Source organism: Tengunoibacter tsumagoiensis (genome assembly GCF_003967535.1).
Classification (GTDB): Bacteria; Chloroflexota; Ktedonobacteria; order Ktedonobacterales; family Ktedonobacteraceae; genus Tengunoibacter; species Tengunoibacter tsumagoiensis.
The window spans coordinates 1,499,458-1,614,800 of the sequence record NZ_BIFR01000002.1; the positions used below are offsets into that span (position 1 = coordinate 1,499,458).

Annotated in this window: 92 protein-coding genes and 3 pseudogenes (2 of these 95 only partly in view); 32 read left to right on the forward strand and 63 right to left on the reverse strand. The window is 49.7% G+C overall.

Annotation, left to right across the window (positions count from 1 at the left end; translation table 11 throughout):
• Together EL628_RS26545 and EL628_RS26550 are read left to right on the forward strand one after the other, a co-directional pair.
• Window positions 1–921 carry the 3' portion of a sensor histidine kinase gene (locus EL628_RS26545; RefSeq protein WP_161975791.1) on the forward strand. Its footprint begins 300 nt before the window's first position, so 921 of the gene's 1,221 nt are visible here — the last part of the coding sequence; its start codon lies off the left edge, out of view; its stop codon occupies window positions 919–921.
• On the forward strand, window positions 918–1,613 hold the full coding sequence (locus tag EL628_RS26550) for a response regulator transcription factor (protein WP_126582999.1): 696 nt from the start codon (window positions 918–920) through the stop codon (window positions 1,611–1,613). Before EL628_RS26545 ends, EL628_RS26550 begins: the two co-directional genes overlap by 4 nt.
• Before the next feature lie 20 nt (window positions 1,614–1,633).
• Here the strand turns inward: EL628_RS26550 and EL628_RS26555 are convergent, their stop codons facing one another.
• From EL628_RS26555 to EL628_RS26625, 15 genes and pseudogenes are all read right to left on the reverse strand, one after another.
• Window positions 1,634–1,999, reverse strand: a complete 366-nt coding sequence (locus EL628_RS26555) for an alpha/beta fold hydrolase (protein ID WP_126583000.1) — start codon at window positions 1,997–1,999, stop codon at window positions 1,634–1,636.
• A 60-nt stretch (window positions 2,000–2,059) separates the two neighbouring features.
• Window positions 2,060–2,467 (reverse strand): alpha/beta fold hydrolase, encoded by a 408-nt coding sequence (locus tag EL628_RS26560; protein ID WP_126583001.1) that lies wholly within the window; start codon window positions 2,465–2,467, stop codon window positions 2,060–2,062.
• A gap of 29 nt (window positions 2,468–2,496) precedes the next feature.
• Window positions 2,497–2,715 (reverse strand): DUF8691 family protein, encoded by a 219-nt coding sequence (locus tag EL628_RS26565; protein WP_126583002.1) that lies wholly within the window; start codon window positions 2,713–2,715, stop codon window positions 2,497–2,499.
• Window positions 2,716–2,833: 118 nt separating this feature from the next.
• Window positions 2,834–5,989 (reverse strand): winged helix-turn-helix domain-containing protein, encoded by a 3,156-nt coding sequence (locus EL628_RS26570; RefSeq protein WP_126583003.1) that lies wholly within the window; start codon window positions 5,987–5,989, stop codon window positions 2,834–2,836.
• A gap of 188 nt (window positions 5,990–6,177) precedes the next feature.
• Window positions 6,178–8,400 carry an ATP-binding cassette domain-containing protein gene (locus EL628_RS26575; RefSeq protein WP_126583004.1) on the reverse strand — a complete coding sequence of 741 codons (2,223 nt, stop codon included), beginning with the start codon at window positions 8,398–8,400 and terminating at the stop codon, window positions 6,178–6,180.
• An 8-nt stretch (window positions 8,401–8,408) separates the two neighbouring features.
• Window positions 8,409–8,798 carry a VOC family protein gene (locus EL628_RS26580; protein WP_126583005.1) on the reverse strand — a complete coding sequence of 130 codons (390 nt, stop codon included), beginning with the start codon at window positions 8,796–8,798 and terminating at the stop codon, window positions 8,409–8,411.
• A gap of 78 nt (window positions 8,799–8,876) precedes the next feature.
• The gene (locus EL628_RS26585; protein WP_126583006.1) at window positions 8,877–9,119 is read right to left on the reverse strand and encodes a hypothetical protein; all 243 of its coding nucleotides are present in this window, start codon (window positions 9,117–9,119) and stop codon (window positions 8,877–8,879) included.
• Entirely contained in the window at window positions 9,077–9,754 is a 678-nt protein-coding gene (locus EL628_RS26590; RefSeq protein WP_126583007.1) for a hypothetical protein, read from the reverse strand. Before EL628_RS26590 ends, EL628_RS26585 begins: the two co-directional genes overlap by 43 nt.
• A gap of 33 nt (window positions 9,755–9,787) precedes the next feature.
• Window positions 9,788–10,663 carry a hypothetical protein gene (locus tag EL628_RS26595; protein ID WP_126583008.1) on the reverse strand — a complete coding sequence of 292 codons (876 nt, stop codon included), beginning with the start codon at window positions 10,661–10,663 and terminating at the stop codon, window positions 9,788–9,790.
• A gap of 319 nt (window positions 10,664–10,982) precedes the next feature.
• Window positions 10,983–11,912, reverse strand: coding sequence for an RIO1 family regulatory kinase/ATPase domain-containing protein (locus EL628_RS26600; RefSeq protein ID WP_126583009.1), 930 nt, complete (start codon window positions 11,910–11,912; stop codon window positions 10,983–10,985).
• A gap of 227 nt (window positions 11,913–12,139) precedes the next feature.
• Window positions 12,140–12,538, reverse strand: a complete 399-nt coding sequence (locus tag EL628_RS26605) for a hypothetical protein (protein ID WP_126583010.1) — start codon at window positions 12,536–12,538, stop codon at window positions 12,140–12,142.
• Between the two features lie 502 nt (window positions 12,539–13,040).
• Window positions 13,041–13,435 (reverse strand): annotated as a pseudogene (gene tnpA, locus EL628_RS26610) (IS200/IS605 family transposase).
• Complete coding sequence (iscB, locus tag EL628_RS26615; RefSeq protein WP_126583011.1) at window positions 13,384–14,649, reverse strand: RNA-guided endonuclease IscB; 1,266 nt, start codon at window positions 14,647–14,649, stop codon at window positions 13,384–13,386. Before iscB (EL628_RS26615) ends, tnpA begins: the two are co-directional and overlap by 52 nt.
• 616 nt (window positions 14,650–15,265) lie before the next feature.
• On the reverse strand, window positions 15,266–17,047 hold the full coding sequence (locus EL628_RS26620; RefSeq protein WP_126583012.1) for an ATP-binding cassette domain-containing protein: 1,782 nt from the start codon (window positions 17,045–17,047) through the stop codon (window positions 15,266–15,268).
• Window positions 17,044–18,894 (reverse strand): ABC transporter ATP-binding protein, encoded by a 1,851-nt coding sequence (locus EL628_RS26625; protein WP_126583013.1) that lies wholly within the window; start codon window positions 18,892–18,894, stop codon window positions 17,044–17,046. Before EL628_RS26625 ends, EL628_RS26620 begins: the two co-directional genes overlap by 4 nt.
• Window positions 18,895–19,412: 518 nt before the next feature.
• Here EL628_RS26625 and EL628_RS26630 point away from each other — a divergent pair.
• Window positions 19,413–19,610: a hypothetical protein gene (locus tag EL628_RS26630; RefSeq protein WP_126583014.1), complete on the forward strand. Its 198-nt coding sequence runs from the start codon at window positions 19,413–19,415 to the stop codon at window positions 19,608–19,610.
• Window positions 19,611–19,624: 14 nt separating this feature from the next.
• Here the strand turns inward: EL628_RS26630 and EL628_RS26635 are convergent, their stop codons facing one another.
• The 4 genes from EL628_RS26635 to EL628_RS26645 all read right to left on the reverse strand — a co-directional run bounded on the left by EL628_RS26635 (window position 19,625) and on the right by EL628_RS26645 (window position 21,738).
• Window positions 19,625–20,059 (reverse strand): SRPBCC family protein, encoded by a 435-nt coding sequence (locus EL628_RS26635; protein WP_126583015.1) that lies wholly within the window; start codon window positions 20,057–20,059, stop codon window positions 19,625–19,627.
• Window positions 19,977–20,300, reverse strand: coding sequence for a hypothetical protein (locus tag EL628_RS30015; RefSeq protein WP_161975792.1), 324 nt, complete (start codon window positions 20,298–20,300; stop codon window positions 19,977–19,979). Before EL628_RS30015 ends, EL628_RS26635 begins: the two co-directional genes overlap by 83 nt.
• A 120-nt stretch (window positions 20,301–20,420) precedes the next feature.
• Window positions 20,421–21,119 carry a TMEM175 family protein gene (locus tag EL628_RS26640; RefSeq protein WP_126583016.1) on the reverse strand — a complete coding sequence of 233 codons (699 nt, stop codon included), beginning with the start codon at window positions 21,117–21,119 and terminating at the stop codon, window positions 20,421–20,423.
• Window positions 21,120–21,312: 193 nt separating this feature from the next.
• Entirely contained in the window at window positions 21,313–21,738 is a 426-nt protein-coding gene (locus EL628_RS26645) for a nitroreductase family deazaflavin-dependent oxidoreductase (protein ID WP_126583017.1), read from the reverse strand.
• Window positions 21,739–22,058: 320 nt separating this feature from the next.
• Between EL628_RS26645 and EL628_RS26650 the strand changes: the two genes are divergently transcribed.
• Complete coding sequence (locus EL628_RS26650) at window positions 22,059–22,994, forward strand: DMT family transporter (protein WP_126583018.1); 936 nt, start codon at window positions 22,059–22,061, stop codon at window positions 22,992–22,994.
• A 245-nt stretch (window positions 22,995–23,239) separates the two neighbouring features.
• On the opposite strand, the gene EL628_RS26655 is transcribed toward EL628_RS26650, so the two are convergent.
• Together EL628_RS26655 and EL628_RS26660 are read right to left on the reverse strand one after the other, a co-directional pair.
• On the reverse strand, window positions 23,240–24,463 hold the full coding sequence (locus tag EL628_RS26655; protein WP_161975793.1) for a tectonin domain-containing protein: 1,224 nt from the start codon (window positions 24,461–24,463) through the stop codon (window positions 23,240–23,242).
• A 395-nt stretch (window positions 24,464–24,858) separates the two neighbouring features.
• Entirely contained in the window at window positions 24,859–25,713 is an 855-nt protein-coding gene (locus tag EL628_RS26660; RefSeq protein ID WP_126583020.1) for an RNA methyltransferase, read from the reverse strand.
• Between the two features lie 431 nt (window positions 25,714–26,144).
• Between EL628_RS26660 and EL628_RS31175 the strand changes: the two genes are divergently transcribed.
• Window positions 26,145–26,390, forward strand: a complete 246-nt coding sequence (locus tag EL628_RS31175) for an alpha/beta fold hydrolase (protein ID WP_218029003.1) — start codon at window positions 26,145–26,147, stop codon at window positions 26,388–26,390.
• Window positions 26,391–26,393: 3 nt separating this feature from the next.
• Here EL628_RS31175 and EL628_RS26670 read toward each other — a convergent pair whose 3' ends face one another.
• The 3 genes from EL628_RS26670 to EL628_RS26680 form a co-directional block, all read right to left on the reverse strand.
• Window positions 26,394–27,044: a hypothetical protein gene (locus EL628_RS26670; RefSeq protein ID WP_126583021.1), complete on the reverse strand. Its 651-nt coding sequence runs from the start codon at window positions 27,042–27,044 to the stop codon at window positions 26,394–26,396.
• A gap of 276 nt (window positions 27,045–27,320) precedes the next feature.
• Window positions 27,321–28,529 (reverse strand): macrolide family glycosyltransferase, encoded by a 1,209-nt coding sequence (locus tag EL628_RS26675; protein WP_126583022.1) that lies wholly within the window; start codon window positions 28,527–28,529, stop codon window positions 27,321–27,323.
• Between the two features lie 567 nt (window positions 28,530–29,096).
• Complete coding sequence (locus EL628_RS26680) at window positions 29,097–29,663, reverse strand: dihydrofolate reductase family protein (RefSeq protein WP_126583023.1); 567 nt, start codon at window positions 29,661–29,663, stop codon at window positions 29,097–29,099.
• A gap of 541 nt (window positions 29,664–30,204) precedes the next feature.
• Here EL628_RS26680 and EL628_RS26685 point away from each other — a divergent pair.
• Together EL628_RS26685 and EL628_RS26690 are read left to right on the forward strand one after the other, a co-directional pair.
• Window positions 30,205–33,489 carry an ATP-binding protein gene (locus EL628_RS26685; RefSeq protein ID WP_218029004.1) on the forward strand — a complete coding sequence of 1,095 codons (3,285 nt, stop codon included), beginning with the start codon at window positions 30,205–30,207 and terminating at the stop codon, window positions 33,487–33,489.
• Between the two features lie 234 nt (window positions 33,490–33,723).
• Window positions 33,724–34,599 (forward strand): annotated as a pseudogene (locus EL628_RS26690) (hypothetical protein); the annotation flags it as partial.
• A 1,531-nt stretch (window positions 34,600–36,130) separates the two neighbouring features.
• On the opposite strand, the gene EL628_RS30020 reads toward EL628_RS26690, so the two are convergent.
• Both EL628_RS30020 and tnpC read right to left on the reverse strand, forming a co-directional pair.
• Window positions 36,131–36,298 carry a hypothetical protein gene (locus tag EL628_RS30020; protein WP_161975794.1) on the reverse strand — a complete coding sequence of 56 codons (168 nt, stop codon included), beginning with the start codon at window positions 36,296–36,298 and terminating at the stop codon, window positions 36,131–36,133.
• Complete coding sequence (gene tnpC, locus EL628_RS26695) at window positions 36,295–37,668, reverse strand: IS66 family transposase (RefSeq protein WP_126583025.1); 1,374 nt, start codon at window positions 37,666–37,668, stop codon at window positions 36,295–36,297. The genes EL628_RS30020 and tnpC overlap by 4 nt, the downstream gene beginning before the upstream one ends.
• A gap of 507 nt (window positions 37,669–38,175) precedes the next feature.
• Here tnpC and EL628_RS26700 point away from each other — a divergent pair.
• Together EL628_RS26700 and EL628_RS26705 are read left to right on the forward strand one after the other, a co-directional pair.
• A complete protein-coding gene (locus tag EL628_RS26700) occupies window positions 38,176–39,972 on the forward strand; it encodes an ABC transporter ATP-binding protein (RefSeq protein ID WP_126583026.1) in 1,797 nt (598 codons plus the stop codon).
• Window positions 39,969–41,729: an ATP-binding cassette domain-containing protein gene (locus EL628_RS26705; RefSeq protein ID WP_126583027.1), complete on the forward strand. Its 1,761-nt coding sequence runs from the start codon at window positions 39,969–39,971 to the stop codon at window positions 41,727–41,729. The genes EL628_RS26700 and EL628_RS26705 overlap by 4 nt, the downstream gene beginning before the upstream one ends.
• Here the strand turns inward: EL628_RS26705 and EL628_RS30025 are convergent.
• The 4 genes from EL628_RS30025 to EL628_RS26720 form a co-directional block, all read right to left on the reverse strand.
• The gene (locus EL628_RS30025; protein ID WP_161975795.1) at window positions 41,726–41,893 is read right to left on the reverse strand and encodes a hypothetical protein; all 168 of its coding nucleotides are present in this window, start codon (window positions 41,891–41,893) and stop codon (window positions 41,726–41,728) included. The genes EL628_RS26705 and EL628_RS30025 overlap by 4 nt on opposite strands.
• A gap of 504 nt (window positions 41,894–42,397) precedes the next feature.
• A complete protein-coding gene (locus EL628_RS26710; protein WP_126583028.1) occupies window positions 42,398–43,315 on the reverse strand; it encodes an energy-coupling factor transporter transmembrane component T family protein in 918 nt (305 codons plus the stop codon).
• A 108-nt stretch (window positions 43,316–43,423) separates the two neighbouring features.
• Window positions 43,424–44,080, reverse strand: a complete 657-nt coding sequence (locus EL628_RS26715) for an ECF transporter S component (protein ID WP_126583029.1) — start codon at window positions 44,078–44,080, stop codon at window positions 43,424–43,426.
• Between the two features lie 118 nt (window positions 44,081–44,198).
• The gene (locus EL628_RS26720) at window positions 44,199–45,887 is read right to left on the reverse strand and encodes an ABC transporter ATP-binding protein (protein ID WP_126583030.1); all 1,689 of its coding nucleotides are present in this window, start codon (window positions 45,885–45,887) and stop codon (window positions 44,199–44,201) included.
• A gap of 563 nt (window positions 45,888–46,450) precedes the next feature.
• Here EL628_RS26720 and EL628_RS26730 point away from each other — a divergent pair.
• Window positions 46,451–47,320 carry a PIG-L deacetylase family protein gene (locus EL628_RS26730; protein ID WP_161975796.1) on the forward strand — a complete coding sequence of 290 codons (870 nt, stop codon included), beginning with the start codon at window positions 46,451–46,453 and terminating at the stop codon, window positions 47,318–47,320.
• Between the two features lie 510 nt (window positions 47,321–47,830).
• Here the strand turns inward: EL628_RS26730 and EL628_RS26735 are convergent.
• Together EL628_RS26735 and EL628_RS26740 are read right to left on the reverse strand one after the other, a co-directional pair.
• Window positions 47,831–48,598 (reverse strand): MBL fold metallo-hydrolase, encoded by a 768-nt coding sequence (locus EL628_RS26735; RefSeq protein WP_126583032.1) that lies wholly within the window; start codon window positions 48,596–48,598, stop codon window positions 47,831–47,833.
• A 471-nt stretch (window positions 48,599–49,069) separates the two neighbouring features.
• A complete protein-coding gene (locus tag EL628_RS26740; protein ID WP_218029006.1) occupies window positions 49,070–49,351 on the reverse strand; it encodes a DUF1294 domain-containing protein in 282 nt (93 codons plus the stop codon).
• 336 nt (window positions 49,352–49,687) lie between these two features.
• Here EL628_RS26740 and EL628_RS26745 point away from each other — a divergent pair, with 336 nt between their 5' ends.
• Window positions 49,688–50,407 carry a hypothetical protein gene (locus EL628_RS26745; RefSeq protein ID WP_126583034.1) on the forward strand — a complete coding sequence of 240 codons (720 nt, stop codon included), beginning with the start codon at window positions 49,688–49,690 and terminating at the stop codon, window positions 50,405–50,407.
• Window positions 50,408–50,620: 213 nt separating this feature from the next.
• Here the strand turns inward: EL628_RS26745 and EL628_RS26750 are convergent, their stop codons facing one another.
• Both EL628_RS26750 and EL628_RS26755 read right to left on the reverse strand, forming a co-directional pair.
• Window positions 50,621–51,889, reverse strand: a complete 1,269-nt coding sequence (locus EL628_RS26750) for a winged helix-turn-helix domain-containing protein (protein ID WP_126583035.1) — start codon at window positions 51,887–51,889, stop codon at window positions 50,621–50,623.
• Window positions 51,890–51,995: 106 nt separating this feature from the next.
• Window positions 51,996–52,619 carry a CGNR zinc finger domain-containing protein gene (locus tag EL628_RS26755; protein ID WP_126583036.1) on the reverse strand — a complete coding sequence of 208 codons (624 nt, stop codon included), beginning with the start codon at window positions 52,617–52,619 and terminating at the stop codon, window positions 51,996–51,998.
• A gap of 84 nt (window positions 52,620–52,703) precedes the next feature.
• On the opposite strand from EL628_RS26755, the gene EL628_RS26760 reads away from it, so the two are divergent.
• Both EL628_RS26760 and EL628_RS26765 read left to right on the forward strand, forming a co-directional pair.
• Entirely contained in the window at window positions 52,704–53,870 is a 1,167-nt protein-coding gene (locus EL628_RS26760; protein WP_126583037.1) for an epoxide hydrolase family protein, read from the forward strand.
• Window positions 53,871–53,918: 48 nt separating this feature from the next.
• Window positions 53,919–54,827: an arginase family protein gene (locus tag EL628_RS26765; protein WP_126583038.1), complete on the forward strand. Its 909-nt coding sequence runs from the start codon at window positions 53,919–53,921 to the stop codon at window positions 54,825–54,827.
• Window positions 54,828–54,877: 50 nt separating this feature from the next.
• Here EL628_RS26765 and iscB (EL628_RS26770) read toward each other — a convergent pair whose 3' ends face one another.
• Both iscB (EL628_RS26770) and EL628_RS26775 read right to left on the reverse strand, forming a co-directional pair.
• A complete protein-coding gene (gene iscB, locus EL628_RS26770; RefSeq protein ID WP_161975797.1) occupies window positions 54,878–56,116 on the reverse strand; it encodes an RNA-guided endonuclease IscB in 1,239 nt (412 codons plus the stop codon).
• A 427-nt stretch (window positions 56,117–56,543) separates the two neighbouring features.
• A complete protein-coding gene (locus EL628_RS26775; protein ID WP_161975798.1) occupies window positions 56,544–57,488 on the reverse strand; it encodes a GNAT family N-acetyltransferase in 945 nt (314 codons plus the stop codon).
• 688 nt (window positions 57,489–58,176) lie between these two features.
• On the opposite strand from EL628_RS26775, the gene EL628_RS26780 reads away from it, so the two are divergent.
• Both EL628_RS26780 and EL628_RS26785 read left to right on the forward strand, forming a co-directional pair.
• The gene (locus tag EL628_RS26780) at window positions 58,177–58,383 is read left to right on the forward strand and encodes a hypothetical protein (protein WP_126583041.1); all 207 of its coding nucleotides are present in this window, start codon (window positions 58,177–58,179) and stop codon (window positions 58,381–58,383) included.
• An 11-nt stretch (window positions 58,384–58,394) separates the two neighbouring features.
• On the forward strand, window positions 58,395–58,625 hold the full coding sequence (locus tag EL628_RS26785; protein ID WP_126583042.1) for an Os1348 family NHLP clan protein: 231 nt from the start codon (window positions 58,395–58,397) through the stop codon (window positions 58,623–58,625).
• A gap of 132 nt (window positions 58,626–58,757) precedes the next feature.
• On the opposite strand, the gene EL628_RS26790 is transcribed toward EL628_RS26785, so the two are convergent.
• The 3 genes from EL628_RS26790 to EL628_RS26800 all read right to left on the reverse strand — a co-directional run bounded on the left by EL628_RS26790 (window position 58,758) and on the right by EL628_RS26800 (window position 65,862).
• Window positions 58,758–62,120 (reverse strand): AfsR/SARP family transcriptional regulator, encoded by a 3,363-nt coding sequence (locus EL628_RS26790; protein ID WP_126583043.1) that lies wholly within the window; start codon window positions 62,118–62,120, stop codon window positions 58,758–58,760.
• Between the two features lie 483 nt (window positions 62,121–62,603).
• The gene (locus tag EL628_RS26795) at window positions 62,604–64,088 is read right to left on the reverse strand and encodes an isochorismate synthase (RefSeq protein ID WP_126583044.1); all 1,485 of its coding nucleotides are present in this window, start codon (window positions 64,086–64,088) and stop codon (window positions 62,604–62,606) included.
• Between the two features lie 142 nt (window positions 64,089–64,230).
• Window positions 64,231–65,862 (reverse strand): carbamoyltransferase C-terminal domain-containing protein, encoded by a 1,632-nt coding sequence (locus tag EL628_RS26800; protein ID WP_126583045.1) that lies wholly within the window; start codon window positions 65,860–65,862, stop codon window positions 64,231–64,233.
• A 370-nt stretch (window positions 65,863–66,232) separates the two neighbouring features.
• Between EL628_RS26800 and carA the strand changes: the two genes are divergently transcribed.
• From carA to EL628_RS26815, 3 genes are all read left to right on the forward strand, one after another.
• Window positions 66,233–67,384 (forward strand): glutamine-hydrolyzing carbamoyl-phosphate synthase small subunit, encoded by a 1,152-nt coding sequence (gene carA / locus EL628_RS26805; RefSeq protein ID WP_126583046.1) that lies wholly within the window; start codon window positions 66,233–66,235, stop codon window positions 67,382–67,384.
• Complete coding sequence (gene carB / locus EL628_RS26810; RefSeq protein ID WP_126583047.1) at window positions 67,385–70,597, forward strand: carbamoyl-phosphate synthase (glutamine-hydrolyzing) large subunit; 3,213 nt, start codon at window positions 67,385–67,387, stop codon at window positions 70,595–70,597. It begins immediately after the preceding gene.
• A 232-nt stretch (window positions 70,598–70,829) separates the two neighbouring features.
• Window positions 70,830–71,678: a GNAT family N-acetyltransferase gene (locus EL628_RS26815; protein WP_126583048.1), complete on the forward strand. Its 849-nt coding sequence runs from the start codon at window positions 70,830–70,832 to the stop codon at window positions 71,676–71,678.
• A 159-nt stretch (window positions 71,679–71,837) separates the two neighbouring features.
• Here the strand turns inward: EL628_RS26815 and EL628_RS26820 are convergent, their stop codons facing one another.
• The 9 genes from EL628_RS26820 to EL628_RS26860 all read right to left on the reverse strand — a co-directional run bounded on the left by EL628_RS26820 (window position 71,838) and on the right by EL628_RS26860 (window position 81,249).
• Entirely contained in the window at window positions 71,838–72,827 is a 990-nt protein-coding gene (locus EL628_RS26820; RefSeq protein WP_170211161.1) for a zinc-binding alcohol dehydrogenase family protein, read from the reverse strand.
• A gap of 85 nt (window positions 72,828–72,912) precedes the next feature.
• Complete coding sequence (locus tag EL628_RS26825) at window positions 72,913–74,199, reverse strand: ATP-grasp domain-containing protein (RefSeq protein WP_126583049.1); 1,287 nt, start codon at window positions 74,197–74,199, stop codon at window positions 72,913–72,915.
• 34 nt (window positions 74,200–74,233) lie between these two features.
• The gene (locus tag EL628_RS26830; protein WP_126583050.1) at window positions 74,234–74,974 is read right to left on the reverse strand and encodes an SDR family NAD(P)-dependent oxidoreductase; all 741 of its coding nucleotides are present in this window, start codon (window positions 74,972–74,974) and stop codon (window positions 74,234–74,236) included.
• Complete coding sequence (locus tag EL628_RS26835; RefSeq protein ID WP_161975799.1) at window positions 74,971–76,356, reverse strand: aldehyde dehydrogenase family protein; 1,386 nt, start codon at window positions 76,354–76,356, stop codon at window positions 74,971–74,973. Before EL628_RS26835 ends, EL628_RS26830 begins: the two co-directional genes overlap by 4 nt.
• A 1-nt stretch (window position 76,357) precedes the next feature.
• Window positions 76,358–77,446, reverse strand: coding sequence for an acyl-CoA synthetase family protein (locus EL628_RS26840; protein WP_126583052.1), 1,089 nt, complete (start codon window positions 77,444–77,446; stop codon window positions 76,358–76,360).
• 56 nt (window positions 77,447–77,502) lie between these two features.
• Window positions 77,503–78,681, reverse strand: a complete 1,179-nt coding sequence (locus EL628_RS26845; RefSeq protein ID WP_126583053.1) for a DUF362 domain-containing protein — start codon at window positions 78,679–78,681, stop codon at window positions 77,503–77,505.
• A complete protein-coding gene (locus tag EL628_RS26850; protein WP_126583054.1) occupies window positions 78,678–79,361 on the reverse strand; it encodes a cyclase family protein in 684 nt (227 codons plus the stop codon). The genes EL628_RS26845 and EL628_RS26850 overlap by 4 nt, the downstream gene beginning before the upstream one ends.
• 20 nt (window positions 79,362–79,381) lie before the next feature.
• A complete protein-coding gene (aroF, locus tag EL628_RS26855; protein WP_126583055.1) occupies window positions 79,382–80,392 on the reverse strand; it encodes a 3-deoxy-7-phosphoheptulonate synthase in 1,011 nt (336 codons plus the stop codon).
• Window positions 80,393–80,442: 50 nt separating this feature from the next.
• A complete protein-coding gene (locus EL628_RS26860; RefSeq protein WP_126583056.1) occupies window positions 80,443–81,249 on the reverse strand; it encodes an AfsR/SARP family transcriptional regulator in 807 nt (268 codons plus the stop codon).
• Between the two features lie 524 nt (window positions 81,250–81,773).
• Here EL628_RS26860 and EL628_RS26865 point away from each other — a divergent pair.
• A complete protein-coding gene (locus tag EL628_RS26865; RefSeq protein ID WP_126583057.1) occupies window positions 81,774–83,126 on the forward strand; it encodes an MATE family efflux transporter in 1,353 nt (450 codons plus the stop codon).
• On the opposite strand, the gene EL628_RS26870 is transcribed toward EL628_RS26865, so the two are convergent.
• From EL628_RS26870 to EL628_RS26880, 3 genes are all read right to left on the reverse strand, one after another.
• Window positions 83,123–84,901 (reverse strand): ABC transporter transmembrane domain-containing protein, encoded by a 1,779-nt coding sequence (locus tag EL628_RS26870; protein ID WP_126583058.1) that lies wholly within the window; start codon window positions 84,899–84,901, stop codon window positions 83,123–83,125. The two genes, EL628_RS26865 and EL628_RS26870, sit on opposite strands and share 4 nt — an antisense overlap.
• Window positions 84,898–86,649, reverse strand: coding sequence for an ABC transporter ATP-binding protein (locus EL628_RS26875; RefSeq protein ID WP_126583059.1), 1,752 nt, complete (start codon window positions 86,647–86,649; stop codon window positions 84,898–84,900). The genes EL628_RS26870 and EL628_RS26875 overlap by 4 nt, the downstream gene beginning before the upstream one ends.
• A 551-nt stretch (window positions 86,650–87,200) precedes the next feature.
• Window positions 87,201–88,103, reverse strand: a complete 903-nt coding sequence (locus EL628_RS26880) for a hypothetical protein (RefSeq protein WP_126583060.1) — start codon at window positions 88,101–88,103, stop codon at window positions 87,201–87,203.
• A 502-nt stretch (window positions 88,104–88,605) separates the two neighbouring features.
• Between EL628_RS26880 and EL628_RS26885 the strand changes: the two genes are divergently transcribed.
• Window positions 88,606–88,971, forward strand: a complete 366-nt coding sequence (locus tag EL628_RS26885) for a hypothetical protein (protein WP_126583061.1) — start codon at window positions 88,606–88,608, stop codon at window positions 88,969–88,971.
• Between the two features lie 210 nt (window positions 88,972–89,181).
• On the forward strand, window positions 89,182–89,661 hold the full coding sequence (locus EL628_RS26890) for a glycosyltransferase (RefSeq protein ID WP_126583062.1): 480 nt from the start codon (window positions 89,182–89,184) through the stop codon (window positions 89,659–89,661).
• Between the two features lie 57 nt (window positions 89,662–89,718).
• Here the strand turns inward: EL628_RS26890 and EL628_RS26895 are convergent, their stop codons facing one another.
• On the reverse strand, window positions 89,719–90,525 hold the full coding sequence (locus EL628_RS26895) for a hypothetical protein (protein WP_126583063.1): 807 nt from the start codon (window positions 90,523–90,525) through the stop codon (window positions 89,719–89,721).
• A 104-nt stretch (window positions 90,526–90,629) separates the two neighbouring features.
• Window positions 90,630–91,427 (reverse strand): LLM class flavin-dependent oxidoreductase, encoded by a 798-nt coding sequence (locus EL628_RS26900; RefSeq protein ID WP_126583064.1) that lies wholly within the window; start codon window positions 91,425–91,427, stop codon window positions 90,630–90,632.
• Window positions 91,428–91,653: 226 nt separating this feature from the next.
• Between EL628_RS26900 and EL628_RS26905 the strand changes: the two genes are divergently transcribed.
• Both EL628_RS26905 and EL628_RS26910 read left to right on the forward strand, forming a co-directional pair.
• Window positions 91,654–92,598, forward strand: coding sequence for a GNAT family N-acetyltransferase (locus EL628_RS26905; protein ID WP_126583065.1), 945 nt, complete (start codon window positions 91,654–91,656; stop codon window positions 92,596–92,598).
• A gap of 991 nt (window positions 92,599–93,589) precedes the next feature.
• Window positions 93,590–97,372, forward strand: coding sequence for a TIR domain-containing protein (locus EL628_RS26910; protein ID WP_161975800.1), 3,783 nt, complete (start codon window positions 93,590–93,592; stop codon window positions 97,370–97,372).
• A gap of 170 nt (window positions 97,373–97,542) precedes the next feature.
• Here EL628_RS26910 and EL628_RS26915 read toward each other — a convergent pair whose 3' ends face one another.
• A complete protein-coding gene (locus tag EL628_RS26915; RefSeq protein ID WP_245994485.1) occupies window positions 97,543–98,460 on the reverse strand; it encodes a GNAT family N-acetyltransferase in 918 nt (305 codons plus the stop codon).
• A 159-nt stretch (window positions 98,461–98,619) separates the two neighbouring features.
• Here EL628_RS26915 and EL628_RS26920 point away from each other — a divergent pair, with 159 nt between their 5' ends.
• The 5 genes from EL628_RS26920 to EL628_RS26940 all read left to right on the forward strand — a co-directional run bounded on the left by EL628_RS26920 (window position 98,620) and on the right by EL628_RS26940 (window position 103,141).
• Window positions 98,620–99,114 (forward strand): NUDIX hydrolase, encoded by a 495-nt coding sequence (locus EL628_RS26920; RefSeq protein ID WP_161975801.1) that lies wholly within the window; start codon window positions 98,620–98,622, stop codon window positions 99,112–99,114.
• A 70-nt stretch (window positions 99,115–99,184) separates the two neighbouring features.
• Window positions 99,185–99,580, forward strand: coding sequence for an alpha/beta fold hydrolase (locus EL628_RS26925; protein WP_126583067.1), 396 nt, complete (start codon window positions 99,185–99,187; stop codon window positions 99,578–99,580).
• Window positions 99,581–99,637: 57 nt separating this feature from the next.
• Window positions 99,638–100,567 carry a tyrosine-type recombinase/integrase gene (locus EL628_RS26930; RefSeq protein WP_218029007.1) on the forward strand — a complete coding sequence of 310 codons (930 nt, stop codon included), beginning with the start codon at window positions 99,638–99,640 and terminating at the stop codon, window positions 100,565–100,567.
• Complete coding sequence (locus EL628_RS26935) at window positions 100,476–102,440, forward strand: toll/interleukin-1 receptor domain-containing protein (protein WP_218029008.1); 1,965 nt, start codon at window positions 100,476–100,478, stop codon at window positions 102,438–102,440. Before EL628_RS26930 ends, EL628_RS26935 begins: the two co-directional genes overlap by 92 nt.
• 173 nt (window positions 102,441–102,613) lie before the next feature.
• Window positions 102,614–103,141, forward strand: coding sequence for a DinB family protein (locus EL628_RS26940; RefSeq protein ID WP_126583069.1), 528 nt, complete (start codon window positions 102,614–102,616; stop codon window positions 103,139–103,141).
• 115 nt (window positions 103,142–103,256) lie between these two features.
• On the opposite strand, the gene EL628_RS26945 is transcribed toward EL628_RS26940, so the two are convergent.
• The 4 genes from EL628_RS26945 to EL628_RS26960 all read right to left on the reverse strand — a co-directional run bounded on the left by EL628_RS26945 (window position 103,257) and on the right by EL628_RS26960 (window position 105,875).
• Entirely contained in the window at window positions 103,257–103,445 is a 189-nt protein-coding gene (locus tag EL628_RS26945; protein ID WP_126583070.1) for a hypothetical protein, read from the reverse strand.
• A 140-nt stretch (window positions 103,446–103,585) separates the two neighbouring features.
• Entirely contained in the window at window positions 103,586–104,035 is a 450-nt protein-coding gene (locus tag EL628_RS26950; RefSeq protein WP_126583071.1) for a DUF1801 domain-containing protein, read from the reverse strand.
• A gap of 124 nt (window positions 104,036–104,159) precedes the next feature.
• A complete protein-coding gene (locus EL628_RS26955; RefSeq protein WP_126583072.1) occupies window positions 104,160–104,894 on the reverse strand; it encodes a DUF998 domain-containing protein in 735 nt (244 codons plus the stop codon).
• Window positions 104,895–105,137: 243 nt separating this feature from the next.
• Window positions 105,138–105,875, reverse strand: coding sequence for an SDR family oxidoreductase (locus EL628_RS26960; protein WP_126583073.1), 738 nt, complete (start codon window positions 105,873–105,875; stop codon window positions 105,138–105,140).
• Between the two features lie 378 nt (window positions 105,876–106,253).
• Here EL628_RS26960 and EL628_RS26965 point away from each other — a divergent pair, with 378 nt between their 5' ends.
• Entirely contained in the window at window positions 106,254–107,090 is an 837-nt protein-coding gene (locus EL628_RS26965; RefSeq protein ID WP_170211162.1) for a helix-turn-helix transcriptional regulator, read from the forward strand.
• A gap of 379 nt (window positions 107,091–107,469) precedes the next feature.
• On the opposite strand, the gene EL628_RS26970 is transcribed toward EL628_RS26965, so the two are convergent.
• Both EL628_RS26970 and EL628_RS26975 read right to left on the reverse strand, forming a co-directional pair.
• Entirely contained in the window at window positions 107,470–108,162 is a 693-nt protein-coding gene (locus EL628_RS26970; RefSeq protein ID WP_126583075.1) for a DUF998 domain-containing protein, read from the reverse strand.
• 12 nt (window positions 108,163–108,174) lie between these two features.
• Window positions 108,175–108,633, reverse strand: coding sequence for a hypothetical protein (locus EL628_RS26975; protein ID WP_126583076.1), 459 nt, complete (start codon window positions 108,631–108,633; stop codon window positions 108,175–108,177).
• A 263-nt stretch (window positions 108,634–108,896) separates the two neighbouring features.
• On the opposite strand from EL628_RS26975, the pseudogene EL628_RS26985 reads away from it, so the two are divergent.
• Window positions 108,897–109,103: pseudogene (locus EL628_RS26985) on the forward strand (recombinase family protein); the annotation flags it as partial.
• Between the two features lie 163 nt (window positions 109,104–109,266).
• On the opposite strand, the gene EL628_RS26990 reads toward EL628_RS26985, so the two are convergent.
• A complete protein-coding gene (locus EL628_RS26990; protein WP_126583078.1) occupies window positions 109,267–110,424 on the reverse strand; it encodes a baeRF3 domain-containing protein in 1,158 nt (385 codons plus the stop codon).
• A 171-nt stretch (window positions 110,425–110,595) separates the two neighbouring features.
• Window positions 110,596–111,639: an aldo/keto reductase gene (locus tag EL628_RS26995; protein ID WP_126583079.1), complete on the reverse strand. Its 1,044-nt coding sequence runs from the start codon at window positions 111,637–111,639 to the stop codon at window positions 110,596–110,598.
• Between the two features lie 942 nt (window positions 111,640–112,581).
• Here EL628_RS26995 and EL628_RS27000 point away from each other — a divergent pair.
• Together EL628_RS27000 and EL628_RS27005 are read left to right on the forward strand one after the other, a co-directional pair.
• Window positions 112,582–113,184: a hypothetical protein gene (locus EL628_RS27000; RefSeq protein WP_126583080.1), complete on the forward strand. Its 603-nt coding sequence runs from the start codon at window positions 112,582–112,584 to the stop codon at window positions 113,182–113,184.
• A 196-nt stretch (window positions 113,185–113,380) separates the two neighbouring features.
• Window positions 113,381–114,505: a phosphotransferase gene (locus tag EL628_RS27005; RefSeq protein ID WP_126583081.1), complete on the forward strand. Its 1,125-nt coding sequence runs from the start codon at window positions 113,381–113,383 to the stop codon at window positions 114,503–114,505.
• A 21-nt stretch (window positions 114,506–114,526) separates the two neighbouring features.
• Here EL628_RS27005 and EL628_RS27010 read toward each other — a convergent pair whose 3' ends face one another.
• Window positions 114,527–115,343, reverse strand: partial view of a LysR family transcriptional regulator gene (locus tag EL628_RS27010; RefSeq protein WP_161975802.1) — the 3' portion only. 101 nt of this gene lie beyond the right edge of the window; only the last 817 of its 918 coding nucleotides appear in the window; its start codon lies off the right edge, out of view; it ends in the stop codon at window positions 114,527–114,529.

Consider the following 115,343-nt stretch of genomic DNA (forward strand, 5'->3'; position numbering starts at 1 on the left):
GTTGCGGTGGTTGAAATGTTCAAACAGCTCCGTCTCATTCTGCTGGTTTTGGGATGCTATCTTGCGTTGCTGCTACTCTACACTCAGACTTTCGGCTCTCACATCCCCTGGTTTTTCCTCTGGAGAGGAGATTTCTTCGTTGTCGAGATTCCCGTGCTCCTCATTCTGGCTGGCCTGGCCATTTTTCTGCAACAGAAACGCGCTCATGCGAGGACCCAGGCTCTTTTGCGTGATCTCAACACCGCTCATCTGCAATTGTCGGCCTACGCCCTGCGCGTAGAAGAATTGACGATGCTGACCGAACGGCAACGGCTGGCACGAGACCTCCATGATACGCTCACGCAGGGGGTCGCCGGGTTACTCATGCAACTCGAAGCTGCCAGCGCGTATTTCAGCAAAGGTCAGACTGAACGTACCCACGAGATCGTTCTCTCGACCATGAGCAGAGCGCGGACTGTGCTGACCGAGACACGCTACGTCCTCCAGGATCTGCGTGCAGACCACCCACGTTCTGAAGACCTCGCCGAAATGGCGCAAGAGGAGATTGACCGCTTCACGAACCATACGGGTATTCCTTGCGAGGCTTCACTCAATGCCCTCGCAGCGACGCCAGATATGCAGAGTGGACATATCCTGCGAGCCATTTCCGAAGGATTAGCCAATGTCGCCCAACATGCGCAGGCCCATCAGGTTTGGATTAATGTGCACGAGTGCGCAACCTGGCTGGAGATCGAGGTTCGCGATGATGGGATTGGTTTCGACCCCGCCACCGTTGCGACACGTCCAGGGCATTATGGATTAGCTGGGCTGCGCGAACGCGTTCGCTTGATGGGGGGACAACTCACGATTCTTAGTTCTCCAGGACAAGGCACTCAGATCATCATTACTGTGCCGATCAATGATGCAAGGAAATGTGCATGAGCGAAATAATCCGTGTCGTCATCGTAGATGATCATCCCATTGTGCGCGAGGGAATCCGTTTGATGCTGGCGACCAGCGATGATCTGGCTCTGGTGGGAGATGCCGCCGATGGAGTTGCGGCACTGCAAACGATTGAAGAACTGCAACCAGATGTTGTCCTCCTTGATATACGCCTGCCTGGAATGGGCGGTCTAGATGTGCTTAAGTTTCTCAGGAAAACCTGGCCACAGATCGCAGTGTTGATTCTCACGACTTACAATGAAGATGAACTCATCGTGCGTGGCTTCCAGGCAGGTGCGTCTGGGTATCTGCTCAAAGAAGGTTCACTGGAGACGCTTTTCCATGCCATTCGGGCAGCTTCCCGTGGCGGGGTCGTGATGCAGCCAGAGATCATGACTCGCGTGCTAGCACACACCACATCTCCCGCCGGAGAAGAAACACCAGCTCTCACTCATTCACCCATTGCTCCTCTTCCCAGTCCTTTGGCGTTGACGAATCGAGAACAGGAGGTGCTAGCTGGTGTGGCCTGTGGCGAGCGCAGCAAAGAGATCGCGAAGCGTCTGGGTATTACTGAGCGCACCGTTCGAGCTTATCTGACGAATATTTACACCAAACTCAACGTTGATTCACGCGCGTCAGCCGTCGCTCTTGCCCTTAAGTATGGTCTCTTACCCACACAAACAGAAACGTGAAAGATGTGGCATCATAAGGTTCAACCTTGAATAAAGATGAGCAGGTCCTCGTTGAGGCGATCCTTGTGAGTGAGGAACATGCCATGACTCCCGCCAGGATAGGTTTTGAGTTCGCTGCCTGCAATGCCTTGAGCTGTCCTGCGTCCACACAGATGGAGAGGGGCAATTTGATCGTTCTCTCCATGAAGAATCAGTGTTGGCACTGTACATGCGGGCAGATCGGGCAGCAGACTGGTCTGCGCATTGGTACGGAAGCACTCGATGGCTGCTTTGGGCGAACACTCAAGAACGAGCCGGATGGCCCATTGCACCATCTCTGAGGAAAGCTGTGGTGGCGCTGGCCACGTCGATCCAAGACCGAAGTATTTGATCGCGCCATCCGTCATGTACAGCGGACGGTCCTGCTGCATCCTCGCTATAGCGAACTCGGAAGCCTCTTTCGGAAATCATTGTGGATTCTCTGCCGATCTCAGCATACCAGGAGTCGTACCGCTCACGAGCACGACGCGAGCAATGCGACTGGTGCCGTGGCGAGCAAGATAGTGGACGATCTCTCCACAGCCCATTGAGTTCCCAACCAGGGTGAGATCGCGTAGATCGAGCCGGGTAATTACCTCCGCAAGATCATCGGACAGCCGGTCAATATCATCATAGCCACGTCCAGGATCATCCGAACGACCATGCCCTCGACGATCAAAGGCGATGCAGCGCAGCCCATGGTTGGACAGATAGAGCATCTGATATTCCCACATAGCCCCACTAAACGCCCAGGCGCTGACAAAGAGCACTGGTGCCCCAGTGCCCCAATCCCGATAATAGAGTTGGACGGAATCGTTTGTTTGAATATATGGCATCGTTTCTTCTTCTTTCTTGATGCATTCCACTACAATTGTCCCTCTGATAGAAATTCATCTGTGTTCAGAGAGAGCAGAACAAGCCCGAGACTGTGAATTTTCAGGAGCACTCGATAGAGCGCCGCTTGATCAACCAGTCTCCCCCGCAAGACTGTTCTGCCAGAGGCCTCGGGGAAAATCTCTAGGCTCTCAAACCATTCTTGCCAGGATGGGTCTAGATGTCCTTCGATAGCGATTCGGCATCGCATGTGCGGCACTATCCTCCTTTCGTTTCGTTCAAGATGGTTGAAAGTATAAAACCCCATCGGGTGAGTTGTGATCGCCCGATGGGGTGGTTCTGGCAGAATGAGAGAAGAAATGGGAAAGCTAGAGCAAAGAGGAGTGCCGCGCCACCGTACTTGCCTCGACACGGTTGCGAACCCCCAGCTTGCGATAAAGGCTCTGGACATGGGTTTTGACGGTATTAACCGAGATCACCAGGACATTCGCAATCTCTGGATTGGAGCGTCCAGCGACGAGCAGACGCAGCACGCGCTGCTCCTGATCGCTGAGTGGTTCCAGGGGGAGCGAAGCCTCTTGAGGAGAGGCAACAGATCGAACGTCAGGTCGCTCGACAAATGCACGCAGGAGGGTTCGCACAAAGGAGCGCAAGGAGGCCTCATAGAGCTCAGGCAAGAGTGTTCTGAGCAGGGATTCCATCACTGGGCCTTCGTCGAGGAAGAGGCGCTGGGAATGCTCTGGTTGGGCCATTTGTAACGCTTGAAGAAGCGAAGATCTGGCCTGACTGTGTTCCTGGCAGACAACATAAGCCAGAGCCTCCAGAATCTGCATACGGAGGACGCTCTGGGCGCGGCCCTGAGCTTGAGCTTTCTCTTTCCAGGGGGCGAGCGTTTTCAAGGCTGCCATCCCTTGCTTTTGCGCTATGTGTACACGTGCAAGGAGAAGCGCCTTTTCCTGCTGGTGCAAGAGAGGCAGAGTGTGTTCTTGTGCGAGCAACGGGACCTCTTCTCTGGTCTGAGTCCATTGCTCTCCTGGGGCGAGATCTCCCTGAGCCAGTTGCAGCTCTAAGCGAAACATGCGTATGGTGCTCAAAGGACCGGGGAAACGTGCATACTTTTCCCATTTCAAGAGCAGATCGAGAGCCTGATCAGGCTCTCCAGAAGCACGCAGCAGACGAGCCTGAATGAGCGCACCTGATGCCAGAACATGGATTTCTTTCTCTGGCCTCTCTCTCAATGCCTGTGCCTGGGATAGATACTGCCACGCCTCGTCCAGTTTATTGCGTTCATACGCAAGCCGCGCCAGACAATGATAGGCCCAGGAGACAAAGAAGGGCTCGGTATCCCCTGTTTCCAGAAGAAATTGCTGCCGAACAAGACTTTCATCTTCTTCAATGTGGCCCAGTGCTTGATGGAAATAGTGCGATGCCCTATATAGCTCACCTTTTTCCAGGCAGACCTCACCCAGAAAGAGGGCGGCCCCGAAGGCACCAGCATGATCGCCAAGATTTTTGATCCGCTCATACCCCTCAAGAAGGTGCACCCAGGCCACCTGTACTTCACCTGCGAGGAGGGCTTCGAGACCCCTGATTAAAAGATTATTGGGATACATGAGACTGTGTTCTGTCAGGAGTGGTTGGGCCTGATGAGTCAACAGAAAGAGATGCATCAGGTCTTCTTGAAAAAAGGCGAGAACGGCGTGAAGTTGCAACGCATCCCCATGCCGTTCCCGCTGTTCACTCGCCTCAAAGCCCTGCTCTGCCCACTGGAGAAGTTGTTCGGAGCGTGTCCAGGTATCAGATGAACGCCGATCGGTCGTAAGCATTAAAGCCAGTGTAAACTGGAAACAGAGCTCCGGTTGGACTTGTAGGACCTCATCTGGTGTGCGTTTCAACCACGAGCAGACCAGGGAATACTCATTACGAAAGGTATGAGGGGCTACAAAGCGCTTCATCAACATCATTGCACGAGAAAAATGCTCACCTCTGAGAGCAGCTTCAATCGCTTCCGGCACCAATTGCTGCTGTTCATACCACTGGCTCGCTTTAGCGTAAAGCTCACCCACAGCGGCTGTTCCCAGGCGGCGGCGAGCTTCGTGCTGCATCGCCTGCGCCCACAGGGAGTGATAGCGATACCACTGCCGATGCTCATCAAGGGAGTGAAGAAACAGATTGGCTCGTTCCACCTGTTCGAGAAGGTGGGCACTATCCTCTCTTTCTCTGACAGCATCGCAGAGTGAGGCACTCAGCGGATTCAGCCAGCTTGTCTGCAACAAGAATGTTTGCAGTTCGGCTGGCAGGCTGGCAAGGATCTCTTCACGCAGATAATCAAGCACAAATCGCTGGCTTCCACTCAGCGTTTGCACATAGATGGATGGGGTAGCGTGGTTCTGGAGAACCAGGGCCGCCAGTTGCAGGCTAGCAATCCAGCCTTCGGTGCGAGCTTGTAGGAGCGCGATATCCGCCTCCGAGAGGGCGAGCCCCATGCGCTGAGTGAGAAAAGCCTGCGTTTCTTCTCTCGTAAAGCGCAACTCGCTATTGCGAAGCTCTCCCAGATGCCCACGCACACGAAGGCGAGCCAGGGGAAGATCAGGATCGGTGCGACTGGGCAGCAGCAGATGCACATGTGGTGGCAGATGCTCCAGCCAGAATGTCAGGGACGAGTGAATCATGGGCTCGTTGATGACGTGATAATCATCCAGAATCAGCAGGATAGGTGAGGTCGCTACGTGCTGGCTGGCCAGCTCATTGAGCAAGGCTGTCAAACTGGTCGCGAGAGGAGCAGATGCCTGGAGCAGAGAGAGCGCGCGTCCCCCGATCTCTGGTCTGCATCGGCGTAGAGCCTCAATCAGCGAAGTCCAGAAGCGCGTTGGATCATTGTCCATCTCCTCTAAAGGGAGCCAAGGCACTAATTGAGGGTGCCTGTACGCCCATGTCGCAAGCAGAGTGGTCTTTCCCCAACCAGCGGAGGCCGAGAGCAAGGTGAGTGGGCGAGAGAGGGCAGCATCTAACACCGCAAGCAACCGTTCCCGCACGACAAGCGTGGCAGGTAACTGTGGCGGAGAGAGTCTGGTCGTTACCATCATGAGGCTGGAATCATCGAGCTTGCGACCCGGTGACCCGGTGCTGGAAGGCGTCTCTTTCCTGAAAGGCTCGCTCGGCAAGAAGGCAGTATGCGAAGATGGTCGTGAAGAATCGTGCTTGATCTCCTGCAGATCCCTGGCTACTTCCTCTAAATGTGCGAAGGTCACGGCCTCACTACGTCCGAGATAGTGCTTGCGCGTCCTACCTGCGTTTGTGTGGTAGGCATACCAGTAGCCACTCCCACGCGAACGGGACTCTTTCAGCACATTGAGATGACCAGATTGCCCCTGAAATGAAAACGAAGCATGAACTCTCAGCCAGGCGTGCCATCCCTCCTCATTTTCGGGTTTGATCAACAGCGGTGGATGTTCAGATGTATGAAGAACATACATGTGGTCTTCGCTAGACCACATGAGTGTATAAGCAGGTGATTTCGGCATAGGCTCCTTGTCCACAACAAATGACGTCCCCAACTCCCCAACATCAACATAGATGAGTATATGAGTATAGCACGTCCCTTAAAGTTGCCACAAACAGCCGATCATATCTGGAAGTCGTCAGAGCACAATTGACCAGAGAGAATCTTTAGTCTGACATCAGAAAAGTATGATCGGCTTGCCAGACTGCTCTATAGATACTGACTGGTCAGGGATTGTTTGGCGTTGCGCAAGTCGGAAGGCGTTCCTTCAAAGAGAATAGTTCCTCCATTATGCCCACCTTCGGGTCCCATATCGATGATCCAGTCGGCATTGCGAATGATATCGAGATGATGCTCGATGACGACAACAGTATTGCCACCATCGACCAGACGGTTCATGATGGTGAGCAAGCGGCCAATGTCCGAGAGATGCAAGCCAGTAGTGGGCTCATCCATGACGTAGATACTGCCACGCTTATGGAGTTCGCTGGCAAGTTTAATGCGCTGGCACTCGCCACCTGAGAGCGTTGAGAGGGGCTGACCAAGGGTCAGATAATCCAGCCCCACATCGCTCAACGCCTGGAGCTTTGGCTGTACTTCTTTCATCTTCAAAAATGCCAGTGCCTGAGAAATAGTCATGTTTAAGACATCAGCAATAGATTTCCCGTTTAAGGTATAGAGCAGGACCTCGTCCTTAAAACGTTTGCCACTGCATACGTCGCAAGGAAGCTTGACGCCCTCCAGGAAACCAAGGTCAGTATAAGTGACACCCAGCCCCTGGCAGTTAGGACAGGCACCTTTTGAATTAAAACTAAATAGACCTGCATCGGCTTTGTTGGCTGTTGCAAAAGCCTTGCGTACATCATCCATAATACCCGTATAGGTTGCAGGATTGGAGCGACTGGATGTACTCAGAGATGATTGATCAATCACTACTGCTTCCGGATGCTGACTGAGGAAAGCTTTATGAATTAACGAACTTTTGCCTGAACCAGCGACGCCAGTGATGACTGTCAGCACACCCGTAGGAATATTCACACTGACATCCTGCAAATTGTTGACTGTGGCATGAACGATTGGCAGAGACCCGGTTGCGTGGCGAACGCTCTCTTTCATCGGCCTGGTCTTCAGCAAATGGTTGCCCGTCAGCGTATCGGCCTGGAGCAGACCAGCGTAATCGCCTTCATAAACAATCGTCCCTCCTTCAGTCCCGGCATATGGTCCCATATCGACGATGTAATCGGCCTTCTTAATCACATCAGGATCGTGCTCTACAACAAGAACTGTGTTCCCTTTGTCACGCAATTTTTCTAGCAGGTCGTTGAGGCGATGGACATCGCGCGGGTGAAGCCCAACGCTCGGCTCGTCAAAGATATACATGACATCTACCAGGCTGCCGTTCAGATGTTTGACCATTTTGACACGCTGCGACTCTCCTCCAGACAGGGTATCGGTGGCCCGACCCAGGCTAAGATACTCCAGACCAATCTCTACCAGATGTTGCAGCCGTTCGGTCAAGGTGCGAATGATTGGCGCCGCCTCCGCTTCTTCGATACCCTTGACTATCTCTAGAAGGTCTCCAATCTCCATCGTGACCATATCTGCAATCGTGTACCCTTTGATCTTGCAGCTTAAGGCGGCCTGATTGAGCCGGGCTCCCTTGCAAAGTGGACAGGGGCCAAGCTTCAAAAAGGGCTCGACCTTTTGCCGTATACGAGGCGAGAGCGTCTGGATATCTCGCGCAACGAACTTGCGATTGAATTTGTGCACCAGGCCCTCATAGGTGTTGTATGCCAGGCCTGGATGTTTGCGTAGTTCGCTGTGGAGAAGCAGGTCTAATTCCTCTGGGGTATACTCTGCTATCTTCTTGTCGTTGTCAAAGAAGCCAGATTGTGCATAGAGATCGCACTCCCATCCGGCCAGTCCCGGGGCAATGACCGCTCCCTCATTCAGAGATCTGGTGGTATCAATCATCGCTTCCTGAGTAATACCGATCTTACGACCCAGGCCATTGCATTCCAGACACATACCCTGTGGATCGTTGAAGGAAAAAGCATTGGCCGAACCTACATACGGTTTGCCAATGCGCGAAAAGAGCAGTCGCAGCACAGATGCAATGTCTGTTACAGTCCCCACTGTGGAAGTAGAGCCACCACCCAGGCGCTTCTGATCAACAATCACAGCCATGCTCAAGTTCTCAATCGTATCGGCATCTGGTTGGGGATAGCGTGGTAGGAAGTTGCGTACAAACATACTAAAATTCTCAAAGAGGAGCCGTTGGGCTTCGTTAGCAATGGTATCAAAGACTAACGAGGACTTGCCCGAACCCGACACGCCCGTAAAAATAATGATCTTACGCTTGGGCAAGCGTAGCGAGACATCTTTCAAATTATTCTCGCGCGCGCCCCGAATCTCTATATATTCTTGAACCATATGGATAGTTATTCTCTTTCATCTTTCTTTTGACCAACAAGCAAAACATTCCCATCAGGATCTTTAAAGGCCAGGATATACATTGAGCCAATATCTTCAATCGCACCTATTCGTTCGATATTTCTGGCCATCAGGAAATCATGTGCAGCTTGAATATCAGTTGTTTCGAACATCAATTGAGGGTGTCTGCCATCTGGTTGATTGAGCGTTATGTTGGCATCCAGCGTTAAAAAAGGACTGTGTTCGCGACCCATAGGGACATCATAAATAGTACCTTCGTGGGTAAGGGGGCCTCCAGGGGCAACGCTGAGGAGTTCATTATACCACTGACTGGAGCGTTGTATATCGGTTACATGTATAAAGACGCTCATCAAGTGATTTTGGATTGGACCTTTCATCGTTTTCCTCTTTTCAACAGGCTCTTTGTAGGATAGATATAGAATACTATTCCTGTGCCATAAAAGAAATATGGAAATTCAATCCACGCCCCTCAATCGCTCAGGCAGGAGCCGTTCAGCCCGACGAGCATGATCCTTATCACCAACCGCTGTAAAAATCTCATACGCTCTGTGTGCATAGCGGCTCGCTTCCTCCGCTTTTTGAAGATAAGCTAATCCATGATAGACTGAATAAGTATATTCAGGTCGCGTGGTCGTACCAAAAAGACCTTCAGTTGCTAAACGTTCAATCTGCCAGAACTGATGCGAGAGGAGTTCCACGAGCAGCTCTGCATGTACAAGCTCTGGTGCAAAGTACCGCAGAGGGGATGCGAAAACCAACTATCAATGGCAGGAAGGTGCGTCTGGCGAAAGTCTTCACTTCGCCCTTCATAGACGCATTTTTCCCACGCTAGCTCATCTGCCAGACTACCAGCGCGATAACCAAAGCCAAACAGCGGCTCAAAGGTCTCACAGAGCAACTTACTCCAATAGACAAACGCTTGATAGACCTCCATGTAGGAGACTGCTTCCTCATCGTCTCTCGCAGCAGCTACATTCAGACCATCAACCGTTAAACGCACCCAATCAAGGTGCGGATTCCGCCGATTTATCTGAAAGTAAAGCAGGCTCACTCCGTTATCAACCAACAAAGCTCCACGCTGTGCCAGCATGAGTTGTTCGGCTGCTACACGAAATGTTCCATGAAAATCCTCTCCTAAAAGTAAGGTGACAGTACCAGAAGTGAGCAGTTGCTCTTCCCAGGATAAAGGGGCAGTTTGAGCGTCTTTAACATCATGAAAGCTCAAGCCATACGACCAGAGACGCTGTAAATGACTCAGTAGCCATGTGCCGTCTCTTTCTCGCCTGGGTAAGCAGCATTCAAAAATCCAATCACTTGCATCGGATAAAGACATTTTGGTGCAACCTTCCTTCACCGCTCAAAGCAGTTACTCAGGTATGAGACTATCCGCTCTACGCACATTTTCTTTATCACCAATTGTCTCGAAAATCTCAAGAGCTCGCCGCGCAGCCCGCACATCTGTCTTGCCTTTGGCAAGATAATGTAGCGCACTATACCCACTATAGGTATATTCTGGGTAGGTGGGGGTAACAAAGAGACCATTGGTGCTCAAGCGCTCAACTTGCCAATGTTGATGTGACAGGTAACTCATTGTGAGCTCTGATGTCACAAGCGAGGGAGCCACATAACGTAAAGGCGGCTCATAAAACCACTCATCAATGGGTGGTAACGTTCCTTGAAGCAGTTCCTGCCCTTCATTGCGTAACAGACGGAATTGACTAATGTCATTCTCAAGATATGCATTCTTATTGCCAAAGCCAAAAAGAGGTTCAAAGATTTCGCAGACTAGCTTACAACAAGAAACAAACGACTGCTGAACTGCAAGATAGTTATCACCATTGATTTTATCTCTTTTAGCAGCAGCATCAATACCACGGACTCCTATATGCATCCAGTCCAAATATGGATTGCTGAGTAGAAAATATGGATCCAAATCAATGAACGCTACTCCATATGACATCCCGATAAGGCCACCATTCGACTCCAACAGGTGCTCAATACACCAGGAAAAGCTTCCACTCAAGCCTGGGCTTTTTGCTGTTATGATTTTTCCCGTAGATAGTAATTGTTCTTCCCAGGTTGCAGGCCAGTTCTCTTGCGACAGCTTAAATGCATAAAAATGAAGACCGTAAGCCCATAGGCGCTTTAGCTTCTTTAATAGTTCGTTACTAGCCTCTGCAGTATGCTTCCCCTTAGGAAAACAACAAAAAAAGTCCCAATCACTGGTATCATATATGGACATCTTTTGTCTCCAAATTATATTTACTACGCTGTACAATTTTTATCTGGCTGATACATGATAGTCACTCTGTTACTATTAAACGGTGGATCAATTACTGTACATTCAGCAGAATAAGTTGCCACACACCTTCCAGGAGATTAAATACTGGTCGTCAGGAGACTCCTGTATAATCCATTTCCATCACCTCAACCTGATGACTCCTGAGCCAATCATCCGATGCCAGCAGATCCACAGTCAGAAACAAGATGGACATGTGCTAGTTGACGAGATAGAAATACTTGGCCAGAAAACATAGGCGAACCTCCTTCCTGTGATGTTTCTAAACACTATAACGATCCCAAAAGGTATGAGCAATATCTCGAGCATTTGTTTGAATATTGTAGCGCGCGAAATATTGACATACTCTCTCGATATCACGTAGTAAGAGTGGGAATAAACGAAAATTACTTTTTAACTCTGTTGTCTGAGAAAAATCAATTATTTTCACAGCTCCTTGCCTATACAAAATATTATATGCAGACAAGTCTCCGTGGATCCGTTTATGAGCCAAAAATAACTCAATATTGTTCATAATACGATTAAAAAGCTTAAGAGCTTCGTTCTCTTCCAACTTCACATGTTGCAATAATGGTGCCCCTTCATCCCCATCTGCAATATACTCCATCAGTAGAGCGTTTCCCGTCTGAGCAATTGGTTTTGGTACATCAGCACCAACATTATATAAAAGCTCTTGAGTTTTAAATTCATAATTTACCCACTCTTGTACTAAAGATAGAGCTTCCGAATCTCCTCTTTTTCTCTCATCATGTGTATTACGTACATTTGAATTTCCTCTATTTTGTCTATACTGCATTGTACTTTTTAAATTATAAAAGATACTTGGGCGATAGATTTTTGCAGCAACATAACTAGTGTCCTCTGAATACTCGTTCAAGCAACAGTATACTGTTGCTTCTTTGCCACTTTTCACCAGGCTTATCACATCTGAAATCAGGTCAGACTCATAGAAATAGGTAAGTGAAGAGAGTATCCAGGGGGCATCTTGCTGAGAGATCGGAAGTGTTGGGCTAAAGGGAGGTTTCGCTCCATCTCCCTTTTTCAATGATTGCTCTCGCAGCCAATATTGAACATTAGAACTTTTCCCTGTATTTTTAGGAGATTTAGGCCGCTTAATCTTTGATCTGTTGATGATTTTTGTACGAATTGGGACTATTGAATCTATATCATCATCTTCGTAATTGTTTGCCATAGCTACTCCTTTTGGATAGTAGTGTTAAGAGTGCATATTTTAGTTTTTTTGATTTTTACTTCCAACTGCATCTCTATGGTACAGCCACATTAAATGGTAATGGTGGAGACATTTGAGCCCCATTTTTGTCATTTTTCTGAGATCTTCACCATTTAATGTAGCTGTACCACTATTGCGGCTTTTGTAAAAAAAGATCTTTTGCCAATTCAGTTTGCACCGGTGTCTCTCTATTTCCATACCATAGCCGACGCATTTCCCCTGAAGTTGCGAGTAAAGTTTCTAATGGCCCTTGAACTTCTACTCTCCCATCTTTCATTAAAATGATATGATCTGCTCTCTGTCAATGGCAATGTCATCTCACGATGACCGATTGCAAGTGTAACGAGTTGACCATCGCAGGCGCGCACAGTACCACTTATCCCGACGCGCCAGGTGATCGCCCAGGGAGTACGCGAACGCTCTAAAACGACGATATTGTCGACGCAAATGACAACTCCACCATTCTGGAGCTGAAGGTCATAGTGTGCTGGCTGCACCTGTGTTTCTCCAAGCAGACATACCAGAGCACCTTGATTGTGGGCATCCTCTACGAATGCCAGAGCAGATGAGGTATGAGGTAAAGACATAAAGCATTCTCCTTCGTAAAAAGTGACTAACCTTCACGGGAAAAATCGCTTCACGGCTCTACAAAGAAGAAGAAGAGGAGAGCGCAACTTGTGGTGCTGAAGAGGGCAGTGAACCTTGATACTGATTATGAGCAACCTTCAACGAATCGACCACTGAGTGCCTCTTGGGAAACCAGAGCGTCCGAACGCTCGCCAAAAAAATAGCATGATCCTTCAAAAATGAATGGGTGGTTTCCGCATGAAACATAGAGAGAGCAGTGAAACGAAAACGTGAAGGTTTCTCGATAGGCAGTATCCTTTCTCTTAGAGGACAACAATCTACTATAGACTTTACTATATTTCTTGCTTTTTGTCAAGAAATCTCATTCTACTCCAATAGCATTCAGTGCCTGTAAGTAGAGATTGAGCGTTTCCGCATTGCCAAGGTGATCGTGGAGTTCATTTATACAAGTGCGGCGAGAAAACCGCGAAGTCTTCAGCTTCGTGGATGAATTGCCGCTTCTCACCCTTGACTCTCAATGTAGTGGCGAATTGCCTCCTCACTAGCATTCCCAATAGTGCAGCAAAAATATCCATCACTCCAAAATGTTCGTTCTTTCCAAAATGTCTGCTCAATTCACGTTCATGCCTGAGCCAAAGCTGAACCGTCGATTCTTGTTTTAACCTGCGCACAATCGCCAGTGGAGATATTCTTGGCCCGCTTTTCACCAGAGAGTGAATATGGTCCTGATCAACCTCCATCGTCTCAAAAGAAAAATCTGAGTGTGTAGCAATGCTCTCGAATATCCCTTTTGCCTCATCCCCATAGAGTGTCAAAAGCTTTTTCCTGTATTTGCAAACGAAAATCAGGTGGTAGAGGATGAGAAACTTGCCATGGTTTTGTGTGTCATAATCCATGAGGAACGAGCACTCACTCTCTTCATCTTGTCAAACTTCGGAATGGGTTTTAAATCTACTTTGTTGCCAGAAACATCCATCAAGATGGCATAACCGGTGGACATTCTTCCCTTAATAAAGTAGTCCTGACCTTCGTAATGCACTTTGTCGAACTTCCGAAATCCTCTGATCTTGCCGGTATTGATCCGCTGCTCACTGCGAACTCCCTTCGTTTGCTGATAATCACCATCAGCCACACAACGCTTGGAAAGCACCATGCTCGTGCGAAAGATGGGGGTGATCCCTCGTGTCGCAATCATTGTTGCATCAAAGACATGTTCTTTGGGCAGTCCTGCGAGCAGACGATGTTCCTTCGTGATGAATCCAAACGTTTCTTCTGCCTCTATACACTTGAACAATTGCACGCGAATGCTATTCATCTGAGTCGCATGAAGCAAATTCCCTTTGCGCTTGCCGGTGCGCTTGAGCGTGATGGTTCCGGCATGGAGTCCATCATGGCAAGTTTTGCACAAGGTTAACAAATTGGTTTCCTCATCGCTTCCCTGTTCACGCCGGAAAATGATATGATGCACCTCCAATCGGTTGTCCTTTGATTTGCCTTGACAGTGCTGGCAGGCGTAGCCGTCTCGCGTGAGTACATAGGCTTTTGTATTCGCATACCCGTAGTTAATCCCTTTTTGGTACAGTTTTTTGTTTTGAAGCACGTCAGGATTTTTGAGGGCATGTGGATCGAAAGTCCCTGTTTCCACCACAACGGAGGTAATAGGTAGCAATGACTTCACAAAGCGTATTTCTCGCAGATGTGCCTCGATCTTGCTTCTCATGGTCGGCGAGAAACGCCCCGTTTTGATCGAGTTCTTTCGGTTCAACCAGCGAGCAAGACGATATCTCGTTTTTCGATTGCGACGATTTCGACGAGAGGTCGCTCGTTCCTTCATCGTTTTGGCAATATCATTGCGGATTTCTACTTCTGAGAGATACAGAACATTTCCACACTCATCAGAAACGGCTGAGCCTATCGTCGCACTACCGGTATCGACGCCAAGCGTTAACGGTTGCATGTGGGCATCCTCTGGTTGTGCGTAGAGTTTGATGGTAAAAGGAGTCCGACGCACCACCTTTGCTTTTCCATCCTTGAGTAGTAAACGAGCAATCGCACAGCTACAGGGCATGAGCGGTTCCCTATCTGGTGAAAGCACATAGACAACGTTCATAAAGAATTCCTTTCGGAAAAATGCTCCGGCAAGCGCCGGGTGGTGCGTATCTCTTCGCTGTGACCACGAAAAGAATCCGACGTCATCTCGACAAAGTTCAAAAGGCTTGTTGAGCCTGGATCACCGGACCTTTCCTCAGTCCTACTTAAACCCAGGCGACAGAGCAGCGGTCTGATGCGTCAACCGCAGGTGTCATGACCTCTCGAACGCTGTTCCCATTTCTGGAAACCAGTCTGGTGAACTCAGGCTTCCAAAGAAGCCACGAGGTCTTCAGCCTCGTGGTAGTTCACTTGTTCTAGAGTAAACATGATATTCATTATAAGCATCTATCCTGGATATTTCAATTAAGGTGCATTCTCTGTCAGGCAGTGGAGCTGCTCACATTGGAGGACAAATGCTCAGGTGGAGGATCTGTCTCACTTTTGGTGAGAAAATCTGCTCACTTCGGATGTCATTTACCTTTTCCTGGAGAGGTGCTGGACTATTTCACGTAAGCTTTGACGACTTTGTAGGGGTTACGGCCCAGGTTGCGAGGGTATACTTGGCAATACTGGCGGGGCTCTCAGCAAAGGGGAGCTTTACTGAGAGCAGACGCCAACAGCCTGTCTCTTTTGTATTAGACAGAAGTATCTTCTCTTTCGCTCGACCAGATGGCGCGAAACTCAGGAGAAGTGAGGAGAAGCTCGGAAGCAGTGCCGCTTGCTTCGATGCGCCCCTCATGAAGGACGAGAATGTGGTCAGCACGCTTGAGGATGGGGTGGCGATGCGACACGAGCAGGCAGGTAGGGCGATATTCCTCGCTCTGCCGGGCCAGGAGCCGTTCCCAGAGCTGTTGCTCAGTAGTGACATCCAGGGCGCTGGAGAGATCGTCAAAGACCAGCAACTCGGCGGGGCGCGCGAACATGCGAGCCGCGGCGGCTCGCTGAACCTGACCACCGGAGAGCTTGACACCGCGCACCCCTACGGTGGTTTCCAGGCCGTGCTCTAACATCTCTACATCCTGTTCCATGACTGCTACGTGCACGACAGCCTGGAGTTTCTCCCTGGTCTCTGGCTGCCCCAACAGGATATTCTCTTGAAGCGTCGCACTGAAGAGTCGGGGGGTCTGGGCGGTGTAGGCGCTGCGTGGTGGGACAAAGAAACTTGCCGGATCGTGCACTTTTTGCCCGTTCCAGGATATCTCTCCAGCCTCACACGGCAGCAGCCCTAGCAGCACGCGCAGAAACGTCGTTTTACCAGAAGCTACGCGCCCGGTAATCACCGTGATCGACCCGCGCCGCACACATAGATTGATTCCATCGATGCCACGCCCACTCTCAGGATAGTGATAGGTCAGGTTTACCGCGTTCAATTCCCAGAGAGCATCAGCAGAGCGCGCCTCTATCACACCCAGTTCTGGGAGCGAGCCGGAGAGATAGAGCGGATGATGCTCGACAAGCTTTTCACCCGTTGTCTCCTGTGGGAAGGCGAGTAACCGCTGGTGGGAGATTCTCGTCTGCACCATATGAGCCATGAATGTACCAGTAAATTGTGTAAAATCAGCCACAAAGGGCAGATAGAAGAGAAAGAGGGCCAGGTTGCCAGGGCCAAGCTGGAAAGTGCCCGACGATTGTGCAATCATCATCAATACAAAGCCAGTTCCCAGATTCACAATATTACCAGTCGTCGAGTTCACTATCTGCTCAACCAGATGATCCTTGAGCATAGCTGCGCGTCTCCGCTCATTCAGCGTGCGGAAATGACCCAGAACCGCCTGTTCAGCCCTGGCAAGCTGAATGGCCTGGACCGTGCCAAAAATCTCGCCCAGGGCGCTCGAAACCTTTCCGCTCGCCTGACGACTGGCCTGGCGATAACGCTGCAAGCGCGCATACATCGCCTGCGTGGTAGCTACCACCCCTGCGAGTGGCAGGAAAATGAGCAGCGTAACCATCACGCTCACTTTCAGCAAAATGATCAGCGCAAACAATGCAAACAGTGTCTTTCCGAGCGAATCGATACACAGATCTACGGCCCGATCAAGCTGCTCCACGTCTGAGCGAAAACGGTTGAGCGCTTCTCCAATTGTATGAGGGAAGGCGGACGCGCCCGGTCGCTCTAACACGCTTTGCAGCAGATTGCGACGCATTAATTGGGTAATCGAAAAGCGCGAGATGTTGCTCAGGAGGGTGCCAATAAAAGAGCAGAGGCCGCGCCCCAGGATCAGTGCTAATGCGAGCCAATTGAGCTGCCAGAGTTCGGAGGTGAGGCGTTGGCTCTGTGCGAGCTCGTTAAAGTACTGTTGAAAGAGCACACCCATCAGGAGCGGCTGAAGGATATTGCATATATAAAGGAACGTTACCGCAGTGTAGAGGAGTGGGCGGTAACAGATGAGTCGCCACATGGCATGAGCCGTTTTCATGAATGGACCTCCTGAAGGTTATGAGCCAGCAAATGCGAAAAATGCGAATCCGGGTTGGCCTGCAATTCTGCACGTGGACCGAATTCAAGTACCTGTCCATCGCGCAAGATCAGAATGTAGTCGGCACGCTGCACGGTGGCTAAGCGATGCGCGATAATAATACTGGTTCTCCCTTGTAGTAGTCGTTCTAGCGCGCGTTCGATGACTTGTTCAGTGGCAGGATCGAGACGCGATGAGGCTTCATCCAGCAGCACCAGATCAGAATGTTCGAGAAAAACGCGTGCAAAGGCGAGTAACTGCGCTTCACCAGCAGAGATGCCAGTACCATCACCTCCCAGCTCACTTTCTAACCCATCCGGAAGGGCCTGTAACCAGCGTCCCAGACCCAATTCATTGAGCACCGCGATGATGTGTTCGTCAGAAACATGGCGTTTGAAGAAGGTCAGGTTGTCACGTACACTGCCCTGAAAAAGCTGCACATCCTGTGTCACCATTGCGATACGCTGCCGCACTTGATCCACCCCGATCTTCTGGAGAGGGACACCATTCAGGCATATCGAGCCGGATTGTATCTCATAGAAACGCAGTAAAAGGCGAGCCAGTGTCGTTTTTCCGCTGCCTGTACGGCCCAATACCCCTAGAATCTTGCCGGAGGGCAGATGGAAACTCAGATCCCGCAAAACTGGCTCATCCTCGTTGTAGCCAAAGGTAACACGCTCGAATGCAACATCAAGCGCTCCTGCTAGAAGGGGTTCATGATGCTGGTGTGACCCTGGCACTGGGAGAGTGGTGCCTCCGACAGGCTGAAGAGTCCGTACCTGATCATCATCGCGCCTAAGTGAATGTGTCTTGAGTAAGAGCTGGATACGTTGGATGGCTACACCTGCTCCTTGCAGTTCTTGCAACTGATCGCGAACTTGTCCGATTGGAACCATGATCAGATTCGTGTAATAAAAGGTCATCAGGACTGTGCCGTAGGAGATCACGTGCGCACCCAGGAGCCAGGAACCGGCGACCAGCGCCATCATATTCCCCAAGGAAAAAATGGTCATGGTCCCAGCAAACCATAAGCCAACGGCCACAATGCCACGTTGACTCACAGCAATCCACTGACGCAAAAACAGATAGAAGCGGTGCATCACAAAGGGGGCGGCGCCGTTTCCGCGAATTTCCTCGGTACCCTCCAGGTACTCGCCGAGCTGACCAAAGAATTCAGCATTCTTCGCGTAAAAAGCCAGCCAGCGGGGCAGGCCAAACGCATTCACCACTGTCACGAAGACAAAAGCCAGGATGATAAAGGCCAGCATCATCAAACCCAAACGCCAATCTTTCGAGAAGAGGACAAGTACCATCCCAATCATCAGGAGGAGGTTTCCTACGAGTTGGATGATGGCTTGTGAGAAGAAACTTGCAAGTGCATCGACGTCACTATCAACACGCTGGATAAGCTCTCCTGGTGTATGGTCCTTGTGGAAGGCCATGTCCAGTGACAGGCAGTGCGCAACCAGGTCCTCGCGCAAACGATTCGTCGCGGTCCAGGCCACATTCTCGCTCAGATATATTGCCAGGGTTGATAAGCCCTGCGTTCCAAGCGCAATGACCACAAAGAGTACCCCAAACGTTACTAGCGTGCTCTTTGCCGATCCTTGTAATGCCGCGTCAATAAACATCTGCAATAATTGTGGATTCACCATTTGCAATCCAATGCTGATGAGCAGCAGAAGACTCATGAGCAGGGCAGAGCGCCACTGTGGCTTGAGATAGGTATGCAGAAGAGAAAGGTAATCTTTTCCGATCTGGCGAGCAAACGATTTATCGGGACGTTTTTCCTTTTTGCGTACATGCATGACTCGAATCCCTTTCTTGAGTGGAAGAAAACGAGAACATCTGAAATGGTTCACTCGGCGTGCAAGAAAGGGCGAGGCAATGGTCACAGGCCACCGACCGCGCAGCCAATCTTGCGCGCTTCACGACCTGTGTTGAACAGAACAAAAAGGCCGTGAGCAGTTTAGCCCACGGCCTCTTCATTGACTTTGTTCAGTTTATAGGGGGCTCCTGAAAAAAGGCATAGTGAGGCTCTGGGCCAATGCAGGAGCGTTGCAATAGCGGATGCGCGCAATCCCTTTTGCCGTTTGGAAACGGGTAGCCATAGAGAGCTTTGCCTTTCATCAGAATCAGAGATAGTTTGAAGGTTTCAAGTTCTAAAGGGATAGTAGCAAACGTTTTCTCTAAAGTCAAGCATATACGCGTTAAAAGCAGGACAATCGCATCTAAATTTTCAGGCAGCCTGTAGAGAATATCTATACAGCAGAGCTTTAAAACGGGCTTAACGCGCGAGGAGTTATGGAATGGTAACCGTGAGTCGTTGCAAGGTACACTATTGAAGCGCAACTCGATTATCCTCTGGTCGCTTAAGACCTATAATCCGCTACGCCAGTTCTACTGCGCCGCACTCTCCGATCCTCAGTATGCGCACCTGCATTTTCTGCGTTTTCGCACGCCTCATGAGACGCAGCAGTGGCTTGTCAGCCTGCCTGCGTCATCACAAGACCAGGTTGGGTAGGTATTTTATAGAATTTACCCTTCAACGAGCTGCTTCAGGGCCGTCAAGACGCTGTTCTCGCTCTCATCGGTGCTTTCGGATTCACTGGTGGCTGGCTCTAGTCGAGGCCGGGGATCGTTCTGGATAATGCTGAGCGTGGTCTGTCCGTTCGTTTCCTGTAGCTGATAGATCATCGTCAAGTAGTTCTCAGGCGCATCCTCCAGGTCTGGACGAGGCGCGAAGAGCGTGTAGCGTACCAGGCTGTATGGCACGAACTCAAAGACGGTGCCTTTCTGCTCGAAGATCTTGCCTTCCCATTCATTGCGAAATATGATTGGGCTGCCTGCTTGCCAGCTGGTAATCAGGTCTGTCCCATATTGCCATTGCTTAACCAGTTCCGGTTGGGTGATCGCGTTCCAGACTTGCGCTGCGGGTGCGTTGATGGTAATACGTGATATATTTGTGTTCATGATTTTTCTCTATCTTCTTCATTTTGGCCCTCGCGTAACAGTGTGGGGACCAATATGCCAGTGCTTCAAGAGAAGCATACCAGGAATAGCGGACAATATCAATATTGGTCCCAATTGAAGCCTTTGCGATCAATCCCATCGTGTTTAGAAACGATACAATCGTGAGAAAGAAGATCGCCTTGCGTTTCGCTAGTAGTCTGGTCTGCTGTAGCGGCCGGGCCGATCCTTCGTGTGTGCTCATATATTGTGCTCCTGTCCATAAAGTAGTGGCTGTTAAGATTTAAAACTCTATAGCAGCACTACTTTATGGACAGGAGCACAGATGAAGTATTGTCCGGATGATTGACGGTCTACTTGCTCGTCAGCGGTAGCTTGCCATCTTCGCCCGTTTCCGGCTGAATGATGGTAGGCTGTTTTTTGTACCGCGCTCTCTGATGAGATATATGGCTCTGATTGCCATAGGCAGGAGTAACCAGCTATAAAACACGTCGTTACTCCTGATTCCGGGGATGAGTAGCAAGAAGAGGGAAAGACAAAAGTAGAGGGGGCCGATCAGTAGACCGAGCAGGCGGGACTTGATCACCTCCTGGCCGAGATCGACATCCACCAGCCTATGCTTCCAGGTGGCATAGAACCAGAGGAAAAACGATGAAAGGCCGCAGCCAGCCAGAACCAGTGTGTAGAAAACCACAACGGCAGCACTGTTATCGTTATTGCTGACAAGTACATTAAATGAGACCGGAAAGAAGACCACAAAGGCCAGAAATACAAATGTGAGCAGGGTGAATGTTTGATCCTGGCGCTTAATAAAGATTGTTAATTGGCGATGTTGTATCCAGTAGTTGGCGACAATGATAAATGTGAGCAGATAGAAGAGGCTCTTTGAGAGCAGACCATTCATTCCCTGAGTGAAATTTACCCCATCCGGCAGTTTGATATCCAGGACGAGCAAGGTCATGGCGATCGCAAAGATCCCATCACAGAGCATCGTGAGACGTTCAAAACCAGGAGACTTTTCCTCGAACAACCATTTGGAGGGAGCTTGTTTGCTCGTTCCCATTCAGCAACTCCATATATGAAATAGTCATTTTTGCTAAAAATTAGCGGGTAAATGTGGTTCTTCTATGAAGAACCTGAGCTTTTATAGTAAAGTTTTATCGTTGTTTTTGTCAATATTGCCTTTGCGTGACATATGCTTTTTGCTCCCCAACACTCTGGATGAGAGTACAGAATTGGGGAGCAAAAAGCAAGTGTTACTCTTTGCGCTCCAGTAAGATGGCCGGAATCTTGCGTGTAATCTTCGTCCGAAGATCAGCGAGCTCCGGCCTCTTTTGTACCTGAACATCTAAGAGGCGTTCAGCCTCCGTATCAGTGACAACAATTGCTCTGGCCGTGAATTTCTCTGCCCCAACCTCGACCGTCACCTCGGGATGCGCAAGCAGATTATGATACCAGGCCGGATTGGTCGGTGCACCACCGTTTCCTGCGAAAACGTAGATACGATCGCCCTCTGACAGATATGCCAGGGGATGAGTACGCTGTTGACCACTTTTAGCCCCTGCCGTTGTCAGGAGCAGTAAAGGCATGTTCGCAAATTGACCGCCAACATTACCGCCAGTGGCACGGAATTTTTCGATAATCTGGCGATTCCATTCATGAACTTCTTGCACCTCAGTCATATATCCTCCTTGTGGAAACATTCTTACTGTATGACAGAACGTATTGGCATAACACAATCTATTGATATTGTCGCACACACAGCAGGGGGTGCCAACACCAGGCGATTTTCCATGGCCCAGGCACTTACTAGATGCAACGTTTTTTTGCTCTATCCCTGGTGGCAGCTTACGTGGCATTTACCGTTAAATGGTATGGCCACTTTCAATTCAAGTGGCTCTTTTCAAAGATTGATCCTTCTGATATTCTGTTGATTGCTGTAAAAGATCTGTATTGATAGATACACGTATTTATTTTTTGCTATTCGCGCACAGGAGACCATATGACACGTAAAGGTTGGCTGCTTTTTATTGCTATGTCTGTATTCTGGGGTATTCCGTACTTTTTTATTAAAATTGCTGTACGCGAACTAGATCCAGCCGTGGTTGTCTTTGCTCGCGCGGCTATTGCAGCGGCTGTATTGATACCTATGGCGGTTAAAGGCAATATGATACGACCGCTTCTGAAACATTGGCCGGTTGTATTGCTTTTCTCGCTGATTCATATGGTCGGGTCCTTTTTGTTGATTAGTTACGGCGAGCAGCATGTTCCATCCTCGCTCACCAGTCTGATTATCTCTGCTAATCCACTGATTGTTGCCCTTCTGGCTCTGGGCTTTGATAAAAGTGAACGGGTGAGTGGACTGCGCCTGATTGGACTGCTGATTGGTATGGTGGGTCTGGTCGTCTTACTGGGTTTTGACGTGGGAGGTGATGGGCAGATGTGGTTTGGTGCTGCCCTTATTCTGCTAGCTGCTCTGGGCTATGCAGTTGGGGCTTTACTGCTGAAACAACGACCACTGGTTGCATTACCACGCATCTCGGTGGCAGCTGCCGAATGTAGCATCACGACGGTTGTTTTGTTGCCATTGATTCTCACGCGGCTCCCCAGTCATGTGCCCAGCATAGGAGTTCTCGGGAGCCTGCTGATTCTGGGTGTGATCTGTACAGCCCTGGCCCTACCAACTTTTTTTGCATTGATTGCTGAAGTAGGGGCCAGTCGTGGTACGGTTATCACGTATATCAATCCGGCTGTCTCCGTTCTTCTGGGTGCAACCATCCTTCAGGAACAATTTACCATTGCTACGATCTCTGGTTTCCTGTTGATTATTGCTGGCTCCTGGATCTCCACAACGGGCTCCATTCCCTTTCTAACGTCATCTCCCACGCCACAATCAGAGGTATCCGTGGCCCAGGACACGTCTGGCCACCAGTCATAGCCGCGTCCTCACTGATCCGCTGATCCGCTGCTTGTGGCGATGGCGTGATCCATCGCCACAAGCAGCCCACAAGGTGGGGTCTCTTCGTTTTTTCCCTCCAAATTACTCTGCGGAGATGGCCGTGTTGACATCTTCGACACGAGTGCAGCTTCCTCGTGAGGAGGAAGCTGCAGAGCGCACATCGGCGATTTGCTCGGAGAGATTGTATGATCGTTGGAGAAAGCGGACGATCCTGGTTGCTGGTGTCAGAAGCGAAGCTGCACCCAGGCGTTGTTCACCAGGCGAGAGACCGTATTATCTAATCCTATTGACCAAACCGTTCCATCAGAGGCCACGCTGACCTGTTTCCCTGTGCCGGGCATTGCCGTCGTCCAGCTCGTCCCTGAGGCTGCGAGCTTATAGTATTGGCTATTATTCCCTATTCCCCACACATTTGTTGTAGATCCACAGGAAAGCTGGAGAAATGTCCACCCGGTCGCGCTGCTCACCGACCAATCCCAGGTGCTACCAGTGTAGCGCGCAGGCATACCACGGTTATCACACCACCAGGTCGTTCCATCAGCAGCGGTCGTGATCAGCGGTCCCCCCGCAGCCCCCGCTCCAGGGAGATAAACGATCTTCGTCCAGCCGCTTCCAGTGTTCTGATAGCAGAAGTAATCTGTCCCTACAGCCCACAGGTTGCTTGCCGATCCACAGGAAAGAGAAACAAAGGCAACGGGACCAGCAGCCAATTTCGTCCAGGTCTGGGTACTGGTAAAGCCGTACTGCCAGATAGCCCCGGAGGAGTCGAGTCCGTAGACCGTGTAATCCGATGCGATGCTTACCTGTTTCATCTGCTGGCCGGTGACCGAGTACTGAGACCAGGTGTTCCCATCATCAGAGTTGAACCAGTAGACATTGTTTGAGGCATCCACCCCAAGGACGTTTTTGGAGTCCGCAACCGAGATCTGAGCGAGGGAGATGGGTTGGGGAGAGGGAACACCCACACCCGCCATATTTCCAGCGGGCGAGTAACGACACACCAGATAATCTTGTCCAGTGGTACTGTCGGTGGCAAACCCACATCCAACGCTGGTGGTAGTTCTCCAGATCATCTGGCTATAGTGACCAACTGTTCCCCCATCTTTGGAGACATCAGGATAAATACCAGGCTTGAACTGCGCCTGTTCAGACCGTCCTCCAGGAGCAGGTGGTGAAGGAATGACAAGCTTTCCCCATTCATCAACCATCTGCCCTGGCGTCATGCTTCCTGTCGTTGCACTCGCAATATTCTCTCCCAGACCCGGCCTGTCGCTCGCGTTACTATGCTGGAGCTTGTGGGCCGTACTCGCCAAATAATCGGCCCAGGTTTGCGCCCCGCTCGCCAGGGTGCTGTCCCAGGTCAGGTTGGGGTTATTGACTGCTGGATCTGACCGATACGTGTTATGAGTCGTGACAATCGCCTGCTGATCCTGTGAATTAAGTGCCATCGTAGTTCTCCTTCTCATGATGAGCCTGTAATCAAAAAAGCTGTACAGGGAGATGCTCTCAGTGGCCATGATACAAGGACAAGGAACACGCTCAGCATAACGCATAAAAAAAAGAATACAAGGAATCTAGAGGTGAGGCCAGTTTGATTGGTTTTAAGATCATATCATGATCTAGCAAACCATGAGGGCGTAAGAAGAGAAAAGAAGTAACCTCAACCAAAGTATAGCCGCAGTGATAGTATTTGTCAAGGCATATTTTGCTCGATAAGAGAGAAAAAGTGTTTGCTCTCGATTTCCACTCGGCGCAATTTTCCTACTTCTTGCGAGATCTGGCTCATGTAGATCTGGCTCATGTAGATCTGGCTCATGTTCATAATAATCTCAAATAACGTGAGTTATGATTGCTGAAGGCGGCGTTGACGATTGATCTCGTATAACAAAATAGAGGTTGCGCAGGCAACGTTCAGCGAGGAGGCCGAACCAGCGATGGGAATGCTCACAATAGTATCACACCATTCTCGATAAGCTGCACTCATGCCCCAGGTTTCGTTCCCAACGACGAGTACGGTAGGTTGCGTAAAATCATATTCGGTGAGCTCACAGTCTCCTTTTTCGTCGCTTCCAACAACACGTATACGTATACCTTTTTCTGATTGCTGTCGAAGAGTCTCAATCCAGGGCACCAGCTCTTTTTGAGAGGGAAGACGGACAACGGGGATGGCAAAGAAAGAGCCCGTGGTCGCACTGATGGTCTCGGGATCATAGAGATCTACGCTATGGCCTGTAATCACAATACCATCCACATGCAAGGCATCACACGAACGAATGATTGTGCCAAGATTCCCTGGGCTGGCAGGGCGATCAAAGACGACGACCAGGAGATCCTCTTTTTTGGAGGGGATACGGCTTAGATCATCATCGGGCATGGTGACCAGGGCAATCAGTTCAGATGGTTCAGCCTTCTGGCTGAGCCTGGCATGAAGATGGGCAGGCAGTTCATAATGAGTCTCGGCAGTTGATGTCCGTAAGATATTTTTAGCCCAATCTGAGAGGGGAGTATCACGTGCATAGAGAAATGCACGAATAGGCCAGTGATACTGCAATGCCTGATTGATAGGGCGAACACCCTCGACAAAAAATTCACGATGACGAAGCCGCTTTTCGCGCTTCCGTTTCAGTGTATCTGCATATTGAAAATCATTATTTTCTGAATATATCTTCACGATACGTGGTGCTATAATTTTTGGCATAGAATAAATCTCCATCTTCATCTACTTGTCGGCTTACGGGCGGGGCGGTTCAATCTTACCATATTTTCTTCCAGGAGGAAATGGCATGAGACATAAAGTATTGTATTAGTAAAAATGTTTGTAACTATTCAGAATGATGATGTAAAGAACTCATTTCACGGGGTTTTTTACTGCATTTTCAATTATGCCAATCACAAGAAGAGCGAAAAGCACATACGTTATGTACCTTCGAGGTAGCCTTTCTGAATAGTTACATAAAATCTTAATAGAACAAATTGCTTTGTGAGTGTTTATCTCGATTTTTACAGTGATCCTGGTCTCACCTCCTGTCGGCCCTCAGCTTCCACAATCCAGCGGCATTCCAAGTCGATCCATCGACCATTACACCTGAGCAAATTGCAGCCAGCAAAGCAAATACGAAGACGCTCTATGTGTATGATAGCGAGAGGTTGGGTAGTGACCCAAAGCTACAGCGTCGCCTCAGGCATGTGAAAATCCCCGTTCTCGTTGCCTGGGGAGAAAGCGATCACGTGGCAGCTCTTGAATATGGTCGTGTCTATGCCCAATCGTTCCCCAACGCTCGCTTCGAACCGATCCTCGAAGCTGGCCACCTTCCGCTAGAGCAGCTTTCTCAGGCTATATATGGTCGATTCCCATGTTTCGCGCCGATTTTCTGACATTCACCTTAAAAACCGACGAACATTCGCGCTATTTACCAGATGTCCCTGAGGAGTAGGAAGAGGATAGTGAGAAGGCTTGATCGGATGAATGGTCAGAAAAAAGAAAGGATCAGTAGGATCACAAAGCACGGTAAAAGGAGCTTCAGGTTTGAAGTATTCCAATTGGCGTAGGCATTCTTCAGATAACTCTTTATGATCATAAGAGTGTCGTTCGCGGCAAACATCAGAAGGAAGCTTTTTCCAGATAGAAATAGGGGTTGAACTGATAGGATGAGACCAACTCAGCTCGAAGCACAGAGAGGGGTATTCGTCTCCTGATGGAGTAACGTGCCGCTTCACGTCGTATCGAGTAATTGTTGCTTTGCTTTCAATTCCATAGCGTGAAAGCCATGCATGTTTGAGTGCAAAGGTAGTAGTGATATACCGTGTCAGAACGAAAGCGACCAGTATGTATGTCACCATCCAGCTGAAAAGCCAGAGACCTACAAAGAGACCTACACTTATTACTGTCTGGAAGACTGGAATCATCAAATAGATGACAAAAGGAACAAACAGAGCCGCCAGAAAGAAGATAGCGTAACAGCCTGTGCCTACAACCATGATCTTCTCGCGCCGCCGAATCCGTTGCTTGTCTTGCTGCTGTGTCTCCATGAGCATCCTTTTTCTTCACATGGTAGTCTAGCTTCAAGTATAACTTGAAGCTCGCACATTTGCAAGGCTTTTCAGTAACTACTCAGGTAGAAGCTAGAATGCAGGAGAGAGGGAGCGGCCAAAATACTTTTATTATGCATACATGCTACGAGGAAGATCAAAATAAAAATCTTCAACAGGAGAGAAGTGGCATTATGATGGTTGAGGTGAGAGAAAAATTGGAGAATGTGCGCTATAAATGTTACTAATAGCGCACATTCTCCAAGTGTCAAAGGTCTATGAATGTTTTGCATGTGTCCGGGTAAACTGAATGATTGCATCGACTGCACGTTGATAGCCACCATCCGCCTGAACAATGTTTTGCACATGATGGGCTTGTTCCTGATAGGATGAATTATCGGCTACACTCTCTACAGCCTGGCGCAGAGCCGAAGCGGTAAGCGTATTTTTATCTAATTGCACACCCAGGCCCAGCTCTACGGCTCGCAGGGCATGCATATATTGCTCTGGTTGTTGGGGAATCAGGACCATTGGCACACCAAAGAAAAGGCTCTCCATAATACTGTTGGTTCCAGCATGGGTCACAAAGAGCCGTGTGCGCGGCAAGATCTCGAGTTGAGGGACAGAGGGCGCGAGGATAAAGTTTGATGGAACGGGTTCGAGCTGTGCGCGATCCGTATGTCTTCCAATTGGAAGTACGACCTGCCATGGCTGGTCTCCAAAGGCTTCAAAGCAGAGCTTATAAAACGCTGGTTGATTGGTCATAATACTTCCCAGGGAGATATAGAGAAGAGGGCGGTTCCGATCGAGCTGATCAAATGGAAAATCGCTTTCCTGGTGGCGAGGGAGAATAGAGGTGCCAATGAAGAGGTAGCGATCATCAAACGTCTCTTGTAGCGGTTGAAAAATGCTGGACATGACGATGATATTGAGTGGCTCAACCACCGCAGTCAAGCGGAGGAGCTCAGCCTGAGGACTGGATGGTGAGCTATCATGTTCTGCGTTCGCACCGCTCAACTTCGAAAATTCCTCAAGAATAGCTGCGCCCTGCAATCTTGTACGCATATCTCGAAATGCGTCGAAATGGTCATTCGAGGCGTAAGTGGCACGTGTGCTAATCGCCGGGACGGCAAGTTCCTCTGCAACTCCTTTTGCCCAGGAGCACATATAGCCGTAAATGATGACATCAGGGCGCTCAGCTCTGAGACGATCGATAATCTGAGGTCCAACCGTCTCTTTATCCGCGAGAATCGTCCTGATGATTCCTCCTCCTTTTTCTGTATCTGCAAAGCCCTTCGTCCATGCATGACCAATTCTGGACACGTAGGGCTGAAAAGTAGCGCCAGTTGCTTCAACGGTTGCACGAAATTCCTCTGGCAGATAATAGCTTACCGCGTGACCCCGAGCGACTAACTCCTGTACAATTGCAAGCGTTGGGTTCACATGTCCCCATGCTGGAACATTAAAAAACGCATATGTTGCCATAGAAACGTCTCACTTTCTCGTCTGAAGGTATGCATCTGGAGGTAGAAAAAATTGGCTGCATCAGTCACCAAAAAAAGGTCCGGAACATGCTTTTCTGCGGCGAAGAAGACTCTTTCTCAGCGAGGTCAGGAGTGAGACCACATTGTCTTTTTCTTTTGAATAGCAGCAACACACCGCTATTCTTATGAAGATTATACCCGCTAAAAGAGAAAAAATGCTAGAGTTGTTTAATACTCCTTTTCCTTTTGCCCATGGTCGCTGCAACACCGGACCTGGATCAAGCAAAACGCTCGATTCACAAAGTAGCTGAGATGAATGTGACGACACTTTGTCTGGGGCATGGAAAACCGCTGGTTGGTAATGCTGCGGTGGCTATTCGCGCCTTTGCTCACCGGACCGGGCTGCAACCTTAACCTCAGGTTCTGGAATCGTGGCGAGGCGACGCCACGATCGGCGACGAGGCATTTTGCCGCTCGTCAGCCTGCCGAAACCTCGACAACAAGTACCACATCACATACCAGTCAACCGTGCTCCAGTGGGTATGGAAATCGTCAAAGGGAATTGCGACTAAGGGTGATTAGTTGCAATTCCCTTTTCTTTTCGCTGTGGCTCGTATGTGAGTACTACAACACCTGAGCTGAATGTGTGTGACTGCGCAAGGGTAAATTCCTTTTGCGGGCCCTCACCAGAAAAAAGCCGCTTCCCGGTTCCTACTACAATGGGAAAGATCATGAGACGGTATTCATCAATGAGATCCTCTTGCATGAGCGAGCGAATGAGTTCACTACTCCCAAAGATCAGTATGTCCTGACCAGGCTCCTGTTTCAATCTGGTCACTTCCTCTGCAACCTTATCCTTCATAAAGGTAGCGTTCCACTCGGCTTCCTGCAATGTGCTGGTTGGAACATACTTTGGCATCCTGTTTATTCTTTCACCATATGCACCAGAAGCTCCAGGCCAGGCAGCTGCCAACAGCTGATAGGTTACGCGCCCCAGCAAAAGTGCATCGCTGGCAAAAAGCTCATCCAATTTATACGTTTGCGATTCCTCACTCCTAAATGGAACAGTCCACAGATGTTGATTTTCAACCACACCATCCAGAGTCATGAGCATCGAAGCAACTAATTTTCTCACGTTTTTCTCCTGAAATACCATCTATCATTACACAGAGTAACTATTTGCACCAGGCTCCTATTCTCACGTAGCCAATCAAAAACGGTAACAATGGTTGCAGCGTACGAAGAAGCGAATACAGTGTGCTTTGTGATCGATTTTTTACCGTAATCCCCTCTCCATGATTCATGGTAATAAACAAAAGCTCATTGCCCACATAGTTAAACTAACGTTAGTTTTAGATGAGAGCCTCATCATCATGTTTTTCATCCGCTCCCGCTCCGTCGCTCTCCGTTCTGAAGATAGCCAATAAGATTAAAAGCGCACCGCCCTCAGCGGTCTGTTCGTCTTACTAGAAAGATCTGGAGGGGGCTCCCCTCCTTTTTGCCACATATAGCTCGATGTATGATATACTTGGGGTGAGTGTGCGCAACGAACGAAGGTGAGGTTCCCAAAAAAAGGCATGAAGTATGACGACCAATCAGACAACTCTCTTGATGTAACAGCGCAAGCAACAAAGCACCTTTCCTCTCAGACTGATTTTCTTGCGGGAGGTGGTGAGATGGGAGCTCGAATACGTGCCAGGGACTGGTCATCCACGCCCCTTGGCCCTGTGGAGCATTGGCCACAAAGCTTGAAAACTATTGTTCGTATTATGCTCACCTCTCGTCAGCCAATCTGGGTTGGTTGGGGTCCTGACCTGATCAATCTTTATAACGATCCATATCGAGCGATTGTCGGTGGAAAACATCCTGAGGCGCTAGGGCAGCCAGTGAAAGTTGTCTGGTATGAGCTCTGGGATGAGGTCGAGCCTCGTATCAAAACGGTCTTTGAAGAGAACCGTGGAACCTATGATGAGTCGCTTCTCCTCATTATGGAGCGTTATGGCTATCAAGAAGAGACCTACTATACATTCTCGTACAGTCCCGTCCCGGGCGATCAGGGTGGTGTTGAGGGGATTATCTGTGCAAATACCGATGATACACAGCGCATTATTGGAGAACGGCAGATTGCCCTCTTGCGCACCCTGGCTGCTGAAACAACGGATGCTCGCACTGTAGCGAAGGCCTGTGCTCTGAGCGCACTGAGTCTGGCACAAAGTCCTGTAGATCTTCCCTTTGCCCTGATCTATCTGCTTGATCCTGAACAGAAGAGCGTCTCTCTAGCAGGGAGTTCCGGCCTCCCTCCTGGTCATCAGGCTGCACCTGAGCAGATAATGCTGAACGATTCTGTTATCTGGCCGTGTCAAGAGGTGATCCAGACGCAACAACCTCTCCTTATCGAGAACCTCTCACAGCTCGTTGCTGATCTGCCAACACATCCCTGGAATCGTGCACCTCATCAGGCCGCCCTGGTTCCTATCGCGCCTTCTGGGCAGATGGGACAGAGAGGAGTGCTTATTGTAGGCTTGAATCCTTTCCGACGGTTTGATGATGGGTACGAAGGTTTTCTCAAGCTGGTCTCCGGACAGATCGCCGCCAGCATTGCCAGTGCTCAAGCCTATGAAGAGGAACGGAAACGAGCCGAAGCCCTCTCAGAGATTGATCGAGCCAAAACTCTTTTCTTCAGCAATATCAGCCATGAATTTCGTACGCCTCTGACTCTGCTCCTGGGGCCGATTGAAGAGATGCGGAATAATCCAGATATCACGACACTGAATAAAGAACGCGTTGAGATTGCGCATCGCAATGCTCTGCGTCTCTTAAAGCTGGTCAATACGTTGCTCGATTTCTCACGTATTGAGGCGGGTCGTGTGCAGGCGAGATACGAACCCACAGATTTAGCGCACTATACCGCCGAACTGGCCAGCAATTTCCGTTCAGCCATTGAGACCGCGGGGCTTAAACTTCAGCTACAGCTCCCTCCATTATCGGTTCCTATTGCCATTGATAAAGATATGTGGGAGAAAATCGTCTTTAATCTCCTCTCCAATGCCTTTAAATTTACGTTTGAGGGCTCAATTGAAGTTATCCTCACAGAACAAGCTGAAGAAGTGGAACTACAGGTACGGGATACGGGGATTGGGATTGCGCATAAAGATCTTCCCTATGTCTTCGAACGTTTCCACCGTGTCGAAGGTGCAAAATCGCGCTCGATTGAAGGATCTGGCATTGGTCTCTCTCTCGTCCAGGAACTGGTCAAACTTCATCATGGGACAATTACGGTTGAGAGCATTGATGGACATGGAACTACCTTTACCGTCAAACTTCCCAAATGGCATCATGATCAGGATAGCAGCAGATCTCTCTTGCACTCTACCGCACTTGGTGCAACCCCCTATCTCCAGGAGATGATGCAGTGGTTGCCAGAAAACACCCTTGATCCCATTCCTGAAGAACCCGCTACAATGGAGCATATGCTGGTCTTCTCCGATCAACCGCGCATTGTCCTGGCTGACGATAATGGGGATATGCGCGAGTATATCAAACGGCTCTTAGAATCTAGCTTTGAAGTAGAGGCTGTTACCAATGGAGCCCTGGCCCTTCAGGCAATCCAACGTCATAAACCCGACTTAGTGCTTACAGACGTTATGATGCCAGAGATGAATGGCTTCCAACTTTTACAGGCGCTCAAAGAACATCCCGATACCTCTCGCATTCCCGTGATTCTGTTATCAGCACGCGCAGGAGAAGAAGCTATCATCGAAGGCGTCCAGGCTGGCGCAGATGACTACCTGGTCAAACCCTTCTCCGCTCGCGAATTATTGGCCCGCGTGACAACTCAGATTAAAACAGTACGTACACGCTATGAAGCAGAAGAGCGCCTCTATGAGCTCTTTATGCATGTTCCCGCAGCCGTTGTCATTCTGCGCGGCCCAACGTATGTGGTTGAACTGGCCAATCCTACCACCCTCAAAATTTGGGGGAGAACAAGCGAGCAGGTCCTGCATGTTCCCCTCTTTGAAGCACTTCCTGAAGTACGCGGCCAGGGACTTGAGCCATTGTTGGAAGGGGTGATGACAACGGGCATTCCCTATACAGGAGAAGAGCTCAAAGTTGCCATTGATCGCATGGGAACAGGAGTCCTGGAGGATACCTATTTTACCTTTGTGTATACTCCCCTGCGCGATGCCAATCAAGTCATTGAAGGGGTGATGGTCTTTGCCTATGAAGTAACTGACCAGGTGCTCGCGCGACGAAAAATAGAAGAGCTCTCACGACAAAAAGATGAATTTCTTGGCATTGCCAGCCATGAATTAAAGACTCCCATTACCAGCCTGAAGGCCTATACCCAATTACTTCAACGCCAATTTCAACGAGCTGGCGACGATCGAGCAGTCTCCCTTCTTCACAAAATGGAGTCTCAGGTAGATCGGTTAACGCACCTTATTGCCGATCTTCTCGACGTCACCAAGATCGAAAATGGCCATCTGCTCTTCTCAAAAACGACCTTTGATATGGAAAAGCTGATCCAGGAAGTCGTTGAAGATCTCCAGCGGACAACAAGCAAACATACCATCAAATATGAAGCGAGCTCATCAATAGAGCTCTATGCTGATCGTGAACGGATCGAGCAGGTGCTTATCAATCTGTTGTCCAATGCCATCAAATATAGCCCACAGGCTGATACAATCATCGTCCGAACAACCCGGACCGAGGATACTTTGTTTACAAGCGTTCAGGATTTTGGCATTGGGATTGCACAGGAGAAGCAGGCCCATCTGTTTGAGCGTTTTTATCGCGTCGAGGGCGATACACAACTCACGTACCCTGGCTTAGGATTAGGGCTCTATATCTCAGCCGAATTTGTGAAACGCCATCAAGGAACGATCTGGGTTGAAAGCCAGGAAGGCCAAGGCACGACAATTACCTTCTCCTTGCCCCTGCACGCTCCTCATCAGGGATAAGGAGCCTCACGCTAGATCACGAAGGAATACCTATTTTTGGGAAAGAGTTAAAATAAAATCATGAAATGCAAGCCAGAATGGATGCGAAGCAGGCATGAGAGGATCTCTGGTGCCAATTCCACTCTAGACATGCTCCAACGTTGTCTTCTGTTGCTACTCCTGGTCCTCATAATCCAGGCAGGGGTAGCCAACGTACAGGGTCGAACAGTCGCCTTCGCTTATCCACAGCGCTCGATGAACACCGTTGGGGGTTGTCAGATTTTCCCTTCTGATAATATCTGGAATCAAGATATTTCTTCATTGCCGGTTCATTCTAACTCAGCCAACTATATGGCAAGCATTGGCCTTACCAATCATCTTGATGGTTTTTTCGGCTCTGGCCTGTATGATAATGCGCCCATCGGTTTTCCATATACCGTCGTTCCAGGAACACAACCAACCGTTCCGGTGAGCTTTGAGTACGCAAACGAGAGCGATCCTGGTCCCTATCCAATCCCTCCTCAAGCCCCCATTGAAGGGGGCGCACAGAGTACTGGGGACCGCCATGTGCTTGTTATCAATAGCGCAACCTGCAAGCTCTATGAGACTTTTGCAAGTTACCCCCAGGCCGATGGAAGCTGGAAAGCGGGCAGCGGTGCCATATGGGATCTCAACTCCAATGCCTTGCGTCCCCGTAACTGGACATCAGCAGACGCCGCCGGACTTCCGATCTTTGCAGGCCTCGTCCGTTATGACGAGATTGCGTCGGGAGTCATCACCCATGCCCTGCGTTTTACCGTCAATCAGACACAAAATACCTATATCTGGCCTGCTCGTCACTTTGCTTCATCAAATACTGACCCCAACCTTCCGCCGATGGGTCTTCGTCTCCGCCTGAAAGCTGACGTCAATATTGATGGATATTCTCCACAGACCCGCATTGTCCTCACCGCCTTGAAACATTACGGAATGATTGTCGCCGATAATGGCAGTTGTTGCTTTATCTCTGGCACCCCGGATGATCATTGGGATAATCCCGAGGTGTTACAGTTGAGGAAGATGCTTCTTTCAAACTTTGAAGTGGTTGATGAATCCTCTTTACAGGTCAGCCCTGACTCGGCTCAATCACGTGCAGCACTCCCCACCCCAACCCCAACGCCTGCTGCTCCCACTCCCACGCCAACGCCTCTCCCCCGGCGTGACCAGGTGGTGATCGCGAATAGTGCTACACCCACGTCCACCCAAACGATCGTTGCCGAGGATCAAAAGAAACGTGCGCTCGTCTCTCCCTCTCAAGAGCGTGCAGGCTGGATCATTCCTCTGGTCGTGGGGATCGCCGCAGTTCTTCTGCTCAGTGGCTTCTGGTTGCGTTTTCGTCGCTCGCAACGCCGATAAAGAGATATCGGATCACGTACCTCAAAGACAAGCCGCCCTCTGCCGAGGAGTGGGGACACTCCACTCCCCTACAGGGAGAATCCTGCCCCCTGGTTTTGAGAACTTTTGCAAAAGTTCAGGATGACTCATATCCCGGACATTTCACAATCAGAATTTCGTTTGGCCTGCGAGCCGATATTATAGCAGCACTGGTAGTCAGCTATATCTTATGATATAGTAAAATACAGTTAGTGAAAATCAAAGAAGAGCTATAACGTTTTAAAGGAACTGTTTTTGTGCGACTGTAGTCGCTAAAATGCTACTTAGTTGCGAAGAACGCTAAAATACATAAAAAGAGTTTGAGTCACCTAATTTTTACTAACTGATGTGTTTTTGTTGGTTAACGAAATGAAAAATTTAGATTAGAAAGAAGAGCGTCATGACTATTTTTGATCATCCTCAAGAATTAATTATCATCCTTCTTGTATTTTTATGGATAGGAACAATCATTCATTGTATTACTAATAAAAGTTTAATTTGGAAGTATAAACTTTTATGGTTACTAGTTCTTCTTCTAGCTGCGGCACCGTTAAGTTCCATTATTTATTTGGCTTTCTTCACATTTCGCTACTTTAATAATAAACCTAACTATTCAGACCCACATGTCTGAGTAACTAAAGCTTTAGATAGCGAATATTTCAATCAAAAATATAATTACTTGCTCTTATGAGCAAGGCTTTATCATTCTATTGTGAATTTTATAGTATAACATTTTTCTTTCCTTCATATGCCTCCCCATTCATTCTCTTTGAGGTCGCTGTGTAGAGGAGAGTCTACTGTAAATCCCAACATTATTCTGGTGAAAATACAACAATTATCCTGGTGGGCATGATCTCTCAAATAGCTTGCTCACCACGATACTTGTTGTGAAAACCACCAGTTTAACTCTGGAATTTACACTCTATGGCCCCTACCTCAAATACCGATGGCAGGAGCAAAGCGGCGGCCCTCAGTACAGCATTCAAATGGGCACCGTACCAGACGGCGAGGGCCGCCCCCAGGAGCCAGACGACGCCGAGAGCTCATACACTAACCTCTAGCGGACCCCAACGACACGGCGCACCAACCAGGAGCCGCAGCGCGACCTGGCGGCAGCCACTGGTACCGCGCCACCATTTGATACTATTGTGAGTCAAGAATGCATTTACGCCTCACAACAAAAACAGATATCGCCCCAGGTAGAGGTACCCCCAGGATAACTGCAAAAATAGTAACTGTTCAGAAGGGGTCAAAAAACGGAGAAAACAGGATGACCAGTAAGAGCCTGCTCCAGCGCAGCAAAGATCGGCACCTCCTGCTTCCTAAGGGTCGAGAGGTAACTGCGAATGCGGCAGAAACTGATGAGTCCATCGGACGTGCGGAAGCAGCCAGAGACCTTCTGCTGAACCTTGATCATGCGCAGATCCCGTTCGTATCGAAGGGCACGGTGAAATCCAGCAGGAAGCGCAACACATCCCACTTGCGGGTCGAGAAACGGTCCAGCAGGTTGCGTGCCGGGCTTTGTTTGGGTCTGCCAGGAAGACGTTTGTACTGCTTCGTCTTTGGTGGCTTCTCGACCAGAGGATTGATTCGGTACCCAGCCTGCACAATCTGGTCGTAGCGCGTGAGCAACCCCGCGAGGATCGCCTTCTCCAATGCGGGCTGGCCTCGCACGCGAGCCTGCTCAACCGCCTCTTTCATATCTAGCAGCAGATCTTTCATGTCTTTGGCCCAATCCTGCTTCAGTTCTTCTTCAACGAAGGTGAGGTCTCGCAAATGATGGACGTTGCACAACGCCTCGGTGAAGCGGTAGCCCTGATAGCTGGGGAGGCCATCATGCACCGAGATGCCCTCGAAAAGCGGTGCGATGCCGATTGCGTCCATGCCCGCTCGTCCTCGTTTCAGGTGTGCGCCGTAGTGCGTGAGTTGGCTGGTGGCACACACATGGACCCACCAGCCCTCTTTCCCCACGCGCATTCCGGTTTCATCTTGATGCAGGACCCGAGCCTTGAGGATCGTTGCCTTGAGCTGCGTTTCCCACTCGGCCAACTCCTGGGAGCAGCGGGCCGCAAACCCGGCCATGCTTGCGGGGGAGAGGTGGACCCCGAAGAGATCGTGCAGCAGTTGGCTGGCACGTGCATAGGGAACCGTCTGGCCGGCGACCAGATACGTCGCGATGGTCTGAATACCTGTTCCATATTGTGTTGGGGCCTGTACATCAGCAGGAAACGAGGCCCGCGTCAGATGAAAACAGACAGGGCACTGCTTCTCTTCAGCCTGATGTTCCATGACCCAGAGCCGTTTCGTCGGCAGATCGATGACCTGTCGGCGTTCCGCGATCCTCCCCGAACAGGTTTCAAGGTCCTGGTGGCAGCAGGCACAGGAAGCAACCTGATGGATCAGGATCTCATCGGGAGCTTCGATCTGGCGCAAGGCATGCCCTTTGTGCCCTGGCTGGCCTCCGGGTTTTTTGCCGCTCTGCTTGCGCAACGATTTGGGTACCCGCACAAAGCGATCCGAGGAGGGAGGCAAACTACTGTTATGGCTGTCTTTGGCTTGCTGCCCCTCAAGCGTCTTGAGACGCTCTTGTTGAAAAGCAACGACCCCTTCCAGATCCTTGACCTGCTGCTGGAGAGACTCAATGGCATGGATGGCCTCCCGCAGCCCTTCTCGCAGGGTCTGGTTCGTCGTTCGGAGTGCATGATTCTCTTGTCGGAGGTGGTGTAGCTCTTCATCTATGATCATGGAGCTACTGTAGCAGATCGGTATCCATCTCTGCAACTGCATAGCCCTTCTGAACAGTTACTATTTTTGCGGTTATCCTGGGGGTACCTCCTTTTCCTCTCCCCATAAAAAAGTTTCTCCTGTTCTCCATCTGGGTTCATAAGTGTCTCTATCCTCTTGTAATAGTAAAGATAATCATGTATACTCACTTCCATACTACTGTTTAACCATTTTCTACCTAATTTGGAGACGCATCAATGGTAAGTGCACAGAAGGGCGTTTTGCCACAAAGCTCGTATGGCAAAGCCGCATCCGTGGCCCAAGGGGCTACTCTGCCCTTTTTGCCTGCGTGCGCCTCCATTATGTGCGGTCCATAACCTCTTCAGACGAGCAGTAGACTGCAACTCTCACCGGCGTGTGCAGCAGTGCAACCGGTGCGGGTGTTTGCGTGTTATGACACTGCTTTCCATCCTTTCTTACCCACCATCTGGATGAATCGCATCTTTCTCGGATGCATCTCAGCGGTTGCTCTTGCTGCTTTTTCATGAACATGGAAAGTTAGAGGAACCGATGAAACTTTCTCAAATATTCCAGTCCCTCAAGGCTCGCAATTCACCGACGCGGGTCACCCTGCAACAGTATGGGACGCTCTTCGCGACCTACTTAGGTCCACAATGGCCCCGGGTCTGCTTTATGGCGCTCTTACTCATCGGTAGCATCATGTTAGATCTGCTGGGACCACAGATTATTCGCGCATTTATCGATACGATTCAAAGCAACAGGAGCATGCAGGTGCTAAGCATCATCGCTCTGTTCTACCTTGGAGTTGCGCTTGGCAGCAGGCTGGTCGCAGCTTTCGCCACCTACTTCTCTGAAGATGTCGGATGGAATGCCACAAACCGGTTGCGCGCCGATCTGACACGCCACTGCCTGAGCCTGGATCGCTCCTTCCACGCAGCGCACACTCCCGGTGAGCTGCTGGAACGGGTCGATAGCAATGTGGAGACGCTGGCCTACTTTTTCTCGCAATTTGTGATTCGCATCCTGGGCAGCGGCATCTTGATGCTGGGTATACTGGTGTTGATAGCATGTGAGAATATCTGGTTTGGCGCGATTCTGGGCGCGTATCTCATTATGAGCAACATCATCTTTTTCTACGTGCAACAACGGGCTACCTCGATCTACCAGCTACATTGGCAGGCGGAGGCCGAGCTGAGCGGCTTCTGGGGTGAGCTGTTTCATGGACTGGAAGATATCGCGGCAAGCGGAGCGGGCCGCTATATTATGCGCCGCTACTTTCACTTGCAGCGCCGGGAGAATTCGACTGAGATCAAGAGCATTGTCTTCTGGGCAGGCTTTGAATGCACTGGTTTAATTCTGGATGTGCTCAGCCTGCTGATCGTGCTGATCCTGAGCGCGTCCTTGTTTGTGCAGGATATGATCTCGCTCGGCACTCTCGTCCTGCTCCTGACCTATACCACTCAGTTGCTCAATCATGCCTTGGATATCGCTGAGCAACTCGGTTCGCTGCAGCAAGCAACTGCCAGCATCGAACGTATCAATGAAATCTACCATACACAAAGTTGTGTCCAGGATGGTCTGGGCGTGACCTTCCCCACAGGCGCGTTGGCTCTGACCTTCCAGGGCGTCTCCTTCTCCTACGAGGCCGAGCAAACTGTTCTGCACGACATCTCTTTCCAACTGGCAGCAGGCGAAGTTGTGGGGCTGATCGGGCGCACTGGCAGCGGCAAAACGACGCTCATGCGTTTGCTCATGCGCTTCTACGACCCCACATCTGGCTCTGTGTACCTGGGCGGGCATGATCTCCGTCAGGCACACTTGGACGATCTCCGCGCGCGCATTGGGCTGGTTACGCAAGAAGTGCAACTCTTTCAGGGCACGTTGCGCGACAATTTGACCTTTTTTGCTGACACTATCCCTGATCAGCGCATCCTGGAGGCTATCGAGCAATTGGGGATGAGCACGTGGTACGAGCGCTTACCGGAAGGTCTGGATACGGAACTGAGTAGTGATGGCGGCGGCCTATCCGCAGGCGAGGCCCAACTGCTGGCCTGCATTCGGGTCTTTTTGCAAGATCCGCAGCTCATCATCTTGGATGAGGCTACCTCGCGCCTGGATCCTGCGACCGAGAAGGCACTGACTCAGGCCACACAACGTCTCATAGCCGGGCGCACGGCTCTTGTAATTGCCCACCGCCTGAGCACAGTCGAGCATGTGGATCATATCATGGTCCTGGACGATGGGCGTATCCTGGAATACAACACGCGGGCAACACTTGCCTGCGATCCCACCTCTTACTACAGCAAATTGTTGAGAATGACGAACCCGAAGGAGATGCTTGCGTGAAAACTCGCTCTTTTGCTTGGAGACTCATCTACTTCACGCGAAAAAACTACATCTGGGCAGTGCTACTACAACTGCCGCGCCGCCTCCTGCCGCTTGTACCAGCGTTGCTTGTGCAGCAAATTATTGATCATCTGACGCAGCACAGGCAGCTTGACGCCACCATCTGGGGCTTGCTCGGCTTGATGCTGGGCTATTTGCTGGCACGTGTGACCGCGCTGATGGCGGTCCAGCTCACCGAGCGCCTGCCCATGTTTAAAACGGAGACTCTTTTGCGTACAAATCTGCTGGAGTACTTGCTGAGCCAGCCAGGAGCTGCTGCCCTGCCTCGTGACAGTGGCGATATGATCAACCGCTTTCAGAGGGATAGCGGAAACCCTGGCTTTTTCCTGGTGATGGGTGCTTTTGTCTTTGGCATGAGCATTGAAACGCTGGTTGCGCTATTTATCATGGCGCGTATCAACATACAGATCACGGTTATTGCTGTTCTCCCGTTGCTGGTTGGGAATATCATCGTCAACACGCTGGGCAAACGCGTTGAATCCTACCGGCGCAAGAGCAGCGAGGCGTCCAGCGCAGTCAGCAACTACCTCGTCGAAATGTTTGGTGTGGTCCAGGCCATTCAGGTAGCCAGCGCGGCTCCCAATATCGTCAGGCGCTTTCATGGCCTGAACAATCAGCGCCGTGTGGCCTCGTTGCGCGAGAATCTCTTTAGCAATGTGGTCCTCGGCGTGTTCGGCACAGGCATTGCAGGCATCAGCACTGGCCTGATCCTGCTGCTGGCTGGCAGCTCTTTGCGGACTGGCCATTTTACCATCGGCGATCTCACCTTGTTTATAGCCTATATGGGTGGCACGATTGGCCGCTTCAGTGATGAGGTGATCAACCAGATTACCCGCTATCGCCAGCTCGCAGTGGCTCAGGGGCGTTTGACCGAACTCATGCCAGGAGCAACGCCATCTGCGCTTGTCACTCCTGGATCATTCTACCAGCAGGCTGCAACGTTCGACACGGCAGTGAGTATGCCCCAGATCGAAGAGCGTTTAGAACAGCTGGAGCTACACAATCTGAGCTATGCGTATCCGGGCACTGAGCGGGGAATCACGAACATCGATCTGCGTTTAGAGCGTGGTCAGTTTGTGGTGATTACCGGGAGCATCGGTTCCGGCAAAACGACATTGTTACGGGTACTGCTCGGCTTGTTAGCGAAGCAGAAAGGTGAAATCCGCTGGAATGGTGTTGTGGTGGACGATCCTACGGCGTTCTTTAGGCCGCCACACAGCGCCTATACTGGGCAAACGCCTACCTTGCTCAGCGCAACGCTGCGCGAGAACATCACTCTTGATCTGCCACTCAACGAGAGCCAGGTCCAACAGGCAATCCACACGGCGGTTATGGAACGGGACGTGGAGACGCTCGTTGATGGCCTGGAGACGATGATCGGCCCCAAAGGCATCAAGCTTTCTGGCGGGCAAGTTCAGCGCGCTGCAGCGGCTCGCATGTTCGCACGCCCATCTGAGTTGCTGGTGTTTGACGATCTGTCCAGCGCCCTCGATGTTGAAACAGAACGGCAGCTCTGGCAACGTATCTGCGCGGACGAGCAGCGCACCTGTCTGGTGGTTTCCCACCGCGAAGCAGCACTACGCCGCGCCGATCATATTCTCGTCCTGAAGGATGGGTCTGTGGAGGCGGAGGGCACGCTGGCTGAACTGCTGGCAACATGCGAGGAGATGCAGCGTTTGTGGGTGAGTGAAATCTAGCGCAAGGAGGCAAAAGGGTGATTGGGATGCGCGAACCGCGTATCCCAACCAGGTTCAATCTCCTTTTTTTTCTGGGTAAGTACCCATTCAGTTCCCTGCTCTATCCAGCGTGTAACGTTGCGCACTGGTCGTGACTTTCGCGGGGGATATGGCATGATTACCACAGATTGCCCTTTCCGCCTGGCTTTGCTCACCGAACCACACGTCGGGCATTGCACTTCTTGAACTGTCGATTCCAGCCAACGAGTTGTCTTCAGTTGAATTGTTCCTTCTCAGGAACAATGAGTATCTTCTCGATTTTCCTATGCCGTTCTCACCGGATCTCGACGGGAAGATGGCTCTCCTGGACGACTTTTCGGCTTACGCCGCAGTCACCTCTTTGGGGGGAGGGAGTAGAGGGTGTCGGATCGGGTTGACCAGGAACAAACGCTGGCAAACTCACCAGGTCCAACAGGTAGCTGTTTGACCTCTTTGAGAGCATCAGATGCTTCCTGGGGAAATGCACACGTCTGCCGATACGCTCGCACCCGTTCCGTAAGGCTGCCTACTCCGCCAGGGACTTTTTGCTCATAGAGAGCATTGGCCTACTCAAACTGCGTTTCAGGAGGACAGGTAGGAGAAACATCCAGACACCGCTCGGCTTCCTCAGCCAGGGCAAAGATTTCCCTTTATTTACTCCCCAGCAAAAATGATGGGATCCCCTGGATATGTGTGAGGTGAAGAGCGCCCTGCCCATAAAAGCCGCCAATAATATTGAGGAGCGTCATCAATACAAAGAAGGCAATAGCAGTAGTCACGAGGACGATATCAGCGCGTTGCATCCGCAGTTCTATCAGCCAGGAGCGTTTTGTGACACCGAAACAGCGCAATTCCATCGCATTGATGATGTCTTCAGCGCCAAGGATAGAGCCAATAACCACCGGTAAGATAAGAGGGGCAATACGCATCACCTTGCCTATCGGGCCACCACGCAGCTGATCAAGTTCAAAGCCACGGGCCCGTTGAGCCGCCAGTGTGGTATCAACGTCGCGCATGACTGTTGGTAAGAAACGAAACGAAAGATCGATGGCATAGGCAAATTTGTCGGGAAAGCCCAGGCCCCTGAAGGCAACGCCCATATGGCTTGGATCGATCGTGTAGGCAATAATGATGCCAAGAGTCGCAATGCCAATGTTGCGCATGATCTGAGTAAAAAAGAAGATAATGCTCTCAACACTAAAGAGCAGTGGCGCGGGTCCAATATAGGGGACATGTGAGCGAAAACCCAGGAATGGAAGCGAGAAGAGCACATGAACGTTATATGAGTCTACCTCTTGTAAGATGTTGCCCCCCGAGAGAAGATAGTTGCCAATGGTCAGAATGAGCGAAACGGTGATGACTAACCTCCATGTAGATTTTGTCTCTTCCCAGCGCAACCGGCTCAGACAAAAATAGATGATGGTCAGAAGGAAGCCTCCAGCAATAATCCAGAAGTTAGAGGTCTGAGCAACGGCAAAGCTATAGGCAAAGAGCAGAATAATTTTCGTGCGCGAATCGAGTCGGTGGACAAACGAGTCTCGCTTGATATATGAGAAAGTGGTGAGCATCGGCTGAGCTTCTTCCTTGTATGGTTGCGATATGGACGCGCCAACGCAGGAAAGGCACGCGGCCCTCCCTGCGTAGAGAGAACGAGAGCTTTCTCTGTCATAGAGCTGTTATTCTACAGAGGAAGCCTCCTGATCAACTGGAGTAGCCACTTGATTGACCTGATTGACTGGTTGTAGCTGTGTCGCACGTGTCGGGATGCCACGGCGAACAGTCGCTGCGTTGTAGGCAATCAAGAAGATGGGAAGAAGGATTAGGCCAGTGACAAGATCAGAGGTGATGCCCGGGATAAACTCGCTTGTGGCACCGGCAAAATCATAGTGAGAGACCCAGATGTCTGTATATGAACCGAAGGCGATTCCAACGACGATCCCCAGAGCACTGAATACTTCGGCAATGACAATCAGGCGCGTCTTCACATACCGCCCCAGACCATAGCGCACAGTGCTGTAGATAGCCAGACCAGCAATCAGGCCAATCAGTCCATTGCTAAGATCCCAGTTCCACCAGACGCCATACCCTGAGATGAGATCGCCAAGAAAGTTTCCGACGAGCCCGGTAAAGAAGCCAACAATCGGTCCAAAGACAGCCCCGAAGAAGAGTGGAATGACGATACCGGGGCGCAAGGAGACCCTGCCGATACTGGGAAGTTGCAGCACATTGGTGGCAACACTCAGGCCTGCATACAGAGCTGCTCCAAGAGCCATGTAAACGACCTGTCGTACGCCGACTTTCCAGATAGAGGATGATGGTGAGAGTTTACTCATAAGTCCAGGTCCTTTCGTTCTACGATAAAAGATACTGATAGAATAGAAATGCAGCGAAAAAAATAAAATAGAGAGAAAAGAACTGTATGATGATGAATACACACAGCTCTTTGCTGTTTTATGGTGATGAGAGAAGATAGTTTAATAACGATGTTGGCCGTAAATGACAACGGTGCAGGAGCTCCTGATCCCTCAGGATCTCCAATGGAGGACCATCTGCCTCGATTCTGCCATCTTTGAGCAGGAGCACACGTTGTGTAAAACGCAGTGCCAGATCCAGATCATGGGTAATAAAAAGCAATGCATCCAGATCAGGAATACGGCGGATATGCTCCATTAAAGCGATATATGAGCGATAATCCTGCCCTGCGGTTGGTTCATCAAGCAATAAGATTTTGCTCCGCATCGCCAGGATAGAGGCGATGGTCACGCGCTTTTGCTGCCCAAAGCTCAGGGTGAAAGGTGATTGATCGGCGAAATCCTGTACATTGACCGCTCTTTGCGCCTGTTCGACCGCACTGGTAAGCTGGTCTCCGCGAAAGCCCAGATTCTCCGGCCCAAAACTCACTTCTTGGCGTACAGTGGGTGCATACAGCATGGCCCCGGGATACTGGAAAACATACCCTACTTGCCCGGCGATCTTTGCCACACTCATCTTTTTGCTCTCTTTACCATAGAGCTGTATCGATCCCTGGGTAGGGCGCAACAATCCGAGAAATTGCTTCACAAGCGTTGTCTTGCCAGATCCATTGGGACCAAGCAAAGCGATCGTTTCTCCTCGGCGAATCTGAAATGAGATCCCCCGCAGAATCTCTGGCGAGAATGGGGCGTAGCGATAGTGAATATTCTCCAGCGAGAGGATGGTATCGCTCTTCTGGACCCCGTCTTCATCTGGTGTCCTCTGTCCGGTAATGATTGGCGTGATCAGACGCTCTCTCACTTCTTGCCGCGTGACGGACGCCCCAAATTGCTGAAGTCTGGATGTTACTGGCAGCTTCATCTGATCAGGATCGGCTAGCGCGAGAAATGAAGGGACATCGCCAAAGAATACCTGACGGCCACGATCCAGGAGCAGAACCTTGTCCACATCGAGGTACAGAGCTTCTTCAACACGATGCTCAACAATGATAATGGAATGTCCTTCCTGACGCAGATGATGAATCAATTGCTCCAGTTCATCGACGGCAAAAGAATCCAGGCTGGCAAAGGGCTCATCAAAGAGGAAGATGGCCGGTTCCATCACCAATAATCCAGCGGCAGCCACCAGCTGGCGTTGTCCTCCTGAGAGCGCATGGGTTGCTCTATCGCGATATGGTTCTAGTTTTAACTGGTGCAAGACGTTTTGCAGCGTGCGGAGCATCTGTGAACGAGGAACACCGAGGTTCTCCATGCCAAAGGCAACTTCCTGCTCGACAGTACTGCCCACAATCTGCTTATCGGGGTCCTGGAGCATCGTGCCAATATGTCTGGCAAGGTCACGCAAGGAAATGCCATGAATTGCTTGACCATTGAGTCGAATCTCGCCGCTGAGTGTGCCGGAATAGGTATGGGGGATGAGTCCGTTCAGACATTTGAGTAAGGTACTCTTCCCACAGCCGCTCGGACCGGCAATCAAAAGAAGTTCACCTGGCAAAAGAGAGAAGGAAATATCAGCAAGAACAGGCGGCAGCGAGGCAGAAGAGGCTGTATCCTGACCTTCCTGCTCCTCTGGTGCGGTGTAACGAAAAGACACATGGTCTAAAAGGACGGCTGGCTCAACCTTTTTCGTTCCATCAGTTCCGCTGGTTTCATATGAAGACATGCTCATGCTACTCGTTTGCCCCTTCAAATCTCATGCATAGATGATAAAGTAAGCATACTGGTTGAGCTCTGATGTTGTCAAGCTTTTTATTGACTTAATTGATTCAATTTGTCAATAATTATTGCGCGTCGCAATCTGATATTTCCTTTTCTCTGTATGTCACCTGGAGGTCTATGAAGCGCTACTTGCCTCCACTGGTGTTGTATGCACGATGGTTCCAGTGATCTGTTGGGGATTGACCAGCAAGTTCAGAATTGGGCATGCTCGCTCAACTGCTTCATGAAGAGCATGATGATTCTCCTCCTGTTTTTTCTGTCCCTACATTGTTGTGCATCTTTAGTTCACTAAGTGAATGAACTTTCTCTACTTTAGCATATCTGAACAAAAAGCGGTTGTCAACAGAAAAACAAGCAATGGCCTGGCTTTTGTATCTTGACAAGATGAGTTTCGCTCCCTATACTTAATATAGTTGATCAATTTAGTATACAATAGCTTTTGCATACGAGAGCGCGTCTATGAACCCGTATTGTGAGAAATTCCTTGTGAACAGACAGTAATGGGAGGAAATGATGTCTTCTGCACTGAGATTACTTGGCATTTTCGCTCATCCTGATGATGAGTCGCTCGTTTGCGGAGGGACATTCGCTCGTTACGCTGATCAGGGAGTGGAAACCTCGCTCATTATTGCGACACGTGGCGAGCGTGGCTGGTTCAATGATTGGCACGATTATCCAGGTGAAAAGGTGCTGGGCTCTCTACGCGAAAAGGAGGTGCGCAAAGCGTGTCAAGAATTGGGCATATCCCGTCTCGATTTCCTGGATTATATCGATGGGGATGTGGATCTGGCGAATGAACATGAAATCATTGCGAAACTTGTGTATTTGTTGCGCCAGATACGACCACACGTCGTCCTAACGTTCGGACCGGATGGTCTCTATGGTCATCCCGATCATATCGCGATTTCTCAGTTCACTACCTCTGCAATTCTCTGTGCTGCTGATCAGCAATATCCTTCTGCTCCAGATCTTGCCCCTCATCGTGTCTCAAAGCTCTATTACCGCTTTGCATCTAAAGCATGGTTTACGCGGCATATGCCGGTCTTTGGTGAGCTGGTGATGCAGATAGACGGGCAGGAGCGGCGAGCTCAATCCTGGACAGACTGGATTCTGACGACCAGCGTTGATGCCAGCGAGTACTGGTCTCAAGCCTGGCGTGCAGTGCTCTGTCACAAGACACAATTCCAGTATCCCACCAGGCTTGATAGCCTGTCAGAGCAGGATCATCGCTATCTATGGGGAACGCAGGAGTATTATCGCGTCTTTAGTCTGGTGAATGGTGGCCGTAAAGAGGAACATGATCTTTTTGAAGGGCTCTCTCTTCCTGCCAGCTCTTCAAGCTATTCAGTGCCTCACAAAAGAGGAGAAATTGCCAGCTTTTAGGATTTTTCGGGGTTTTTCAGTGTCTCTCTCAAGTGACCTGATGATCTTTTTGTAAACGATACAAAGAAATGCCGATATTACATCCCTGCGTGTCTGGTTTTTCACGCTTGCCTTTGTGACCATTGGCCTTTCGTTCAAGGTTAGGGGTCTCAAGCAGCTGGTTGGCGTCCTGTGGTCGTATTTGGTTTAGGCGTTGTCTTTAATGCTCTGATAGCACTCCTCGTTGCCTATCTTATCTTCGGTGTGTTTTTGATTGGTCGTTAAGCTACCCCTCTCGTGTTCCTGTCGATAGGTCGGCGGGGCTGATCTTCTCAGATTTCGGAAAAAGGGATGTACGGTTCTCATCTTTGCCTATCGTGATGATAACCGTACGTCTGCATGTGAAAAAAGCCTCTCTCAATCAGGACGTTCAACCGATGGAGGCACATAGAGTTCTCTGGGAAATTGAATAAAGTCCCATGCCGAGAGAGAGCTGGAAGCGTTAGGAGTGAGAAGTAGATCTCTGAGGTACTAGAAGATCAGAACCTCTCCATCCTGGGGAACCTGCACCCGTTGAGACAGGCCTTCTGTTGTAAGTCGTGTTTTAAGCTCTGCACGAGTTAGCACACAGTGATTGATAACCTCCATGTGTATCGCCACGATCTGAGCTGCTGGCACCTTGTGGGCAACCTGGCAGACATCATCTGCCGTCATAGTAATGGGGCCACCACCAGTCACATATTGGGCCGAACCAGCATAGAGGACGACCACTTCTGGTGTGTACTGTTCTAATGCCTGTTCAACTTCTTCGCACCAGATTGTGTCTCCTGCAATGTACAGTGAGGGTTCATCTTTTCCCTTTAGCACAAAGCCAGAGACGGGCCCCATCATTTTTCCCAACTCACCGCTTCCATGTCTCCCACCAGTTCGGGAAATATGCAGCCCCTGCCACTCCGTCTGCTGTTGAATCGGCAACACAGATGTAAAGCCTGCCTGCTCAAGCACCACCTGATCTTCGGGTTGACAGAGAATGGGGAGCTGTTTTGGCAAGAGTGTTTTGGCCTCGTCATCCCAGTGGTCGAAATGTGTATGAGAGAGCAGAACAGCATCGACATCAGGTAGCAATGTCAGCAACTCTGCTCTGGTCAAGGGAAGGTCCACCATCGGAATACGATATTCATTCCCTGCGTGAGGAATTGGTGGCATTGCCTCCGCCGCAGAGAACATAGGATCAACCAGGAGTGTAAGATCACCAAGGGTAACAACAAACGTCGCGTGACGTAAAAAGTGAAGCTTCATAGCAGTATCTCATCTTTCTTGAGTATCTGATCGATTAATTGTGTGTATGCTAAAAGTATACTGCATAGCTACAGATAGAAAATCCAGCCATCCAGTCCCATAGCGATTATCAAAGTAGTGCTTACGCGCGCTATAGTGACGATCCGCGTGTGGTTTTATGCGTAAAGATCGACCGCATCCTGGGGTACGTGTAGGCGGCGCTGCTCCCTCATGGCTGCAACCAGCCAGTTGCAGCCATGAGGGAGCAAAAGGTGAGAAGGAGACCCTCGTTTCTTATTTGAGGGCACACTCATAGATAGGTAGGCGGGGATACCGATTTTTATGCCTACTCTAGTAGATTGAGGATGGACGTAAGCGGGTGAGCCAATATAAAACCATCGCGAGCGCCTTTTGTTAATTTTTCTCTCAATGGGGAACGCAACGTACAGATTCAAGAGAAAGTGTACCTCATGAGGTGTAGTTTTGTCAAAGCTATGCATGCCCACGGAAAGAGAACAGAATATAGAGAAGCAACAGACCTATTTGAAAGATAAGTATAAAACGCAATTGGGTGATAAAGGGGCGTTTGATCGTCTTGTGCCTGAAGTATTTTCGGGCAGCATAGGCGCCAGGGGTGCCACCAACAAATGCGAGTAACAACAAGACCCTTTCTGGAGTTCTTCGTGCTCCCATTTTGGCTGCACGCTTATCCAGGCCATACACGATGAAGGTCACTATATTAATTATAAGCAAGTAACCAAGAATAAATACCACGTTTGTCCTCGTCTCTTTTCGCAACATACAAGCACAGCTGTGCTTGTATGCCACTATCATATAACATTATTCATGAATGGCGATGTGCGGCATGGCTGTCGTTGGGGAAGATCCATGCGAGTGTTTCTCGCCAGGATTTCCCCATCTTGTTTTGATTGCGCTTTTTTTAGCAAAGCCGATAACAGCGAGACTGCTATTGAAGATGAGCAGGAGGCATGGGCACTCTCTGAAAGGTATTATAGACGCGTTGAAGCTGCAGGTGATAGAATAATTGCGAAAAATGATTGAAAAATCATGCAAATGTTGCTGATGCTCGCTAACGAAAGAAGAGACGAGATGCCAACCTTGTATTCCCCTGCCTTTTTTGACCTTCAGCTCCGCTTTGCTCAACATGTCGCAAGAGTACGTGGTGTGAGTGTTGAAGATGCAGTCCTGCACACAACAAATATTCCTCTCCATTTTCTCAGACGACCATTTCAGCTTGATCATCCGCTGTGGCAAGAATATTGGGAAGGATTGATTCAGGCAAAAGATGGAGGTGAATGGACCTATCGCTTTTGCGAGCGTTTCTGGGGGTATTCTGATTCATCACCCTACGGCTGTTTTCGCTATGACTATCGAGAAGATGAGCAACTTATTCGAATACACTTTTTGAATGATGACCCATTGGATGTTGGACCGCTCAGCAAGGCACGAATGCAGAAGAGAATAGAGGAGCTAACCACGATGTTTACAGACATCAAGAGGCTGCATCCAGCCGCGCAAAAGGTGAAAGGGCGCTCCTGGCTCTATAATCTTGAAGCCTATAGACGCCTCTTTCCGGCTGAATATGGAAAGAACCCAAAGGTGATTGAAGATGATCTGTGTGGTCTGGTACTCTGGGGCCAATTTTTACAAAGGGATGGCCAGGTCCATGATGAGCTTGTGACAACATTGCTTGACTGTTCTCGTGAGAAGCAGGCAATGAAGGAACTTATGGAATGTTTTCCTTATCCAGTTCTTGAGCCAGAGTGCTCTCTTGATGCTTTTTATCTATTCTATAATAGATGGAGTTAAATTTGCTGTTACCAGCCGCAAAGTAGTATTTTAGGGGTCAGTGCATCCGAATCTGAAAATTGTACGCTTAGGTTTGGATGCACTGACCCTTTTTTATTCTCGTTTGGCTCTTCACAAACCATCCCGCGTTGTGATAAATGATCCAACGTCCAAAGTTGCATTCATTTTCCAACTCCTCAACGCCGATAACGTACCTCCTGATATTAGGAGTTTCTAGATATCCTGGAGCTCTACTTCCACTTTCGTTGAACTGTCTACGTGTTGGCGCAATAGAGGCTCGCGAATCGCCTGTGTATCCAGCTTGCTTGCACCAAGAAAAGTAATGAAGCGCGCAAACCCACGAGCCAGAGCCCTGGCAAATGCCTCATCTTTGCCCAGAGCCTCATCCTCTAACCACAGACCCAGGATGATGAAGGTGTTCGTTATGCGATCAAGTTTGCTGTCGAAGCGCGCAACAAGTCGGTCATCCCATAAAATTGGGAGGGTGTAGTACCCGAACTTCCTCTGGTGTTCAGGCTTATAGACCTCCCACACATGTTCAAAGTCAAATATTTCGCTGGTGCGCCCGCGTGCACTCACAGGATCAAGCGGTGCCATAAAGACAACCTCTTCGAGTGTCGTCGTGTCCAACGGCGTCCACGCCTTCGGCACACGTCCAGCGCTTAACTCGTTTAACACATCAAGGTCGCTTGCAAGTGCATAGTGGACCATTTTCCAGCCTTCAACCTTCACCTCAATGATGTCACCATCTGCGATCATATCTTTCAGCAGCTTCTTTGCTGCGAGAGCTGGATTGCCGCGCTGGAACGAATCACTCGTACGTTTCAGTCGCGACAGGCCGCTAAAACTGATGTCCTTTGTAAGTATGAAGCGATCAGCCTCGGCTTCGGTGCTCTCACGAAGAAGATGCGCGGGCGCGACCTGGTCAGTCAGTGCATAAACACGCTCAAAACGGTTGCGGTGGTGCGTCATCACTTCACCCGTACGCCATAGATAATACAGGGCCAGGGCGCTATCTTTACGGCCTCGGTAACTTTGCGTTCGTGTGCGCGTAGCCATCGCAAAGTCGCGATTACTTACAATGCCTCGCTCACGCAAGATAGCTCGCATTTCAACAATGGTCTCGGCATGATCGTGGGCCATGGCGCGGATTCGTTCGTTATAATCGCGCTCGCGGTGCATCACGACGCGCCAATATGGAAGTTCCTCCATCGGTCGGACGGCCAGCCAGCCCCCCCAATCGAAGAACTTCCGTTGCTGATACGTCACCTCCTCCCACAGACCAGGAGTGTAATCAAGCACACGGCTGTGGAGCGTGATATCCTGACTTCGAGCAATGATTTGCAGTGGATCGAGTTGCAGATACTCCATCGCATACATGGCCTGCTCCATGCCTTCGATGCCTCGCCAGCGCCTCCCGGGCCATATGCCCTGCTTGCCAAGAATGAAGCGACGGGCTGTGTCGATGGTGATGGTAAGCATACTAAATCTTGACCTCCTTGCACAGATATGTCTCACGTCTCAATCACTCTGTCTCTGGTGACAGAGATGAAGATGAGCTGTTCATGGGAAATACGGTGGAAACGTCTTATCCCTTCTCTTGTTCGCGTCGTCTCTGACGATGACTACGGACTTTGGCGAGATTCCCACAACCGGTCGGACTACACCAGCGGCGGCGATGGTTTTTTGTGTTATCAAGAAAGAGCCAGCTACAGGTGGGGCTGGCACACTCGCGGATAAGCTGGCGCTCTGGCGCTATAAGTAGCGTGGCAGCCGAGCGTGTGATGCGACTGAGCATACGAGCAAGTCCCTGTTGCTCGGTAGGCCACTGCCAGGCGACACCATCAGGGGAAGCGATCAAGTGTCCTCCAGCCAGAGCCCATTCTAACTCGGCGTTCAAAGTAGCAAGATCGGATCCCACTGGTTGCTCTCTCCTGGCAAGCGCAGAGAAGAGACCGTAGAGCGCTTCTCTCAGCTTGTGAGCTCGGGCAAGCACCGCCTCAATCTCGTCATGCTCTCCGCTTCTCAGCAAAGAAGCCTGCTCTGCTGTGATGATCCCAGCCTGCAAGCTCCAGCTTACAAGGGCATCATAGGTTGGGAGATGCTCTTGCGTGTCGCTCCCACGTGCCCCACCGAGGGTATTGGCAAAGTCCAGGCACAGATTCCCGCCAATGAACTCAAATGCTGGGCCGTCCATTTCGTGCACACTCATATGTAACCTTCTAATTGAATTTGACAAGTTACAATTCGGGATGGTACAGTGTAACTGGTTATTTCATAATGAAAGGTTACACCTATGTGTCAAGAGGGGAAATATCCGTTCAGGATTGCTATTCCACAGGCGGTCCTTGATGATCTTAAAATGCGGCTGGAACGTACACGCTGGCCTGATGAGATTGAGAATGCAGGCTGGGACTATGGGACGAACCAGGAGTATTTGCGCTCACTTATGAACTACTGGCAGCACGAGTTTGATTGGCGAGCGCAGGAAGCGCAGCTCAATCAGTGGACGCACTTTCGCGCTGATCTAAGCGGCTTGAACATTCATTTTCTCTATGAGCGGGGACAGGGTCCCAGGCCTTTACCATTGATTCTTACCCATGGCTGGCCCAGCTCTTTCTTTGAGATGTATAAGCTGCTCCCCCTGTTAACCAATCCGGTTGCCTATGGCGGTGACCCGGCTGATTCCTTCGATGTCATTGTGCCCTCGCTGCCGGGTTTTGGCTTCTCTGATCGCCCTGGTACCCGTGGTGTATCAACCAGCGAGGTCGCTGAACTGTGGGCAAGCCTGATGACGGATGTGCTGGGCTATACACACTTTGCGGCTGCCGGTGGGGATATTGGTGCTGGTGTGACGCAACGCCTCGCGTTGAAATATCCGGAGCAACTCATTGGCATCCATTTAAACTATCTGGGTGCTTCCGCCACCCCCCTGGACCCCATCGAGCTATCGGATGCGGAGAGGCGCTACCTGCGCGAGATCGAACAATGGTCCGTGAACGAGGGCGCATACGCGAAATTGCATGCCACAAAGCCCCAGACGCTCGCTTATGCGCTAAACGATTCGCCTGTCGGGCTGGCCGCGTGGATTGTAGAAAAGTTTCGCGCATGGAGCGATTGTGCGGGCGATGTTGAGCGACGTTTCAGTAAAGATGAACTGCTCACCAATATTATGCTCTACTGGGCAACTGAAACGATCTCTTCCTCAATGCGCATCTATTATGAAAATAGGCGTGCTCTGTCGCCTCTGAAACCGGGTCAAAAGATCGAGGTCCCCGCTGGGATCGCATGTTTCCCCAAAGAGATCAGTCAGCCACCGCGTGAATGGGCGGAGCGCACACTATACGTGCAACGCTGGACACAGATGCCGCGTGGAGGCCATTTTGCGGCTCTGGAGGAACCTGCCTTGCTGGCAGAGGAGCTGCGAGCCTTCTTTCGTCCTTTTCGTAGAAACGGTGCTTGAACTCAACATCTACACCCAGAGCTCTTGTTGGCAAGAAAGGATGCTGTTATGCCCAAACCTATCGTTATTCTTGACGCGCCCTCGAACCTGGGGCTGCGTCCACCTGAACCAGGCCTGGTGCCGGGCGTCTATAAGCTCGCTGGAGCGTTGCGGGATAAGGGCCTTGTCTCCCGGCTCAGAGCAAACGATGGCGGCGTGGTGGTTCCACCACGCTATCTTCCCGCCTGGGATGGCAAGACGCTACGCAATGCTCAGGGGCTGATCTCCTATTCTCTCCGCCTGGCTGATCGCATTCAGCAGCATATCAGTGCAGGGGCATTTCCTCTTGTGCTGGGTGGAGATTGTAGCATTTTGCTTGGCGGAATGCTTGCCTTGCGCCGGAGGGGGCGCTACGGGCTCATTTTTATTGACGGACACCTTGACTTCCGCCATCCAGGCAATGCCGAGGGGGTTGGATCAGCGGCAGGTGAGGATTTAGCTCTGGTCATGGGCAGAGGTGCGGCCTCACTTACCAACCTTGAGGGACATAGCCCGCTCGTAGAGGGCCGCGATGTTGTTGCCATCGGCTTTCGCCCAGACGATGAATATCTGGCAGAAGTTCGCGAGGCAGGTGTAACCACCATTGACGCCACGCAGCTTCAACGGGAGGGGGCCACACAGATTGCTCGCCTGGCACGCGAAACGCTTCAGCAACGGTCCGTTGAGGGTTACTGGATTCATCTTGATGTCGATGTGCTTGATCCCATCGTTATGCCAGCCGTCGACACACCAACCCCTGGCGGCCTGACAGTTCGGGAGCTTGTCAGCCTGTTGCGTCATCTGCTCACTTCCAATCTGGCGCTGGGGTTAGAGGTTACGGTCTTTGATCCTGATCTGGACCCCGATGGTATGCTGGCTCAACGTCTGACAGATGTGCTGGCAGCTGGCTTCCAGGACTATCCGTCAGGACAATGTTGAGGTATTCGAAACGTTCTTTGAAACCATTGTGAATCAATGACATTGTTTGATTATCTTTGCGGTCTTTGCCAGAGTATCGTGGTGCCACGTTCCAGCAACACGCAATCCTTGGGACGAGCGTTCGCAGGCTCCCCCTTCTTACGGGAAAAGGCGAGATATCCCGTCGAATAAATCGAGTTGATCTGTTTGATCCATGTTCCTTTGACTCGGACGACATCCCCTTTGCGAAAGCCCTCCAGTTCCGTGTTGAGTTGATAGCGCACCCGCCCTTGCCCCTTGCGCGGCAAATCGTGGTACTGCCGTCGTGTTTGACGAGGGCGGAACCCAATGCGATAAAATCGCTCTCGTTGCCAGGGAACCCGTTCTCCGGTGTCGTAGGTCGCGATGCACAGGGCGTCACTGTCGTGTTCCTTCGGCAATTCCTGGTGCTTTCTCCAGGTGGCCGTTTGATACCCAAAGAGCGTTGAGAGCGGAAGCGCGCTTCCAAGTGTGGTGTACAGATACGTTTTGCCTTGCATGGACCGTTGCGCGATGTGATCAAGATGGCCGCTCACGCCTGAAACTTCGAGCGTGATGTTCCCCGCATGCACCCCGTGATGACACGACTCGCACAGGGTCAACAGATTGCTCAGTGTGTCTTTTCCCCCATGCTGACGATACTGCACATGATGGGCTTCCAGACGCACCTCCCGTTTGCCGCAGTGTTGGCACTGGTAGCGATCTCGCAGCAAGCACGCGATGCGCAGGTTCTCATCCAGGCGTTTGGAATCTTGATAGCGACTGCCTTGTACCGTCGGATCATTGAGCCGGGCAATATCCACCTGGACATCCTCAATGACGATCCGAGTGATGGGCAAGGGCAGCCGTTGTACCACCCGGATCACCTCTTCCACGTTGGTCTTGATGGAAGGCGGCAGCCTGCCACTGCGCTTGCTGGATGCCCGGTTCAATATTCGACAGGGACGATACCAGCGGCGGTTCCGGCGACTGCGCCGATGCGCACGCCGTGCGTCGAGCTTTTCTTTGACATCCTTGCGATGCAGGATCTCTCCTGACAGCAGGATTTCTCCTCGGCCCACACAGGCAAAGCCCGTCGTTGAACTGCCCTTATCAATGCCAACCACCACGTCCTGGACCTGCTCTTCGCAGTCCCAGCGCAGTTGAATGGTAAAGGGCGCACGGTGCTTCACTTTGGCTCGACCATCCCGCAACAGCTTGCGTGCCTTTGATGGCTTGCAAGGCATCAAGGGGTGTCCATTTTGATTGATGACATACACCAACTGGGTCATGCTGTAAGCGCTCCTTTCGGAGTAAATGCTCCTCGCGGCGTTCAAGAGGGTTGTCACGTGCAGCACACGTCTGCTTTCGCTTCTCCTTAATGCAGCACCACAGAGCCTGGAGCTGGAACAAACACCCCAGGGTGTGATACACCTCTCGAACTCCTGTTCCACCGAAGTGAAGCCCGCTGGTAGCTCCATAACCGAACAAATCAAGGATTCGCTAGATTTTAGGAACTATTGAATTGCAACTACTCACAATTCAACACAGGGTTGTGTGAAAGAGATGCGGTTATAACTCTATACCATGAACTCTGGGCAATCAGAACAATCTGTCTGATGAATACCACTCAGATCGACTTCATCACACCGCAAAGAGGAGAGATCGTTTGCAAACAGCTATTGAGCTTCGGTCAACAGGTCGCAAGGAACACTCTTCTCACTGCGCCCGCTGCTCTCGTTTTGAAAGCTCATAGATGTAATTCCGGTACGTATCCTTCACTTGAAAGCCCAGACGTTCGTAAAGCAGATGGGCCTGGGTGAGGCTATCTGCATCGACAGTGAGGTGTACCGTCGTGATGCCACGCTGATAATATTCTGCCAGCGAGTATCTCATCAGAGCCGTTCCTACACCACGTTTTCGGAAGGGACGCCTGACGCCTAAATGCATCACCTCCCCAACTCCTCTCTCGATGTGATTGTAGACCCCTCCTGCCACGTGTTCTTCATCCCATGCAAGAAAGCAGAGTGTTGGGTCAAAGTCGTCTGCATGCAGTTTCAAACGCTGCGACCACAGCTCAAAGGTTCGTGAAATGTAGCCTTTTTGATCAAGAAAGGCTTCGTTGTCCGCCTCAAACGCTTTCTGCGCATCCTGGGCTGGCACAAAGCTACGGATCTGTATGCCTGGAACGGACCCAATAGGCGCGGGGGCAGTACGCATGGTCAACTCTCTGACCTCATACGTACTTTGGAGAAAGTACCCCCTCTTTTCTAACAAGTGATCCGCAGCTCTTCCTGCACCAGACGGTTGAGCAAGCAGCGTGCAAGGGGTCTCATCAGAGAAAGAGAATGCGCAAACCTCCAATGCCTGAAGCAATTTCATCCCAAGTCCGCGCCTTTGAGAAAGAGGATGGACCCAGATCTGAGGGGTGAACCAGCCAGGGCGCCGCTGCCACAATTCAGCGTAGCCTATCAACGTGCCCTCTGAAGACTCTACCACTCTTGTCTGCTTCTCTAGATCGAGTGATTGCAAATGGTTCCCTAATGTCTCAGGAGTCATCTCTGGCCCCTCAAAGAGTTTGCGTACGTGAAAAATGGCATCTCGATCATCTTTGGTCGCTGGTCGTAGTTTGAGTTCATCATACCCTTCTGACGCAGATCTCATAGAGCGTCTCATCCTTTCTCGCTCCTGGTACATCACTCACGGATATATCCGCTACAGATAGTATAATCTGAGCAGAGGTGGGCGTCAAGAAAGGGCCCCGACATATTTTTCCCGCCAGTCCTTCCTCACGATACCGCTTGAACCTGGCTCTGAAGAGTACTCGGAGGGATCTCGTGGGTTTGGGCAATAAAAGCCTGTGTCACTCCATCTTCCAGTGCCGGGGATGATAGCAAAGCGACCTTATGCCTGTGTTCGTTGCTCCTCAGAAAGAGCTGTCAAGGGTGGAACAGGTCGTTGTGTCACACCAAGCCATCTTCTATGGGTTGGAAACCTGTGTTTCACGTCCCTCCTGAGTATGGAAACCATACCAAATATTTCCAAAATTTCCACATACAGGCTGGATCATTCCTCATGTAAAGATGTAAAGTGTTGTGTAAAGTGATTGTAAAGCATCCATCATGTATTCTTCTCCTAGAAACAGAATACACTTTCTACAACCACAGGCTCATCTCTTCTAAAAAGAGAATCATCTAAGGAGGAATTACGCTCCGCTTGCAGTAATGCAGAAAGATTCTGTTTGTAGACAGTTTTATCTGATAGCGAGTTGTTGTACATCATTGGCTCAACGTATGTTTGAGTCTTCCATTGGAGAGGTACAACTTTAGAAGTACAATTGGAGAAGAAATACATGCACAAAATGTTCATGAGCACTATCGCGTTTTTCACTGTCCTCATTTCTGTAACCCGCAAGGTGACCGTTTTTCAGTTGCGTCAGTTTGGCATTGCCATTGCGATGATAGCAATTCTTCTTGTGTTATTGCCAAGAATCTTACCTCATAGACCCTATGAAGGACCCGTCTGGCCTGCACTTGTCCACATAGCGATTCTTCAATAAGGGTAAAGCGTATGTCCTGGGAAATACTCAACCGCATTCTTGGCCAGGCATCGATAGACCCACTATTTCGGCAAGCGATACAACAGAATCCGTTGCAGACGCTTCAAAATGAAGGCCTGGAGTTAACTCCAGATGAACAACGTTTCTTCATCGATATTGCTCCTCTCCCTTTTCCAGAGTTTTGCCATCGTCTCAGCAAGAAATTAACACTAGACGAACAGAGCGAAAGCAATTCAATCTAATGAATTGCTTTCGCCCCGGTACAAACTATCCCCGATTTCCCTTTGTATTGAAAACGTTCACTAAAACTCCAGCGAACGAGAGACGGCTGTCTAGAAAGCTTTGCATGAGCAAAAAGCAGGAACCTGCAACGACTAGTGTTCGTTATGCTCTATCGAATCAAGAGGATCAGTGAGCTGTTGATATAATTTTTGCAGAGACAGTCGGGGTTGAATGCCCAACTCTTCTTTTAGAATTGTTTTGCACTGCTGATATTGTCGAAGTGCTTGATTTCTCTTTCCCTGGCGCAGGTAATAGCGCATCAGACCATAATGGGCTTCTTCTAAACATGGATCGATATGCAGCATCTTGCTCCAGTGCTCAGCACTCTCATCGAATGCTTCATGACGCCAGGCAATCTGTGCCAATTGTCGGTGAGCATCTGTATAGGCCGTCCTTAATTCATCTCGTTTGACAGTACACCAGTCATTATAGAATAAACTGCCGTAGTCACCCCGATACAGCTCAACCATTTTGAGAAAGGCCTCTTTGGCACGAAGATCATCTTTCAGCACAACCGCCTGCTCGGCCTCTCTTTTGTGCGCACGAAATTCCTGCACATCATACCATACATGCTCACCAAAGCACGCTTTTAGGTTGAGACTATAGCCTTCAGCATGCCGAACCAGACAGAGCTTTCCGATTAATCGGCGTATATGATAGATACTTAAATGAAACATTTGATTCGTCTGGCTTGTATATTCTGGCCAGAGCGCGGTAATAATCTTCTCTTTGCTGATTGGACGGTCACTCTCAAGGAGATAGAAAAAGAGCTCTCTGGCATAGGACATACGCCAATGTTTAATCGGTTGTCCACTCAGGAGAATAATGGGCTCATCAAAAGCCATAATAGCAATTTTTGGTGGACATGGTTCAGTGACCTGAGGCAGATACTCTGTTTCTGAGCCCTTCTGATATTCCTGGCAGTCCTCCTCAGGCAGCTCTAAAATGGCTCTTAACTTTACAAGCTGGGGAGAACTTTTCATCACTTGCAGCAATGTCGGGAACCACTTTGTTTCGACAAATATCAATTGCTTATAACTTTCCGAGTCTATCAGCAGTGAAGCAACTTCTTGCAAATGGCGTATCACATCTTCATGTTGATTAAGCGCAATCAGACATGCCGCAAGACATAACTTGGTCTGTAACCGGCCCCGCTTTAACAGGGTCTCCTCGAGCGCATGATCAATGGCAACTAACCGTGTATATGCTTCTGCATAGCGGTGCTGATACAGAAAAATGATACAATAGGTCAATTCTTGTTCAACTTGCTCGTATCCAATGGACTTGCCAGGGCTTCTTTTCACATGAATCTTTTCGGCAAAGTGGAGCGCACTCGTGATGTCTCCCATAAAAAGATGAATCAGTGCAATATCAGCCAGGGTACTATTGATAATGCTCTGATTTCCCCATTTATAAGAGAGGGTCAGTCCATCTTCAGAGTAGATCAAAGCTTGCGAGTAATTCCCTTGCTCCATATAGAGAGAGCCAAGATTCACTAAGGTATATGCTTCTGCACGACGAGTGTAAAGGAGGCTACGCGCTAATTCCAATGTATTCAGTAGCGTCTCTTCTGCTTCTTTATACGCTCCTCGATTTTTGTAGAGAATACCTTTGAGAATTAAGTTCTCTATCTTTCGCTGCTCGTCCTGTAGCAGCTCACAATATTTTAAGGTTCTCATAAGATGATGTTGCGCTAACTCAAAATTCCCCATCAGATAATAGGTATTGGCTAATGCGCTATGGATATCGACGGCAAGATTAGCAGGAGGTTGATTATCCCAGAGAGAGAGCGCCCGATGAAGATGCACAATACCAGTGGTAAAGTCTCCCTGGAGGTTTGCACAACTTCCCAGGCGCATTTCGGCCTCTGATTGCAGCTCGATCTCGTCAACTGGCAAGACACTTAAAGCTCGCTGGCAAAAATTTTGAGCCTGAACATAATCGCCTGTCTGAAACAGTGCTTTACTATAGAGAATATCCACTTCCGCCTGCAAAATATGGCACTGGGCTGTCCTCTCAGAAAAACCCTCGATCAGCGTGGACGTTTTATTGAGCAGCGTGAATGCCATCTCATGCTGTCCTCTGATGAGATGAATGGTTGCCTGAATTAAAAAGAAACGAGGATGGCTTGCTAACATTTCTGATGGAAGTTTATCGAGCCAGCGTGACAGCGTTTCGATCCGTCCTTGTTGCAGAAGCTGTTTATAGCCCTCAAAAATGATCTGCGGGGCCAGATCATAGGCTCTTGACTCAAGCGCATGGTAGAGTGCTTGCTCATATTGCTGTCGTGCGCGCCAATACTGAGCCGCTTTGTAATGGAGTTGAAAAAAGCGACCTCGATCCTGCTCATAACACTGCTTATTGAAAAGCTCACGAATAACTGGATGACAGACGTAAATATTTTGAGAGAATTGCTTATACGATGTCACAAATAATCCCTGATACTCTAAACGTGACAAACGTTCGGCAGCATCAGTTCTATCTAACAGCTCATTACAGATATCTGGCTCCATCTGCTGAAGGATCGAAGAGGCCTGAAGAAAACGCTGGAGCTCTCTATCGTACTTAAAAACCTCATTGACCGTATAAGAAAAGAGCTCGTTGCGCTTTTGGATCGCGACCGAATCAACCTGGTATGAAGGCAGGCTCTGGATATCGGAAAGAGGTGAGCCCTGGTGAAAAAAGTTTCGTTCGCCCAGATAGGTACAGATTAAAATGCCTGCAATCCACCCATCAAAATAGGTAGTTAACTGAGCAACTTCATCTTCCGTCAGCGCATTGATTCCCTGAAGATTCGCCAGTGCAATGATCTCCTGAGCCGAGAAGCGCAAGGCATCTGTATTCAGGCCACACATTTCATTTTGAACCAGAAGGGATGAGAAGGAGATATTGGGGACAACTCGACTTTCAACAAAAAGCGTTACCTGCTTGGGAAGATTCTTGAGCAAATAGTTGATCAGATTTTTAAAGGTTTTATGCTCATTCACTTCTTCATAATTACACAAGAAAATGACAAAGTCTTCGGACACATCTTCGGAGATAATCGTACACAAAGCATCAATGGCTGCCTGATACCTTTTCATGGGGGAGGAGGCTTCTTGCCGAAATATATCCATGAAGACCGATTTTAATTTTCTTTCCAGGGAGGGAAAAACACAACAGATACTGGCAAGCAAGTTTTGTAGAAAGACGACGTAATCTGTATCAGTACTGTCAAGAAAATACCAGCAGCAAGGGATCGCTGTTGAACGGGCAAAATCGGCCAGGAGTGTTGTCTTCCCATATCCTGCGGGCGCACAAAGGAGGACTAATTTGTAGTTGGCCCCAGAACCATTATTTTTTGAGGGTTTTCGCATCACAATCTCTTGCAGTCGTTCGACCAGGGCCTCACGATGAAGGAACGTTGAGGGAAGATTGGGACCAACTATTTTTCTGATAAGACAGACATCTTGCAATGCATTATTCCTCTAGCCAGGATTAATGTTTACTCACTACATTGCCCAAAAGTATCTTTTGCGTTTTCTCTTTCTCTGTTCAAACTTTGTGATAAAAGTATTATCGGAGATAAATTCCTATGTACAATTCTTAAGCTAATGGTGGTTCAACAGGCTGGTTAAAGTATCTATACACAGAATACCACTTAACATTAAAACATGCAATGATATTTTGGCGTACTGTTTCGTATATTTTTACAGAAATTTGACATTTAAGCTCTTTCGCATCATTCGTAATCTTCATTTGAGGTAGAAAAAGAGGGAGAGAGTAATCTCTCGTCTGGCACATCTCTTCAATCTATCTCATCTATTCATTATTTATATAAATAGACTTTTTTTATTCACATTTCTTTTTGAGAGATATGAGGATACCGGCAAGGCGTTCCACCAGTGGGAATGCCTTGCCGGTATCAACCTGGATCGAAAAGTGACGCGCCCCTTTTCTCAAAGGTCTTGCTGTGGTAAGGTGGATATGCCGACGCCTAGACTATTCATCATTGCCTGAAATTTCCAGCAGGTCTCTTTATACTCTTCTTCAGGATCGGAATCAGCGACAATACCACATCCCGCAAACAGAGTTGCGCTCTGCCCGTCAATGAGTGAGCTCCGTAGGGCAACTGCAAATTCACCATTGCCATAGGCATCAAGCCACCCGATCGGACTGGCATACCAGCCACGATCAAGCTTTTCTTCCTGACGAATGATCTCCAGTGCCTTTTTCTGAGGCAGACCACCAACCGCTGGAGTTGGATGCAAGGCCTCAACAAGATCGAGGATGGTGCGCATGGGTAATAATTTTCCAGCAAGAGGGGTAATCAGATGCTGCACATTTTCCAGTCTCAATATCTCAGGATTCTCTGAATAAGAGACACTGGCACAAAGTGGTTGAAGCGCTTGATAGATTGCAGATACAACGAACCTGTGCTCTTCAAGCAATTTTTTACTCTGTAACAAATGCATCGCGATGTTCTGATCTTCTGCCAGGGTTTGCCCTCTCGGTGCAGAACCGGCGAGGGCCATGGTATGGATAGTGCCGTTGTGTGTATTGATGAGGAGCTCAGGTGTCGCACCACAAAAATAGCGCTTCTCATGTTGGAGCGCAAAAATATACGCATTTGAATGGTGGTGACGAAGATGGTTGACGATATCACCAATATTGAAGCGCTCTGTGGCTGGCTGAAGCTCAATTTTGATTCCACGGGCAAGTACGATTTTTTGATACTCTCCCTGGCGGATGCTTTGCACTGATTGTGAGACAAGCTGCTTCCAGTCATCCGCAGTCAGAAATTGTTTATCCCGTTTGATCAGCAGTTCTCTCTCTGGATGACTGGCTCCAGGTGTATAGGTCTCTTCCTGGAGAACCAGGAGCTGCGAAAAAATGGTGACACAATAGTCTTCATCTCGATACAGGGCTGTATCGGGTTTCACAATATAGTTAAATGTGACTGTTGTATCTTCTTTGTGCGTACTAAAGAGAATTAATGGAACAACAAATGAGGCACCAGGAAAACCTTCCCATAAAGCGCTTTTTTCCTCTGTCTCATGGAAAGCAAATCCTCCAAACAGAATGGGCCCGCTGATATGTGCCTGTCCAGATGAGAGGGAAAGAGTATGTTCCTCTTGAATAACCGCATGCTGGAGAAGCTCTTTCCAATACGCATTAACCGCTTGAAAACGTGAGCCACCATCGAGCTGTATACGAGTAGCACAGCCAATCCCTACGAGCGTCCTTTGCGTCTGAGGATGCTCCCAAAAAAACTGGCTGTCCTGTTGATATCGGTTGGACGAGAAGAGGGTTAATCCATCTCGTACGGTGATGGGGACAGTCAAGCTAATGAGAATATCCTTTTTATGCTGCTCTGCTCTTTTATGAGCCTGCTGGAGTAAACGAAGGAGGGTATCTTGAAATAATCCAGGAAGAACCTTCATGATAATTCCTTTCCCGTATCCTGTTGGTCTGTGACAAACTGCTCCCCGCACAGACTGTTGAAAAAGGGCCCCTTTCTGCGAAATGCGTTTGATCCGACATTTCCAGGGTGAAGGAGCCCACTATCCGTCTCTGTATGCGCAGTTATATGCCCATGCTTCCCCATAAACGCATGGGCTCTGCCCGTTGCTCAAAATGGATTGGGTTGCTTACCTTAGACGCATCTGATCGGCTATACCAGAGATCATCGATAACGAACTCGGTAATCCCTTCTTCTTCGCAATACGCCACCAGTTCTGATGTACGATTAATAAAGCCAGTCCCTTTAAAGTTAAGCGAGGTATTACACAGGACCCCATAACCAGTCACGGCCTTGAAGGCTTCTAATAAGCTATGCAGGACTGGCTCGTTTTCCGTTTTTACCGATTGCACTCTTGCCGTTCCATCCACATGCGTAATAGCAGGCAGTGCAGGGGTTTTGACCTTGCTAAAGTACAACATATAGGGATCATCAATGGCTGGCTCGAACCACTTTTCAAGATCTTCATACAGACTACAGGGGGCGATGGGGCGATAGGACTCACGCTTTTTGATGGTATTGAGGAGATCCTTGCTGTTACTGGTCAAAGGAGAGGCCAGCAGGGAGCGATGCCCCAATGCTCGCGGGCCCATCTCATATCCACCCTGTACCCAGGCAAAAACGGAATCTTGAGCCAGACGCTGAGCCACCCCGGTAAGATCTAATGGCTTTTTCGCCCATACCTGGGGATCGGGCTCGATGTCACGCAGGAACGGTGCTCCAGCATAGACGCTCCACTCTAACCGACAGGGCTCTCCAAAATGCGTCATCGCATCGGCTGCCGTTCCAATTGCTGATCCAGTATCATTGGTACACGGAGGTACAAAAACGTCACTGAAGAGTCCACTGGCTCGCCAGCGCTGATTCCATTCACAATTTAATCCGCAGCCGCCCGATATGACCAGAGGCAGGTTTTGTGGCAACCGGTTTTTCGCTACCTCAAAAAAGATTTCGAAGAGACGGTTAGTGATATAGTATGCAGCTGCATGCATTCTGGGTGTATTTACGCCACAGTTATATAACTGTGTTTCTTTATAGACTCTTTTATCAAAAGGAAAGACGGTCTTGGATGTCAAAAGGCTCTCTATGACGAGCTGATCACCTTTTGGGATATCCCGACCATCATAAAAACCCGCTAACGCCATCAGCTTTCCTGCATCCTCTAACCGTGTATCTTCTCCTTTTTCGGAAAATGTCGGATCACCCAGCGCAAACAGAGCGCTATAGCGAAAACCCGGCTGAGTCAAAACATCAATGCGCGAGATCCTGGCGCCATAGTCCTGCCAGTGATAGAAGGCACCCATAAATCCTTCCCAGACCAGGACGATACATTCCTTTAAGGGAGCAATCGGTGCCATGGCGGTAGACATAAAAAGGTGCGAGCGCTCATGAGAGGAGCTGAAGACTTTGACGGGTTTCCCAAAGAAACGACCGTCCTGCACTTCACCCGGCTGTAAGCCAAAATAGCCTGCTCCAATGCCTGAATAAATGTTGGAGAATTGTTTATGCCACCCACCAATGGCTACCACATCTGGAAGAGATGGGGCCAGATCAAGAGCCTGAACAATGACCTGGGGGGTGATCAGGCTATAACGAGAAAAAGAATCTTTCTCTGCCTCAAGCGAGAACAAGAGTTTGCCATCTTCCACAAAGGCAACTGAGCCGTCGTGACCAGGTTTGAAAGAAAGAATTTTCATGTGATCTTCTCCCGAAATTCATCTAAACACGTAGCACAATGTCTTCTGAGAAAAAGTCTTTTGACAGGCCTGCCTCAAAACAGGTATCAGCACAAGAGAGGTCAACGCGCTCTCGTTCTCAGACCATCCTTCGCTGTGAGCATCCTCACGCTCCTGTACATCTGTACATTGCTCATTCATTGAGAACTTCTGGCGAGAACTCATGGCCTGGCTGCTCTATATACCTTCACTGTGGCTCTCATTGTTACCTCTTAAATAATAGATGTCGTTCTTACATTTTTATTATGAATTTCTTAAGAGCTTTATAAGTCTTCGTTTGTATCCTTCTTCTTGATGAAGATCGTCTTTTCAACGTCTGTAAAGGAGTACGATGAACAGAAATAGCATACATACAAGCACAATTGTGAATGATATTTCACCGTATTATGTGGAGGAAAGTGAGCAGAGCCTCTCAGATCGCTCCTTTGCTGAACGTTCTCCCTCTGGCACATTGCTCTTAGAGGATGGGAGCAGATTTGCAGGTTTCTCGTTTGGGTACGAGCAGGCTACGGCTGGAGAGGTTGTTTTCAGTACCAATATGGTGGGATATCCTGAAGCGATTACCGATCCTTCTTTCACTGGTGAGATTCTGGTCATGACTTACCCTCTTATCGGCAATTATGGGGTACCTGGTCCGGCCTTATGGGAGAGTAACAGCATCCGGGTGAAGGGGCTGGTGGTATCTAATTACATCGATACCCCATCGCATTACAGCAGTATTATGACGTTGAAGCAATGGCTGCATCAAGAAAAAATCGCTGCCCTGGAGATCAAAGATACCCGTCTATTGACTCAACACATCCGTCAGCATGGATCGATGCTCGGAAAAATCATTTTTGAGGACACGATCCCTTTCTATGATCCCAATCAAGAGAATCTGGTGGCTCAGGTCTCCACATCATCTGTTCAGGTGGAGGGACATGGCGATTATACGATCGCATTGATTGATTGTGGTGCCAAGCGCAATATTGTCCGCTCATTGCTTGACCGCCATGTACGGGTCGTGACCGTGCCATGGGACTGGGATCTGTTCTCACCAACCAATCACTTCGACTTTGATGCCATTCTGATCTCGAATGGGCCGGGCAATCCACAAATGGTGCAGCAAACAATTCAAACGATTCGCAAGGCGTTGGAGCGAAAAATCCCGCTATTTGGTATCTGTCTGGGTCACCAGCTTCTGGCCCTTGCGGCAGGAGGGACGACGTATAAGCTGAAGTTTGGTCATCGCAGCCAGAATCAGCCCTGTGTATTGAATGGAACACCACGCTGCTATATCACGACTCAGAATCATGGTTTTGCGGTAGACCAGCTTCCTCAAGGGTTCACGCCCTGGTTCACGAACGCAAATGATGGAAGTAATGAAGGGATGAAGCACCACGAGCTCCCTTTCTTCTCTGTCCAATTTCATCCAGAAGCGGCCCCAGGGCCGATGGATACTGAATGGATTTTTGACTATTTTCTTGAGAGGATACGGTGTTAAATGGGAAAACCAGGCAAAGTTTTGGTGCTCGGAGCAGGAGCGCTCAAGATCGGGCAATCCGGTGAGTTTGATTACTCTGGTTCGCAGGCCCTGAAAGCGCTCAAGGAAGAGGGGATCTTTAGTATTCTGGTCAATCCTAATATAGCCACCATTCAGACATCTCAGTTGCTTGCGGATACCGTTTATTTTTTACCGGTGACCAGCTTTTTTGTGGAAAAGATTATTGAGAAAGAACGTCCAGATGGCATTCTCCTCTCCTTTGGCGGGCAGACGGCGCTCAATTGTGGCCTTGAGCTGTATCATAAGGGTATCCTGGAGAAATTTCAGGTGCAGATTCTGGGGACCCCGATCTCAGCCATTATGCTGACGGAGGATCGTCAGGCGTTTGCGGAACATCTCAATACCATCCATATTCCCACACCTCTGAGCCGAAGCGCTGAGACGGTCGATGATGCGCTACAGATTGGGGCCGCCATCGGCTTCCCCGTCATGGTTCGTGCTGGGTTTGCACTGGGAGGCCAGGGATCTGGAATCGCTCACAATGAACAGGCCCTTGCACAGATTGTCTCGGGCGCATTGGCATTTGCTCCTCAGGTTCTGATTGAACAGTATCTTCATCATTTCAAAGAGATTGAGTATGAAGTCGTGCGTGATGCAGATGATAACTGTATCACAGTCTGCAATATGGAGAACATGGATCCACTCGGGGTCCATACAGGCGAATCTATCGTTGTTGCACCCAGTCAGACGCTTACCAACCACGACTATTATCTCTTGCGTCATGCATCGATAGCCATTGTGAAGAGCCTGGGGATCGTTGGTGAATGTAATGTGCAATTTGCTCTTCACCCCCACACCTCTGAATACTATGTGATCGAGGTCAATGCGCGGCTCTCACGGAGCTCGGCCCTGGCGAGTAAAGCGACTGGCTATCCACTGGCCTATGTTGCAGCTAAATTGGCCCTTGGCTATGCCCTCACAGGACTTACCAATAAAGTGACTGGCACGACGCAAACCTGCTTTGAGCCCAGTCTGGATTATGTCGTGGTGAAAATTCCACGCTGGGATCTGGATAAATTTAAGCATGTTGATCACACGATTGGCACCAGTATGAAGTCTGTTGGGGAGGTCATGGGGATAGGCCGCAGCTTTGAGGAGGCCTACCAAAAAGCGATCCGCATGCTGGATCTCGGTTTTGAGGGTGCCACCTCCACAAAAGCGTTCACTCGTGATGAGGCAGGACGCACAGACATCACACACCATCTCTGTACGCCCACGCCAAAACGCTTCCTTGCGCTGGCTCTGGCGCTGCAAGCTGGTTTTTTCGTTGAAGAGATTGCAGAGATGACAGGGATTAATCCCTGGTTTTTGCACCGTATTCAACATATTCTTGATACAGAACAGGCTCTTAGAGCGACGCCTCATCTTTCAAGGCAGCGATTGCTCACCCTGAAGCAGTTAGGGATATCGGATAAGCGTATTGGCGAACTCACTGGTAAGACAGAACAGGCGATTCGCTCGCTACGCCTGAAGCTCAATCTTAAGCCCGTCGTTTTCCAGATCGATACGCTGAGCGCTGAGTTTCCAGCTCAGACGAATTATCTCTATATGACCTATAATGGGTCCCATCATGATGTCGACCCAACTGGAGCACAGGGTATCATTATTTTAGGCTCTGGTCCTTATCGCATCGGCTCCTCAGTCGAGTTCGACTGGACCTGTGTCAGTACCGTACAGGCGCTCAAGAACTATCAGAAAAGCTCTATTGTGATCAATTGTAATCCTGAAACGGTCTCCACCGATTATGATACGTCTGATCGGCTCTATTTTGAAGAGCTTACGTTTGAACGCATAGCTGATATCTATGAGTTTGAAGCGCCAGCAGGGGCGATCCTCTCCGTTGGCGGTCAGACCCCAAATACGCTCTCTACCGCCTTACAAAACTATGGCCTGCCGCTGCTGGGGATCGATGCCTCGCAGATTGAACAGGCAGAAGATCGGTATCAGTTTTCACGTTTGCTTGATACTCTCAAGGTACAACAACCTGCATGGAGAAATTTTACGACGTTGCCAGAGATAACGCGCTTTGCTGATCAGGTTGGTTACCCTGTGCTGGTCAGACCCTCCTATGTACTTTCTGGAAGCGCCATGAATGTCTGCGCTGATCAAGAAGAGTTGGAGCAGTACCTGGAAAAAGCTGCTGCCATAACGCCTGAACACCCGATTACGGTCTCTAAGTTTATACGCAATGCCAGAGAGATTGAGCTGGATGCAGTTGCACAACATGGCTCAGTCAAAGTAGCCGTAATCTCTGAGCACATTGAGCATGCCGGCGTTCACTCTGGCGATGCCACTATCGTACTTCCACCACAGACTCTCTGCGAGCCGATCAGTGCGGAGATGAAGCAGATCGGGTCTACTATCGCTGCTGCATTACAGATTACTGGCCCCTTCAATGTTCAGTTTCTGGTGAAAGACGATCAGGTCTATGTCATTGAAGCCAACTTACGAGCTTCACGTACCTTCCCTTTCATCTCAAAAGTCACTGGAGTGAATTTTATTGAGCTCTTTGTGGATGCGCTCTTTCAAGAAGATCTTCCAGCCGTCTCCCTGCCTCCATTACCATTTACGGCGATTAAGGCTCCACAATTCTCTTTTTCACGCTTGAGCGGAGCAGATCCACTCTTACGCGTTGAGATGGCATCGACAGGTGAAGTTGCCTGCTTCGGAGAGGATCTGGAAGAGGCGTATCTGAAGGCAATTATTGCAACAGATGGGCGGGTCCCTCACAAAGGCGTTTTTCTTCGTCTGCTGGGAGACGAAACGAAACAGCTGTTTCTAGAGAGCGCAAAGCTCCTGAACTCATTACAGATTCCACTCTATGCAACCGAAGAGACCTACGAATTCTTGCATGAACAGGCCATCGCCGTCACCAGACTCTACAACGTCCATGAAGCGGAAGAGCCACATGTTCTTACGTCCTTCCATCAACACACGATCGATCTGGTCATTGCGATCGAGGATGAAGAGAGCCACCAGGAGAGCAATGACGCATATATCTTGCGGCGCTCTGCTATCGATCACAATATTCCCTTATTCACCAGGCTCACGCAGGCACGACTCTTTATCAAGGCCATCGCAACCAAAGACGTAGCAAGCCTGCCTACGAAGGCCTGGAATGAATATATGATCACCGCAGTGGGAGCTCACTAGGGGTCACCATATCATTTTAGGATTTCGCTCTGAGAGATTGTGCACTATTCACTAACAAGCGAGCATCACCGAGAGTGTGTATGAACCCATATTCTCAGGTGAAGATGGTAAACTAGGGAGGGAAGAAATTTCTTTAGAACATTTCCACGAAAAGGAGCCAGTACGGAAGATGCCGACGCATAGGAGTGTTTGGCACATATATAGTAAGCATTAAACCATCCAGGAGCTTCCTATGAATCAACGACTACAAGACCTTTCAGAGCCATCCATCATGAATGCAATTGAGGCCAATGTCAGAGAGTTCTTACTTACTCTTGGACGGTTAGGAGGGGGAGAAGAGCGCGATGAGCCAGCCATTCAGTGGATTATTGGTGGTGCACCCATTAGCTACCATAATTGTGTGGTGCGTGCGACCTTGACAGCAGAGACTGTAGATGAGGCTATTCTCGCCTCGGTGCAATGCTTCCAGGCACACAAGGTGCCAGGGTCCTGGCACGTTGGCCCCTCGATGCGTCCTGCTCATCTTGGCGAGCGACTGGTTGCGCACGGCTTCACGCCGGGTGGTAGTGAGCTAGGCATGGCCGTCGATTTGCAGACCATTCCTGAACAGGTTTCTATTCCTACAGGCTTTGTGATTGAACGCGTCCATGATGAGCAGGAACTCTGGGTGTGGAAACAAACACTTGGCATGGGTTTTGGTGAGGGGGAGATCGAGGCGAATTGGGTCGGGGAGATGTACCAGAAGGCCGGACTGAGCGATCAGGAAGCATGGCATCATTACCTGGGCCGTTGGAATAGCGAGCCAGTGGCCACCGCATCCCTCTTCCTGGGGGCAGGAGTCGCCGGAATTTACTTTGTCTGGACGCTTCCACCAGCACGACGACAAGGCATTGGGGCTGCGATCACCCTGGCAGCGTTGCAGGATGCCCGCAGACTTGGCTATCGATTAGGCATTTTAGGCTCATCCTCCATGGGTTATGCGGTCTACCAACGCCTGGGCTTCCGAGAATACTGTAGGATCGAAATGTACGAGTGGCCGTCATCCGCTACCAACTTCGTAGGAACCCAATGGGATCAGTGAGAGGAAAAAACGCCTTGAGGAATTTTTCCAAGACACCGAAGCGTATGTTTTTCCCAAATTGATACGGTGACGCGCACTAACCCTGAACAGAAGAAGCAGAAGAGACGGAGCGCAGTCAGATCCACCGGTCGGGAAGCCCGACCGGTGGGATACACTGCGTTAGTCCGAGATCGTGATCACGAGTTTTCCTTGTGCTCGATTGTCTTCCATATATTGATGAGCCTGCACAATTTCATGAAGCGGAAAGATACGATCGATGGGAAGATGGTAGCGCTTTTGTTGAACGGCATCAACAATGGTCTGTAGCGCGACTGTGCTATTTTTGGCAGAAACGGCATCGGTTCCATAGACGGTAAATTTCACGGTTGAAGGCAGCATTGCCAATGGCTCAAATTGAGGAATCGTCCAGCTATTTCCCAGGATACCACTATTGCAAAGAATTCCTCCTCGTCTGACGACACGAAAGGAATCAAACAGGGTTGTCACGCCAACTAATTCGAGAACAACGTCTACTCCACCGCTATAGATCTGTTTAACCGCTGCTTCGATATGCCCATCATCAATGATGCAGTGATGGGCTCCCTGTTGCAAGAGCCCCGGTACTTTGGCGGGGTTCCTTGTGGTGGCAAGTACGATGGCCCCCTTATCACGAGCCAGGGAGATTGCAGCCATGCCAACAGAAGAGGTCCCCCCACGAATCAGCAGCGTCTGCCCCGACTGAAGATCCACAGCATCGATCAGCGAGCCCCAGGCGGTTAAAAAGGTTTCGGGAAGAGCAGCAAGGGTCGTCCATGGAAGTTGTGTGTGTAACGCAATCACTTGCGTTTCAGGCACAAGGGTATACTCAGCATAGCTCCCATCATATTGCCTTCCCATGCCCCCCATCGCCGCTGCAACAGTCTGGCCGGGCTGCAATGTGGATGTCATGGATGCTTCAACCACACCCACACATTCAATACCAGGGATACGGGGAAATTTCACTGAGGGAGAATGTCCCTGCCGCGTAAACATTTCTGAACGATTCAGTCCAAATGCCTTTACACGAATAAGTACCCAACCTGGCTTGACCTCAGGAATGGGACGGTCCTGGAGCTCCAGGACCTCAGGAGCGCCAGGACGTTCAAGAACTACGGCTTTCATTGTGCGCATAAAAATTCAGTACCTTTGACATCTTCTCAATAACAATGGCCTGCAAGAGACCTGACCTTTGACACATTCTCAACTTTACACGTTTTTACACGTTCTCAACAACAACGGCTCGCAAAAGACCTTGCACTTTGTGCATCGTTGCAATGACCTCTTCGTAGCTCGGGCCTTCAACCAGCACATGGGCAAAAAACACGTACGGATTTTCTGGATATCCCAGGACCATAGAATCACCAGGCTTCAGATACCAACGAATCCCTAACACGCCGGGGAGCGCGAGCGTCTCCTCTACGCCAGCAAATGATTCGATTCGGCCTGGCTGCTCTACCTCGACACCTACAAAGCCCGCTGGCTTCCGCTCTACCGGCTTCAGCGTTGGCGCCTCTCCTAAAACAACGCGCAGATACTCCTCTGGCCCCCAGAGACCCGTTGATGTCAGAATCGATTCCTGAACATACGCGGTCGTCCCACCCAGCCGCCCATTAATCTCGATAATTTTTGGCCCGGTCTCAGTGACACGTAATTCAACATGAGCGGCCCCTGTTTCTGCGCCAACTGCTTTGAGGCCCCGGATCGCGGTCTCAATCAACGCTTGCTGGACCGCTTCTGAGAAATGAGAGGGGGTGACATACATACGTTCAATAAAATATGGCTCATCCCATTGATGGGGTTTATCATGAATGGCTAAGACGAGATATTCCCCCTGTCCATACACCAGATCAATGGCCACTTCAAAACCTGGCACAAATTCTTGCAATAACACCCCCTCAATATCATCCATGTAAAATTCAGAGGCCAAATTTGCTACTTTTTGAGCCCCTCGCTCAAAATACTCTTGTTGGAAGATTGTGGAGATGACCTGATACGCTTCTTTTAGTTCTTCTGGATGATGCACCTTTACAACACCCTGACTGACTGCACCAGCCTGAGGCTTGATAATCAAGGGATAGCCAATCTCTTCTGCAGCACGATAGGCCTCATCCAATGTAACCACCAATGCCGTACGCGGAGCTGGTACATTGGCCTTCTTGAGGGCAATACTGGTTAAATATTTATCCCTCATTGTGCGCACAGACTGGTACGAATTCCCAGGTACCTGAAGCAGATCAACCACACGGGCCGCAGCATGAATACTTCCTTCATGAAAACAGGCAACCGCATCAATCGGCTCTTGCGTTGTAACATAGTGTTTGACAACGTCTACGACCGCCTTTTCATCTTTATGCTCTACGGGCAAGAAGACATCGTACAGACTGGGATCGGCTGGGGCCTCACGAGCCGCCAGGATGACACGTAATCCCATCCCTTTGGGCGTTTTTAACAATTTCGGGTTTAAAGAAGATGCAACGACAAGGAGATTTTTTTTCTTGGACATGGGATTCACTCCATTCTTCAGTACTCATTCGATTTTACAGGAAATAGCGTCCACCATCAACCACAACGGTTTGCCCGGTCATCGCAGTTGTACCAGCTAACCAGATGACTGTCTCCGCAATCTCTGCTGGTTGCAGAATACGATGAAGCGCGGTCTCAGCCACGATCTTTTCAAGCAGAGGCGGGGGCAGCGCTTCCGTCATGGGCGAGGCCACCGGGCCTGGCGCGATGGTATTCACACGGATACCGTAGCTGCCAATTTCACGAGCTAAATTGCGGGTCAGGCCTATCACCCCTGCCTTCACGGTTGCATAGTGAGGGCCAAATGCTCCGCCTGTTAATCCCGCTACAGAGGCAATATTAATAATGTTTCCCCCACGTTGTTGTAACAATGGAAGAGCAGACTGCGCACAAAGAAAAGGTGCAGTCAGATTCATCTGGAGACAGGCATTCCATTCGTCTAATGTCACTTCTTCCAGACGCAGAGGCCGGGCACCGCCAGCAGCATTGATAAGGACATCCAGCGCTGGTAGCGTCTGCTCAAGCTGCTCAAAAAAGCTGTGCACTGCATGGGCATCAGTCAGATCGACCTGAACAATCTGCAACTGGCGCTCATCGGCTTTATCAGCATGGAGAAGCGAATACAAGCGATCCGGATGACGAAAATAGAGTGCAATGACGGTCGCTTCTTCCTGTAAAAAGGCCTCGACAATTGCCTGACCAAGTACACCAGATGCACCCGCCACAAGGATGTATTTATCTTTCCACTGCATCATACATTTCCTTTAAAATGAATGAGTGTTTTGACTTCCATAAGAAATTGGCCGACATAGCCATCATGAGGAAGACCTGGAATTGTGGAAAATGAAGAGCCCATCCCCCAGCAGACGCGACGGATCGATTGATCCAGAAGGGCCTCCTGGATCAGCGTCTCTCGCTCTGTCAGGAGTGTCAGTGTGAGAGAATGGCGCAGTGGTTCAAGACCCTCTTCAACATGCCAGGGCGCAACCCAGATACAGGGGAACGGTAATTCTGCACCAAAGGATGGATGTTTGTTGCTGGTACACTGAAGAACAGCCGGGCGCAACACTGCGGTTCCATCATCAAACTCTACGATCGGCGGGTTCGTCGTAAAAGAGGCCGTCAGATCTTGCGCATCTGCACCTACCTGGTCGATAAAGGCGCGGATCTTTCGCGCCTGCTCGACTGGCATCACGGGTAAGCATGCATGCGGATGCGTTGTGGGCAGAAGTGGAAGATCGGCGAGCCGTCTGGCAAGCTCCAGTGCAATGCCCTTTCTCCTCTCATGTAAGAGCAGTGTGCTGGCATTTGTGCAACGCACCCCTCCGTCGGCAGCGATCGCCTCAACGAGCGTCTGGAGCAGATGAGAAGGTAGAAGATCTTGCTCCACCAGGATCTTGGAGTGGCCGGGACCACGAACCAGGACATCTCTCTGTCCTTGATAGCGTTCAACGGTTGACTCATTCCCGTAGACAATTGCCAGATCAGCCGCCTCTATCATGCTCTCGACACTGCGATGCGAACACGGCAGGTAGGCTAGATGTCCGGGGTGAAGTCCGGCGAGCAGCAGACTCTGAATGAGACGCAACGGGGTAAAGGGCTCGCGCCGACCAGGGCGAACGGCAACATGATAGCCAAAGGCCAGGGCCTGTATCCAACTAACATGAGTCATCGGGTGGTTCCCAGGCGCAACGACGGCAAGCGTCTTTCCCCTGGGAACCCACAGCGCCGCAATATCAACCTCTGCGATATTCTTTGGAGCGTGAATCGCTCCATGCGGCTTCTGAGCCTGCACTTCACTCTCGATCGCCTGCATAAAAGAAGCCATCTCCGCAAGGCTACGTTGCATGATCGAGAGCGGAAGTCCTGAAACCTGGACACAGTTCCGGCAATACTCCTCGGGGGACTCTCCCGCGACCGTCTCTTCGGCAAATATCCTGCCCGCTCGCTTGATAGCCGCTATCCGTTCCTCCAATGGCTGAGTTGGTGCCGCCATGAGTTCGTTGATAATGCGCGTTAGTAATAAAGGCGGGGTCTGAGAGAGCTCGCTAAACGGTTCGCCTTGAAGCGTGAAGAGCATCTCCCTGTCACGGGAGGTATAGATACCGCCGGGTCGTATGATGGGGATATGTGCCACCTTAATACACTCCCTCAATGACTTGATTGCGCGCACTATCCAGGGTTCCAATACGAGCAAGCCCATCCCATGCAAAACCGGCCACAGGTTTTTGCCGAAGTGCACTATCCCGCTCCAGGACATTTGGGACAAACAGTTCTTTGGTCAATAAGGTCATACGAACCTGCCCAACCTCTCCATAATCCACAAGCTCACCGGGAGATTCTGGTCGTACCACATCAACCAGGCAGTACGGATAAAAAGGCTGAAACACACAGAGCTCTGTATCTTCAGCGACGCGGGGCCGTTGGCAAGCAATCCCCATCAACGTATTCCCATACCAGCCAATAATCTTTGTGTCTGGAAAAAACTCTTCTTCCAGAAGATAGAGTGACTCGGTGCTGATGCTTGTCCCTGCCCAGATCAAGACGCGAATCCGTTTTTGAAAGAGGGCTAAAACCTCTGGACGCTTACAAATAGCCTCTAATACAGGAGGGGTCGCAAAAAGCATGGAAATAGGCTGTGTCTCCAATGCATTGACTGCCTGGCTAATGATATGATCAAGATAGAGTTTTGTGATATCAAGCCGCTGTTGCTGAATACATTTTTTGACCCAGCGAGGATCAAAATCAATATAATAGCAGAGGCTTGAGCGCAAATGAGCCACTAATCCAATCGAGCGACCAACAATATGTGGTCCAGTTGGCCCAATGTGTAGCCAATGTCCCTGCTCAGGAATGCCATGCATCGTGAGCATACTGTTGATCCAATCGATCCCCCGTCTCCGAGAGGTACTTTCAATAATCCGTTTAGGAGAGCCTGTCGTGCTTCCGCTCTCAAAGACAGAGAACTCCCATGCTTGCTCCTGGCGGCACCCTCTGGGAATCAGGTCTTCTACGGCAATGTGCTTCCATTGGCTGGAAACATCGGGAAACCTGTACAGATCTGCGACGGTACGAATATCCGTAAGCGGATCAAAAGGCAGTTGATCTTTCTGACGCAGCCAGAAAGGGGAGCCTGTCTGTGGCTGAAAATGCCATTGCATCGTCTCACGTACCAGCTCATCTGGTTCAGGAAGAGCATCAAAGGGACGTTCAAATAGAGCACTCATACGTTATTTCCTCACCTATTCTTTGGTCCATCCCTGGCACATCGTTGCCAGTTTCCCTAATCCCTCAGCTTACTTTTCTGTGCTCGAATATGTTCTTCAGCCGTTCGAAACTGTGTGCGTTGATCTGCCGTCACCTCCTGCCCTAACGCATATTTGAACGCGGCGGATTGAATAGCACGAGGAGGACAGCCCTCAACATACACGCCTGCATCTCGATGTTGATACGTACAATTGCCAATCAAGACCACTCGCCCTTTCACCTCGGGCAATGTCTCCATAGGGCCCGAGATGATCGTCAATTCTCCATCATAGGCCTGCAATTCGGGCTCTAGCATCAGAAGCGATCCAGCAATATAGCGTTGACACTGGATGCAGGCGTGCTGAGCATAAATGTGGATCCCCTCTCGTGGCGATTGAACCGTATACGGAGGATGATTCAACGTAAAAGCGACGTCAGCGGGGCGCAGGCCGACCACAGTGATCTCATTCAGATCAATGGTGCCCAGGCCCCTATTGTGGGCGATGCGCAAATATTCGACCTCAAAGGGATCGTAACCGGCAACGGTGCTCATGACCGCATCGATGGAGACAGCGCTGGTGGAGGCAGAAAGAAGGCCAACCTCACGTGCGACTCCATTGATTGGATAGTTGCCTTCAATCACGGTGGTTGCATCTGTGATCACCAGATCCTGGTGCCGTAAGAGATTCAGATCAACAATCGATTCTTCCACACCTACGGTATGCACGATCCTGGTAGTATAGCCAGGAAACATGCCAATCAGATTTTTCATGGCATTTGTCACCAGAACACCTGCATGCGCACGCAATTGTGGAATACCAATGAAATAATCGCAATCAAGAATGATCTCCGGAAAAGCAACCGGGACACGCAAAGAGGTCGCTCCCTCAATCGCGGCCACACGCAGTGAGCAATCGTCAAAGCTCATCACTGTGGCATAGCGGTGAATATCCGTGTCTTTCAGCAGCGTATAGATATTTCTGGTCCGCTCTGCCACGGTAACCTTTGCCCCTTTTGCCGCTACCAGACGAGCAACTGCGCAGACAAGCTCAGGATGACTCTGAAAACCAGGCTTCACCTGAAACATATTGGGTTTTATGACTACACGCATGCCAGCCTGGAGCGCATCAAGCGGTGAGCCGAGGAGCGCCAGGAGCTCGTCAGTGGCCTGCGTCAGATCTCGACCAGCCCTTAACAGAGCGACCGTTGCGTTCATAGTGACGCTCTCCCCTGGAAATCTTCAACAAAAATTGCTCGTACGGGTGCCGCCTCTACCCCATCCACTTTTGTTGGCAGGGCAATCAGGTAGCCTGTCGGCTGTTTGATCTGATGCAGATTGGTAATGTACTCAAGAATAGGCACACCTGCACCCAGGAGGCGAAAATGGACCGGCTGTGTCGTGTCCCCCGGCTTGTCCGTAATACAATCTAATCCCACCAGGACCGCCCCATGCTCTACGATCCAATCAGCAGCTGATAAGACTAGATACGGAGGTTTGTCCCAGAAATCAGCGTGCCCCCAGTAATGGTGGTGATAATCGGTTCGAATAATCAGTCGCGAGCCTGCTGTCCATATGCCGTTGAGCGCTTGCTCTAAGTCATCGCCCGTAATCGGTTCACGGGGAGCTTTATGGGAAAGATCGGCAATACAGGTATGCCCAATAAAGGTGTCCAGTGGGATCTGATCTAAGGTCTCTTTCTGCGCGTAGAAGTGTTGCGGTACATCAACATGGGTCGCGTTATGTGCAAAAAGCTCCAGGCGTGTAAATGTTCGACCGGTATGGGCAGGGTCGGTCTCAGGGGTCATGACCGCATAGATGGCTGATTTTGGATACCACTTTGCCTGAAACGACGGCATATCGGCATAGAAACCTTGCGTTATATCAATGAATTGCATGTATCGTCCCTCTTTCTTTGCTATACAGCAAATGAAACACACGTAGAGAAGGAGGTATCCGCAACTTTTTGCGCTTTCTCAATCAGAGCATCGTACTCCTGGAATGACAGTGTCTGTTTTCCATCACTGAGCGCTTTATCCGGTTCCGGATGCACTTCCACCATAATCCCATCTGCGCCAGTTATGAGCGATGCAATTGCCATCGGCGTTACGAGGCTCCGTTGGCCCGTCCCGTGGCTGGGATCGGCAATAATCGGAAGGTGAGAGAGCTCTGGAATAAGCTGAATGGCTGTCAGATCTAAGTGGCGTCCGGCTGACGCTTCAGAGGTACAGATCCCTCTTTCGCAGAGCACCACTTGAAAATTTCCTTCGGACAGGATATATTCTGCGGCTTGCAACCAGATCGTGAGCGTCGCCCAGGGAGATCGTTTCAGCAAGATGGGCTTGCCAGAACGCCCGGCCTCAGCCAGCAATGGAAAATTTTGCATGTTCCGCGCTCCTATCTGAAGCATATCAGCATAGGTAGCCACTAACTCAACATCTTGCGGAGACATCACCTCGGTCACAATGGGCAGACCGGTGAGCGCTCGCGCCTCAGCCAGCAATTTCAGGCCATCATGCTGTAGCCCTTGAAAACTATAGGGAGATGTTCGCGGTTTATAAGCTCCGCCACGCAAGATGTGACACCCATTTTGTGCCAGGTGCGTGGCAGTTGACAGTAATTGATCTCGACTTTCAACCGAACAGGGGCCCGCAATCATAACCGGGTGGCCCGCCCCAATTGAGACAGCTCCTACCTGGACAATCGTACGTTGAGCCCCCAACGCCTTGCTCGCTAAAGGGTAAGGCGTGCTACTATAAACTACTTCAACACTATCGGATCGCTGCTCAATCTCTTCTTTGGGAAGAAAACGCTCTGAGACAATCCAACGGGATCCGGCGAACTCAACATACCTGGCATAGGGAATGTATGCTAAGAGTTGAGTCACATCGCTGCCATTATGGAGCTTAATAATCGTGCTCTGAGACATTCTTTCACCTTCACTTCACAAGTAGATCGTCAAGGAACGACCTATGGGCATTATCTGGCAATTTTTGCACGTAAATCTTTCATTTCTTCACATGGCTCGATCCCCAATTCACCGCTGAGGAAAGCACGAAACCGTTCATATTCTTGAAGAGCTTTGGCCATATTTCCTTGCCTCACATATGCATCTACAATGGCCTTCATGGCTGGTTCAGAATAGGGATCGAAGTAGAGCGCCTCATTGGCATATTCAATCACTCCTTCAAAGTCATGATGCTGATAATGAAACTGAATCAACTTTTGGACTGCATGAGAGTGCACAAATTGATACTGTCGCTGATACGGCAAACACCAATCTTCGTAGGAATCTTCAGGGAGAAGGTCTCGCTGACAGATTCTCATGACGCGCCGATAATGAGATGCCGCCGCAGTCACGTTCCCCGCTTTCTCCAGATCTTTTGCCGATTGAAACAGGTTTTGGACTTCCAGGGTATCAACCCACCATGAATCATCAATCTCAAACCAATAAAAATGGGCGCTATGATGAATAAAGCGCGATGGTTGCCGCGAAGTCAGGGTCGGCTCAAGCAGGCGACGGAGATTATGGAGCGTGACATGAAGGCTACTGACAGAAGATTTAAAGTCGAGATCTGGCCACAACAGATCGATAAGTTGATCAGTTGAATAAATTTTCCCCGGATTCATCAGAAATAGCTTCAACAGCGTTTTGACTTTTTTTCCTCGCCAGTGAGATTGTTCTATTAACTGCCCCTGCCTAAAAAAGAGAAAAGGGCCAAACAGATAGGCTTTATAGTGCAGTGTGTCTTCTTTTCTCTGAAGAGGAACGTGTAGCAAGCTCATAACCAAATCCACCTTCCTGATCTTCTACAAATATCATCACTCAATCTTTCAAAGGTAGAACGTTGTATGACGAGGAACGTCATTTGTGTCACATACACTTCTATACATTTGTCTCTGAAGGCATGATACAGTATGAGCGCTTTACAAACACTTTACTCCACTTTACTTCACACTTTACACGTCATGGTAAAAAAGCTTTTCTTTTTTATTAAAAATATGACTTGACCATTAAGTAATCTGTATGTTAGAATTTTATAGAATGTATTGTTCATGTAGAAACTTTACCGGTTCATTTTATCTATCATGTATTATTCCACTCAACGCTCAATTCTTTCTTCAACAGTTACCGATGGCGAAGAAACAGGTGAACACATGTGAAGAGAGAAAGCTCTTATCATCCAGGCGGCCCTCTATGCTCAACATCGCTTCGCTTGCGCAGCTTGTACAGTTTCTACTCTGTGCTTCTGGATCCGTTCGCACGTAGCCAACAACAGGGCCTGTCCTTAGAAGAAGGAGGTGCTTCAATGGAGCCATCAATCCATCGAAAAAAGCTCGCCTTGCTGGCTTACCCTGTGTATTTCGAGTTACTTGCAGGGGTCATTGCTGGGATTGTGGATACTATCTGGGTCGCAAGGTTGGGAGAACATGCGGTCGCCGCTGTGGCAGTGGCAACGAACTTTGAGAATGTCTTGTTGGGAATTATCTTAATGGTGAGCTCAGGGTCTACGGTCCTTATTTCAGTCTATCTGGGGAAAAAGGATATCCAGGGAGTAAAGAATGTTGTCAAAGGGAGCTGGATCTTATGGGGCATCCTTGCACCGGTGATTGCGGTGAGTGGATTTTTCTTACGAGAACCGATTGCATCCCTCTTCATTGACAAGAATGACGGTCAGACGCTCAAGCTCGCCGTTGATTTTTTCCAAATCTCTTTTCCTGGTGTGCTGGTCTTTTTTGCACAAAATATTTCTGACTCCTTCTTTAAGGGCGATAGTAACACGCGTTTTCCCATGAAAATGGCGATAGTGGCGAACATCTGCATCCTTGTTTTAGATCCACTCTTTATCTATGGCCTGCTTGGCGTTCCACGTCTCGGAGTACAGGGAGCTGCTATCGCTACGCTACTTGGACGTATGATTACCCTGGCGATAAGTCTGTTCTATCTGGGTCGTTCGCGGCTCATACAGATGAGCCGCGCAGTCCACACGACCGGCAAAGCCTTCGCCACTATCAACCAGATCCTGAACTTTGGGCTCCCGATGTCCGGTGATTTCATCTTACGAATGGTTGGCAACATGATATTGATTGGATTGATCGGGAGCTTCGGCGTTGCCAATCTGGCAGGATATGGGATCGGTTCAAAAATCCTGGTGTTTGTCACTATGTCATTTTATGCAATCCGTCAGGCTTCCAGTATTTATACGGCACGCTGTATTGGAACCGGCCACAAAAATGAAATACATTCGATTGGCCGCCAATCGCTCTTCCTGGGATTCTGCCTGGCCGCGTTTGCATCTGCCATACTGGCTCTTTTTGCGACCCAGCTCATCTCTTTATTTATCGCAGACTCCTCTGTTATCGCTGCGGGGACGCTGTATCTCCATTACATGTGCATCTACCTCCTGGCTCTGACCTGTGTGATTAGTCTGGGCGGCGTCTTTCAAGGCGCTGGAAAAAGCCGCTTATTGCTATACGTGACCATCATTGGCATCTCCATACAGATTATCATCGCCTATGGACTCTCGTTCTTTTCCTCATTACACGTCGCTGGTATCTGGATAGCGATTATTGTAGGAACGCTCATTCAAGCGATTGCGGTCATTTTCTTATTCTCTTCCCGAGCATCCTTTCAAGGATTTATCGTAGATCCTGCCCACTAGACCAGGGAGTTGCTGGCTCCCTGCCATAACCGTTGCATCTCTTCGCTGGTGGTCAGTAACTCATCCAACGTTCCTCGGGCTGCGATAACGCCATCCTTGAGGACAATGATCTGGTCTGCACGTTGCAGGACGGCACGACGATGTGTCACAACAAGATAGGTTCTCTCTTTCCTTTGAAAGAGGCGTTCCCAGAGAATGTGTTCGGTCTCGACGTCGAGCGCGCTGGAGAGATCGTCGATGACCAGTAGTTCGGCACCACGCACGAGCATACGAGCAGCAGCTGCACGCTGCACCTGGCCGCCGGAAAGTTTGACGCCACGAGTGCCGACCGATGTCTCCAATCCCGCCTCCAATTGCTGTATATCAGGCTCTAGCACAGCGTCCCATACAGCGGCTGCCAGCGCTTCTGGATCGTTGGGGAGCCCCAGGAGAATGTTCTGTTTAAGTGTCTCGCTGAAGAGACGGGGGACCTGCGCTGTATATGCCGCACGTGGTGGGAGAAAGAAAGATGCAGCATCCTCCACGACGTGATTGTTCCATCGAATCTCGCCCGCATCCAGGGGGAGCAAGCCCAGAAGAGCCTGAAGCAGCGTTGTCTTGCCTGATCCAACCTGTCCCGTTACGACGGTCAGGCTACCCTGGGGCAGGCTCAGGTCTACCGCTTCGATACCATGGCCCGTCTGTGGATAGCGATAGGTCAGACCTTGCGTCTCTACAAGGTTTAAGCGATCACCGGTGTTCCAGACGGGAGTGGATACAACTGGCAGAGGGCCACGCAGGTACAAGGGCGTGGGCTCTACCAGCGCATCGGGTGAAGCATCACCCAGTAATTCACTCATCCGTTGAAAGGCAACTCCCGTCTGTCCGTAGTGAGTCAGAAATTGACCAGCATCGGCTGTAAATTCAGCGATCAGGCTGACGTATGAGACGAACAGAGCAAAGTCACCAACCGTCAGATTACCAGCACGCAGACTACTTGCAGCCACTATCATCATCAGGCCAGAGCCCACGTTGACTGCATTGGCGGTTATAGCATCGAGGATCTGCGTTGCCAGACGATCAGCCAGCATTGCCCGGCGGCGCTGCTCGTTTATGCGACGGAAGCGAACCATGACACGCTCTTCCGCGCCCGCAGCCTGCACTGCCTGGACGCCTGCAAGGATATCACCAATGGCTCCCGTGACCTGGCTGGTTGTCTGACTACTTGCGGCGCGATAGCGTCCTAGAGCGGTACTTGCCCAGCGTGCCAGTAGTGCCACAGCCGCCAGAGGCAGGATGGTAATGAAGGCGATACGTGCATCGATGTGCAGGAGCACCAGGAAAGCGATCAAGGCGATCAGGCCCTGCCCCACAATCTCATCGCTCCAATCTACGCCATCTTCCGCCTGATAGGCATCGTCGCGGAAGCGGCTCATTGCCTCTCCAAGCGAGAAAGGGAATGCAGAAGCGCCCGGGCGTTTTAAGATCTGTCGCAGTAGATTGCGACGTACCAGTGCGCTCATAGTGAAACGCATCAGGATCTCAACAAAGCCCGCACCAAGCAAGAGAGCAGCCTGGACCAGGGCAAGGATCGTCAGCATGACGAGCAGTCCATTGGCGTCGAGTGCCAGATGTGCTCGTCCAGTCAGCGTATCCAGAAACGCCTGGACGATCAGCCCTACCACGAGCGATGATCCACCCAATACTCCCCATAAGAGCGCATGGAGCAGGTAGAGCCAAAACTTATACTGTGCCATCTTCTGGAGAGAGCGCCAGGTGGGAACGACTTTCTTCATCGAGTAACCTCCTCAGCAACTTGTAGTAATTGGGCAAAGCGCGAGTCGGGAGTAGAGGCAAGGAGCTGTCGTGGTCCATACTCACAGACCTGCCCCTGCTCCAGAACAAGCACATCATGAGCATAGGCGATCGTCTCTAGCCGATGTGCGACGATAATGCCTGTGCGCCCTTCGAGTAATTGACGCAATGCATTGTGCACCAGACGATCCGTGGCCGGGTCCAGCCGCGCAGATGCCTCGTCCAGAATGACTAGATCGGGATCAAGCAACAGGACGCGTGCACACGCCAGTATCTGACTCTGGCCAGCCGAAAGACCCACGCCCTCAGAGAAAAGGTGCGTCTCCAGTCCAGCAGGCAGCTCCTGTAACCAGCTAGATAATCCGAGCGTATCCAGCACCTGGCAAATCTGTTCATCAGGGATACGCTCATCAAAAAGGGTCAGATTATCGCGTACACTGGCATGAAAGAGCTGCACTTCCTGAGTGACCAGGGCAATACGCGAGCGCACAGCCCTTAGCTGGACTGAACGGAGATCGACACCACCCAGTCGCACAGAACCAGTCAGCGGATCAGAGAACCGCATGAGGAGTCGCGTCAGTGTCGTTTTCCCACTCCCCGTATGCCCCACGATTCCCAGCACACGACCAGGAGCAAGTGAGACGCTGATATTGCGTAAGATCTGAGCATCTTCTGTATATCCAAATGAGACGTTATCCAATTCCACTCCCAGGGGGCCCGGTGGCAATGCCCTTCCAGGGCCATCAATCACGCGTGGTACTTTCCTTAAAAGAGCCTCTATCCGCACAATACTGGCGTCTGCCTGTTGCAGCTCCTGTATTTCTTTGCGAATCTGTTCAGTTGGTTGACGTAGCATGTTGGTACACTGAAAGATCAGATAGACCGTCCCAATCGTGACCATGCCAGTTTTGAAAAGCACGGCACTGACAGCAAAAGCAGCCACTGTTCCGAGCGCAAACAGCCCCAGGCTGATAGCCGTCATGCCATAGCCCCACATCTGAGCTTTTCGTTTGATCCTGAGCCAGGACCGCATCACTTCAGCACAACGGCGCAACACAAATTCCGTTGCCCCACTGGAGCGGATATCCTGCAATCCGGCCAGATACTCACTTAGAAAGCCAAAGAAATCTGCATTGGCCTGACGATCAGCGGTCCATGATGGGGTGGCGATAGCTCGTATCCACAGGATAGAGAGGAAGGCGGTACCCACAAAGGCGCTCATTACCAGACCAATGCGCCAGTCAACGTAGGACAGTAGCGCAATCACACCGAGCAATAAAAGAACATTTCCCAGCACGGAGACCACAAAGCGCGAGAAGAAGCGAGCCAGCGTCGCGACATCCCCATCTACTCGCTCAATCAACTCACCAGGCGTGTGAGCTGTGTGAAATGCGGCATCCAATCGTAACAGGTGCGCAACAAGGTCGGCACGCAAAGCATTGGTAGCCGTCCAGCTCACCTGTTCCGCCACATACGTTTCGGCAATGGTCAGCCCCTGCCCCAACAGGGCCAGAACCATTGTCAGCACTGCCAACCAGACGAGATTGGAGAGAGCAGCACCAGCGATCGCTTGATCGATGAAGATGCTTGCAACCAGTGGGGTGATGACCTGCACGCCGATGGTGCAACAGAGGATAAACGCCAGCAGCAGCATCCATAGCCACTGCGCTCGCAGATAGTGAGCGAGCAATTGCCCATAGCGTTGTAGTGCCTGCAAAGAGCGCCTCATCTTTTCTTCCTTTTCTTCAAAAATTATGGAGAGATCGTGTTTAGACAGCAGTACACTCGGTATGAGAGGATCGCTAGAAAGCATGAAGAACCTATCAAGCGGTGTAAACGCTGTGGGATAAAGGGGGGGTACTGTTGAAGAGCTTAGCTTACCTGAAGCAGGCAACGAAAAAAAGCCTGAAGAGGCTTAAGTGGGCTGACCTATGAACATGGGAAACAGAAGCTTACAGAAAGAAGGATCGTTTCTGTAGAGACTTCAGAACAAGGGATACAGACACTGAGAAGAGCGATCTGATACTTCGCTCAATCTGATCAGTGGCAAACGCAGCTCACTTTGGCTCGCAGTACCATAAGTGTCTTTGCAGTCATGATAGAAGATACCTCCGAAAAATAAGATATATAGAGTATACTCTCCTTTTCTCTCAAAAGCAAGATACGAACGGCTCATGGCTCATCTCAGAACATCCAATGCAAAGCAAGAAGGGTCTGGCGACTCGAGCGCCCCTGTCTCGAGCGGCCAGACCCTTCTCTCCTGTCAAGTGGTGTCCTGGTTTACGGTCCAGTCAGAACGCAACCGCGTTTGGCGTTATCCCACTCTTTCTGAAGGCGGTACGGATTGCCATTCAGCGTAATATTGGCGCCACTCGAGTTGCCGAAGTTCCAGGCACATTTATCGCCAATCTCTGAACCGCTGCTATCATACCAGGCATTCAGCAAGGGATCAGTGGCCGCTTCGATCTGCTCGTGTGAGGTCACATTGATTGTCTCGTCTGCGGCCTGATCTCCATTGGGGCCATTCCCACCGTTGCAGCTAAAGCTGTAAGCATAGGGCATTGCCGCATAGATAGTGTTGCTGCCAAAGTAGCTGTGATAAGCACAGAAGGCATTGGAGGCACACTGTGAATACGAGCTATCAAAGCAGAGATCCTGACCGGCTTCGGTGAAGACGAAGAAGATATTGTTCACACTTGAGCTCCAGCCATTCACGCTCTGTGCATAACTCACTTCATTCTGGATGTCGCTATCCAATAATGGACTTTCTGGATAGCCACTTGTGTCAACCCAGGCACCTGCAAAGGATGTGTTGCTTGGATATTGACCGGAAGAATTTTTGTACTGCTTATTGTTGTTGTACAGTCCGCTCCCACCAATGTCACCAAAATACCGCTCGATCAGACTGTGATAGGTGGACGATACGTTGCCGGTTGGCTCCCAGAAAATAGCATAGGTATTGGTTGTTCCGGCTTCAACTGCCCCTCCATGATAGGAAAGATTCCCTGCAAGAGGTGCGTATTTCGCGTTCGTTACGACAGATTTTGTACTTCCATCGTGCTGCAAAAAATGAACTTTCTGGAAATGAGCACTGGATGCAGCCGAGGCGCTCAATGGGGTTAAGGCTGAGATGATCAGCAAGAGTAGTGGAAAAGCAAGTACTGTTAATGCTCGTTGTTTCATGCATAACTCCTGAAAGTAAGCTGGATGCCTGAAAAAGAGTGTTGCTAGCCAGCGAATATCGGCTCCTCATCTTTTAAGAGGCATAAAGGTGAAGACCGTTTTATTCAGTGCTATTGATTATAAGTATACATAGAATTATTCATGTACGATTCATTTTATTCTTACTTTACCGATACCCATAGTAAGACAGGGTAGAAGTTCTGCCAATGCTTGGAAGGCAATACAGAGGCATAGTGTTTTACGATAATTCAAGCTGTCTTATACCAAAAATCTTCTCTAAGAATTATGTAAGGCCCTTTTTTATCTCTCTATCTGTATAGTTGAGAGTCGATGGAACACACTGCACAAAGCGCCTATTCCTGTTCGCAGGCACATTGCCGTCTCATTTTTGGGTGTCTGGTTGGTTGTAGGAGGAAAAGTAGTAGAAAGGTTGACAAAAGTAGGATACTAAAAGTAGTATAATAGAAGAAGAATGTCAATGTGGAGAAAGGATTTTCCCTTGATGCATAGCAAAAAACTGTTGCCGTATCTCGCATTCTTGTTCTTAACGCTAGTCCTCCCCTTTTCCTTTGCATCTGCACGAGCACATGCAGCACCACTCTCGCATGCAACTGTTTCTGTTCCATGCTCATCCTCCAATAAATTGAAAATCAATACGGATTCAGGCGATGTCTACTGTTTTCAGCAATCGGGAACAGAGACAGTCAATATCTACAGTCCCAACCATGTGGCCTCAAACTATTGGTCGGGGTACCTGTATTTCTCGTCTGGTGAGCCCATCCTTTTCTGTAATAATGATTCCTGGTATCTTGGACCAGCCGGTCAAACGATCACATCCGTTGTGATTTCGCCTATTATGCTCTGTTGATACGCCTACTATTGTCTTTCCCTTCAAAAGTCATTTATATGATGCCTCGAGCCGTCTTAAGATGGCTCGAGGCATCATGCATTGTGAAAACGAACAGAGAGCCACAATCTTGCAAAGAGCCCATCAGCAACCTTCTAAATATTATGTTTATCTGTCAGGTTGATTACCGGTCATCACAGTATATGTGATGATGAGAAGGATATACTGTCTATGCAGATCGCAATACTTACCGGGGGAAGTCGGGGCGATGTTCAGCCATATGTAGCTTTAGGGAAGGGCTTACAAGATGCCGGGCATATGGTACGTATTCTGTCTTCTGATGACTTTCAGGATGTAGTCACGGACACCGGGCTGGACTTCGTTTCGACTGGGGGTAATGCACAGGCTGTGGCTCAGGAGATCCAGAGTCTGGTGGCACAAGGGAAGACGCTTGAGGTTTTTGCTCAGATGAAGCGAGCCGCCGAAAAACAGGCGGTTCAGGCGACCGAAAGAGGTCTGGCTGCCTGTCAGGGCTCAGACCTGATTCTGGGTGAACTCAGTGGGCTCTCCAGTGGGCGTGCACTCGCAGAAAAATTGGGCATCCCTTTGCTGCTTGCCTATTTAGTACCTTTTACCGCAACCAGTGCATTCCCAAGTCCATTGACGCCAATTCCTCATTCATTTTTCATCGATGATGGTGGCGAGATATAAGCCATCATCTCGCTTTCGCGTCCGATATCCACAAGAGACGATGTAGACACAGACCTCTTACGACCAGACCTTCGCATTCTGAAATTGGACTGTTGACTGCCCTTTATTCACAGCCAGGAGCCCGACTGTGCCTGTATTTGGGATGTTTACTCCCTCGACACTATAGATGAGGTGACGATTGATATACATCTCTATATGGGTCCCATTGACGATGATCCCTAATAGATTGGGGTGATGATAGCCCGTCACCGCAATACCAGGTTTCGTACAATAGGTAGTACAGGGAAATGACGGTGCATTGGTCTGAGGGTGATAAAAGAGAGTGTAATAGCCATTATAGTCCAGGGTAAAATAATACTGCACCCCTTGCTTGTCTCCAAACAGGATGCCTCCAGAGTTTCCATCCAGAATGGTCATCTGGGCTTCAAAAGCAAAGTGGTTTAACGGGAGCGGGGAATGTTTTGCATAACAGGTCTGTGTCACGTTATCAGGATGAGTCACCTGGTAGGCACCATTCTGAAATGTACAATAGGTCTGGTCGTCATCCCACAGTTCAGCACTCTGGTTGGACAGTGAATCGGACCAGATCTGGCTCAGATGGAGTTCTGTGAGCCGACGACTAAAATCAGTATCATCTGAGACGCTCGATGTAGCCACTACTGAAGGTGTCGAGGACTCAGTTGGATTGAACTGTGGGATAGGTGTGGAGGGCTCGGTTGGCTTAAATGGCGGGACAGGTGTCGAAGAAGTGTTTTGAGATGAAGGAGTATGTATCAGCAGGAATAGTCCACCAATGATTGCTACTATAATTGCACCGATGGTAGTGATAATGGCGGCAGCAATTACGCCATTTCTGTCTGGCATTGAGCGTTCTCCTTTCGCGAAAGAGAGAGCTAAGCAAAACATCAATATTCCTATAGAGAATTACGCAGTAAAACGCTTATAGTTGCGTTTAGAGGGGTCAAGACTTACGATATCTTGGGCGGACCTGCGCTGATGCGCGTTCGTATATCATAGGTACGGGTGACACCCTCCAATTCCCACATGCTCTCCAGCCACCAGGTTGCTCCAGCTTCAGCATAGGGACGAACAATCGCGGCTGCACTGGCCGGGTCATCTGGAGGGGTCTCACCCTCTGTGATGACGTCAAACGGTGTCGAGTGAGTACGAAGAGCCTCGATCGCAACTCTACGCTCGTATAATTCTTCCGGCGTTCCCACAATGACGGCTCCATCGAAGCTGGCCGCACGCCGAATCTGGCTCTGCTTCGCACCACCCACTACCCAGATAGGAATGCGAGGATGTTGGTGTGGTTGATGCGTATGCCAACCGATATTTGTCTGCATTTTCTGTAAATGGTAGTAGCGACCCTCGTAGGTAAAGTCGTACAGATCCTTCCCATGCCACCAGTTATCGAGAAGTGTCAGCCCTTCATCAAGGCGCTGCGCCCGTACTTTGTTATCTTGCATGCCAAATTTATCCAGTTCCAGGACACCGAGTCCGGCTGTCAGGATCGCGCGTCCTCCTGAAAGCTGATCGAGGGTTGCAGTTTGTGCAGCTACGTACCAGGGAGATTGCTCCGGAAGCGGCGTCAGCATTGTCCCTAGAGAGATACGTTGCGTGCGCATTGCAATCGCTGTTAATTTGATCCAGGCAGTCATCCAGTCATCTGGGAGAAAAACTCCATCCCAGCCAGCCGCCTCGGCTTCCTGCGCTAATTCAACTACTTCTGGTGCAGTACCTATGAGAATAAAACCATATTTCATGGGGAAAAACTCCTTTTTTTAGAGAGGTCAACTCAACAAGAGGAGTATACACGAGAAACATGACACCTTCTGTCGTATAGGGATGATACAATGAGCCGCAGAGGCATTGAACGATTCTCAATAAATATTCGCCTCTCTCACAAATAATTTCGCTGTGATAAGAGGCATTGCTTTCTGGATTGAAGTTCTAGCATACTTTTCACCAATAGCGAAAGGACTGATCAATTTGACAGAGAACTCAGACTTTCACTCAACATTGCTTCAAGATGAGCAAGACTGGCAGCAGTTGCTGCAATCTGTCGAGCAAATTCACTCCTCTGATCCCTTTCATTGCATCTGGCATATGGGAGATCTCATGTGGACGCGATATAGGAACCAGGCGATAGATCCTCGCAAGCACATCAGACTGTGGAAAAATGCTGCCGGCGAATTGCTGGCTTTTGCCTGGTTTCTTTCCTACGGCACAACTATTCAAGTTGCTCCAGATGCGCGCCAGCAAAAGGTACTCTATGAAGACATCTTGAACTGGGCCGAAGAATACTGGCTTACAACCTTCGCTGATCAACCACAACGACGCAATCTCTGGTGTTACGCGTTTGATGATGATTCTTTCCTGCAAGAAGCCCTGTTTCAACATGGCTTTCAACGTGGAGAGGATTGTCAATTGCTTTTCTTTCAGGAGCTTTCTACTGAGTTAGCGAGATCCGAACTTCCTATAGGATGGACTATTCGTCCGTTGAGAAACACTCAGGAGTATACTCGCCGAATAGAGATTGAGTTTGCAGCCTGGGGAATCGGCCAATCATTCGAGGATTATCAGAGGATGCGAGCAGTTCCCGAATATCTTCCCGAACTTGACCTTGGCGTGTTTGATACAGAGGACACAATGCTGGCTTATACTACTATTTGGCTGGATGGTCAGGGCAGTTGCGGCTATTTTGAGCCTGTGACAGTTCATCCCACAGCACAGCGCCAGGGGATTGGTCGTATGCTTTTACAGGAAGGGCTCTATCAACTCAAGAACCAGGGAGCCAGATACGCGCGTGTGTGTCCACCTGATGATAACGAAGGGGCAAAAAAACTCTATGCTTCAGTTGGTTTTGTCAGGCACAATCAGACTTGGATCTGGGGGAAACAGTTAAGAAGAGTGGAAGAAAGCATCGGAAACTGAAGGACTTACGATTACTATTCTGTAGGTGGTTGGCAGACATGTATACATGTATAGTTTGTCCTATTAAAAATACGACCAGGAATCCACGCGTCTGGACGCGTATCGCTACAATATATTGAAATGTCTGCTCTTTATTCAGTATGCATCTCCTCTACTCCCTGCTCTTTTCGAAAAAGGCAGGATAGGCATCGTTGTGCCCCGTTTCAAGGGGAGAAGACATTCCAATGCAAAGGCCAGCAACATCTGGATGCACTGGTATTGCAACCACAATCCCTTGACACTACTCAGGTAGACACCGCTCTGTTTGTAGATTTCTTAGCGAACGGCTTTCATCGCCGTCTCTTGCATTGTTTTGTGGGGTCAACACAAGCCGCACCTGGTCGCTAGAGGCTCTCCTCAAACAGACTCGTCCCCCATCGCCGCAGACGCTGATTGACGCTTTAGAATATTGTTGTTTGTGGCACATTGCTTTTGAACACCCAACAATGCAGGTATGGCAAAGACATCCACGGCTAGCCCCGCTCAATAATCTTGGCTGGACCTTTGAATGGGTGATCCAGGCTCTCCTGGAACGAGAGTATAGTGCACTTGTACGACGCCACGTCCATTTGGGTGAGATTGCGGCACTCGGTGAAATTGATATTCTTGCTCTTCTTCCAGATCGGAGATCGCTCCTGATCGAGTGCAAGTCAAGCTCTAAAGGACTCACCAATCTTCAAATAGACCGTTTTGTTGCCAAAGCTCGGGGATTTCCTGGAGCTTGTTCCTTGTTTCTTTTTTGTTTACCCCCATCAGCATACGCAGTTTTGTATGTATTTCGGCTATAAAAAATGATTTATTTTCATATTTCTCCTTCTTCTTTAAGGCTCATAGTGAAAGTGAGGCGTGAATGCCTTATAATAAAAGGAAGGATGAACGCTGAAAAAAGCGAGAAGAAAGAACAGCGTACATAATCACCCGATACGAGTCTCACATCGACAGGAGGGCCCCAGTGAGTAAATCAATCTCTGTCTTCTATTGCTATGCTCGCGAAGACGAGAAGTTGCAAAGGGAACTTGAGAAGCATTTGCGTCCTTTCGAGCGAATCAATCATATCATAGGATGGTCTGATCAAAATATCGAACCAGGTGCAGCACGGCAAGAAGAAATTGAGAAGCATCTTAGTGGTGCTGACCTTGTTCTGTTACTCATCAGTGCTGATTTTCTCAATTCTGAGGACTGCCAGAGGGAAATGAAGCAGGCGCTTCAAAGACATAGGCAAGGTGATGTACGCGTTATTCCCATCATTCTCCGACACTGCATATGGTGCTTGCCTCCTCTTTCCGACCTTCAAGCATTGCCTACAGATGGAAAACCTATCACCCAATGGTCTGATAAAGACGAAGCGTTCCTAGATACGGTACATGGAATCGCAATGATACTCGTTGAAGAAGGAGTACTATCACCGCAGGAAGCCAGGATGTTGGATCTAAGTGATCAGCCGACAACTCCATTGCCATCGGGGGAATTACAGAGGTGCTATCTGGAGCAGGTTAAGCGCAATACAGAACGGACGCCGCTCAAAGTCATTCCGACAGGTTTGATTTCGCCGAAGGCCCCCCTGGCTGAGATCTATATCCCACCGCGTTTTTATGCAAACCGAGCGCGAGTGGACTTTCCCGTACCCGATCAGGAACTGGATCGCTATCGCGAATCGCTCAAGAGAGGTATTTTGTCGCTGGACCTGGAACGAGTGGTGCTGGAAGCTGAGAAAAACTGGCAATATGACTTGAAAGCTAGCCATCCAGTGGGTCTGGATGTAGTCTGGGAACAATTAAACTCACACCATGTGGTCGTCATTCAGGGCTATCCAGGGATGGGCAAGAGCACCCTGATGGAGCGATTAGCTCTGCACATGGCGGTACGCGGCTTGGGCCTGCCTGATCCAGATATGCCAGAACACGAAAAACTCACACCGAATCTGATCCCTGTCATGCTGAGGTTAGGCCAGTATGCCAACGAGGCGTTCCCTCAAAAGAGCACTTCAGTGGGTATGGGTGTGGATGGGAAGAGCAAAGAAGGGCAGGCGAAGGAGGTACTCTCACTGCTTATTTACTTGCTGCGTAAGATGGCAAATATGGACCTGCCGAGCTTAGCCGATTTTATGCGGCAAAAGTTGCACGACGGCGCTTGTCTGGTGTTGCTGGATGGCCTTGACGAAGTGAGCGATCCGGTACAACGTGAGGAGGTACAGGAAGAGATCAAGAGGTTTGTCAAGGGATATTGTTCTCGCTGCTATTTTATTATTACCTCTCGCGTGGCTGGTTATGATCAGGCAGCCTTCCCTGATTATCCCCATTTTACCTTAGCTGCATTGGGTTACAAAGAGATTAAGTATTTCCTGCCACGCTGGTGCCAGGCCAATCGTGAGGGAGAGTTTCATGTGTCAGAGGTCAGTTCCGCACAGATTGAGGAGGAAGTAAAAGTGCGTGCGCAGGAACTACAAGCAGCCATTGAAAGCAATGAGGAGGTACGTAAACTGGCTGAAAATCCACTGATGTTAACCCTCCTACTGGTTATGCAGCAGAACCGTATTGCCCTTCCTCGACAGCGTGTAGAACTCTATGATACGATCACGAAGATCCTGCTTAATAAGTCAGAAATTACCGAGTCTCAGGCCATTGAATGCCTGGGTCCGTTGGCTTTTGAGATGCAAGAGGCGAACAGCGATTTTGTGCGTCAGAGCGAAGTTGAGAGGAGGCTGATGGAAGTGATTGGTCGTAAGAGTGATACTGATGATAAAGTACGAGCAGAAGCAATACAATTCTTGTGGCGGGTCCGCGTGCGTGGCGGTCTCTTTGTCTCGCGAGTCAGCGACTATCTGGGTTTTATGCATCGCACCTTCCAAGAATATTTTGCTGCACGTCATATTATCAACACCATGCAGACCGACCAGGATCGCAGGATCAATGAACTGGTCCAGCTCGCTTGCCGCCAAGATGCTCTTTGGCGTGAACCTTTTCTGTTAGCTGTAGCCTATTTGAGCTATCACAACGACGAACATATTGCCAGCGCGATTCTGCGCGTGCTACTCGTTGAGTCTGCGAATAGGACACTTGAACAGCAGGTTTCTGCGCTCGTGCTAGCGACCGAAGCCATCATCGAGGCTAGACCACTGACTATCCAACAAGAATTGCAGACACAGACAGCAGAGCTATTGCTGACCTGCTATGAGCGAACGTCGCGCACGCCCGATAACGCAAGTACCGCAAGCAAAAAGATTGAAAATGTCATATTGCGTTGGTTGCTCAGCTTGCCCAAAGAAGCTTATCGCCTGCCACTCCTTCGTGTCATTTCCCAAGCCATCAAGGATACGCAGCAGACAAATCGCCAGCGTAACGTTCTGACTTTGCTCACTATCATAGCTAAACAGTTGGAGCCGTGTTCCCCCGTCGTTTTTGCTGCGCTCATCCCGCCATTACTCGCACTCACAGGCCTCCCTGCAATCGGACCCTATAAACCATCTGTCGATCTGACCGTCTCAGCCGACTTTGATGTGGCTGATCTCGCTTTGAGTGCCCTCTCCTTCTTGGGCAAGCGCGGCCCATCGGGTCTGTATCTGGTAACTGTGCAACAATACTTCAAAGAACATCCAGAGCAATTTCGCTTGCTTGCACGTTGCTCACTGGAATGCGGAACGCTGATTACGCCAGTCATAATCCCTCTGTCAGAGAAGAACTACCAGCAGCATGTAACTGCAATCAGGCAATGGATGGGCTTATCGCGTGATTGCACGGATGAAAACATTGATGCTTGGCTCTCTATTGAGCAGGCACTCTTAGAGTGTGCCGAAGGAGTGCGTTATCCTGCCGCAATGCATCTTCTGGAGATGTTGAGATGTACCGGAAAACAGGGTGGACAGCCGTGGTCAGAGATATGGCAAACCTATTTGCAGGAACAATTGAACACCGCGAACTATATCAACTATCAGGAAGTGGCCCTGCTATGGAACCATCTTTTCTGGAGGCAATCACAGCCCCTTGCAGATACTATTCTAAAGCACTATACTTCTTATAATAAAACAAAAGCAAGATATGCGTGCAGATTTATAGCATATCTTATAGGTAATGCGAGACATTTTCGATACTTTGCTGAAGCAGGTGACCAAAAATGCACTCTAACATATAGGCGGTTAGGAGATCTAAGCAAACTAAGAGGTATTACAGAATATTTTACTGATTACAGAAACTTCATATATTTGAAACGTTTTAGAGAACTATTACATTATGGAGAATTCGACTATCTAGAATATTTAATTGGTTCTTGGTATGCAGAACGTTTAAGTTGTTTAGAGAGTTTAGTGTTTACAAAAGATCTTATAAGAACCGCCCAGAATCGTTTGCGTGTTTCTGCCCGAGCAGAGAAGATCGATAATTTAACGATTCTCCGAGAGTGGTTATTGGAGGTTCAAGCGAACCTTGACCTTGAAAAAGGGAATGAAGATGAAATAAGAACTATAGCATATACTGCAGTGCATGAAATTAAAAACACAAAAAACGATAAAATCGTTCAAAAAGCTGCATTGTATATCTTGCAAGCACTTCCAGCGCATACTCATGCTGGTATTGTTCTGATAGGGGAGATACTCGATGGAACGCAGAACCAGCAAATCTGGAATGCCTGCGTTCATTCACTGCGCTCTGCTGATCCGATTGATAAAGCTGCGCGGCAGGCGTTGGAAAAGGTGAGAAAGAGGCTCAAAAGGGGGAGTGCTACAAGTAAACGCTCCTTTTAGAACAAAAATATGCTAATACGCATTTCAAACGAGCCTTAGGGGAACCTCTATTGCAGTATTGAGATTGGTGAGAGCCTTGATAATAGCCTGGCGCTTTAACCGAGTTACAGATCAGTGTGTTATCGCAGGCCAGAGCAATGCTATCGATGTATGATTATATCTAGAGATCTCTATTGTTCATGAAGGTTTGCCCATTTCCCTTTCCGGCGGATGGTATGCACCTGCTGAAAACCAACCGCTTCGTAGGCGCGTAGAGCAGGGATGAAAGAGAGATTCGTTTCGACAAATGCGCGTCTGGCTCCCTGCTCTTTAAAACGCCGGAGCATCTCTAAAAGCAAGACGCGACCGAAGCCGTATTGATGAAAGTGTGGGTGGACACCCAGTGGCTCAATCTGTCCAGCCTGATGATCTGCGTCAAACCAGCCTACGCAGAAACCTACCAGTGAACCATCAGGTGCACTAATCACCAGATCCAGCTCTGGTCGGTACTGGGGAGTTTGCAACGTTCGCGCCCTCCACTCAGGCGTCATCGAGGTACTCTCGAAAGCTGCACGATGGAGCTCAGCATAGGCAGCTACCTCCTCGACGCCCCTGAGAGGACGAAGCGTAAAACCATCAGGCAATGCTGGAATCTGCGCAAGGGTATCAAGAGTATGCTGGAAAAGAACATAGCTATCATCTGCTTCGAGCAGAAAGCCATGCGCCTCTACCAATTGACGACGTGTGTCGTCATCGTCTCGGAACTCCACACAGTAGGAAAGCGGATAGCCACGCTCAACGTCCCGTTCATGCATCCGTTCTTCTGCCCACGCAAAGATTGCTGCTTCAACTTCCTGCTCGGTGGGACCAGGGAGAATAAAGAAATCAAGGGCCGCCCAATAGTATTGCCAGGCTGCAAAGCCAACAATCCGTCCCTGCGTATCCTGCCAGAAAGCGCCATCACGTCCCTCGTTGATAATCGGAGCACTGATGCGCCAGGAGATATCGAGCACGTGGCGGTTCTGCAAGGGAAACGTGCGGACAAAGTCACACACTTGAACCATTGCATCCTTGCCATGAAAAGGATAACGAATAATACTACCTGCCATAACCCTTCGGCCTCCAATCTAACATCGAACAGCTACTTGATTTATTCTAAAAATGCAAATATAATCTACCACACCGGTAAATATACCGTCAAGATCTTTTGAATATTTTGTGCACAAATCGTGATTTTCAGGACTCTAACATGCGTAAAGATGAAGAGAATGTTTGAACAGGAGAAAATGACTGTGAAGCAGGTCAAAAGAAAAGTGTTTGCATACATCACCCATCAGCAGAAATTGCTCGTCTTCAGTCATCCGCACGCGCCAGAAGCAGGGATACAGGTTCCTGCAGGGACTATTGAGGAGGGAGAGACACCAGAACAGGCCGTTTTACGCGAAGCATTTGAAGAGACTGGCTTGACTCACCTTATTTTACATGGATTTCTTGGTGAACAGGAACGTGATATGGCAGATTTTGGACGCGAAGAGATTCATCAGCGTTATTTTTATCACCTCTTGTATCAAGGGCAGCCGCCAGCAGTATGGCAACATACAGAACACTTCTCTTCTACTTCTCGCGATCCGCATATTTTTGAGTTCTTTTGGGCCACCTTGCCTGATCAGGTGCCAACCTTAATCGCGGACCACGGTCTTCTCCTTCCTCAACTGATAGAACGTCTCCAGTACGAACCCATGGAGTATGGTATAGCGAAATAGTATGCTGGTCAGCTGGCACTCTTCTTTCATCAGCTGACCAGCATATCAGAGAGTTTTAAGGAGTGATACTATGGCAGAAACCTACCAAAACGGCTTCGCCGAGGTCAATGGCACACGGCTCGCCTATGAGGTAGCAGGCACAGGCCATCCACTTATCCTCATTCACGGTGGGCTCGTCCATAGAAGATTATGGGACGAGCAATTCCCTGTGTTTGCGCAACACTATCGGGTTATTCGTTTCGACATTCGTGGTTTCGGAGACTCAGCCCCTTCCGAGACGCCACCCTACTTTTTTGAGGAGGATATCCATAGCCTGCTCAGGTTTCTTGGAGTCGAGAAGACCCAATTCGACCTTCCCACTTTATTCACCGATAGATATATACATTTATCTGGACTTCTGCTAAAATACCTGAGCAGACATGAAATGTACAGATTCGAGCACAAAAAGAGGACCAATGTCTGCTAATACACGCCAAAATCAGGCAAAAAGCACTTTTGCTAATACTGGCAAGGAGCGTGAAGCATGGCACGAAAAGCACAACCGATGCTCTCAGAAAGTGGTCAGCAGGCTCTCGATCAGTATAGGCAGGTGCTTCAACAATTCGAGGATATCTCACTAGTCACTATTTGCAATTCCCTCAGCGACCTGCGCCAGTTTATCGCCTGGTATGAAGACTCTTGGTGTGGCGAACAAGAGGAACGCAATTTTACGCCACAAGCGGTGGCTCCGCCGCTGCTCATCCGCTATCGGGAGTATCTCCAAATCTCACTTGGCCTCAAATCGTCATCAGTGAATCGAACCCTGATGAGCCTGAAACAGTATTTCGCCTGGGCCAGAACAACGCAGCTCATTCAGTCTGATCCTGCTGCTCTCATCAAATTCGTGCCCAAAGAAGCATCTCCTCCTCGACATTTGAGCAATGAGGATGAAGAGGCGTTGGTTGCTGCAGTCAATGCTGTAGGAACACTTCGAGATCAAACCATCGTCACTCTTCTGCTGCATACTGGCTTACGTGTGCAAGAACTTTGTACCTTAACGCGCCAGCAGATCCATCTGGGCAAGCGAAACGGAACGCTGCGGATTGTAGGCAAACGCAAGAACGTGCGTGAGGTTCCGCTTAATACCACCGCACGATCTATCTTAAACCAGTATCTGGAAACCCTTTGCCAGGACTGCCAGTATCTCTTTCCTTCGGAAAAAACGCACCGTTCGCTGACGGGACGGGCGCTGGGACACTTGGTGACGAAATACGCCACGCAGGCTCAGATCGCTGCTCTCAGTCCCCATGACCTACGTCATCGCTTTGGCTATCGGATGGCAGAATTCGTTTCCCGTCATCGTCTGGCCCAAATCATGGGACATGACTCGCTGGATACACGATGCTCTATATTCGTGGAACCAAGCAGGATCTGCAACAGGATGTGGAGAAAATCGCATGGATATAACCACTGAAGGCGCTACTCCCTCTTCACCACAAAATGATCTTGAGAAAACAAGCGAAAGTAAAATACAGAAACCCATTAAAATTTTTTTCTGTTATGCCCATGAAGATGAGCTTTTGCTACAAAAACTCCAAAAACAGTTAGGGGCGCTAAGAAAACTGGGACTTCTTGATTTCTGGCACGATCGTGACATTAGCGCAGGAACCAATTGGCAACAAGAAATTAATCAGCAATTAGACGAGGCTCAGATTATTCTTCTTTTAGTAAGTCCTGATTTTGTCAACTCGGATTATTGTTACAGTACAGAAATGGAACAGGCCTTAGAGAGACATCGCCAGGGAACAAACTATGTTATTCCTATTATTCTCCGCCCCGTCCATTGGCAAGGAACCCCTTTTAGTCACCTTCAAGTACTTCCAACGGATGCCAAACCCCTTTCTGGATGGTCTAACTTAGATGAAGCATTCTTTGATGTAGCCGAAGGAATCAAAAAAGTAGTTGAAGCTTTTCTAAAAGAAGAAAAAACTCAGGATGGCAAACAGATCCGTACAAATAAACCAGATGTTCAGATTGTTCACCCTCATAAGATTAAGATACCCGCATCATTTTTCATGCCTCGTTTTGGTCTTCGTAACATATTTTTTATACTCTTCTGTCTTTTCCTGGTTATAGGAAATAATATAGCCTGGTTTTTTGTAACACAGCAGGATCAACTACGCGCGTCCTTGAGATCAACGGCTGCAGCAAATACGTATTGGGCAGTAACTGCTAGAAGAGGAGTAGATTTTGGCTTTAATGCTGCCCATACCCGTTTAAATCCCTATGAGCAAATTATCAATACTATGAATGCGATTCATCTTGCTCCGCTGTGGTCTTATCACACAGGCAATTCTATTTACTCTGAGTCAGCAGTAATCAACAGCACCATTTATATTGGATCTCGTGACGGCAAGCTCTATGCTTTCGATGCCTCCTGTTCTAGTGCCTGTCAGCCCCTCTGGTCCTATCAAACAGGTGGCCCTATCTTTTCCTCGCCAGCGGTTGCGGGTGGTATGGTCTATATTGGATCTCGTGACGGCAAGCTCTATGCTTTCGATGCCTCCTGTTCTAGTGCCTGTCAGCCCCTCTGGTCCTATCAAACAAATGATTGGGTCGATTCCTCACCAACAGTAGCTAACGATATGGTCTATATCGGCTCGAATGACAACAGGCTCTATGCTTTCGATGCCTCCTGTTCTAGTGCCTGTCAGCCCCTCTGGTCCTATCAAACAAACGGTTGGATTGATTCCTCACCAGCAGTAGCTGGTGGTATAGTCTACATTAGCTCCTTTGACGGCAACGTCTACGCTTTTGATGCAACCTGCCGCAAGACTTGTCGGCCTCTCTGGTCTTATTCAAGAGGCAGAGCTCTCGTTGCCTCACCAGCAGTAGCCGATGGCATGGTCTACATTGGCTCCGAAACTGGTGAGTTCTATGCTTTCAGTGCTGCTTGTCGCAATTCCTGTCAGCCCCTCTGGATTTACACGGGAAATAAGCCATTTGGGTCTTCACCAGCAGTGGCCAATGGAATAGTTTATGTTGGCTCTGATAATGGCAAGTTTTATGCTTTTGACGCTGCTTGTCATAATCCCTGTTCACCCCTTTGGTCCTATCAAACAGATGGCTCTGTCTATTCTTCACCAGCAGTAGCTAACAACGTAGTCTATGTCGGCTCTCGCGATGGGAAACTGTATGCTTTCGATGCTGCTTGTCGCAATTCCTGTCAGCCTCTCTGGTCTGAGCAAATCGCTAGCTCTATTGACTCCGCACCGACAGTGGCAAATGGTATGGTTTATATTGGAACTTATAATGGTGATCTCTATACGCTAGGGCTTACCGCATAGCCCCAGATCACTCACCTGCCAGGCCATACAGCAACAAGATATGCTTAGCAAGAAACGGTTCTACCGAAATATGGCTTCTATAGCTTCTTTGGGCTATTTTCCTATTCCAACTTTTTGTTCTAAGTATGGGCAAACCTCGATCTCTCACAATCTCGGAACAAGAGGTATGCTTTATGAAAGTTATCCATAAGCCCCACGAGGGGGATTATGTCCCGTATACCATTCAGTATCTGGATCTCTTACCCAATGATGGCCTTGTCCTCCAGCACATGTTCGACATTTTGCCAATACTCAAAGCACTCATTTTGCCCCTCTCCAACGAACAACTGACGAGGCGGTGCACACCAGGAGAGTGGACCATCAAAGAAATCCTCGTACACATGAGCGATGACGAGCGCATTCTCGTGAATCGCGCGCTGCGGGTTGCTCGCAACGACCTAACTCCTTTGCTTGGCTTCGACCCGGATCTCTATGCCGCGCATTCAGGGGCAAACGAGCGTAGCATTGAGGATATTCTTGAGGAAGTGGCTGCCGTTCGCAGAGCAACAATTGCACTTCTCAACAGTTTTGATGAAGAGGCACTGGAGCGTGCGAGCGTCATGAGGGATCATCGCGTCACCGTTCGGGCCTTTGTGTACCACATTGCTGGCCACTTTCTCCTCCATATCAACAGTATTCGGGACAATTATCTCCAGGCATGATGCCAACCACAAAACAAGGCTGAATTGTTGTGTTTCTTAGGAGATGTCCCGAAAAAGTGTCATGGAAAGGCCGATAGTAAATTTCAAACAGGAGAGTCGGCCAGTGAAATGGTACTTAGCTCTGGTCCATTGGTAAAAGTATTTGCTCCAACCGATCTACCAGGTAGTCGATGCGATCTACTACCTGAAGCAGTTGCTGAGAAGATGCATACTTGAGGTAGCCTGGCCATTGAACTAGCCAGGACCGCACTTCAATAATATCCAGCACCTCTCTGAACTTGCTCGTGGAGAGGTGCTGTCTCATGTGTGACTCTATCTGTTTCTGGTACGTCTTGATCATCGCCTCATAGGGTACTGTGCCTCCTGCGTGGAAAGCTCGTTGAAAGAAAAAAGAGAGATCGCTTAATCTGTAGATTCCAGAATGAAGTGAAGAGGCAGAAACGTCTATTTTTCCGTTTGCCATAATATTCGGTCTATAGGCCCGTCTTGGGACTTTGACTTGATATACTCATAAGATTGTTGCACGATTTGCTCAAGGATTGGCAGCTCTACATCGCTGAGCCGCTTGATGTACACACAATATCCGGTAGTGGTATATTTCCCTAGCTTGGCCAGCAATTCCGAGTAGCGTGCCGTACCATCCATAAGATAAACGGTGATCTTTCCTTTTCTTGGATAAAAGCCAAGAACATGACTGTCGCCTTCGCGCCCACTGTCGTATCTGTAATGGTAGGTATCAAACCCAAGGGTACCTACATTCAACAGCTTTGGCTCATGCCCACTTATTCGTTGCATCATTTCAATCAGCACGTGACTCTCTTTTTGCGTTTGCTCGTCGAGTGAGGCAATATAATCTTCTACTGAACTATAATGTTGAGCAAGAATGTTGTCCATACTCCAAGTCTCTCCCGTTCTCCTACGAATGTATACTATCTGCGCCCAACAGCCCAATTCTCAAGCCATTTTATAGAAGTCTGCAAGGTCGATTCCCTTATTTACGTCTAGTCCAATTCGAGCGTTACACCTCCAAACCCTTTGACGTTTCAATCTTCTGATCTACGTGTAGCATCACGACCGTCGCACTGATCAGATACCAGGCTATGGGACCAACCAACAGCACTATCCGATTGGTCCACCCATCATTAGGAGAACGAGAATTGACGTTCCCCACAAAGTTTCCGACAAGAGCCGGGGTGATAAGATAGACCAGACTTACAATCGGAAATACTGTCATAAGAAGACCAATGATCAGACAGTACCACCCGTACGCGCGCCACCTGCGAGTAAAGACGAGCTTCACGCCTAAGACCAACGATGCAATGGCAAGAAAAAGGAAGATGATGATGGGGGATAACTGATGTAGAATCGCATGCACAGTATTTTGTGGTGTCAGGTAGGGGTTCGGAACAAACAGACCGGCTATGATCCATCCTAGATGAGAGAGTACAAGGAATATGCCAACAATGGAGATCCAGACTCGCCCAACGATTGGGCGCATACAGAGGATGTAGCCCACCGTGAAGACGATGAGCAAGAGACCGAAAATGATGAAATTGGTTTGCTGAATCCAGCCGTTGACTCCTACCTCCAGGTAGCTGATCGCCTCATCGGCTGCCGAATACCCCGACTTGAAGAGACCATCGATTATAATAACTGCTGCGAAAAGAATTGGTGCAATAATTCCAGCCCATAAGAGTCGGTGCTGGATACCTCTGACAGTAATGGATATGGAAGGCGTTAGACGAGATGACATCTTAGACTTCTCCTCTCAAAGCTTGATGCTTGCCTCATGAGACTCAAGCAATTTTCTGCCTTTGAAATACTCTATTTCATAAATGGAGTATACCATATCCGATAGAGCGTTTTCTATCCCAATTTACCACCTCTGTCCTACAGCGCGTGAAACACACATTGGCAGAGCAGGGAGAAGCCCGCTCTGCCATACATCGTCCTATTGAGCAGTTTGAGCTTGTTCACTTGACCTTCCACGGGAACGCTACCAGGCGATCTGTCCATTGGCCCCAAAGAAACCACCAGTAGGTCCATCAGCTGGCAGGGTTGCATAGGATACAGGTGCTTTTGCACCCTGCTCGGTCGTGAGATGGCCACTGTGTCCGTTGAGGTCTGTAGCGACATAGCCAGGGCTGACCGAGTTGATCTTGATGGGCGTGTCTTGCAGCTCTTTAGCGAAGAAGACAGTGAGAGCGTTCAGGGCTGTTTTGGAAGCATTGTAGGCGAGAGTGGGTGGCATTCGTGAAATGGCCGAGCTGGCATCGCTGTTGATAGCCAGAGAACCCATCTCGCTCGATACATTTACAATGCGCCCGGCCTGGGAGCGGCGCAGCAGGGGAAGCATGGCTTTGGTAACAGCGAAGACGCCGAAGACATTGGTGGCGAACGTCTTCTGCAAATCTTCAAACGAGAGCTGACTGGGTGGGGTGCTCCATTCTTGAACGGCGATAGCCGCATTGTTCACCAGAATATCCAGCCGCCCACAGGTCTGCTCAATGAAAGCTGCGGCAGCATTAATGCTGGCTTGATCGGTTACGTCGAGATGAACGACAGTGGCGTCTATCTTCTCGGCACGCAATTTCTGAATGGCGGCCTCTCCTCGGTCCAGGTCACGTACACCAACAAGGATGGTGATGTCCTGGATGCCCAACTGACGTGCGATCTCAAAACCGATCCCTTTGTTTGCTCCGGTAACGAGTGCGGTCTTTTTTCCCTCTGACATATGATTTCCTTTCAACTTTTGACAGTGTTTGTTAGCACTGGGGTACCTTCACCCCTTGCAAGCAAGGGAGTGGTGCTGTATGATGGGTTCAGCAACAGCGCAGCCAGGGTGCTGGCCAGCCAACTGCATCGCGCCATACCCCATACGCGCGACTACCAGATCCTCGACCATTGGGAAGGTTCCAGCCACCGTAGCCGACAGATGAGGAGAGCCATTCGCTGAACGCGATCACAGAGCACTACTGTTTCTCTTTCTCTTGTCGAAACGACGACCATCACAAGATGTGATACATAGAGGAGTATCACATGAAGGTTCTACGAGGACCAGAGTCTCTTTATCGTATGATGGAGACTGATAGGATAAGGAGCAAGAAAGCTGATGAGCGACGAACAACGCAGACGCGATTTTGCGGATTTTCTCCGTACGCGGCGTCTGCGCCTTTCGCCTGAAGAGGTTGGGTTGGCGCGTGGTGGGAGGCGTCGCACCCCAGGATTGCGACGAGAAGAGGTAGCCGAGCGAGCGAATGTGGGTGTTTCCTGGTATACCCTGTTAGAGCAAGGGCGCGATGTGAACCCGTCACGGGAGGTGCTCCAGAGCATTGCTGATGCGTTACAGCTCACACCTGACGAACGGCAACATCTTTTCTTCTTTGCCAATCAGCCCTACCTCATCGAGACCGCTCCATCCGATGAACTGGTAAGCCCTGCGTTACGTCGTGTGCTTGATGCGCTCACCCCTACTCCAGCGTACATCATCGATCGCCGTTGGAATTATCTCGCCTGGAATGCTACGGCTTCACAGATCTTTTTACGGACGGAGATGGCGCCTCCATATGAATATAATGTCATCTGGCGCATTTTTACTGATCCAGAGATTCGTCTTCTCAACAAAGAGCCCACCTGGGAGCAAGTTGCATTGCAAGTGATGGAGGAATTTCGTGCTGAGAGTGCTCGTTATGCCGATGAGGAATGGTTCAAACGTTTGATCGCTGATTTGCAACGTGTAAGCCCAGAGTTTCGTGCGTGGTGGCCCCATCACAATGTACGTGGGAGAGCCGATGCTCATAAAACTATAGAGCATCCATTGGTAGGATGTCTGATGTTCGAGCACACGACCTTGCAGGTGCCAGCTCAGCCCGAACTTAAAGTTATGATCTACACCCCACTTCCCCAAACGGGCACGTTGAAAAAGCTTCAGCAGTTGATGTTCTCTTGAGCTCGCGAGAGAGGTTTACACATCCGAGACATCTCAGTATATTACTCCATTGGGCTGGAAACATATTAATCTCATCGGCCAATACAGTTTTAGCCATCAATCGGCCCGTTCCCTGGACAATCTCCGACCATTGCGGCTTCCAGACGGAGTCGATCAAGAGACGCGAGAGATAGCCACCGAAGATCACGGTGTGTCCTCTCATTCCTAAGATGAATCTTTCTCGACCTGTCGTGTCGCTCAGCAGTTCATTTCACATAAACTGCTGAGTGTCACAATCGTTGGTTTGTTGCGACAAAGAGATGTATGAAAAAGCAAGTCGTCTCCCTCTGCTGCGAGAGGGGGACGACTTGTATGACTGTGCACGGTAGATCAGCATCGGTCAGGCGTTGTCAACTCGGCGGTACAGCTTGAGGGTGTGGAACCCAATGGTCAAGAGCCAGCCGAGATAGGACACCAGCAGGAAGCGTCCGAACAGGCCGGCAAGCACGCCAGGACCGAATTTACCGTCATGTGGCAGCATGAGCATAAATGCTACCATGGCGAGTAGCATTACTCCGGCGGTGAGAAACAGCCATCGACGAATAGGCCGCCAGGCTGGCTGACGCGCCAGAACGAAACTCAGCACAAGAGCAGCCACCGGCGTATAATCCAGTGAAGCGCCAAAGACATGCATATTCCCGCTCAAGGTCATCGCCGATGGAGGAGTAGTCATGGGGTCGGTGGTAAAGATGGCCGCGATGAGTATGCCGATAGCAGCCAGGCCCAGGATGGCGAGACCGATGTAGCCCACCAGGCGACTGATTTTGCTCACCATGCTGCGGACGGAGGAAAAGAGGACGACCCCTGCACTTGCCAGGCTGGTTGCAAGCAGGAAGAACGCCAGGTGCATCAGCCAGCCAAAGGGGCCAAGAGCATACTCACTGACGAAGCGCCAGATCGGGTCAAACTCTGGCTCAAGCACGTGGAGACTCAAGAGCAGGAGCACGAAGAGCACTCCTGTGGCGATGGAAATCCGCGCTGCCAGGGTTTGTCCAGTGAATACTGATTTCGTGATGGGAAGTGGTTGAGCCATTTCTCGATCCTCCTATCGTACCACTCTGGTCATAGTGGTACGATACCCACCTCCGCCCGGAAAGACCCAGGCACCGGTACAGGCGTTGCCATCTTCGCTGAATCTTCCCTTGAAGTAGGCAGGAGAACCTTTCTCCCCACCCCAGATGATGAGCGAATTGTTCACCAGTTCGTAGACATAGTCGAGGGTATCGCCAGTTGAGCTATAGAAACGCGATGTGATATCTGGGCCTGGCTCTTCCCCAAAGGGCCGCAGATGCCCAATGACCTCCAGGCCCTTGATATAGTTACCAGTGTGTTCCATATCCACGTGTTGCAGAAGAAAAAAGCTCCCTTCTAGCCACTCGTAGGTGATCCGCCCCGAAGTCTCGCCGGAGAGTTCCCATGTCCCGACTAACTTCTCCAACTGTTTCAAATCAGAGCGAGGTGAAACTGCCTGGGAGGGAGATCCTATGCTTATCTTCTCTGTCATGCTGCTTTCTCCTTCATAGGTATTGCCTGCCATGAGGTATTTCCTTTCTCTCGTAGGTAAGATCGTGCTTGCTCTTCCTTTAACTCACCACTACTCGCAAGGAGTTCTAGAATAGCCCTTCGTGTCGGATCAGCCAGCGCAACAAACATATCCATACTCTGATTGTAAAACAATTGCTTAATTAAGTCAATACTTGATAAAGGGAACATGGAAATAAGAGGAAGCTCAATTACCTCAAGGGCCAACGCACAGAAACACGCTGTGTGCGAGCAGGTGATACCGTCATTGTCTGGAAGCTTGATCGTCTGGGGCGTTCACTCAATGATCTCATTGAGACACTGACCCTCCTCAAAGATCGAGGGGCCGATTTCATCAGCCTCACCGAGAAGATCGACACAACCACACCTGGCGGGAAGTTGATCTTTCATCTGATGGGAGCACTGGCCGAATTTGAGCGTGATCTTATCCGTATGCTGGTGCTAAGCTACAATGGGCAACCAGTCATGGGAAGCCCCTGGTGGGTTGATACGCTGAATGTCGCTCCGGGAGAAAGCTATTTGAGCGCCCTGACCGAATAGTATGATGGTCAGCTGGTTCAGGAAGAGTGCCAGCTGACCATCATACCATGGTTGCTTAATAGCGGAACACTGCTGCTGCAAGCTGACCACCGGGAATCATGGTCGGATCGAGGAGATATACCGATCCACCATGCAAGAAGGTCTGAGTTGCGGCCCTCTCCAGGAGATCCTCGTCCCCAGGGATTGCATTTTCATGGATCTCAATGGCCTCGGTGAAGGGATCGAAGCGTCCCCACTGCTCTCGATTATTTGAGCTAAACAGGGTTGCAATACGACCCTCGAATGCAGCGGGCACAATCTGACTACTATTATTGGAAATGCGTTCGATCTCAGCTGGCTCCTGATATTGTGCCAGTGCCTCTTGCCTTGCTTGCAAAAGAATAGGCTCTACAAGTGGCCATATGTGTTTATGCAAGGTTTGCTCTGACAGGTCATCTGGATTACCAGGGAGGCCACGCTCGAGTAAATGGGGATAGGTATTTACCTCACGATACAGGTCCATGAGGTACTCTACGCCAGCAAGTACCAGTGGTGCTGTTTCATCATGGAGTAGTTCACGCAAGCCGCGATTAATCTGATGGAAGTAGCGCACGAGATGTTCTTTTGATGTATCACTTGCGCCAGTCCCATGGAAAATGAGGGCGTGCCGTCCCCCTTTTCCAACGGTTCCTTTTGAAGTGCTGCTGTGATATTGGAGCTCCTTTTCCGGATGCTCTCCAAGAACCTCTGCCAGGCTTTCGGGAACATTCTCTGGTAAGAGCACCTCCTGGATGGTATAACGGGTTCCTGAAAGAAACCTGATTCTGTTTTGAGAAAAGGCCAGGATGTAGCAATGACCCTCGTTGGTCAGAAAAGGGAATAGGGGCTTGAGATAAAAATGGGTGCTAACCACTACCTGTTCCTGTACACGCTCAGGGAGGTGATAACAGCGAAACTGTTCCAAATTGCGGAAAATCGCCAGCCCTTGCCCTTCTTGCCAAAACGTCTCATCATCTGGCAATGCCTGGAGTGGCTCCAGGAGCTCTGTCAACTTTGTCGAAAAACGTGGGTTCTGTCCTACTTGATGTTCAATCTCACGCAGGGAATTGCGTAGGCGAACCGGGTTCTGCTGGGTCTCCTGGCCAACTCGCTCAATGGGCAGAAACAGCGAGATACACGGATCGTGGTACTCTTCCATGAGGGTCTTGACTTCATACTTGGATGGTATTTGCATAGGATGGTTCTCCTCACTCACTCATCAGATCCATGTACAGCGGCTAAAAAGATTTGTAGCTGGTAGGGTGACTGGCCTCTACCAGGAAGAAAACCTGCCTCTTCTTTCACGAATAAGATAACTCTGAGGTGACATCATGCCGTCAATGGTATAAGAGACGATGCTGGCCGATTAGTGCGACTCCTCATAGGGAATGGGGAGAGGGATACGTTCGATCGATTGGCGCTGATGCCAGTATGGATAGATGGGCGTCGTATTGCTGGCTTTATCAAGCTTTGCAATCTGGGCTGTCGTGAGATTCCAACCGGCTGCCCCTAGATTCTGTTTCAGTTGCTCCTCATCGCGAGCACCAATGATCACACTGGCAACGGTTGATCGTTGCAGCAACCAGTTTAAGGCAATCTGTGGGACGCTCTTTCCAGTCTCTTTTGCGATGTCATCGAGCGCATCGACGACTGTGTAGAGAAACTCATCCGAGACCTGAGGTCCTTGATCCCCTGTGACATGCAGTCGACTATTGGCTGGTAAGGGTTGATTACGTCGAATTCTTCCAGTCAAACGTCCCCAGCCCAGCGGGCTCCAGACAATTGTGCCGATTCCCTGGTCCACTGCCAGTGGCATCAGTTCCCATTCATAATCGCGTCCAATCAGAGAATAGTATGCCTGGTGTGCAACGTAACGAGACCAGCCATAGGTCTGTGAGACTGCTAATGACTTCATAAGATGCCAACCGGAGAAGTTTGAGCAGGCAATATAGCGCACTTTTCCACTCTGTACCAGGGTCTCAAGCGTCTTTAACGTCTCTTCAACCGGGCTGAGGGCATCAAAACCATGCATGGTATAGATGTCGATATGGTCGGTATTTAGCCGACGCAGGCTAGCTTCACAGGCGCGAAGCAGATGATAGCGCGAAGATCCCAGGGCATTGGGTCCATCAGCCATCCGAAAGGTGGCCTTTGTTGAAATGAGCACATCATCCCTTCGCCCCGCAATAGCCTTGCCCAGAATCTCTTCTGACATGCCTCTGGAATAGATGTCTGCCGTATCAAACAGATTGACACCAGCCTCCATACAGATATCGATCAGGCGACTTGCCTGTGCGACATCACTGCTTCCCCAGGCCTGAAAAAATGCATCGCCCCCACCAAAGGTTGCTGTCCCAAAACTAAGGACTGGCACCTTCAAACCTGACTGTCCAAGTTGTCGATATTCCATGCATCTTCTCCTCTACGTTGAAACACAAACAGGTATCGTCTGTCTCAGTGAAGATGAGCAATTCAATCGCACCGTACTCATCTAGATGTATACATGAGTTCTGCTCTCTTTCACTTCATTGTATCTTATGCGGAATTGTCTAAGTCAACTAAAACATTCGCTGCACTATATCAGTTATCCCCCGGTCCAAGCATCCGTTCCCGTTTCCAATGGACGATGGAGGGGCTCACTGAGTGGAGTGGGACCAGAGGAAAGAGACGCCCCACTTAACATGTTTTAACAAGCAAAATTATATTTTTATTGCAAAATTAGATAAAAAAAAGCTTGTCTCCTTCCGCATCTTGAAGCTCCACCATGCCAGCCCCTCCATAACATCGTTTCCCATTGGCCATGGGAGAGTGACTAGAGGAAAGAGATGCCCTACAGGGCGTTTAAGTTCTGGGTTGGTCCTCTGACGGCCACAGAGGCTCTCGCATCGGGAAGAGCGCGAAGAAGAGGAATAATACTACATCAGGTTATTTCTCGGGCGCGACTGCGGTCTGGCCCCTGTCATCAGCCTCAATGATTGATCTGTGACCCCTTCTCAATTCATTGTCCCCCCAGACAGGGGCCAGACCGCAGTCGCGCCCGCTGAGCGTCCCTACCTGCCTTGCCTCCTCTTCCTGCTCATGTCCTCTTCTGCATGAATTGAAACATTCTGGACGCCATACTTGATGGCTTGATAGCGCAGATTTGTGTATGTTTTTGGCTATAAGTAACAGAAACAGGAGGGCGTCTCCTTCATTGATCGTGAAGTTCCACCATGCCAGCTCTTCCATGGTATCCAGCCTCGCAAACTTTTTCATTACTCTGATACTATGTGTTGGATTTCTGGATTTAGTTCGTGTAGATATGGTAACATTATAGATAGAGATACTCTTTATAGTACTGGAGAAGAGTAGAATGGACAGAGATAGAAACGATAAAGAGTCGATGCTTCCTATACCAGGCACGTTTCATTTACGAGGTACATTTCAGTTTAAGAGGCTTGACGATGATGGTGAGGAGAAGGACCGGACGCCGCAACTGGCTGATCCGGCATTTGATCGGGAAATTCGTGTCCATCTTACCAGGTTTGCGGTCCATTCTATGAGACGAGCACAGTTAAAGGTGAAGAAGTGGCATCATGCGGTCCTCACTCCAACACACCTTCTCTTAGGGATATTAGAAGGGGCTGGTAGCTACTCTCTTCTGCCAAACGATCTTGAAACAAATATCCTCATTCAGGCCGTTGAGGCGACACTTTCGCTGGGACAGGAATCAGAGGTTGCAGTTATTCCCGTGTCTGAGAACGTTTTGAGTGTGATCACAGCGGCAAAGCGTGAAGCTCATGAGCGTGGGATTGATGTCATATGCCGGGGATATCAATGGGTTGGGTGTGGGCCATTATTTCTGGGGCTTCTGCGTGAGGGTGATACCGCTGCCTATGGAAAGGTGCTTACACACTATGGCCTTACCTACGATAGCATGCGTACCAGTCTCCCGTGGGCGACTTTTTTTACGTAATCCTGCGAGATGAACGTGGAGGTTTGGGTATTGAAACCTATTATACCTTCCCGTTTCGCCAGGATCTTCGTCTCCCCTCAGTATCGCTTGCAAAAAAACTTGCTCAGCTTCCGCTGAACAATAAATGGAAGAGGGGGTAAAGAACATAGAATTATTCAGCCAAAGCGGCTCTGAATTCAGAGATAAGGTATAGAATATGGATGATAAGAATACTTTTATTGCTGTTCCCGAACCTCTCACACCACAGTGGCTCACTACCGTCTTGCGCCTCGCAGGAGTCCTTCAAGAAGGTGAGGTAAGGAGCGTTGAGATAGAAACGACGGGAGCTTTCAACTCTCAGACGAATCACCTGTTCCTCCGCTATTCCGAGGCTGCTTCTGTCGATGCCCCCAGGCGTCTGATACTCAAGCAGAATGGACAAAGTACCTGGGAACAGGAGGCAGGTATGGAAGAAGTGAAGTTTTATCAACTCGTCGCCTCTCTACCAGACCATCCCTCTGTGATCATTCCCTGTTATGCGGCAGCCTCTGATGAGCAAAGGAGAAACTCCTACATACTTTTGCAGGATCTCTCAGAGACCCATCGACCGCCCGTGACACGTGATCAACAGATCAGTCTGGTGGAAGGAGTGCCTGCTGCGGCTGACATCGAAGCCGTTATCGAGACACTCGCCCAGATCCATGCGTACTGGTGGGATCACCCCTTGCTCAGAAAGAACGTTTTTGATGTCGGATACTGGTCTCGAAATGCAGAACGATTTGACCTGTACCTTCGTCGTCGCAGAAACTCATGGGAATCGCTTCTCGCTCATGAGCAGGCATGGTTTCCTGGCGAGTTACGGGAACTGTATGAACAGGTGCTGGATCATGTATCTCATCACTGGAAACAATATCTGGAACCCCGTTTTCGCGAGATGAGGAATCTGACCCTTGTTCATGGCGATTCCTACTTCGCCAACTTTCTATCCCCAAAGAAGCCAGGAACAGGTGTGACGTACTTGCTCGATTGGCAATCACCAACCGTCGACATCGCAGGCTATGATCTTGCCAATCTCTGTGCAGCGTTTTGGACTCCTGAGCAGAGGAATGAACAGCAGCGCGAAGAGAAGATGCTGCGTCATTATCACACCGTCTTACAGAAACATGGAGTAACTAACTACTCATGGGATGATCTGCTGACCGATTATCGCACGGGCCTGATCTTCTGGCTGCTTATGCCCGTTCAAGATGGCTCTGATGGAGCAGGAAAGGAGTACTGGTGGCCGAAAATGCACTGTCTGGTCGCCGCTTTTCAAGAGTGGGACTGTCATCGTCTTCTTTAAGGGCCAGAACCCAGGAATCACTTATCTTTGCTCTACATTTTTCTCCGTCAGGACAGTTGCATCCGCAATAGTCCGAATAAACAGACGTGCAGGCGCGGAAAGGGTTCCCGTTCGTCGATAGATAAGGGCAAAGATAAATTCTTCTGTCAGGTCCACGATCGGACGCAAAACCAGACCGTTGTGAGAAAGAGGGGTACGAATCAAGGCTGGTAGCAACATCGTGACACCTAACCCCTGACGCACACATTCCTTCAATCCTTCGACAGATTCAATCTCAATCAATGGGCGAGCAGACAGGCCGCGCTGGGCCAGAATACGTCGCGTAATCTGGCCCAGTTTAGAACTTTCATGTAAAAGAATGAGCGGCTCTTCAACTAATCTTTTCAGTGTTATTGGCATCTGCTCCTGAGCCAGAGCATGCTCCTCTGGCACCAGAAGCTGTAATGGTTGCCGGAATATCTCTTTGACTATAAGAATTTCTGAATGCATGGTAGGATCGAGTATCAGGGCGCAATCTACCTCTCCCTGTTCCACCATCGTAATCAGTTCTGCGGTATGGTTTACACGGACTTTTAACCGCACAAGTGGATAGTGTTGGTGAAAGTCTGCAAACAATGGCGGAAGAAAAGCTGCGGCCAGTGCCTCAACACAGCCCAGCGTAATGGTACCCATCTGCCCTGCCTGCAATGTGCTCAATGATTGCTTGCCCTGCTGAAGCTGATCTAAAGCTCCCTTGACATACTGAGCAAACTCCTGGCCCGCTGGCGTCAATGTGACACGCTGATTCTTGCGTGTAAAGAGTTCGACCTCTAATTCATCTTCCAATTGAGCAATCTGC

What these genes read in the sequence shown, in the direction of transcription:
- tnpC (WP_126583025.1), bottom strand. Translation starts at nt 37,668, where the DNA reads ATGCAGTTGCAGAGATGGATACCGATCTGCTACAGTAGCTCCATGATC.
- EL628_RS26590 (WP_126583007.1), bottom strand. Translation starts at nt 9,754, where the DNA reads ATGTCTTTATCCGATGCAAGTGATTGGATTTTTGAATGCTGCTTACCC.
- EL628_RS26860 (WP_126583056.1), bottom strand. Translation starts at nt 81,249, where the DNA reads ATGAGCTTGCTACACGTTCCTCTTCAGAGAAAAGAAGACACACTGCAC.
- EL628_RS26605 (WP_126583010.1), bottom strand. Translation starts at nt 12,538, where the DNA reads ATGTCTTTACCTCATACCTCATCTGCTCTGGCATTCGTAGAGGATGCC.
- EL628_RS27005 (WP_126583081.1), top strand. Translation starts at nt 113,381, where the DNA reads ATGGATGATAAGAATACTTTTATTGCTGTTCCCGAACCTCTCACACCA.
- EL628_RS26670 (WP_126583021.1), bottom strand. Translation starts at nt 27,044, where the DNA reads ATGGAGACACAGCAGCAAGACAAGCAACGGATTCGGCGGCGCGAGAAG.
- EL628_RS26900 (WP_126583064.1), bottom strand. Translation starts at nt 91,427, where the DNA reads ATGAAATATGGTTTTATTCTCATAGGTACTGCACCAGAAGTAGTTGAA.
- EL628_RS26785 (WP_126583042.1), top strand. Translation starts at nt 58,395, where the DNA reads ATGTCCTGGGAAATACTCAACCGCATTCTTGGCCAGGCATCGATAGAC.
- EL628_RS26880 (WP_126583060.1), bottom strand. Translation starts at nt 88,103, where the DNA reads ATGAAACAACGAGCATTAACAGTACTTGCTTTTCCACTACTCTTGCTG.
- EL628_RS26550 (WP_126582999.1), top strand. Translation starts at nt 918, where the DNA reads ATGAGCGAAATAATCCGTGTCGTCATCGTAGATGATCATCCCATTGTG.
- EL628_RS26850 (WP_126583054.1), bottom strand. Translation starts at nt 79,361, where the DNA reads ATGCAATTCATTGATATAACGCAAGGTTTCTATGCCGATATGCCGTCG.
- EL628_RS26780 (WP_126583041.1), top strand. Translation starts at nt 58,177, where the DNA reads ATGCACAAAATGTTCATGAGCACTATCGCGTTTTTCACTGTCCTCATT.
- EL628_RS26965 (WP_170211162.1), top strand. Translation starts at nt 106,254, where the DNA reads ATGAGCGACGAACAACGCAGACGCGATTTTGCGGATTTTCTCCGTACG.
- EL628_RS26685 (WP_218029004.1), top strand. Translation starts at nt 30,205, where the DNA reads ATGGGAGCTCGAATACGTGCCAGGGACTGGTCATCCACGCCCCTTGGC.
- EL628_RS26865 (WP_126583057.1), top strand. Translation starts at nt 81,774, where the DNA reads ATGGAGCCATCAATCCATCGAAAAAAGCTCGCCTTGCTGGCTTACCCT.
- EL628_RS30015 (WP_161975792.1), bottom strand. Translation starts at nt 20,300, where the DNA reads ATGAGCACACACGAAGGATCGGCCCGGCCGCTACAGCAGACCAGACTA.
- EL628_RS26755 (WP_126583036.1), bottom strand. Translation starts at nt 52,619, where the DNA reads ATGAGTGTGCACGAAATGGACGGCCCAGCATTTGAGTTCATTGGCGGG.
- EL628_RS26800 (WP_126583045.1), bottom strand. Translation starts at nt 65,862, where the DNA reads ATGAAAATTCTTTCTTTCAAACCTGGTCACGACGGCTCAGTTGCCTTT.
- carA (WP_126583046.1), top strand. Translation starts at nt 66,233, where the DNA reads ATGAACAGAAATAGCATACATACAAGCACAATTGTGAATGATATTTCA.
- EL628_RS26655 (WP_161975793.1), bottom strand. Translation starts at nt 24,463, where the DNA reads ATGGCACTTAATTCACAGGATCAGCAGGCGATTGTCACGACTCATAAC.
- EL628_RS26975 (WP_126583076.1), bottom strand. Translation starts at nt 108,633, where the DNA reads ATGACAGAGAAGATAAGCATAGGATCTCCCTCCCAGGCAGTTTCACCT.
- EL628_RS26660 (WP_126583020.1), bottom strand. Translation starts at nt 25,713, where the DNA reads ATGCCAAAAATTATAGCACCACGTATCGTGAAGATATATTCAGAAAAT.
- EL628_RS26995 (WP_126583079.1), bottom strand. Translation starts at nt 111,639, where the DNA reads ATGGAATATCGACAACTTGGACAGTCAGGTTTGAAGGTGCCAGTCCTT.
- EL628_RS26950 (WP_126583071.1), bottom strand. Translation starts at nt 104,035, where the DNA reads ATGGACAACATTCTTGCTCAACATTATAGTTCAGTAGAAGATTATATT.
- EL628_RS26875 (WP_126583059.1), bottom strand. Translation starts at nt 86,649, where the DNA reads ATGAGGCGCTCTTTGCAGGCACTACAACGCTATGGGCAATTGCTCGCT.
- EL628_RS26870 (WP_126583058.1), bottom strand. Translation starts at nt 84,901, where the DNA reads ATGAAGAAAGTCGTTCCCACCTGGCGCTCTCTCCAGAAGATGGCACAG.
- EL628_RS26795 (WP_126583044.1), bottom strand. Translation starts at nt 64,088, where the DNA reads ATGAAGGTTCTTCCTGGATTATTTCAAGATACCCTCCTTCGTTTACTC.
- EL628_RS26720 (WP_126583030.1), bottom strand. Translation starts at nt 45,887, where the DNA reads ATGAGCATGTCTTCATATGAAACCAGCGGAACTGATGGAACGAAAAAG.
- EL628_RS26930 (WP_218029007.1), top strand. Translation starts at nt 99,638, where the DNA reads ATGGCACGAAAAGCACAACCGATGCTCTCAGAAAGTGGTCAGCAGGCT.
- EL628_RS27000 (WP_126583080.1), top strand. Translation starts at nt 112,582, where the DNA reads ATGGACAGAGATAGAAACGATAAAGAGTCGATGCTTCCTATACCAGGC.
- EL628_RS26955 (WP_126583072.1), bottom strand. Translation starts at nt 104,894, where the DNA reads ATGTCATCTCGTCTAACGCCTTCCATATCCATTACTGTCAGAGGTATC.
- EL628_RS26945 (WP_126583070.1), bottom strand. Translation starts at nt 103,445, where the DNA reads ATGAGACAGCACCTCTCCACGAGCAAGTTCAGAGAGGTGCTGGATATT.
- EL628_RS26970 (WP_126583075.1), bottom strand. Translation starts at nt 108,162, where the DNA reads ATGGCTCAACCACTTCCCATCACGAAATCAGTATTCACTGGACAAACC.
- EL628_RS26895 (WP_126583063.1), bottom strand. Translation starts at nt 90,525, where the DNA reads ATGCCAGACAGAAATGGCGTAATTGCTGCCGCCATTATCACTACCATC.
- EL628_RS26700 (WP_126583026.1), top strand. Translation starts at nt 38,176, where the DNA reads ATGAAACTTTCTCAAATATTCCAGTCCCTCAAGGCTCGCAATTCACCG.
- aroF (WP_126583055.1), bottom strand. Translation starts at nt 80,392, where the DNA reads ATGTCTCAGAGCACGATTATTAAGCTCCATAATGGCAGCGATGTGACT.
- EL628_RS26825 (WP_126583049.1), bottom strand. Translation starts at nt 74,199, where the DNA reads ATGTCCAAGAAAAAAAATCTCCTTGTCGTTGCATCTTCTTTAAACCCG.
- EL628_RS26635 (WP_126583015.1), bottom strand. Translation starts at nt 20,059, where the DNA reads ATGAACACAAATATATCACGTATTACCATCAACGCACCCGCAGCGCAA.
- iscB (WP_126583011.1), bottom strand. Translation starts at nt 14,649, where the DNA reads ATGAACGTTGTCTATGTGCTTTCACCAGATAGGGAACCGCTCATGCCC.
- EL628_RS26760 (WP_126583037.1), top strand. Translation starts at nt 52,704, where the DNA reads ATGTGTCAAGAGGGGAAATATCCGTTCAGGATTGCTATTCCACAGGCG.
- EL628_RS26890 (WP_126583062.1), top strand. Translation starts at nt 89,182, where the DNA reads ATGCAGATCGCAATACTTACCGGGGGAAGTCGGGGCGATGTTCAGCCA.
- carB (WP_126583047.1), top strand. Translation starts at nt 67,385, where the DNA reads ATGGGAAAACCAGGCAAAGTTTTGGTGCTCGGAGCAGGAGCGCTCAAG.
- EL628_RS26715 (WP_126583029.1), bottom strand. Translation starts at nt 44,080, where the DNA reads ATGAGTAAACTCTCACCATCATCCTCTATCTGGAAAGTCGGCGTACGA.
- EL628_RS26560 (WP_126583001.1), bottom strand. Translation starts at nt 2,467, where the DNA reads ATGCCATATATTCAAACAAACGATTCCGTCCAACTCTATTATCGGGAT.
- EL628_RS26845 (WP_126583053.1), bottom strand. Translation starts at nt 78,681, where the DNA reads ATGAACGCAACGGTCGCTCTGTTAAGGGCTGGTCGAGATCTGACGCAG.
- EL628_RS26710 (WP_126583028.1), bottom strand. Translation starts at nt 43,315, where the DNA reads ATGCTCACCACTTTCTCATATATCAAGCGAGACTCGTTTGTCCACCGA.
- EL628_RS26595 (WP_126583008.1), bottom strand. Translation starts at nt 10,663, where the DNA reads ATGTCCATATATGATACCAGTGATTGGGACTTTTTTTGTTGTTTTCCT.
- EL628_RS26775 (WP_161975798.1), bottom strand. Translation starts at nt 57,488, where the DNA reads ATGAGATCTGCGTCAGAAGGGTATGATGAACTCAAACTACGACCAGCG.
- EL628_RS26840 (WP_126583052.1), bottom strand. Translation starts at nt 77,446, where the DNA reads ATGAGTGCTCTATTTGAACGTCCCTTTGATGCTCTTCCTGAACCAGAT.
- EL628_RS26640 (WP_126583016.1), bottom strand. Translation starts at nt 21,119, where the DNA reads ATGGGAACGAGCAAACAAGCTCCCTCCAAATGGTTGTTCGAGGAAAAG.
- EL628_RS26925 (WP_126583067.1), top strand. Translation starts at nt 99,185, where the DNA reads ATGGCAGAAACCTACCAAAACGGCTTCGCCGAGGTCAATGGCACACGG.
- EL628_RS26730 (WP_161975796.1), top strand. Translation starts at nt 46,451, where the DNA reads ATGTCTTCTGCACTGAGATTACTTGGCATTTTCGCTCATCCTGATGAT.
- EL628_RS26745 (WP_126583034.1), top strand. Translation starts at nt 49,688, where the DNA reads ATGCCAACCTTGTATTCCCCTGCCTTTTTTGACCTTCAGCTCCGCTTT.
- EL628_RS26885 (WP_126583061.1), top strand. Translation starts at nt 88,606, where the DNA reads ATGCATAGCAAAAAACTGTTGCCGTATCTCGCATTCTTGTTCTTAACG.
- EL628_RS26960 (WP_126583073.1), bottom strand. Translation starts at nt 105,875, where the DNA reads ATGTCAGAGGGAAAAAAGACCGCACTCGTTACCGGAGCAAACAAAGGG.
- EL628_RS26830 (WP_126583050.1), bottom strand. Translation starts at nt 74,974, where the DNA reads ATGATGCAGTGGAAAGATAAATACATCCTTGTGGCGGGTGCATCTGGT.
- EL628_RS26555 (WP_126583000.1), bottom strand. Translation starts at nt 1,999, where the DNA reads ATGACGGATGGCGCGATCAAATACTTCGGTCTTGGATCGACGTGGCCA.
- EL628_RS26915 (WP_245994485.1), bottom strand. Translation starts at nt 98,460, where the DNA reads ATGGCAGGTAGTATTATTCGTTATCCTTTTCATGGCAAGGATGCAATG.
- EL628_RS26625 (WP_126583013.1), bottom strand. Translation starts at nt 18,894, where the DNA reads ATGCATGTACGCAAAAAGGAAAAACGTCCCGATAAATCGTTTGCTCGC.
- iscB (WP_161975797.1), bottom strand. Translation starts at nt 56,116, where the DNA reads ATGACCCAGTTGGTGTATGTCATCAATCAAAATGGACACCCCTTGATG.
- EL628_RS26600 (WP_126583009.1), bottom strand. Translation starts at nt 11,912, where the DNA reads ATGGCAAACAATTACGAAGATGATGATATAGATTCAATAGTCCCAATT.
- EL628_RS30020 (WP_161975794.1), bottom strand. Translation starts at nt 36,298, where the DNA reads ATGATCAAGGTTCAGCAGAAGGTCTCTGGCTGCTTCCGCACGTCCGAT.
- EL628_RS26820 (WP_170211161.1), bottom strand. Translation starts at nt 72,827, where the DNA reads ATGCGCACAATGAAAGCCGTAGTTCTTGAACGTCCTGGCGCTCCTGAG.
- EL628_RS26570 (WP_126583003.1), bottom strand. Translation starts at nt 5,989, where the DNA reads ATGCCGAAATCACCTGCTTATACACTCATGTGGTCTAGCGAAGACCAC.
- EL628_RS26935 (WP_218029008.1), top strand. Translation starts at nt 100,476, where the DNA reads ATGACTCGCTGGATACACGATGCTCTATATTCGTGGAACCAAGCAGGA.
- EL628_RS26750 (WP_126583035.1), bottom strand. Translation starts at nt 51,889, where the DNA reads ATGCTTACCATCACCATCGACACAGCCCGTCGCTTCATTCTTGGCAAG.
- EL628_RS26650 (WP_126583018.1), top strand. Translation starts at nt 22,059, where the DNA reads ATGACACGTAAAGGTTGGCTGCTTTTTATTGCTATGTCTGTATTCTGG.
- EL628_RS26765 (WP_126583038.1), top strand. Translation starts at nt 53,919, where the DNA reads ATGCCCAAACCTATCGTTATTCTTGACGCGCCCTCGAACCTGGGGCTG.
- EL628_RS26620 (WP_126583012.1), bottom strand. Translation starts at nt 17,047, where the DNA reads ATGAAAACGGCTCATGCCATGTGGCGACTCATCTGTTACCGCCCACTC.
- EL628_RS26565 (WP_126583002.1), bottom strand. Translation starts at nt 2,715, where the DNA reads ATGCGATGCCGAATCGCTATCGAAGGACATCTAGACCCATCCTGGCAA.
- EL628_RS26940 (WP_126583069.1), top strand. Translation starts at nt 102,614, where the DNA reads ATGAAAGTTATCCATAAGCCCCACGAGGGGGATTATGTCCCGTATACC.
- EL628_RS26815 (WP_126583048.1), top strand. Translation starts at nt 70,830, where the DNA reads ATGAATCAACGACTACAAGACCTTTCAGAGCCATCCATCATGAATGCA.
- EL628_RS26920 (WP_161975801.1), top strand. Translation starts at nt 98,620, where the DNA reads ATGTTTGAACAGGAGAAAATGACTGTGAAGCAGGTCAAAAGAAAAGTG.
- EL628_RS26735 (WP_126583032.1), bottom strand. Translation starts at nt 48,598, where the DNA reads ATGAAGCTTCACTTTTTACGTCACGCGACGTTTGTTGTTACCCTTGGT.
- EL628_RS26645 (WP_126583017.1), bottom strand. Translation starts at nt 21,738, where the DNA reads ATGACTGAGGTGCAAGAAGTTCATGAATGGAATCGCCAGATTATCGAA.
- EL628_RS26580 (WP_126583005.1), bottom strand. Translation starts at nt 8,798, where the DNA reads ATGAAAGGTCCAATCCAAAATCACTTGATGAGCGTCTTTATACATGTA.
- EL628_RS26675 (WP_126583022.1), bottom strand. Translation starts at nt 28,529, where the DNA reads ATGGCAACATATGCGTTTTTTAATGTTCCAGCATGGGGACATGTGAAC.
- EL628_RS26990 (WP_126583078.1), bottom strand. Translation starts at nt 110,424, where the DNA reads ATGCAAATACCATCCAAGTATGAAGTCAAGACCCTCATGGAAGAGTAC.
- EL628_RS26575 (WP_126583004.1), bottom strand. Translation starts at nt 8,400, where the DNA reads ATGGTTCAAGAATATATAGAGATTCGGGGCGCGCGCGAGAATAATTTG.